Source organism: Paraburkholderia suaedae (assembly GCF_040812055.1).
Taxonomy (GTDB): Bacteria; Pseudomonadota; Gammaproteobacteria; order Burkholderiales; family Burkholderiaceae; genus Paraburkholderia.
Genome location: NZ_JBFOAH010000021.1, coordinates 55,675 through 157,759 on the forward strand (window position 1 = coordinate 55,675; position 102,085 = coordinate 157,759).

86 protein-coding genes and 3 pseudogenes (1 of these 89 cut by a window edge) are annotated in these 102,085 nt (G+C 61.8%); 34 read left to right on the forward strand and 55 right to left on the reverse strand.

Annotation, left to right across the window (positions count from 1 at the left end; translation table 11 throughout):
- The 6 genes from ABQJ48_RS25325 to ABQJ48_RS25350 form a co-directional block, all read right to left on the reverse strand.
- A protein-coding gene (locus ABQJ48_RS25325) for an NAD(P)(+) transhydrogenase (Re/Si-specific) subunit beta (RefSeq protein WP_367840701.1) crosses the window boundary here: on the reverse strand, positions 1 to 162 show its 5' portion. 783 nt of this gene lie to the left of the window's left edge; 162 of the gene's 945 nt are visible here — the first part of the coding sequence; the start codon lies at positions 160 to 162; the stop codon falls past the left edge of the window.
- Positions 163 to 220: 58 nt separating this feature from the next.
- Positions 221 to 1,045 (reverse strand): fumarylacetoacetate hydrolase family protein, encoded by an 825-nt coding sequence (locus tag ABQJ48_RS25330; RefSeq protein ID WP_367840702.1) that lies wholly within the window; start codon positions 1,043 to 1,045, stop codon positions 221 to 223.
- Between the two features lie 61 nt (positions 1,046 to 1,106).
- The gene (gene frc / locus ABQJ48_RS25335; RefSeq protein ID WP_367840703.1) at positions 1,107 to 2,354 is read right to left on the reverse strand and encodes a formyl-CoA transferase; all 1,248 of its coding nucleotides are present in this window, start codon (positions 2,352 to 2,354) and stop codon (positions 1,107 to 1,109) included.
- An 85-nt stretch (positions 2,355 to 2,439) separates the two neighbouring features.
- Positions 2,440 to 2,898: a thiamine pyrophosphate-binding protein gene (locus ABQJ48_RS25340; protein ID WP_367840704.1), complete on the reverse strand. Its 459-nt coding sequence runs from the start codon at positions 2,896 to 2,898 to the stop codon at positions 2,440 to 2,442.
- A gap of 418 nt (positions 2,899 to 3,316) precedes the next feature.
- On the reverse strand, positions 3,317 to 4,036 hold the full coding sequence (locus ABQJ48_RS25345) for a GntR family transcriptional regulator (protein WP_367840705.1): 720 nt from the start codon (positions 4,034 to 4,036) through the stop codon (positions 3,317 to 3,319).
- The gene (locus tag ABQJ48_RS25350; protein WP_367840706.1) at positions 4,014 to 4,235 is read right to left on the reverse strand and encodes a hypothetical protein; all 222 of its coding nucleotides are present in this window, start codon (positions 4,233 to 4,235) and stop codon (positions 4,014 to 4,016) included. Before ABQJ48_RS25350 ends, ABQJ48_RS25345 begins: the two co-directional genes overlap by 23 nt.
- Positions 4,236 to 4,958: 723 nt before the next feature.
- Between ABQJ48_RS25350 and ABQJ48_RS25355 the strand changes: the two genes are divergently transcribed.
- Both ABQJ48_RS25355 and ABQJ48_RS25360 read left to right on the forward strand, forming a co-directional pair.
- Positions 4,959 to 6,362 (forward strand): L-lactate MFS transporter, encoded by a 1,404-nt coding sequence (locus tag ABQJ48_RS25355; protein WP_367840707.1) that lies wholly within the window; start codon positions 4,959 to 4,961, stop codon positions 6,360 to 6,362.
- A 10-nt stretch (positions 6,363 to 6,372) separates the two neighbouring features.
- Positions 6,373 to 6,507 carry an MFS transporter small subunit gene (locus ABQJ48_RS25360; protein WP_367840708.1) on the forward strand — a complete coding sequence of 45 codons (135 nt, stop codon included), beginning with the start codon at positions 6,373 to 6,375 and terminating at the stop codon, positions 6,505 to 6,507.
- Positions 6,508 to 6,690: 183 nt separating this feature from the next.
- Here the strand turns inward: ABQJ48_RS25360 and ABQJ48_RS25365 are convergent, their stop codons facing one another.
- The 3 genes from ABQJ48_RS25365 to ABQJ48_RS25375 form a co-directional block, all read right to left on the reverse strand.
- Positions 6,691 to 10,059 carry a YadA-like family protein gene (locus ABQJ48_RS25365; protein WP_367840709.1) on the reverse strand — a complete coding sequence of 1,123 codons (3,369 nt, stop codon included), beginning with the start codon at positions 10,057 to 10,059 and terminating at the stop codon, positions 6,691 to 6,693.
- A gap of 349 nt (positions 10,060 to 10,408) precedes the next feature.
- Positions 10,409 to 11,629, reverse strand: a complete 1,221-nt coding sequence (locus tag ABQJ48_RS25370; protein WP_367840710.1) for a sensor histidine kinase — start codon at positions 11,627 to 11,629, stop codon at positions 10,409 to 10,411.
- Positions 11,630 to 11,814: 185 nt separating this feature from the next.
- On the reverse strand, positions 11,815 to 12,240 hold the full coding sequence (locus tag ABQJ48_RS25375; protein ID WP_367840711.1) for a DUF3830 family protein: 426 nt from the start codon (positions 12,238 to 12,240) through the stop codon (positions 11,815 to 11,817).
- 212 nt (positions 12,241 to 12,452) lie between these two features.
- Between ABQJ48_RS25375 and ABQJ48_RS25380 the strand changes: the two are divergent.
- Positions 12,453 to 12,698: pseudogene (locus tag ABQJ48_RS25380) on the forward strand (helix-turn-helix domain-containing protein); the annotation flags it as partial.
- 151 nt (positions 12,699 to 12,849) lie between these two features.
- On the opposite strand, the gene ABQJ48_RS25385 reads toward ABQJ48_RS25380, so the two are convergent.
- The 3 genes from ABQJ48_RS25385 to ABQJ48_RS25395 all read right to left on the reverse strand — a co-directional run bounded on the left by ABQJ48_RS25385 (position 12,850) and on the right by ABQJ48_RS25395 (position 15,014).
- Positions 12,850 to 13,611 (reverse strand): ABC transporter permease, encoded by a 762-nt coding sequence (locus ABQJ48_RS25385; RefSeq protein ID WP_367840712.1) that lies wholly within the window; start codon positions 13,609 to 13,611, stop codon positions 12,850 to 12,852.
- Positions 13,608 to 14,534 carry an ABC transporter ATP-binding protein gene (locus ABQJ48_RS25390; protein ID WP_367840713.1) on the reverse strand — a complete coding sequence of 309 codons (927 nt, stop codon included), beginning with the start codon at positions 14,532 to 14,534 and terminating at the stop codon, positions 13,608 to 13,610. Before ABQJ48_RS25390 ends, ABQJ48_RS25385 begins: the two co-directional genes overlap by 4 nt.
- Positions 14,535 to 14,678: 144 nt before the next feature.
- Positions 14,679 to 15,014 carry a response regulator gene (locus tag ABQJ48_RS25395; protein WP_367840714.1) on the reverse strand — a complete coding sequence of 112 codons (336 nt, stop codon included), beginning with the start codon at positions 15,012 to 15,014 and terminating at the stop codon, positions 14,679 to 14,681.
- A 389-nt stretch (positions 15,015 to 15,403) separates the two neighbouring features.
- Between ABQJ48_RS25395 and ABQJ48_RS25400 the strand changes: the two genes are divergently transcribed.
- Complete coding sequence (locus tag ABQJ48_RS25400; protein ID WP_367840715.1) at positions 15,404 to 15,823, forward strand: hypothetical protein; 420 nt, start codon at positions 15,404 to 15,406, stop codon at positions 15,821 to 15,823.
- A 202-nt stretch (positions 15,824 to 16,025) separates the two neighbouring features.
- Here the strand turns inward: ABQJ48_RS25400 and ABQJ48_RS25405 are convergent, their stop codons facing one another.
- Together ABQJ48_RS25405 and ABQJ48_RS25410 are read right to left on the reverse strand one after the other, a co-directional pair.
- Positions 16,026 to 17,753 (reverse strand): tannase/feruloyl esterase family alpha/beta hydrolase, encoded by a 1,728-nt coding sequence (locus tag ABQJ48_RS25405; RefSeq protein ID WP_473094181.1) that lies wholly within the window; start codon positions 17,751 to 17,753, stop codon positions 16,026 to 16,028.
- The gene (locus ABQJ48_RS25410; protein WP_367840716.1) at positions 17,750 to 18,856 is read right to left on the reverse strand and encodes an OpgC domain-containing protein; all 1,107 of its coding nucleotides are present in this window, start codon (positions 18,854 to 18,856) and stop codon (positions 17,750 to 17,752) included. The genes ABQJ48_RS25405 and ABQJ48_RS25410 overlap by 4 nt, the downstream gene beginning before the upstream one ends.
- Positions 18,857 to 19,095: 239 nt before the next feature.
- Between ABQJ48_RS25410 and ABQJ48_RS25415 the strand changes: the two genes are divergently transcribed.
- Entirely contained in the window at positions 19,096 to 19,623 is a 528-nt protein-coding gene (locus ABQJ48_RS25415; RefSeq protein WP_473094182.1) for a hypothetical protein, read from the forward strand.
- A gap of 111 nt (positions 19,624 to 19,734) precedes the next feature.
- Positions 19,735 to 19,992, forward strand: coding sequence for a hypothetical protein (locus tag ABQJ48_RS25420; protein ID WP_367840717.1), 258 nt, complete (start codon positions 19,735 to 19,737; stop codon positions 19,990 to 19,992).
- 226 nt (positions 19,993 to 20,218) lie between these two features.
- Here the strand turns inward: ABQJ48_RS25420 and ABQJ48_RS25425 are convergent, their stop codons facing one another.
- Positions 20,219 to 22,123, reverse strand: a complete 1,905-nt coding sequence (locus tag ABQJ48_RS25425; protein WP_367840718.1) for an AAA family ATPase — start codon at positions 22,121 to 22,123, stop codon at positions 20,219 to 20,221.
- Between the two features lie 507 nt (positions 22,124 to 22,630).
- Between ABQJ48_RS25425 and ABQJ48_RS25430 the strand changes: the two genes are divergently transcribed.
- Positions 22,631 to 23,254 (forward strand): ABC transporter ATP-binding protein, encoded by a 624-nt coding sequence (locus ABQJ48_RS25430; protein ID WP_367840719.1) that lies wholly within the window; start codon positions 22,631 to 22,633, stop codon positions 23,252 to 23,254.
- A gap of 99 nt (positions 23,255 to 23,353) precedes the next feature.
- Here the strand turns inward: ABQJ48_RS25430 and ABQJ48_RS25435 are convergent, their stop codons facing one another.
- Entirely contained in the window at positions 23,354 to 24,361 is a 1,008-nt protein-coding gene (locus ABQJ48_RS25435) for a zinc-dependent alcohol dehydrogenase family protein (RefSeq protein WP_367840720.1), read from the reverse strand.
- Positions 24,362 to 24,749: 388 nt separating this feature from the next.
- On the opposite strand from ABQJ48_RS25435, the gene ABQJ48_RS25440 reads away from it, so the two are divergent.
- Together ABQJ48_RS25440 and copM are read left to right on the forward strand one after the other, a co-directional pair.
- The gene (locus ABQJ48_RS25440) at positions 24,750 to 24,983 is read left to right on the forward strand and encodes a heavy-metal-associated domain-containing protein (protein ID WP_367840721.1); all 234 of its coding nucleotides are present in this window, start codon (positions 24,750 to 24,752) and stop codon (positions 24,981 to 24,983) included.
- A 71-nt stretch (positions 24,984 to 25,054) separates the two neighbouring features.
- Positions 25,055 to 25,453, forward strand: coding sequence for a CopM family metallochaperone (gene copM / locus ABQJ48_RS25445; RefSeq protein ID WP_367840722.1), 399 nt, complete (start codon positions 25,055 to 25,057; stop codon positions 25,451 to 25,453).
- 67 nt (positions 25,454 to 25,520) lie between these two features.
- Here the strand turns inward: copM and ABQJ48_RS25450 are convergent, their stop codons facing one another.
- The 5 genes from ABQJ48_RS25450 to prpC all read right to left on the reverse strand — a co-directional run bounded on the left by ABQJ48_RS25450 (position 25,521) and on the right by prpC (position 32,759).
- Positions 25,521 to 26,762 carry an MFS transporter gene (locus ABQJ48_RS25450; RefSeq protein ID WP_367840723.1) on the reverse strand — a complete coding sequence of 414 codons (1,242 nt, stop codon included), beginning with the start codon at positions 26,760 to 26,762 and terminating at the stop codon, positions 25,521 to 25,523.
- A 123-nt stretch (positions 26,763 to 26,885) separates the two neighbouring features.
- Positions 26,886 to 27,272: a VOC family protein gene (locus ABQJ48_RS25455; RefSeq protein WP_367840724.1), complete on the reverse strand. Its 387-nt coding sequence runs from the start codon at positions 27,270 to 27,272 to the stop codon at positions 26,886 to 26,888.
- Between the two features lie 13 nt (positions 27,273 to 27,285).
- Positions 27,286 to 28,473 carry a 2-methylaconitate cis-trans isomerase PrpF gene (gene prpF / locus ABQJ48_RS25460; RefSeq protein WP_367840725.1) on the reverse strand — a complete coding sequence of 396 codons (1,188 nt, stop codon included), beginning with the start codon at positions 28,471 to 28,473 and terminating at the stop codon, positions 27,286 to 27,288.
- Positions 28,474 to 28,613: 140 nt separating this feature from the next.
- Positions 28,614 to 31,211 (reverse strand): Fe/S-dependent 2-methylisocitrate dehydratase AcnD, encoded by a 2,598-nt coding sequence (gene acnD / locus ABQJ48_RS25465; protein WP_367840726.1) that lies wholly within the window; start codon positions 31,209 to 31,211, stop codon positions 28,614 to 28,616.
- 378 nt (positions 31,212 to 31,589) lie between these two features.
- Entirely contained in the window at positions 31,590 to 32,759 is a 1,170-nt protein-coding gene (gene prpC / locus ABQJ48_RS25470; protein ID WP_367840727.1) for a bifunctional 2-methylcitrate synthase/citrate synthase, read from the reverse strand.
- A gap of 216 nt (positions 32,760 to 32,975) precedes the next feature.
- Here prpC and prpR point away from each other — a divergent pair, with 216 nt between their 5' ends.
- The 3 genes from prpR to ABQJ48_RS25485 all read left to right on the forward strand — a co-directional run bounded on the left by prpR (position 32,976) and on the right by ABQJ48_RS25485 (position 37,528).
- Complete coding sequence (prpR, locus tag ABQJ48_RS25475) at positions 32,976 to 34,946, forward strand: propionate catabolism operon regulatory protein PrpR (RefSeq protein WP_367840728.1); 1,971 nt, start codon at positions 32,976 to 32,978, stop codon at positions 34,944 to 34,946.
- Between the two features lie 618 nt (positions 34,947 to 35,564).
- The gene (locus tag ABQJ48_RS25480) at positions 35,565 to 36,923 is read left to right on the forward strand and encodes an MFS transporter (RefSeq protein WP_367840729.1); all 1,359 of its coding nucleotides are present in this window, start codon (positions 35,565 to 35,567) and stop codon (positions 36,921 to 36,923) included.
- 275 nt (positions 36,924 to 37,198) lie between these two features.
- Positions 37,199 to 37,528, forward strand: coding sequence for a hypothetical protein (locus ABQJ48_RS25485; protein WP_367840730.1), 330 nt, complete (start codon positions 37,199 to 37,201; stop codon positions 37,526 to 37,528).
- A gap of 81 nt (positions 37,529 to 37,609) precedes the next feature.
- Here ABQJ48_RS25485 and ABQJ48_RS25490 read toward each other — a convergent pair whose 3' ends face one another.
- From ABQJ48_RS25490 to ABQJ48_RS25510, 5 genes are all read right to left on the reverse strand, one after another.
- Positions 37,610 to 38,335, reverse strand: a complete 726-nt coding sequence (locus tag ABQJ48_RS25490; protein WP_367840731.1) for a haloacid dehalogenase type II — start codon at positions 38,333 to 38,335, stop codon at positions 37,610 to 37,612.
- Between the two features lie 179 nt (positions 38,336 to 38,514).
- The gene (locus ABQJ48_RS25495; RefSeq protein WP_367840732.1) at positions 38,515 to 38,838 is read right to left on the reverse strand and encodes a hypothetical protein; all 324 of its coding nucleotides are present in this window, start codon (positions 38,836 to 38,838) and stop codon (positions 38,515 to 38,517) included.
- A 72-nt stretch (positions 38,839 to 38,910) separates the two neighbouring features.
- A complete protein-coding gene (locus ABQJ48_RS25500) occupies positions 38,911 to 39,972 on the reverse strand; it encodes a sugar-transfer associated ATP-grasp domain-containing protein (protein WP_367840733.1) in 1,062 nt (353 codons plus the stop codon).
- Between the two features lie 169 nt (positions 39,973 to 40,141).
- Positions 40,142 to 41,524 carry an undecaprenyl-phosphate glucose phosphotransferase gene (locus ABQJ48_RS25505; RefSeq protein WP_367840734.1) on the reverse strand — a complete coding sequence of 461 codons (1,383 nt, stop codon included), beginning with the start codon at positions 41,522 to 41,524 and terminating at the stop codon, positions 40,142 to 40,144.
- Positions 41,525 to 41,565: 41 nt separating this feature from the next.
- Entirely contained in the window at positions 41,566 to 43,080 is a 1,515-nt protein-coding gene (locus tag ABQJ48_RS25510; RefSeq protein ID WP_367840735.1) for a mannose-1-phosphate guanylyltransferase/mannose-6-phosphate isomerase, read from the reverse strand.
- Positions 43,081 to 43,697: 617 nt separating this feature from the next.
- Between ABQJ48_RS25510 and ABQJ48_RS25515 the strand changes: the two genes are divergently transcribed.
- Both ABQJ48_RS25515 and ABQJ48_RS25520 read left to right on the forward strand, forming a co-directional pair.
- Positions 43,698 to 44,948 carry an O-antigen ligase family protein gene (locus ABQJ48_RS25515; protein ID WP_367840736.1) on the forward strand — a complete coding sequence of 417 codons (1,251 nt, stop codon included), beginning with the start codon at positions 43,698 to 43,700 and terminating at the stop codon, positions 44,946 to 44,948.
- A gap of 84 nt (positions 44,949 to 45,032) precedes the next feature.
- On the forward strand, positions 45,033 to 45,668 hold the full coding sequence (locus ABQJ48_RS25520; RefSeq protein WP_367840737.1) for a phosphatase PAP2 family protein: 636 nt from the start codon (positions 45,033 to 45,035) through the stop codon (positions 45,666 to 45,668).
- On the opposite strand, the gene ABQJ48_RS25525 is transcribed toward ABQJ48_RS25520, so the two are convergent.
- The 5 genes from ABQJ48_RS25525 to ABQJ48_RS25545 form a co-directional block, all read right to left on the reverse strand.
- Positions 45,644 to 46,834 carry a glycosyltransferase family 4 protein gene (locus tag ABQJ48_RS25525; RefSeq protein ID WP_367840738.1) on the reverse strand — a complete coding sequence of 397 codons (1,191 nt, stop codon included), beginning with the start codon at positions 46,832 to 46,834 and terminating at the stop codon, positions 45,644 to 45,646. The two genes, ABQJ48_RS25520 and ABQJ48_RS25525, sit on opposite strands and share 25 nt — an antisense overlap.
- 64 nt (positions 46,835 to 46,898) lie before the next feature.
- The gene (locus ABQJ48_RS25530; RefSeq protein ID WP_367840739.1) at positions 46,899 to 48,215 is read right to left on the reverse strand and encodes a lipopolysaccharide biosynthesis protein; all 1,317 of its coding nucleotides are present in this window, start codon (positions 48,213 to 48,215) and stop codon (positions 46,899 to 46,901) included.
- Between the two features lie 28 nt (positions 48,216 to 48,243).
- Entirely contained in the window at positions 48,244 to 49,254 is a 1,011-nt protein-coding gene (locus tag ABQJ48_RS25535) for a glycosyltransferase family 2 protein (protein WP_367840740.1), read from the reverse strand.
- 301 nt (positions 49,255 to 49,555) lie between these two features.
- Positions 49,556 to 50,680: a glycosyltransferase family 4 protein gene (locus ABQJ48_RS25540; RefSeq protein ID WP_367840741.1), complete on the reverse strand. Its 1,125-nt coding sequence runs from the start codon at positions 50,678 to 50,680 to the stop codon at positions 49,556 to 49,558.
- 63 nt (positions 50,681 to 50,743) lie between these two features.
- Positions 50,744 to 53,077 (reverse strand): polysaccharide biosynthesis tyrosine autokinase, encoded by a 2,334-nt coding sequence (locus ABQJ48_RS25545; protein ID WP_367840742.1) that lies wholly within the window; start codon positions 53,075 to 53,077, stop codon positions 50,744 to 50,746.
- Positions 53,078 to 54,451: 1,374 nt separating this feature from the next.
- On the opposite strand from ABQJ48_RS25545, the gene ABQJ48_RS25550 reads away from it, so the two are divergent.
- Both ABQJ48_RS25550 and ABQJ48_RS25555 read left to right on the forward strand, forming a co-directional pair.
- Positions 54,452 to 55,375, forward strand: coding sequence for a helix-turn-helix domain-containing protein (locus ABQJ48_RS25550; protein ID WP_473094187.1), 924 nt, complete (start codon positions 54,452 to 54,454; stop codon positions 55,373 to 55,375).
- 42 nt (positions 55,376 to 55,417) lie between these two features.
- Positions 55,418 to 56,422, forward strand: a complete 1,005-nt coding sequence (locus tag ABQJ48_RS25555; protein ID WP_367840743.1) for an ATP-grasp fold amidoligase family protein — start codon at positions 55,418 to 55,420, stop codon at positions 56,420 to 56,422.
- Between the two features lie 188 nt (positions 56,423 to 56,610).
- Here ABQJ48_RS25555 and ABQJ48_RS25560 read toward each other — a convergent pair whose 3' ends face one another.
- Positions 56,611 to 57,942 (reverse strand): hypothetical protein, encoded by a 1,332-nt coding sequence (locus tag ABQJ48_RS25560; RefSeq protein WP_473094183.1) that lies wholly within the window; start codon positions 57,940 to 57,942, stop codon positions 56,611 to 56,613.
- Between the two features lie 1,490 nt (positions 57,943 to 59,432).
- Between ABQJ48_RS25560 and ABQJ48_RS25570 the strand changes: the two genes are divergently transcribed.
- Together ABQJ48_RS25570 and ABQJ48_RS25575 are read left to right on the forward strand one after the other, a co-directional pair.
- A complete protein-coding gene (locus ABQJ48_RS25570; protein WP_367840746.1) occupies positions 59,433 to 60,089 on the forward strand; it encodes a peroxiredoxin in 657 nt (218 codons plus the stop codon).
- Positions 60,090 to 60,149: 60 nt separating this feature from the next.
- Positions 60,150 to 61,220, forward strand: coding sequence for a rhodanese-like domain-containing protein (locus ABQJ48_RS25575; RefSeq protein ID WP_367840788.1), 1,071 nt, complete (start codon positions 60,150 to 60,152; stop codon positions 61,218 to 61,220).
- Between the two features lie 119 nt (positions 61,221 to 61,339).
- Here ABQJ48_RS25575 and ABQJ48_RS25580 read toward each other — a convergent pair whose 3' ends face one another.
- The 4 genes and pseudogenes from ABQJ48_RS25580 to ABQJ48_RS25595 all read right to left on the reverse strand — a co-directional run bounded on the left by ABQJ48_RS25580 (position 61,340) and on the right by ABQJ48_RS25595 (position 66,211).
- Positions 61,340 to 63,589, reverse strand: a complete 2,250-nt coding sequence (locus ABQJ48_RS25580; RefSeq protein ID WP_367840747.1) for a xanthine dehydrogenase family protein molybdopterin-binding subunit — start codon at positions 63,587 to 63,589, stop codon at positions 61,340 to 61,342.
- On the reverse strand, positions 63,586 to 64,590 hold the full coding sequence (locus ABQJ48_RS25585) for an FAD binding domain-containing protein (RefSeq protein WP_367840748.1): 1,005 nt from the start codon (positions 64,588 to 64,590) through the stop codon (positions 63,586 to 63,588). The genes ABQJ48_RS25580 and ABQJ48_RS25585 overlap by 4 nt, the downstream gene beginning before the upstream one ends.
- Positions 64,587 to 65,134: pseudogene (locus ABQJ48_RS25590) on the reverse strand ((2Fe-2S)-binding protein). The gene ABQJ48_RS25585 and the pseudogene ABQJ48_RS25590 overlap by 4 nt, the downstream one beginning before the upstream one ends.
- Before the next feature lie 210 nt (positions 65,135 to 65,344).
- The gene (locus ABQJ48_RS25595; RefSeq protein WP_367840749.1) at positions 65,345 to 66,211 is read right to left on the reverse strand and encodes an SDR family oxidoreductase; all 867 of its coding nucleotides are present in this window, start codon (positions 66,209 to 66,211) and stop codon (positions 65,345 to 65,347) included.
- A 366-nt stretch (positions 66,212 to 66,577) separates the two neighbouring features.
- On the opposite strand from ABQJ48_RS25595, the gene ABQJ48_RS25600 reads away from it, so the two are divergent.
- The 7 genes from ABQJ48_RS25600 to ABQJ48_RS25630 all read left to right on the forward strand — a co-directional run bounded on the left by ABQJ48_RS25600 (position 66,578) and on the right by ABQJ48_RS25630 (position 75,718).
- Positions 66,578 to 68,407, forward strand: coding sequence for a thiamine pyrophosphate-requiring protein (locus ABQJ48_RS25600; protein ID WP_367840750.1), 1,830 nt, complete (start codon positions 66,578 to 66,580; stop codon positions 68,405 to 68,407).
- A gap of 15 nt (positions 68,408 to 68,422) precedes the next feature.
- Positions 68,423 to 69,730 carry an enolase-like domain-containing protein gene (locus tag ABQJ48_RS25605; RefSeq protein WP_367840751.1) on the forward strand — a complete coding sequence of 436 codons (1,308 nt, stop codon included), beginning with the start codon at positions 68,423 to 68,425 and terminating at the stop codon, positions 69,728 to 69,730.
- 34 nt (positions 69,731 to 69,764) lie between these two features.
- Entirely contained in the window at positions 69,765 to 70,037 is a 273-nt protein-coding gene (locus ABQJ48_RS25610; RefSeq protein ID WP_367840752.1) for a GMC family oxidoreductase, read from the forward strand.
- A gap of 284 nt (positions 70,038 to 70,321) precedes the next feature.
- A complete protein-coding gene (coxB, locus tag ABQJ48_RS25615; RefSeq protein ID WP_367840753.1) occupies positions 70,322 to 71,284 on the forward strand; it encodes a cytochrome c oxidase subunit II in 963 nt (320 codons plus the stop codon).
- Between the two features lie 12 nt (positions 71,285 to 71,296).
- Entirely contained in the window at positions 71,297 to 73,894 is a 2,598-nt protein-coding gene (gene ctaD, locus ABQJ48_RS25620; protein WP_367840754.1) for a cytochrome c oxidase subunit I, read from the forward strand.
- Between the two features lie 2 nt (positions 73,895 to 73,896).
- Positions 73,897 to 74,376 (forward strand): hypothetical protein, encoded by a 480-nt coding sequence (locus ABQJ48_RS25625; RefSeq protein ID WP_367840755.1) that lies wholly within the window; start codon positions 73,897 to 73,899, stop codon positions 74,374 to 74,376.
- A 4-nt stretch (positions 74,377 to 74,380) separates the two neighbouring features.
- Positions 74,381 to 75,718, forward strand: coding sequence for a c-type cytochrome (locus ABQJ48_RS25630; RefSeq protein WP_473094184.1), 1,338 nt, complete (start codon positions 74,381 to 74,383; stop codon positions 75,716 to 75,718).
- Between the two features lie 28 nt (positions 75,719 to 75,746).
- Here ABQJ48_RS25630 and ABQJ48_RS25635 read toward each other — a convergent pair whose 3' ends face one another.
- The 6 genes from ABQJ48_RS25635 to ABQJ48_RS25660 form a co-directional block, all read right to left on the reverse strand.
- On the reverse strand, positions 75,747 to 76,412 hold the full coding sequence (locus ABQJ48_RS25635) for a UdgX family uracil-DNA binding protein (RefSeq protein WP_367840756.1): 666 nt from the start codon (positions 76,410 to 76,412) through the stop codon (positions 75,747 to 75,749).
- 415 nt (positions 76,413 to 76,827) lie between these two features.
- Positions 76,828 to 76,953, reverse strand: coding sequence for a hypothetical protein (locus ABQJ48_RS25640; RefSeq protein WP_367840757.1), 126 nt, complete (start codon positions 76,951 to 76,953; stop codon positions 76,828 to 76,830).
- A 65-nt stretch (positions 76,954 to 77,018) separates the two neighbouring features.
- Positions 77,019 to 77,429 carry a GFA family protein gene (locus ABQJ48_RS25645; RefSeq protein WP_367840758.1) on the reverse strand — a complete coding sequence of 137 codons (411 nt, stop codon included), beginning with the start codon at positions 77,427 to 77,429 and terminating at the stop codon, positions 77,019 to 77,021.
- Positions 77,430 to 77,451: 22 nt separating this feature from the next.
- On the reverse strand, positions 77,452 to 77,604 hold the full coding sequence (locus ABQJ48_RS25650) for a DUF6496 domain-containing protein (protein WP_367840759.1): 153 nt from the start codon (positions 77,602 to 77,604) through the stop codon (positions 77,452 to 77,454).
- A gap of 114 nt (positions 77,605 to 77,718) precedes the next feature.
- Positions 77,719 to 77,982: a zinc-binding dehydrogenase gene (locus ABQJ48_RS25655; RefSeq protein ID WP_367840760.1), complete on the reverse strand. Its 264-nt coding sequence runs from the start codon at positions 77,980 to 77,982 to the stop codon at positions 77,719 to 77,721.
- Positions 77,958 to 78,152 carry a hypothetical protein gene (locus ABQJ48_RS25660; protein WP_367840761.1) on the reverse strand — a complete coding sequence of 65 codons (195 nt, stop codon included), beginning with the start codon at positions 78,150 to 78,152 and terminating at the stop codon, positions 77,958 to 77,960. Before ABQJ48_RS25660 ends, ABQJ48_RS25655 begins: the two co-directional genes overlap by 25 nt.
- 171 nt (positions 78,153 to 78,323) lie before the next feature.
- On the opposite strand from ABQJ48_RS25660, the gene ABQJ48_RS25665 reads away from it, so the two are divergent.
- The gene (locus tag ABQJ48_RS25665) at positions 78,324 to 78,923 is read left to right on the forward strand and encodes a ParB-like protein (protein WP_367840762.1); all 600 of its coding nucleotides are present in this window, start codon (positions 78,324 to 78,326) and stop codon (positions 78,921 to 78,923) included.
- Between the two features lie 105 nt (positions 78,924 to 79,028).
- Here the strand turns inward: ABQJ48_RS25665 and ABQJ48_RS25670 are convergent, their stop codons facing one another.
- Positions 79,029 to 79,295, reverse strand: a complete 267-nt coding sequence (locus ABQJ48_RS25670) for a hypothetical protein (RefSeq protein WP_367840763.1) — start codon at positions 79,293 to 79,295, stop codon at positions 79,029 to 79,031.
- 1 nt (position 79,296) lies between these two features.
- Between ABQJ48_RS25670 and ABQJ48_RS25675 the strand changes: the two genes are divergently transcribed.
- On the forward strand, positions 79,297 to 79,824 hold the full coding sequence (locus ABQJ48_RS25675; protein WP_367840790.1) for a DUF3022 domain-containing protein: 528 nt from the start codon (positions 79,297 to 79,299) through the stop codon (positions 79,822 to 79,824).
- A gap of 212 nt (positions 79,825 to 80,036) precedes the next feature.
- Here the strand turns inward: ABQJ48_RS25675 and ABQJ48_RS25680 are convergent, their stop codons facing one another.
- Together ABQJ48_RS25680 and ABQJ48_RS25685 are read right to left on the reverse strand one after the other, a co-directional pair.
- Positions 80,037 to 82,610 (reverse strand): ATP-binding response regulator, encoded by a 2,574-nt coding sequence (locus ABQJ48_RS25680; protein ID WP_367840764.1) that lies wholly within the window; start codon positions 82,608 to 82,610, stop codon positions 80,037 to 80,039.
- Positions 82,611 to 82,637: 27 nt separating this feature from the next.
- Positions 82,638 to 83,714, reverse strand: a complete 1,077-nt coding sequence (locus ABQJ48_RS25685) for a 3-oxoacyl-[acyl-carrier-protein] synthase III C-terminal domain-containing protein (protein WP_367840765.1) — start codon at positions 83,712 to 83,714, stop codon at positions 82,638 to 82,640.
- 996 nt (positions 83,715 to 84,710) lie between these two features.
- Here ABQJ48_RS25685 and ABQJ48_RS25690 point away from each other — a divergent pair.
- The gene (locus ABQJ48_RS25690; RefSeq protein ID WP_367840766.1) at positions 84,711 to 86,276 is read left to right on the forward strand and encodes a hypothetical protein; all 1,566 of its coding nucleotides are present in this window, start codon (positions 84,711 to 84,713) and stop codon (positions 86,274 to 86,276) included.
- Positions 86,277 to 86,386: 110 nt separating this feature from the next.
- Here the strand turns inward: ABQJ48_RS25690 and ABQJ48_RS25695 are convergent, their stop codons facing one another.
- Positions 86,387 to 87,583, reverse strand: coding sequence for a hypothetical protein (locus ABQJ48_RS25695; protein ID WP_367840767.1), 1,197 nt, complete (start codon positions 87,581 to 87,583; stop codon positions 86,387 to 86,389).
- 761 nt (positions 87,584 to 88,344) lie between these two features.
- Here ABQJ48_RS25695 and ABQJ48_RS25700 point away from each other — a divergent pair.
- From ABQJ48_RS25700 to ABQJ48_RS25710, 3 genes are all read left to right on the forward strand, one after another.
- A complete protein-coding gene (locus ABQJ48_RS25700; protein WP_367840768.1) occupies positions 88,345 to 89,775 on the forward strand; it encodes a hypothetical protein in 1,431 nt (476 codons plus the stop codon).
- Between the two features lie 98 nt (positions 89,776 to 89,873).
- Positions 89,874 to 91,190: an oligosaccharide flippase family protein gene (locus ABQJ48_RS25705; protein WP_367840769.1), complete on the forward strand. Its 1,317-nt coding sequence runs from the start codon at positions 89,874 to 89,876 to the stop codon at positions 91,188 to 91,190.
- A gap of 277 nt (positions 91,191 to 91,467) precedes the next feature.
- Complete coding sequence (locus tag ABQJ48_RS25710) at positions 91,468 to 91,662, forward strand: hypothetical protein (protein ID WP_367840770.1); 195 nt, start codon at positions 91,468 to 91,470, stop codon at positions 91,660 to 91,662.
- A 356-nt stretch (positions 91,663 to 92,018) separates the two neighbouring features.
- Here ABQJ48_RS25710 and ABQJ48_RS25715 read toward each other — a convergent pair whose 3' ends face one another.
- From ABQJ48_RS25715 to ABQJ48_RS25750, 8 genes are all read right to left on the reverse strand, one after another.
- On the reverse strand, positions 92,019 to 92,267 hold the full coding sequence (locus ABQJ48_RS25715) for a hypothetical protein (protein WP_367840771.1): 249 nt from the start codon (positions 92,265 to 92,267) through the stop codon (positions 92,019 to 92,021).
- Between the two features lie 444 nt (positions 92,268 to 92,711).
- Positions 92,712 to 93,965, reverse strand: coding sequence for a WD40/YVTN/BNR-like repeat-containing protein (locus tag ABQJ48_RS25720; protein ID WP_473094185.1), 1,254 nt, complete (start codon positions 93,963 to 93,965; stop codon positions 92,712 to 92,714).
- 1 nt (position 93,966) lies between these two features.
- Positions 93,967 to 94,848: a hypothetical protein gene (locus ABQJ48_RS25725; RefSeq protein ID WP_367840773.1), complete on the reverse strand. Its 882-nt coding sequence runs from the start codon at positions 94,846 to 94,848 to the stop codon at positions 93,967 to 93,969.
- A 177-nt stretch (positions 94,849 to 95,025) separates the two neighbouring features.
- Positions 95,026 to 97,185 (reverse strand): type VI secretion system Vgr family protein, encoded by a 2,160-nt coding sequence (locus ABQJ48_RS25730; RefSeq protein ID WP_367840791.1) that lies wholly within the window; start codon positions 97,183 to 97,185, stop codon positions 95,026 to 95,028.
- Positions 97,186 to 97,535: 350 nt separating this feature from the next.
- Complete coding sequence (locus tag ABQJ48_RS25735; protein ID WP_367840774.1) at positions 97,536 to 97,955, reverse strand: hypothetical protein; 420 nt, start codon at positions 97,953 to 97,955, stop codon at positions 97,536 to 97,538.
- A gap of 237 nt (positions 97,956 to 98,192) precedes the next feature.
- On the reverse strand, positions 98,193 to 98,366 hold the full coding sequence (locus tag ABQJ48_RS25740; protein WP_367840775.1) for a hypothetical protein: 174 nt from the start codon (positions 98,364 to 98,366) through the stop codon (positions 98,193 to 98,195).
- Positions 98,367 to 98,397: 31 nt separating this feature from the next.
- The gene (locus tag ABQJ48_RS25745) at positions 98,398 to 99,681 is read right to left on the reverse strand and encodes a hypothetical protein (protein ID WP_367840776.1); all 1,284 of its coding nucleotides are present in this window, start codon (positions 99,679 to 99,681) and stop codon (positions 98,398 to 98,400) included.
- An 18-nt stretch (positions 99,682 to 99,699) separates the two neighbouring features.
- On the reverse strand, positions 99,700 to 100,314 hold the full coding sequence (locus ABQJ48_RS25750; RefSeq protein ID WP_367840777.1) for a phage baseplate assembly protein: 615 nt from the start codon (positions 100,312 to 100,314) through the stop codon (positions 99,700 to 99,702).
- A gap of 186 nt (positions 100,315 to 100,500) precedes the next feature.
- Between ABQJ48_RS25750 and ABQJ48_RS25755 the strand changes: the two genes are divergently transcribed.
- Together ABQJ48_RS25755 and ABQJ48_RS25760 are read left to right on the forward strand one after the other, a co-directional pair.
- Positions 100,501 to 100,788 (forward strand): hypothetical protein, encoded by a 288-nt coding sequence (locus ABQJ48_RS25755; protein ID WP_367840792.1) that lies wholly within the window; start codon positions 100,501 to 100,503, stop codon positions 100,786 to 100,788.
- 186 nt (positions 100,789 to 100,974) lie between these two features.
- Positions 100,975 to 101,187 (forward strand): annotated as a pseudogene (locus tag ABQJ48_RS25760) (septal ring lytic transglycosylase RlpA family protein); the annotation flags it as partial.
- 52 nt (positions 101,188 to 101,239) lie between these two features.
- On the opposite strand, the gene ABQJ48_RS25765 reads toward ABQJ48_RS25760, so the two are convergent.
- Complete coding sequence (locus ABQJ48_RS25765; RefSeq protein ID WP_367840793.1) at positions 101,240 to 101,398, reverse strand: phage baseplate assembly protein; 159 nt, start codon at positions 101,396 to 101,398, stop codon at positions 101,240 to 101,242.
- A 165-nt stretch (positions 101,399 to 101,563) separates the two neighbouring features.
- On the opposite strand from ABQJ48_RS25765, the gene ABQJ48_RS25770 reads away from it, so the two are divergent.
- On the forward strand, positions 101,564 to 101,830 hold the full coding sequence (locus tag ABQJ48_RS25770) for a YciI family protein (RefSeq protein WP_367840778.1): 267 nt from the start codon (positions 101,564 to 101,566) through the stop codon (positions 101,828 to 101,830).
- Positions 101,831 to 102,085 lie beyond the last annotated feature (255 nt).

The following is a 102,085-nucleotide window of genomic DNA, read 5'->3' on the forward strand; positions in this document are numbered from 1 at the left end:
GCCCGCTTGCCAATACGGTCGATCGGTCGATCGCCGCTCCTGCAGCCGGGGTCCGAGAGCCGCAAGCGCAACCGTCAGCACGGAGACCAACGCCGCGGCAAGCGCTGCTGCCAGCGCTGCCAACACGCTCATCCACGCGCTAGTATCAAACGTCTGCGGCATGCGTGATTCTCCGAGTTGCGTGGCAGGGACGCGGCCCGCTGGCCCAATACTTCTTCCTTCAGGCCGCTCCCGCCGTTGCGATTGTCCCCGACTGAGCAGCGTCGTCCGTGCGTCCGGCGACGCTCAACGTATTGCTGAGCGTGCCGATACCGTCGATCGTGATCGCCACCGTCGCGCCATCCCTGATCGATCCGACGCCGACCGAAGTCCCGCACGCGATCACATCGCCTGGCTCCAGCGTGAGATCCTGCGAGATCAGGCTGACCTGCTCGGCGGGTGAAAACACCATGTCGACGAGCGGATAGTGCTGCCGCTCGACGCCGTCCAGCGTCGTGACGAGATGCGCCTGCCGCCAGTCGAAGCCGGAGACGATCGCGGGTCCGATGCAGCAAAACGTATCGAATCCTTTCGCGCGGCACCACTGTGGAAAGTGCGGATTTTCGTTGAGCAGATCGGCGGCGGTCACGTCGTTGACGAGCGTGTAACCGAAGATCGCATCAGCCGCCTGTTCGAGGCTCGCATTGCGGCAGCGCCGGCCGATCACGATGCCCAGTTCGCCTTCGAAGACGATCTTGCCCGCATAGCTGGGCGGCCGCAGGATCGGCTCGCCCGAGCCGATCACCGAGCCTGCCGGCTTGAGCAGAAAGAGCGGATGCGCGGGGACGGGTTTGTCGAGCTTCGCCGCCAGCGCGTGATAGTTGTTCCACAGCGCAACGACCTTGCCGGGTGCGCACGGCGCCAGCGGCGTCAATGCGCGCGAGGACAGCACCGCGCCGGTCGGCACCGGCTGCTCGAAACTCTCGTACTCGTGCAGATAGCCGCCTTCGACCCGGCCGAACACGATGCCCCCGTCGTTCGACATGAACCGCATCCACGTATCCATACATCGCTCCCTGCGCGCTTCGGCACGCTCTTTCGTTGACTGCGGACGTTGACTTGCGCGCTCAGATCGCGCCGGCCGTACGCAACGCGCTGATCTGCTCGGGCGAATAGCCGAGCTCGGCCATCACTTCATCCGTATGTTCGCCGAGCAGCGGCGAGCGCTTGACCTCCGTCGGACTGTCGGACAATTTGATGGGATTGCCAACCGTCAGATATTTGCCGCGCGTCGGATGATCCACTTCGACGATCGTGCCGGTTTTGCGCAGCGAAGGCTCTTCGGCGATTTCCTTCATCGACAGGATCGGGCCGCAGGGAATGTCGTAGTTGTTGAGAATCTGCATGGCCTCAAACTTGGTTTTGGTCATGGTCCAACGTTCGATCTCGGCGAAAATCTCCTTCAAACGCGGCAGGCGCGCGGGGGCCGTCGCGTAGTCGGGATGCGTTGCCCACTCTTCCTTGCCGATCACGTTGCAGATCTTCGCCCATACCGGCGCCTGCGTGATGAAGTAGATATAGGCGTTCGGATCGGTCTCCCAGCCCTTGCATTTCAGAATCCAGCCCGGTTGACCGCCGCCCGACGCATTGCCCGCACGCGGCACCGCTTCGCCGAACTTTCCGTTCGGATATTGCGGATACTCTTTCATCACGCCGGTTCGATCGAGCCGCTGCTGGTCGCGCAGTTTCACGCGGCACAGGTTGAGCACGCCGTCCTGCATGGCGGCGAGCACGCGCTGACCGCGACCGGTATGCGTGCGCTGATACAGCGCCGTGACGATGCCCAGCGCCAGATGCAAGCCCGTGCCGCTGTCGCCGATCTGCGCACCGGTGACGACCGGCGGGCCGTCGTCGAAGCCGGTCGTCGAGGCCGCGCCGCCCGCGCATTGCGCGACGTTTTCATAGACCTTGCAGTCCTCATAAGGTCCGGGACCGAAGCCCTTCACCGAGGCCACGATCATGCGCGGATTCAGTTCCTGAATGCGCTCCCAGGTGAACCCCATGCGGTCCAGCGCGCCCGGCGCGAAGTTCTCCACCAGCACGTCACAACTCTGGATCAACGCTTCGAGCACCCGCTTGCCTTCTGGGTTCTTCGTGTCGATCGTGACCGAACGCTTGTTGTGATTGAGCATCGTGAAGTACAAGCTGTCCACGTCCGGGATGTCGCGCAACTGCTCACGCGTGATGTCGCCTGCGCCGGCCCGCTCCACCTTGATGACATCGGCGCCGAACCATGCCAGCAATTGCGTGCAGGTGGGTCCCGATTGGACGTGCGTGAAGTCGAGAATGCGCACACCGTCGAGTGCTTTGCTCATGTCGTGTCTCCTGAAGGCTGCGATTGCTTGTGCATAGTGTGATTCTTGGTGGCGGGCGCGGACTCGCGCGCGTCCACCGGGATGTTCACCACCGTGAAACGGCCGGTGCGATGGATCGCTGCGCGAGCGCGCTACGAAGCGCCGGCTCGCGCGCGCCTTCGCAGTGGCCGCCGAGATGCAGCATCGGGCGCTCGGAAGGGAACGCCTTGGCGATGCCGGTCACTGTGTTCGTGCAGTCGCCGGCGGGCATGACCGCCCAGCGCGACTCGCCGGTGTGACGCGCGTAGCCGTCGGCCGGATGGGCGGCGACTTGCTGGTGACGCACGTCGAGGATGCGCATGCATTCGTTGACACGGCCGTCGTCACTCTCGATGGTGCGAGCGCCGCTCAACTGGAAGCGTGTCAGGCCGCGTTGGACTTTCAACGCCGCCGCGAGCAGATGGCCGCCCGAGACGACGCCGGCATCGTGGGCTTCCTGCCTGGCCAGGTCATCGGCTGTCGTGCTGCCCACTCGCGGCGTCACCCGTGAAACAACTTCGGACATACTCGTCTCCTGTCACTGCGCAGTGCATGGTTGAAAACCCACGCATCCGCTTCGACATGCTTTTCCTCGTTACCGAGCGATCCTACGGTTCTACATACAGTATGTGATATATCAGTTTCCGGCAAGACCGATTTCAACCTGCGCGCTTCCGCGGGCTAACCGTGCGCCGGCCTGCTACGTATGGTTTTGCGTCGTAAGATCGGTGGAATTGCGGCTGTCCACAAGGGAAAACACTGATACGAGCTACATGTCGCCGTCCGTTTGATATATCACATACCACATTTCATCATGCGTCAAGCGCGCGTTTTCCCTGCCCACCGGCCGGGCGCTTGCCCGCCCATCACGAAAAAGGCCCGCGGTGTTTTCACACCGCGGGCCTTGGGTCGTCCGCCACGCCGGTCAGAAGCTCAGTCCGCCGTCAGTCCAGAAAGTCGCAGTTCGCCTCGACGAATGCCGCGAGATCCAGCGAATGCTGACGCACCAGCCGCTCGGCCAGTTCGGTATCGCGCTGCTCCAGCGCCTCGATGATCCGCAGATGATCGACAATCGAACGCGACGCGCGGTCGCTCTGCGAGATCGTCATGCGCCGGATCGCCCGCACATGAATGAAGATGTTCTTGATCGTGTCGAGAATGATCTGCGACTTCGACAGTTCGACAATGGCTTGATGAAACGCGATGTTGGCGTCCGAATATTCGGCGATGTGCTCGGCCGGCGTCGCGTCGCGGAAATTGTCGAACATGTGCCGCAGGCGCGCGATTTCCTCGTCGCTGGCGTGCAGCGTGGCCAGACGCGCCGCCATACTTTCGAGCGCCGCCCACATCTGGATCATTTCGACGATTTCCCGCTTGCTCTTGCGCACGATGTAGATGCCGCGCCGGGGCACCATGCGCAGGAAGCCTTCCTGTTCCAGCAGGGTCATCGCCTCGCGCACCGGTGTGCGGCTCACGCCTAGCGATTCGCTCAGCACCCGCTCGTCGAGACGGATTTCCTCGTGGTTCTGGTAGATATCCGCGTCGGCAATTGCCTGACGCAGCATTGCATACGCCTGATCGCGCAGGCTGGCGCCTGCGCCGATGGGCTGCAACGACAAGGTGAGCGGAGTCGCCACCGATTCAGTTCGAAGTTCCGACGACATTCATCGCCTCTGCTTGAACATGCGCACGATAAGACGTCCGCGCCACCCCGCCGCCCTGCTCAGCGACGCCGACGAAACGGCCATGTTGCGACGCGAGCTGCGCGACTGGCTGCGGAATCCACTTGGTCAACAACACGGTGGCGGCAGCGCCCCAACCGACAACAGCAATGGCGAACAGCATGAGCGGGACGAGATCCACGTGTAGCTCCAGACAAATGAGTAAGTAAGTGCCTTAATTATATGCTGCAACGCCGCATCTATCAATATTCGGTATGTAGTATATCAGCGGTATGTTGTTTTATGGGGACATCTGTCCGGTGAGCGCAATTCCACCGTAACACGCGCTGGCCCGCGCCGCTTGGCCCCCGTCGCGACCGTTGCACGTCATGCACGGCTCGGCGGAAAGGCGAAAAACGCGCGCCGAACGCGCAGCGGCGTTCGACAAGCGCAAAACTGCCGCAAGACGGATTGTGCGATCGCCTCGGCGACACTGACCTGCCGGCCACCCTGCCATGGATCGACGGCGGCCACTGTCCAGGTCCGGCGCGCTTCCGCAATTCACAAACACGTGCTACAGCCGCGGCGTTCAGGTCGGCTACGGCGTGGGTCTGGTGCAGTCGACCGGTCTGGTCGCGCTGATCAGCCGTTCGATGGACAACGCGTCCTTGCAGCCTTCCCAGCTCGAAAACGCTTACCCAACACTCTCACCAGGACAATGCCTTATGTTCTGGACCTTCATATTGCAAGTGCCATCCTCGAGGCTTATCGTTGCCCCCGGCGAACGCCGCCGCGCATTTGCCCATGTCACATGAAAACAGAATGCATATAGAAAACCAGTGCGAGCCTGCTGGGTTTTCGCTGCCGCGCCCAAAGCATCGCGTACGAAACGACGATAACAACGATGTCCTCGACGGAGACCACCATGAGCAGCATCACCGAACCGGGGGGGCAGCCAGGCTCCGCCCCATTCTTTTCGAAGCAGGCCACCGTTGCGAAGCCGGGGTTTTCGCGCTGGATGGTCCCGCCCGCGGCCCTTGCCGTCCACCTGTGTATCGGCCAGGCGTACGCCTTCTCCGTGTTCAACGGGCCGCTGACCAAGGTGATCGGCATCACCCAATCCGCGCCCGATGACTGGTCATTGACCGCGCTCGGCTGGATCTTTTCGCTGGCGATCGTCTTCCTCGGTCTGTCGGCCGCGTTCGCGGGCAAGTGGCTCGAACACGTCGGCCCGCGCCGCACGATGTTTACCGCCGCATGCTGCTTCGGCGGCGGCTTCCTCGTGTCGGCGCTCGGCGTCTATCTGCATCAGATCGTGTTGCTGTATCTCGGCTACGGCGTGATCGGCGGGATCGGGCTGGGGCTCGGTTACGTGTCGCCGGTGTCGACGCTGATCCGCTGGTTTCCGGACCGCCGCGGCATGGCGACTGGCATGGCGATCATGGGGTTCGGCGGCGGTGCGATGATCGCCGCGCCATTGTCGGTGGGGCTGATGAGCCACTTTCGCAGCGCGACGAGCGTCGGCGTGGCCGAAACGTTCGTCGTACTAGGCATCGCCTACTTCATCTCGATGTCGATCGGCGCGCTCGCAATCCGCGTGCCGGCCGCCGCCTGGAAGCCGGCCGGCTGGACGCCCGCCGAGACCCCGCAGAAGAAGATGATTTCGCGCAATCACGTGCATATCGATCAGGCGCTGAAAACGCCGCAGTTCTACCTGATCTGGCTGGTTCTGTTTCTCAACGTGACGGCCGGCATCGGCATTCTCGGCCAGGCGTCGGTCATGATTCAGGAGAGCTTCAAGAACACGGTCACAGCGGCGGCAGCGGCCGGTTTCGTCGGGCTGCTGTCCTTGTTTAACATGGGCGGCCGTTTCGTATGGGCCTCGGCTTCGGACTGGATCGGCCGCAAGAACACCTACTCGGTGTTCTTCGTGCTGGGCGCGGTGCTGTACTACCTCGTGCCGAGTTTTGCGACGTCCGGCCAGATCGCATTGTTCGTGCTCGCCTATTGCGTGATCCTGTCGATGTACGGCGGTGGCTTCTCCACCGTGCCGGCTTACCTGGCGGACATGTTCGGAACCGCATTCGTCGGCGGAATTCATGGCCGCCTGCTGACGGCGTGGGCCGCCGCGGGCGTCGCCGGGCCGGTACTGGTGAACTACATTCGCGCGTACGAAGTCGCGCACGGCGTCGCCAAAGCGGATGCCTACACCATGACGGTTCACATCATGGCCGTGCTGCTGGTGATCGGCTTTATCTGCAACCTGCTGGTCAAGCGTGTGGACGACAAGCACCACATGACCGAGGCACAAATCGCAAAAGGCGCCTGAGGAGATACGCATGTCGACCGCTCATATTCAAACCGCGCCACGCCCCAGCAAGGTGAAGCTCGCCGTCTTCTGGCTGTACGTGTTGATTCCGCTGGCATGGGGTGTGATCAATACGATCTCGCAAGCGACCAAGCTGTTCAAATAAACGCAAATAAACGCTCCCGCTGCACGCCGCGCGTCCGGACGACGGGGTGCAGGCGGCGCGGCGGCGCGTACACGACGAGCCGCCGCCCATGCCGTCACGAACTTCGTCCCTACGCCTTCTTTGCGCCGCTCACGCGCATTGCACTTCCGCCTTCGCTACCGCTCTTCTGGCTACCACCTTTCGCTACCACTGATAAGCCGCGCCCGCGCCGACCGTCGTCGTGGCCGAGCTGATGCCGGCGCCGACTTTCACCTTGAGATTCTGCGTGACGCGCGCGGACAGGGCGACTGCGACCGCCTGATAACCCTTGTACCCGGCGGTCGCGACACCGAGCGCGAGGTTCTTCGTCGCATCGACCTCCGGCACCATGGTCAGTGCGATAGCGGATGCGGTGCCCGAGTAAGCATTGCGCGCGATTTCGCTGAGGCCGCCCTGGAACTGCTGCATGTTCACGGCGTCGCTGGGCGCCTGACCGGCGGCGAGATGGGTGATGCGCCGCTCGTTGTCCGTTGAGCCCACCGACACGGTGCCGGTCTCATCGGCCACCGAGCCCTCGCCGAGTGCCACCGAATTCGGCGCTGACGCTTTGGCGCCGCCGCCGATCGCAACCGAGCTGTTGCCGATCGCCTGCGCCGCATCGCCGGCGCTCTTGACGGACACGTACGCGTCGCCGGTGGTTTGAACGTTATTGATGGCCTGGCCGAGGCTGCTGATCTGCTGATTCGTGCTATAGAGTTGCGCGCCGGTCACGGCATCGGTACTGGTAGGCGATAGTTCGCCATCCTTGAGATTGGTCAGCTGGACCTTCGGCGCATCCGCCGCCGTGCCGCCCAGTGTGACCCTGTCATGGGCCGACGTATCGTATTGCACCGCATTCGCGACCGCACCGTCGAGGTTGCCGATGGTGGTTTGCAAACCCGCGATATCCGTGCTGTTTTGCGTGACACGGCCATCCAGGTTGGCGAGCGCGCCGCCGACATTGTTGACGACGGTACCGCCCACGTTATAAGACGGCGCGGTCACGGTGCCGTCCGCATTGACGGTCGCACCGCCGCCCAGCGCGACGGCCGTGCTGGCCGCTTGCGCATACAGTTGCGAGCCGTTGACCGCATCGCTGCTGGAGGGACTGACTGCGCCGTGCGCCACGCCGGTCAACACCCGATTGCCCGCCGTGCCGCCAATGTTGACGACCGAGCCGTCCGTGGCCGCGCCGACGTTGATCGCGCGCGAGGCCGGGTCTTGCGTGACCATGCCGATGCCGCCGCTCGCCATGTTCTGCTGCAAAGTGGTCAGGCCGTTGTCGAGTGAGCCGAGCGCGTCGCCGACCGTGGCTTGCGTGCCGCCCTGCATGTGATATGTGGGCCCGCTCACCGAGCCGTCGGCGTTGATCTGCGCACCGCCGCCCAAGGCGGCCACCATCGGTTTGAGCTGACCAAGACTGACCGCGGACGCGTCTGTCGTGCCCGCGGCGATGCCGGTCAACTCGCGCGCGCCGCCCGTGCCGCTGAAATCGACGCGCGCGCCATCCGTGTCTTTCGCAACGCTGAGATCGCGCGACACCTGATCCTGCCGGACGAGGCCGATCTCGCCGTTTGCGATCTGATTGCTGATGTTGGTCACGTCGCCCTCCACGATCGACGTGCGCAAATCGAGGTTGGCGATCGCCGAGGTGTTGTCGGTGACGCGCTGGTCGAGACTGGTGATGTTGCTGGTGTTCTGCGCGACCGCCTGATTGGTGCCGAACAGCTGCGCGCCGTTGACCGCGTCGGCACTGTCGGCGGCCAGATTGCCGGCGCGCACGTTGGTGACCTGGACCGGCACAGCTGGGTTGCCCAACGAGACCTTGTCATGCGCTGCGGAGTCGTACTGCACTGCGTCGGTGGCCGCCCCCATACTGGTCGTGACCGCTGCCGCGAGGGCCGCGCCGACGTCGGTGTACGTCGCGCCGCCGATGCTGTACACAGGCTTGTGCACCGTGCCGTCCGGGTTGATTGCGGCGCCGCCGCCGAGCGCTTCGACGACCGGACCGAGTTGCCCCAGATTGACCGCCGAGCCCGCCGCCGTGCCCGCCGCGACGCCGAGCAGCTCCCGCGGGCCCGTGGTGCCGGTGAAGTCGACGTGCGTGCCGTCCGTGCTGTTCGCGACGCGCAGATCGCGCGAGACCGGGTCTTGCTGAACGAGACCGAGCGTGCCGTTGGTGATTTTGCTGAGGTTGTTGGTGATGTCGGTAATCGACGACGCATTCTGGCTGACCGCCTGTTGGACGCCATACAGCTGTGACCCGGTGACGGCCTCGGAGCTGTCCGCGCTCACGGCGCCGTCGGCCACGTTGCGCAGCTTGACGGCCGTGCCCGGGTTGCCGAGCGTCGCGACGTCGTGCTGCGCGCTGTCGTAGCGCAATGCGTCGGCGCTCGCATCCGCGCCTTGCGATGCGGCTGCGGCCAGCGCGGCCCCTACGTCGTTGTAGGTTTTGCCGCCGAGGGTGTAGGTCGGCGCGACGACGGCGCCGTTCGTGTCGATCGACGCGCCGCCGCCGAGCGCGGTCGCTACTCCCGCGAGCTGCCCGACGTTGGCCGCGTCGGTGGCTTGCGTGCCGGCGGCGAGATAGGCGATCTGCCGGTTCTGCGTGCTGTTGCCCAACGACACCACGTTCGCGCGATCCGCGACCGAATCGCCGCCTATCGCCACCGAACCCGCCGCGCTGGCCGTGGCATTCGTGCCCACCGCCAATCCGTTGACGCCCGCGCCCGCAGCGAACGCGTTGTAGCCGATCGCCACCCCGCCAGCGGTCGAGGCGTTGGCGTAAGCACCGATCGACGCGCTATTGAGTCCGATCGCGCGGGCGTTGTAGCCGATCGAAATCGCGTTGTCCGCCATCGCGCCGACCGTGGCTCCCGCGCCGAGCGCAGTCGAGAACGCCGACATCGCGCCCGCCGAAGCGCCGACCGCCGTTGCATTGCGGCTGGCCACGCCCGACGCCGCGCCGATAGCGAGCGCATTGACATTCGCGGCCACCGCCGCGGGGCCGATCGCCATCGCATTCAGATCGCTTGACGCGCTGGTGCTGGTGCCTTGCACGACATTGGGGCTGACGGCGATATAGTCGGTCACCGGTGGCGTGACGGCCGCCGCGAGTGTCGCGACCGGCTGCGAAAAGCCAGGCGCCGGCGTACCGGAGAACGCGCTGGCGTTGTCGACGGCGGCGCTGCGCGCGGCATCTTCGGCGGCGGTTGCCGGCGTGCTCGACGTTTGCGCACTCAGCGCCTCTACGACGTCGAGACAATTTGGTGCGCGGGACGTGCAATCGTCGGCGCGCGCTGCCTGTGAAAACGCCAACGCACTCAATAGACCAGCGCTGGCCGCCAGCAGCGCCCGGCAAGCCGACGCGGCCGTGATGGCGCCGGCGCTTGTGGCGCTTCTGGCGCTTCTGGCGCTTGTGTCGCTCGTGGCGCTTATCGCACCTGTCGCACCGCGACGCCCGGCCAATTCCGATGCGGCGGTGTACGTGCGGGTCGTCGCGTTCCATAGGGTTTTATGGGTCTTGTTCAACATCCCTCCCAACGTTTATCGAAACACACTGGCCAAGGTTTTATTATGGTTTCCTAAGTATTTGACACGAACGGGCTCAAACCTGGGAGCACAGCGCGCCTCGACTTGGCCGACAAAGGCGAAGTGGAAGTGTGTTGAACGCGAGCAAAAAGGGGAATACGCAAACTCCTAAAAGAGCTATAAACAAGCTCTAATAGGCTAAACGATATAGTGCGTTTCGGGCGTTAGAGGGATATCGGGAGAACTGTCTTATGCCAACTCGAATTTCATAGGCCGTTTTAGGTGGTTTTCAGAGCAGCCGCGAACCGCGTTCCAGCGCTCACATCCCGCCCCGCACCATCGACATCCGAGCTTACGAGCCGCCCCCCGCGAGGCGCATCGGAAAAGTAATCTCGAACACCGTACCCTCGCCTTCGCGCGAATCAAAGCGGATCTCACCTTTGAGCACGCGGCACAACTCCTTGACGATCGCGAGCCCGAGGCCCGCGCCGGGAATATCTTCGTGATTGGCGCGCTCGAACTCCTTGAACACGCGCTCCCGATCGGACTCGCCGATACCCACCCCGGTATCCGACACGCGCAATCGCCAGCAATCGTTCTCCAGCGCGGTCATCGCCAGTTCGATGCGGCCCGCCCGCGTATATTTCGCCGCGTTGGTCAGCAGGTTGAGCGCGACCTGCTTGAGCTTGAGCCGGTTGGAGACGACCTCGTCGAGCGCGCTGTCGAACGCGGTCTCCAGACGCAGCGCTTTCGCTTCGACGGCGGCCTCGCACGAGAGCACCAGTTCGTCGAATAGTTCGCGCAGCGAGAAACGCTCCACCGTGACCGGGCTGTCGTCGCCGAGCACGACCGAGTATTCGACGAGCTGGTCGACCAGCGTCTTCATATCGGCGGCCTGGCGCCTCGCCAGCGCGAGCGCCGTCTCGAGCCGCGACGGCGTGCCGCTGATCAGTTGCAGCGCCATCGAAAACACATTGAGGAAGTTGCGCAGATCGTGCACGACGCTGCGCGTGATCTGCATGCGCGATTCGTACAGTTCGGCCACCAGCCGTTGTTTGAGCGTCAGTTCATGATTGGCGCGTTCGAGCTGCCCGGTGTATTGGTCGATCTTGCGGTCGCGTTCGGTGACGACCTCGCGGATCGAGGTCACCGTGACGAAGCCGACGGCTTCCTCGATGAAATGCCGCGCCCGTTGCTCGTGGCGCCGCGTGAAATACGGCCGGGCTTCACTGAACTCGACGATCGCACCGCCGAGTGTCTGGCGAAACAGATCCAGTTCGCGCACCAGTTCGTCGATCCGGTAGCCCTGCTTCCAGCGCAGCTTGCCGTGCAGCCGCGCGTCGCGCTCCATCGCGCTTTGCACGGGGTCCAGGTCCTGGCTTTCGAGCGCGACACAGATTTCGTCGAGGATGTTGGGAACGTGATCGGCCAGCTGCTCGTAAGTGAGCCGAGCGGATTCGGTCAGTTCTGCGTCGTGAAAAACGGCCTTCATCCAGCGCTCGGTCAAATCGACCTGCTGTGAACGCAACCATGCGGCGAAGGCGGCCAGCGGAGTTAAGTGCGATTCCTTCATGTAGGAAACCTGACGCCGCAGCGCGGCGAAGAGAGTGTGCCGCTCCCTGCGCAACGCGCGCGCATTGCTGCAGACGCGCCGGGAGGCAGAGCGCGGGCATTCCATACGCCCCGCCTGCCCCTCCAGTATGCGCGCGATCTGCTGGCCAACATCAACGCGCGTTCGAGACGGGCGCGCCGCGCCGCTCAGAGCTTCTCGAACAGCACGTCCTGCGCGCCTTCCCACAGCACCTTGGTGCCGAGTTCACGGAGCTGGTCGCGGCCTTCGACGATGCTCAAAAAATGGTTGCCCGCCAGTTGCCCCAGCTTGCTCGCGAAGCAGCAGGAGCCGTAAGCAAGAATGATTTCAGTCTCGCTATAGCCGCCCGGGTAGAACAGAATGTCGCCGACCGACGGATGGCTCGTGTGATTCTCGAAGCCGACCGCCACGCCGTCGTTCTCCAGCTTGAAGTCGCCGAGCGGCACCCAGCAGCCTTCGCCGCTCCAGCGCACGTGGATGAGCTTCTGACGGTAGGGCAACAGCTTCAGGAACGCGGCCACGGTGTGCGGTGCGTCGGGATGGGTTTCGGCAGTGAAGACGTGGCCGCAGGAGGTGATTCGAAGTCGGGTCATCGCAAAGTATCCGGTATGACGGGTGAATGGAATGGTCGGTCAGACGCCGGCTGGGCCAAGGCCGTGCGGGCATCATTCTGTCTTCCGGCGCAAGGCTTCGACAGATACAGTTGCCGTGGGCGCGCTCAGGCCAGTTGCAGCGCCGCCTGCCGCGCCGCCCGAATGCGTCGCAAACGCCCGTGCGTCATCGTCAGGCCAGCTCTGTCGCGTAGTTCATCTGGACACACGCGAAAAGCGTGATCGGGATTGCGCCCGCGCAGCAGCAGCGCGTCGCGCTGAGCGAGTTGCAGCACGCGGTGCTGAAGGCGGTGGTGCAGGGTCAGCGGGATAAGGAAATCGCGTATTTTCTCGGGCTGTCGCCGCATAACGTCGACTATCACCTGCGCCGCTTGCGGCAGTTGTTCAAGGTGCGCAATCGCGTGCAATTGATCCACGTCGCGCAGGCGTATGTGTCGTAGTTCCCGAACGGCGACGTGACGTTGGAACGCGCCACGTCGTCGCGGCCTGCGGCGCGGGCGTGCGGCACCGGGATCAACTGCCACGGTAGCCAGCGCGCAGCGCCCTTGCGGCTGGCGGGTCACCCCCATGCCGATGATCTGCCACACCCTGTCAGCTCTTGAGCCGGTAGCCCGTGCGGAAGATCCAGCCGACGATCAGCAGAAACACCGCGAGAAACAACGCGGTCATGCCCAGACTCAAGCCGACATTGACGTCGGCCAGCCCGAAGAAACTCCAGCGAAAGCCGCTGACCAGATAGACGATCGGATTGAACAGCGTCACGACGCGCCAGAACGGCGGCAGCATGTTGACCGAATAGAAACTGCCGCCGAGAAAGGTCAGCGGCGTGACGATCAGCAGCGGCACGAGTTGCAGCTTCTCGAAACCATCCGCCCAGATGCCGATGATGAACCCGAGCAGGCTGAACGTCACCGCCGTCAGCACGAGAAACAGCACCATCCAGAACGGGTGCTGGATCTGCAACGGCACGAACAGCCCGGCGGTCGCGAGGATGATCAGTCCGAGCAGGATCGACTTGGTGGCCGCCGCGCCCACATAGCTCACCACGATTTCCAGGTACGAGACTGGCGCCGACAACAACTCGTAGATGGTGCCGGTAAAGCGCGGAAAGTAAATCCCGAACGACGCGTTCGAGATGCTCTGCGAAAGCAGGGACAGCATGATCAGCCCCGGCACGATGAACGCGCCGTAACTGATGCCGTCCACTTCCTTGATGCGCGAGCCGATCGCCGAGCCGAACACGACGAAGTACAGCGAAGTCGAAATCACCGGCGCGATGATGCTTTGCATCAGCGTGCGCCAGGTGCGCGCCATCTCGAACTTGTAGATCGCGCGCATGGCATGGATATTCATTGGTCACCTCGGAGCAGACTGACGAAGATGTCTTCGAGCGAACTTTGCGTGGTATGCAGGTCCGTGAAGCGGATGCCGGCGTCGTCGAGCGACTTGAGCAGCGCGATGATGTCGGTGCGGCCGCCCTCGCCTTCATAGGTGTAGATCAGCTCGTTGCCGTCCTTCGCAACGGCCAGCGCGTAGCCGGCCAGCGACGCCGGCACCTGCGCGAGCGGGCTGTCCAGTTGCAGCGTCAGTTGCTTCTTGCCGAGCTTGCGCATCAGCTCGGTCTTCTCTTCGACCAGCATGATCTCACCGCCGCTGATCACGCCGATGCGATCGGCCATCTGCTCGGCTTCGTCGATGTAATGCGTGGTGAGGATGATCGTCACCCCGCTTTCGGCAAGCGAGCGCACCAGCTTCCACATGTCGCGCCGCAATTCGACGTCCACGCCGGCGGTCGGCTCGTCGAGGAACAGCACCCGCGGCTCATGCGACAGCGCCTTCGCGATGAGCACGCGGCGCTTCATGCCGCCCGAGAGCGCGATGATCTTGCTGTCGCGCTTTTCCCATAGCGACAGGTCGCGCAACACCTTCTCGATGTATGCCGGGTTTTTCGCCTTGCCGAACAGGCCGCGGCTGAACGACACAGTCGCCCAGACGGTTTCGAAGGAATCGGTGGTCAGCTCCTGCGGCACGAGGCCGATCAGTGAGCGCGCGCCGCGATAGTCCGCCGCGATGTCGCGGCCGTCCACGGTGACGCTGCCCGCGCTCGCATTGACGATGCCGCAGATGATGCTGATGAGGGTGGTCTTGCCAGCGCCGTTCGGGCCGAGCAAGGCAAAGATTTCTCCACGGTTGATGGCCAGGTTGATGTTTTTGAGTGCATGAAAACCGCTGGCATAGGTTTTCGACAGGTTCGTGACCGAGACGATTGGCTGCATGGATTCGACGATGGCAGACACCATTATCCGATTGGAAGGAGCGGCGCAAACCGCGACCGCCCCCGCAATTTAATGGAAACTGGCAAACCGTGCAGCGCGGCGCGACAAACGGGCAGCCAGCCGCAGCGATCTGCTGATGCAAAATTAGTTCGGTATCCATATTGTTAGGCGGGGAAATGCGCACGGACGTAACGCATTAGCGGTGGCACCACGCTTGCGCAGTTCGTGCGCGAACTGAAAATCGTCCATGCCCGGCGGGCCGGGATCGGGCAGTGCGACTTCCGGCGCGAACTGCTCCGCAAGCTTAAGCGCGGTCACCGCCTCGTGCGCCACGCTCAGGTAGTGACCGTCCGACTCCGGCACCCGCGACATCGCCATCGCGGCGTCGACGCTGTCGTCCACCAGCAACCCGCGCAGCGCCGCCGACGCGGGCGCCGCGGATTGGTTGGCGTGCACGAGGCGAGCGAGCGGCAAACGCACGACAAACTCGCGGCCCTTGCCGGCCCCGCCGAAGAAGCCTCGATGTGTGCGCCATGCCAGCCGCCCCAGGGTGCGCGAGCAAGCGCGCCTTCGTATTTCTGCCTGTGCCTTCTCCACGCTGCCAGTCAGGCGCCCCGGATTGCTGCATGCGTTCAACGACCTTGACAATGCGGTTGGCGCGTTCCGCGCTCGCACCAGGAACGCGCCATGCTCGACTTGCGACAGGCTGCCGAGCGATCCCGGGGGCCATTGGCACACGCGCCCCCCGCGCCTCACGGTGCATGACGTGAATCGCACCGACGCCGTCGAAGGCACACCGCTTGCGGCAGTTGGTTCATGCGGGCGACAAGCGCTTGCGTGACATCAATCCCATACTATGGAGGTTAAGCATGAAATCCATGACCAGAACGATTCTGGCTTCCGCGCTCGTGATGGCATTGTCCGGCGGCGCCTATGCGCAAGGAGCCGGCGGTGGGGGCGGCGGTGGCGCGGGCGGCGGCGCAGGTGGCGGTGCAGGTGCTGCGGGCGGCGCCGGTAACGGGATCGGCGCGGGCGGCGGCACGACCGGCGGCGCAGGCGGGACCGCCTCGCCCGGCGGCGGCACCGGCTCGATGAAGAGCCCGACCGACTCCGGCTACGGTTCGCCAGGCGTGACCGGTACCGGCGGCGGCATGGGCACGGGCACCGGCGCGACGCCCAACAGCCCGTCGACGAATGGTTCACAAAGCGGCACGAGCAACCGACTAAACCAAGGCACCCGTTCCGGCACGAGCAGCGGGTCCGGCGGGACGATGCAGAACGGCCAGTAACGGGGTCGACGTTGCGGCGGTGTGAAGAAGCTTCACCGCTATAACGCAATCTCGCGTTGGGCGGCGGCGCCGATGCAAGCGCCGCCGCCCTTCTTCATTGCCGCGTGTGATCTCATGCGCACGCGCTCCGAGTGTGAATCCCCGGGCACACCGGTTGCGCTTGCAACAACTTACAGGCCGATTGCAAGAAGTGCTCGCTGTATCAATGTGCGCCTACTTCACCCGCTTCGACCGTCGCCTGAGGCACGGAAGTTTCGGAGCACACGAAACTGCTCGCCTGATTCACGTTGCCCTTGCCGATGTAGCGCGGGAACAGCGGATACCGGCACAACGGACGTGAGCGTCCATTGGTGGCCGCCGCGATATCGGTCGCCGTCAAGGTCTCGGGCGCCGTGCCGCGCGTCACCCAGTTGTCGAGCGCGCCCAGCAGATCCACCGACGGAATGAACACGCCGCTGCCATGCTGAAACCCCGGCACCATGTAGAGCCGCATAAAGCCATCGACCTGCGCAGCGCCGAAGCGTTCGATCAGCGCGCGGTGGTACGCGATGGTCTGATTGGGGCTGATCACTTCGTCGGCGAGGCCTTGCAGCGTGATGAGCTTGCCGCCGTGCGCAATGAAGCGCGACAGGTCGGGGTTCATAGCGCCGATCGTCTGCGACAGGGCAATCAGCTGCGCGCGATATTTGCCCGGACGTTGCGGATCGAAGCCCAGCGAATTGAAGTCCGCGTTTCGTGCGACGAAGTAGCGGACGTAGCCATCGCCCTGCGCGAACAGATAGCCGTTGGCGGCAAACGTCGGCACCGGCGAACGCTCCCGTTGATGCGCGAGCCCCAACATTCCGGTCAGACGCGTGCCCTGAAAGACGTTGTAGCCGCGATAGCCGGTGACGTTCCAGGCCAGCCGGTACGGCAACGACAGACCATCGCGCATCGCGACCAGCGTGGAGAGCTGGGCGTCGGTGAGGCATTGATCGTCGCGCAGCGTCGTGGCGCCCGCGCAGCGCAACGAATCGACGATCTCCGCTTCATGCGCGCGGCACGCGGCGACGTCGCTGACGATGCCGTCCGCCGCGCCGTCCAGCCGGTCACACGCGGCCACCGTGCGTTGATACACGCGCTCGAGCAACAGCGGCGGAACGAAGCCGCCGGGCGTTGCGTATTCCGCGCGGCCCAGCTTCACGCCCATCAAACGCACGCCCGAAAAATTGAGCGCGGGGGAATTGGCGATCACGCCGTCATAGTCGTCCGGAAAGCGCTGCATCACGGTGTAGCCTTCGCGCCCGCCGGTCGAGCCGCCAGCAAAATACGTCCGCTGCGGCGGCCTGCCATAAGCGCGCGCGATCAACCCGACGGCCGCATCGTGCGTTTTCTTCAGATGCGCGTAGCCGAAGTTGATTACCGCTTCGTCGACGAGCCCGAATGTGGCGAGCGACGAATCGCCGACGTGCCCCGAGTCGTCGCCGAAGGTCGCATAGCCCTGCGCGAGCGGTGCGCGGTCCGGCGAAAACGGCATCACGCCGGTGCCGCTCACCACCACGCCGTCATAGCCCCCGCCGCCGATCTGCAGCGCGCGGCCGTTCCAGCGGCGCGGCAGGTTCAGATCGAAACGGATGTCGGGCGTGCTCGCGTTGAGCCCCTTGATGCGCCCCGTAATGCGGCAATATTCGCCGCCTTGCTGATTGCCGGTTGCGGTGGCCCGCACCATCGCCGCGCTGTCGATCAGCGCACCGGCGGTCGGCAATGCAATCAGTTCGGGAGCTACCGCCGCGCCCGCGAACTCGGCGCAACGCATTGCAAGCGTTGGCTCAGCAGGCGCGGCGAGTGCGGTGTGGGCCGGCTGAACCGTAAGCCATAACAGCGCGCCAGCGGCCTTGGCGACCGTCCGAACACTGCCCGGGAAACGCCTGCGGCGCCGCGGCGCCATCATCCGCAGCCCGCGCCTTTGGCCGGCGCGCCCGCGTGCTGCATCTTCCAGCCGCTCCAGCCGCGCGCGATCATCAGCACGGCGCCGATCGCGACCAGGTCGCCGCCCAGTCCGATGAGCACGCCGCGAAAGCCGTGAAACGTATGCGGCGTGGCCGTGTCGACGACCAACGACACCAGCGTACCCGTGACAAAACACACGAGCCCGGTGCGGCCGACTCTTACCACGGCGGGCAGGCGCTGCGCGAGTCGCGCGACGGCACCCGTGCGTACAAACTGTGCGGCCAGCCAGGCAATCACCATAAAGTTGACCACTCTATCCACGGACAGATTCTGTTTAAGCGTGCCGGGCAACGGTTGCGTCAGCACGAAGAGTTTGACGATTGCGAACGCCAACACCGCAACCACCGCGGCCCGCGTGAACCAGCGCGCCGTAGCGCTTGCGTGGAAGCGTTCGCTGATGGGCTGCACGCGGCACAGAATGCCGAGCACGAACATCAGTTGCCATGCAAACGGATTAAAAGCCCAGTCGGCCATGCCGCCAATGCTGAATAACCCGACCAATGGCCGGGCGAGCGCCCAGATCGCCACGCTCAGACTCAAGGCCGTCAGCGGCGAACGACGCGCAAGCGGCACGACGAACGGCACGCCCAGCGCGAAGATCGCGTACATGGGCAGCACGCTCGACAGATACGGCTGCCGCCGCAGCACCGCGATATCGAACGCCTCGCGCAGCGGCTGAACCGAGAAACTCAACCAGCCACTCAGTTCGACCATCGACGGATTCAAGCGCAGCACCGCGAGCAACGCGCCGGACACGAGCGTCAAAACGGCCGTCAATAAGTACGCGCGATAGATCTCCCAGCAGCGCATGACGAAGCGCATTCTCGCCGCGTGTTCGCCGCGGCGCGCGAGCACCGCCGTGTACGCCGCCGCCGATGCATAGCCGCCGAGGAACACGAACACTTCGGCCGCGTCGCACAGTGCATACGCGTGCAACATCAGATGCGACAAGGCGCTGCCGGGAATGTGATCCAGCACGATGACGATCAGGACGACGCCGCGAAAGAAGTCCACCTCGATCGAACGTCCCCGGCGGATCTCCATTCGTGTCCTCGCACAGTGATGGCGCGCAGCGCGCCGTGACCCTGGCGAATCGGCCGGTCTCGTCCGGGCGACGCATCGCAGGAATACGAGGAGAATAGATTGTTTCGGCCATCACAGTGCGCAGCGCCGACGAGTGCTGACAACGAGCCTCTTATCTGTATGCGAGCGGGGGGAATCTGAAATCCGGCTGTCGGCCTGCGGTAATACTGAGTGGTACAGCGCTCGAATTACGGCCAACTTTGGCGGCAAGTTTTGCGCGATTTGCGGGCGAAGCGCTCGCTCTCAGTCTCGGCCTTATCGGCTTGTGCGCAACCGGGCCGACATGGACTGCGCTCGATAATCCGCTGCTCTTCGCAGCGGTCAGCGCCTTCTACGGCGTCTGCATCGCGGCGCTCGTGTGTTCGATTGCCTGCTGCCGCAACGCCGTCGTCGGCGTCCTGGAAACGGGCTGGCTGGTGAACTTCGGCCGCATCAGCTACGGCTTTTATTTCTATCACAACCTGATCCCCGACCTGACCCGCAACCATCACGCCGAGGCGCTCTTCGGCGGCACGGTGCCCGTTTGGGCTCACGCGGCGGGCATCGCTGTATCGTTTGCGATCTCGCTCGCGATTGCCGTGAGGACGTGGCGGCACATCGAAGAGCCGATTCTCCGGCTCGAGACACGGCGCCGGCCGACGGCTGTTGTAGTGTCGACGGCGCCCACCGTGGCGGCGCCCGGCGAGCGCGCGTTGCGCGAAGACAGCACGGCGTCCGATATGGTCTGACACGGACCGGCAACTGGATCGCCGGTGTCCTGCCAATCGTCGACTGACTCGGTCACGAGCGTGGTACGCGCATTGCTGGCTTTTCCATAGACCCGTCAACCGGAGAACGTCATGGCAGAGATGCCGAATCCCCCGAACGAGCCCGATCCTGCAGCCAAGGAAGACCCCGGCGGCCCGCCCACCGAGGTCTCCAAGCCGATCGGCGATGCAATTCCCACGCCGGTAGAGCCGGGTCTCGATCAGCCGCTGCCCCCTAAAGGCGGGACCCTCCCGCCGACCGCGGAGGCGCAAGACGCGAAAGCCGATCCGTTAGGCGAAACGGATCCGCCTCCCGGCGTTCCGTCGCCCGGGCCGTCCGACTTCGCATAGCGACGCTCGCGCAAGTGCCTCGCCGAAAAGGACGGCATGGTCGATCGGCCACCGATGATCGGTGACGAGCGTTGGGAGCAGTCGACCCATCCCTCGTCGCAATCTGATTTATTTTGGGAACCTAACTAAACCGAGCCCGCCCTCGGCGACCCGGTGTTGCTAAAGCCAACGGTCACGATCAGCACCAGGGCGCTGCCGTGACGGCCACGCCCCGCAAAAGCCGGCCTCAAGCCGCGGCCGGCTCGTGAATGATCGCAAGCGTGCTCTTGTGTTCGCGGATCAACCGGTAAACCGTTTCGCCGGGCACGGTCTCCTGCTCCAGCAGTTCGTCGGCGATTGCGCGCAGCACCGGCTCATACGCTTGCAGCAGCCCGTAGCACAGTCCGTTCAATTCCTTGAGCAGCACGTTCGCGTGTTCGATCGCGCTCTTCATTTGCAGACCGGCGTACTGCGACGGCAATGCCGCGAGGCTGAACAGGTTGCCGTCGCTGTTGAAGCCGAACTTCGACACCATGTCGAGACTGATCCGCGACGCTTCCTGCAAATCCGACGCGGCCCCGCTCGATGCTTCGGAGAACGTCAGAATTTCGGCGTTGCGGCCGCCGAGCAGCACCTGGATTTCGTTGCGAATCTCGGTTTCGCGATACAGATGCTTGTCCTGCGCCTTGGTGATCAGCGCGACACCCAACGCGCCGCCGCGCGGCAGGATCGTGACTTCTTCGAGCACGCCCGTGCCGAGCAGCGCGGCGACCAGCCCATGCCCCGCCTCATGCACCGCGATGCGGGTGCGCTCGTCTTCGCTGAGCGCACGCTCTGCGCCGCTCACATCGCCGATGCGCGCGATCTTGATCGCTTCCATGAAGTGCCTGGAAGCAATTTCGGTAGCGCCGGCCTTGCGCGCCACGAGCCCCGCCTGATTGACGACCATCGCCACCGTAGCCGGCGACAAGCCCGTCGTCAAACGCGCAAGCTGGTCATAGTCGATGTCGGCCGCCTTCGCCTTCAGCTTGTCCGCGTAGAACCGGAAGATCTTCGCGCGATCTTCGCGATCGGGCAATCGGACCTGCACGGTGCGATCGAAACGGCCTGGCCGGCGCAGCGCTTCGTCGAGGTTGTCCGGATGATTGGTGGCGGCCACGATGATGACGCCTTCGTTCGAAGCGAAGCCGTCCATCTCCGCGAGCAGCTGGTTGATGATGCGATTGCTCTCGGCTTCGACCGGTCCGCCGCCGGTGTCGGTGCGTTTCGCGAGACCGTCGGCTTCATCAATGAAGATCACGGTGGGCGCGTTCTTGCGCGCCAGTTCGAACAGATGCTTGACCTTCTGGATGCCGACGCCGTAGTACTTTGCGCTGAAGTAGCTGCCCGTGATCGAGATGAAGCTCGCGCCGCATTCGCCGGCCAGCGCCTGCGCGAGCCGGGTCTTGCCGACGCCCGGACCGCCCACCATCAGAATGCCGCAGGGCGGGCGCACGCCCATCGACGTGAATTGCTTCGGGTCGGACAGGTAGCCGCGAAGGTCCGCAAGCGCGGCTTTCGCTTCACCTGCGCCGATCACGTCGTCGAAACGCAGCGCGGGCGTTTCGGTAAGCAGCTTCGCGCCGCCTTTCATCTCGCGCCGCATGAACCACACCATTGCGCCGATCAGCAACAGCGGCAGCAGCACACTGATCGCGTCGCGCAAGTGGTCGAGCGCCTGGGTCCAGTGTTGGCCGCCGGCGTCGATGTCCGCGTTCGGCAGCCACACCAGTTGATAAGGCGCGGCCTGGCCGGCCTTGGGCTCGCCGAGCAACAACGCATGCGAGAAGGTCGCGTTGTGGTCGGTGACGAAGTACCTGGCGCCGTCGCGCGTCGACACGAGAATCGCGCCCGGGCTAACGCCGATTGCCACGACCCTGGCGTCGTGAATATCGCGCAGCATCTGCGATGCGTCTTTTTCCTCGTGCGTCCATGCCGATGTGTCATGGCGCATCTGGCTCGCGATGCCGGTCAGCGCTGGCGCGCCCTGCGCGGCACGCTGCTGCGAATACCAGAAGCCCAGGCCGAGCAGCGCAGCGACGCACACGGCTAGCAGCGCGAAGACAATCTTGCGAATGCGCTTCTTTCGAAGCGAATGATTTCCCGGCTTCATAAGTCACTTCCCAAAACGGGCCCGACCAAGCCCGATACTTGTCGAAATCAAAACAGGATGAGTTGGCGAGGAAAACGGCCGAGGCGAAACTTTCCTGCACACGTGGTGTGAGCGGACGACCGCAAAGAGCCGGGAATGTGTCCCTTTCAACTGCGCTCACTTTGGCCGATATGTGGCGCGAGCGCGTCTTCCAAATCGCGGAAAAGGCGCGTTTCTACTGTCTTTCCAAGTGTGTTCGCCCGGCGCTCATCGCGCGAACGGATGATGCGTAAAAGGCCTGGTCGTACTGCTCAGGCGCGTAGTTTACCAGCGCTAAATTAACTGCGCGGTTCGTCTGTCCAGTATTTAATCGCGCCCCGTTTGAGTGCGGTCATTATTACCGCGGCAACGACTGCATTAACGGTGCGCAACATTCATTGGCCAGGGTCGACGCCACGGAAATGGAAAGCACGATGGCCTTGCTAAACTGACGAAACGCCAACCCGATGAATATGCCGACTAACCCTCATGCTCAGATTCGAGAACCTCAGCAAGCGCTACGCCGAGCGCCCCCTCTTTGAGGGACTGCATTTCGACGCCGCGTCCGGATGTATCGCGTTAAACGATGAATCGGGCAGCGGAAAATCGACGTTGCTCGGCATTCTCGCCGGCGCCCTCGAAGCCGACTCAGGCAACGTGTGGCTCGGCGGCCATTCGTTGCGCACCGCGCCGCTCGCCGCCAAATCCGGGCTCGCGTACGTTCCCGAGGACTGCATGGTCCACCCGGATCGGACCGGCCGTCAGTATCTGAACAACGTGGCAGAGGAGCGCAAGACCGCGGTCGGGAGCGCTACGCTCAGCCTGGCTGACCGGTTCGGCCTCACGCCGCATCTCGACAAACATTTCGAACAGATGTCGTTCGGTACGCGCAAGAAGTTCTTTCTGACGGCCGCGGCGCTTGGCGAGACGCGCGTTGTCATCGCGGACGAACCGGCCGGCGGACTCGATGCGGCCGCGCGTGCGGTGCTGGCCGACTTGTTCAGATCGTTGGCGACTACCCGCACGGTGTTTTTTACCAGCTACGACGCGGCATTGACCGAAGCCTGCGAAGCAACCAGCGTTGACTTCGCGGAACTCGCGCGGCGCGGGTGAGGGGCTGGCTGCGCGAAAACGCTGTTCAGCACGCGTCTGAGGCGCCGGGAGCCCCGCGCCGCGCTCGACTGGGCGCGCCCTGCCTGCGCCACGCGGTCGTCACATCGTCACGCAGATCTTCCCGAAGTGCGCGCCCGACTCCTCGTGCCGGAACGCATCGCCGAGTTTCTCCAGCGCGAAGGTGCTGTCGATTACCGGCTTGATGCCCGTCACTTCGAGCGCGCGGATCATGTCGATCTGATCCTGGCGGCTACCGACGATCAGCCCTTGCAGGCGCTGCTGCCGTGCCATCAGCGCGGCAGTCGGCACCGGTCCCGAGCGCCCGGTCAACACGCCGATCAGAGCGATGTGGCCGCCGATCCGGCAAGCGGTAATCGATTGCGGCAGCGTGCCCGGGCCACCCACTTCGATCACATGATCGACGCCTCGCCCATCCGTCAACTGACGAACCTGCTTGCCCCATTCGGGATTGTCTCGATAGTTGATCGTGTGGTCCGCGCCCAGTTCGCGAAGCTTCGCGAGTTTCGCCTCGGACGACGACGTCGCGATCACCGAAGCGCCCATCGCCTTGGCGATCTGCAAGCCGAAGATCGACACGCCGCCTGTGCCGAGGACCAGCACCGTACTGCCCGCTCTCAACTGTCCGTCCACGACGAGCGCGCGCCAGGCGGTCAAGCCGGCCGTGGTCAGCGTTGCTGCTTCCGCGTGACTGTAGCCGCGCGGCGCATGCGTAAAGTAGCGGGCCGGCAATACGACGACTTCGCGCGCGTAGCCGTCCACGCCGTCACCGGGCGTCGTGCTGAACTCGCCGATTGCCGGCGGGCCGTTTTCCCAGAACGGGAAAAAGCACGACACCACCTGATCGCCTGGGTGGAATCCGCTCACGTCGGCGCCGACCGCTTCGACGACGCCCGCGCCGTCCGCCAGCGGAATCCGGCCCGCCGGCGCGCGCAGCTTGCCGCTCACCACGCCGTAGTCGTGATAATTCAACGAGCTGGCGTGAATACGCACGCGAATCTCGCCTGCCGCGGGTTGACCGGGGTCCGCGAGGTCAACCGTCTGGAGATTCGCCAGCGTGGCGGGGGAACCGATTTGGACGGCCTTCATGTTTGCATCCTTTGGGAGTGACGCAGGCGCTGGCGACGCATGGGTCGGCACGATGCACCGAGATGCCTCGCGATGCTTGCTGTGCAATCGACGTCGAGCCTGCAGGGTGACCCGCAAAAGAATACCGCATGCGTGATTCACGCGTCGTCGCGCGTGAGGGGCGCGTCTGATGCAACGCGCGCGTGGCTTGCTGCACCGGATCGCCGGGCCTATAGCTCGTCGTCAAGGTCGCCATGGCGCAGAGAAGTAGCCGCTGCGGTTCACCCTGCACTGATTGGGGAGGCAACTGCGCCGCGGGTACCGTGCGTGGATCCGTCGGCGAGTGGGCTTGACCTTACCGCCGTGGGAAGGTCCACGCTTGCCTGTGCTTACTCAACGGAGGCAACCAATGGAATTCGCAATCCCGGACATGGCGTGTCGCGGATGCGCCAATGCCATCACGCGTGCGGTCAACCTGCTGGACCCCGCAGCGAAGATCGCGGTCGACGTCTCCCGCAAGACCGTCGACGTGGTGTCGGTGCTGACCGAGCAGCGGCTCGTCGAGGTGATCGAGGCAGCCGGCTTTCATCCTTCGCGAAGCAATCGCTCGGCACGCGGCCGGCAAGACCCGAGGCCCGGTTAAACTGCCGCGTCCCGCCAGCAAGCTCGCTCGATACCGTTCACTCGGAACCACTTTTACCAACGGACACCACAATGAAAAACCTTCGCGCATTCCGTACTCTTTGTTGGTTCAGCGGCTTGACCTTGGCTGTCGCGGCGATGCCGGTCCACGCGCAGCACATGCCCGCGATACATGGCATGCAGATGTCAGGTTCGGAAGACGGCGCAGCGGCCGAATCGACGCGCGCGTTCAAAGCCGCCGACGACAAAATGATGCGTGACATGAGCGCACCGGAATACACGGGCGACGCCGACAAGGACTTTGTCGCACACATGATTCCGCATCATCAGGGGGCGATCGACATGGCGCAGGTGGAATTGAAGTACGGAAAGGACCCGCAGCTAAAGCGTCTGGCCCAGAACATCATCAAGGCCCAGCACGACGAGATCGCGTTCATGCATCGTTGGCAGGCGAAACACGGCGGCAAGTAGCCAGCTGCTTTGCGCCGTCGCGGCGTAGCCTATGTCAGGCCCGCGCCGCCGCGCATCGCGACGCCGGTCACCACAGCGGCCGCTTGCGTAGCAAAGGCCGCATCGCGATCAGACCGATGATCGGCCCGGGCAACAGCAGCCAGGCGACCCGCGCATCGAGCGAATGATAGGCGCTCGTCGACCACAGGATCGAGCACGCCGACAGGAAGAAGCCAAAGCTGTTCTGCAAGGTCAACGCTCCGCCGATTGTGTCGGCGGGACATGCCTTGACCGACAGCGCCGAAAATTGCGGCGAATCGGCGATCACGCTGATGCCCCACACCAGTAGCAGCGCAAGCTGCCCCACGGTGCCCAGCGTCGACGCCAGCGGATAGACCGCGCACAGCGTGCCCGAGATCGTCAACGCGAGCGCGGCGGTGCGCGCGCTGCCCGCCGATGTGCTCAGCCGGCCGCCCAGCAGGCAGCCGATTGCGCCGACCCCGATGATCAGAAACGACCACAGCGCGATCACACTGGCCGACGCCTGCTCGCCGCTGGCAAAGGCACGCTGCACGAGCAGCGGCGTCAGCGTCCAGAACGCGTAGAGCTCCCACATGTGCCCGAAGTAGCCGAACGCGGCCGCACGAAACTCGCTGATCCGCAAGACCTGCCCGATTCCCGCCGACAAACCCGCGCGACGCTTGCCCGCGCGCCGCGCATGCGGCCCTTCGCCGAGCGCGAGCACCAGCAGCGCGCCGATCACCGCGAGCATCGACGAAGCGAGCACCACGGTTTGCCAGGCAACGGTGGACAACAGACCGCGGATCGCGTGAACCGACGCGGTGCCGAGCGTGAGCATCGCGACCAGCAACGCGAGCGTCTGCGCTGCCCGGCGCGGGTCCCAGGAGACCAGCAGCTTCATCCCCAGCGGATAGATGCCCGCGAGCGCGACGCCCACACCGAAGCGGAACACGAGCGCCGATGCAAGGCCGCTGCTGCACAGCGCGAACAGCGCATTCAGCGCGGCGCCGAGCACGCCGCACACGGCGAACACCTTGCTGGCCGAGACCCGGTCGGCGAGTCCCGTGGTCGCCGAAAGCAGCGTTCCGACGATGAAACCCGCCTGCACCGCATTCGTCAGCCAGCCGATGCCCGAGGCGTTCAACTGCCACGCTGTCTGCAAGTCGCGCATCGCGCCGTTCGCGCTGAACCAGAGCGACGTGCCGAGCAGTTGCGCGACGGCGATCACCAGCACCGCGCGATTCGCGCGTGCCGCGTCCGTCGCATTGGTGGCGCTTACAGTGTCGGCCGCATCCAGCCTGTCGTCCATCGTGCCTCCTCCGGTTCGCTGCTACTCGCGGGCTGCGCGGCGAGCCATCGTCACATTGTCATCGGGTTGGGCTTGTCGCGCATAGTCTTGCGTGCCACTGACTTTCTCCGACATCGATGGGCATCAACGATGAGCAAGCACATTGACGAGCTTGCCGAATGGATCGCGAACATAAAACCGCCGCACGCCCCACGGTTCGTCGAGCGGACCGTATTCGACGGGAAGCCCCGCCGCCTTCACACGTTCGAACGCGGCATCGAGATCGTCCACTTCGATCGACAGATCAGGCGTAGCCGTACCCGATCCCCCTTGCGAAGCGAAACTGATCTGCACGTCCATCTTTTCGGCAGAGCCGTACGTCGCGATCCAACCATGATCCATCAGCAATTCGAGACCGAATATCTGCTGGTAGAAGCGCTTCGCGTCATCCACCGTCGGCGTACTGATATTCGCGACGATTCGTTTGACTTTTACGGCTCCCTCTTCGACGATGACGACGACCCACCTCAATACCGCGCGGCCCTCAGCCTGCCTGCGGCACCCGCACCCACCCTTCCATCAACACTCTTGCACTACGGCTCATGATGGCCTTGGTGACGGTCCACTCGCCATCCTTCCGGCTCGCTTGCGCGCCGACCCGCAGCGTACCTGACGGATGGCCGAAGCGCACCGCCTCACGCTCGCCGCCGCCGGCCGCCAGGTTCACGAGCGTGCCGGAAATCGCCGCCGCAGTGCCGATTGCCACTGCCGCCGTGCCCATCATCGCGTGATGCAGCTTGCCCATCGACATGGCCCGCACCAGCAGATCGACGTCGCCGGCGCCGACGCGCTTGCCGCTCGACGCCACATAGCCGGCCGGCTTCGCGACGAACGCGACCTTCGGCGTGTGCTGACGCGTCGCGATTTCGTCGAGATGCCTGATGAGGCCCATGCGTAGCGCGCCGTGCGCGCGAATGGTCTCGAACATCGCCAGTGCTTTCGGGTCGCTGTTGATCGCGTCCTGCAATTCCGTGCCCGTGTAGCCGATGGCCTGCGCGTCGACGAAGATGGTCGGAATGCCCGCGTTGATCATCGTCGCTTTCAGCGTGCCCACGCCCGGAACCTCGAGATCGTCGACCAGATTGCCGGTGGGGAACATTGCGCCGCCCGCGCCCTCTTCTTCCGCGGCCGGATCCATGAATTCGAGCAGCACTTCAGCGGCGGGAAACGTCACGCCGTCCAGTTCGAAGTCGCCGGTTTCCTGCACGGCGCCATCGGTCATCGGCACGTGCGCGATGATCGTCTTGCCGATGTTGGCCTGCCAGATGCGCACGGTGGCGACGCCATCGCGCGGAATACGGCTGGCGTCCACCAGCCCCGCGCTGATCGCAAACGGGCCGACCGCGGCGGACAGGTTGCCGCAGTTGCCGCTCCAGTCGACGAAGGCTTTGTCGATCGACATCTGGCCGAACAGGTAGTCCACGTCGTGGCCGGGCCTGCTGCTTTTCCCGACGATCACCGTCTTGCTGGTGCTCGACGTCGCGCCGCCCATCCCGTCGATCTGCTTGCCATACGGGTCGGGGCTGCCGATCACGCGCAACAGCAGCGCGTCGCGCGCGACGCCCGGCGTTTGGGCCGCCTCGGGCAAATCCTGCAGGCGGAAAAAGACACCCTTGCTGGTGCCGCCACGCATGTAGGTGGCCGGAATCTTGATCTGCGGCTTATGGGCCATGAAAGTCCTGTCCTCAAGTGAGCAGGCCGCGTGGCTTGCGAGGCCACACCGCCCGTGCTGCGTTACGTTACGTTCATCGCTGAACCGTTCACTTCGGCGGCGTCGTGACTGAATCGCCAAACGCGTCGCCCCGAGCCGTTTTAAGCCGCCGCCCTGGACGACTCCAGGAAGTCCTGCGCAAAGCGCTGCAATACGCCGCCGGCTTCGTAGATGGACACCTCTTCAGCGGTATCGAGCCGGCACGTCACGGGCACCTCGACGCGCTCGCCATTTCCGCGGTGGATCACCAGCGTCAGATCGGCACGCGGCTTGCGCTCGCCGATGACATCGAATGTCTCCGTCCCTTCGATGCCAAGCGTGATGCGATTCACACCCGCCTTGAACTCGAGCGGCAACACACCCATGCCCACCAGATTCGTGCGGTGAATGCGTTCGAATCCTTCCGCGACGATCGCCTCGGCACCCGCCAGGCGCACGCCCTTGGCCGCCCAGTCGCGCGACGACCCCTGGCCGTAGTCGGCCCCGGCAATCACGATCAGCGGCTGCTTGCGCTCCATGTAGGTTTCGATCGCTTCCCACATGCGCGTGATCTTGCCCTCCGGCTCGATGCGCGCAAGCGAACCGGCCTTCACCTTGCCGTCTTCGAGCACCATCTCGTTTTTGAGCGTCGGATTCGCGAACGTCGCGCGCTGCGCGGTCAGGTGATCGCCGCGATGCGTCGCATACGAGTTGAAGTCCTCTTCAGGCAGGCCCATCTTCGCGAGGTATTCGCCGCACGCGCTGTCCGGCAGGATCGCGTTGGACGGCGACAGGTGGTCGGTCGTGATGTTATCGCCGAGCACCGCCAGCGCCCGCATGCCTTTGAGCGTGCGCTCGCCGGCCAGCGCGCCTTCCCAATACGGCGGACGGCGAATGTAGGTGCTTCTCTCACGCCAGTCGTACAGCGGATTGGCTTTCGCGCCTGTGTCGACGGACACCGCGAACATCGGCTCGTAGACCTTGCGAAACTGCTCCGGCTTCACGCTCGACGCGACGATGGCGTCGATCTCCGCATCCGACGGCCAGATGTCCTTGAGCGTAACCGGATGGCCATCGGCGTCGATACCGAGCACGTCCTTTTCGATGTCGAAGCGGATCGTGCCTGCAATCGCATACGCGACCACCAGCGGCGGCGACGCGAGAAACGCCTGCTTCGCATACGGATGAATGCGCCCGTCGAAATTGCGGTTGCCCGACAGCACGGCGGTCGCATACAGATCGCGCTCCACCACTTCCTTCTGGATCGCCGGATCGAGCGCGCCGGACATGCCGTTGCACGACGTGCACGCATACGCGACCACGCCGAAGCCCAATTGCTCGAGTTCGGGCAGCAGCCCGGCCTCTTCCAGATACAGCGTCACGGCCTTCGAGCCCGGCGCGAGCGAGGTCTTCGCCCACGGCTTGCGGGTCAGTCCGCGCCGGTTCGCGTTGCGCGCGAGCAGGCCCGCGGCGATCATGTTGCGCGGGTTGTTGGTGTTCGTGCAGCTCGTGATCGCGGCGATGATGACCGCGCCATCCGGCATCCGCCCCGGCTCGTTCTCGACCTTGCCGCTGATGCCGCGCGCCGCCAGTTCGGATACCGGCAAGCGGCGATGCGGGTTGGACGGCCCGGCGAGCGTGCGCACCACGCTCGACAGATCGAACTTCAGCACGCGTTCGTACTCGGCGTGCTTCAGCGCATCGGCCCACAAGCCGGTCTCTTTCGCATAGGTCTGCACCAGTTTGACGAGTTCGTCGTCGCGGCCCGTGAGCTTGAGATACTTGATGGTCTGCTCGTCGATGTAGAACATCGCGGCCGTCGCGCCGAATTCGGGCGCCATGTTGGCGATGGTCGCGCGGTCGCCGAGCGTCAGCCGCGCGGTGCCCGCGCCATAGAATTCGAGGTATGCGCCGACCACCTTTTCCTTGCGCAGGAATTCGGTCAGCGAAAGCACCACGTCGGTCGCCGTGATGCCCTCGCCCGGCTGGCCCGTCAGTTCCACGCCGACGATGTCCGGCAGCCGCATGTACGACGCGCGGCCCAGCATCACGCTTTCCGCTTCGAGGCCGCCCACGCCGATTGCGATCACCCCGAGGGCGTCGACCATCGGCGTGTGCGAGTCGGTACCGACCAGCGTATCGGGAAACGCCACGCCGTCTTTCACCTGCACCACCGGACTCATGCGCTCCAGGTTGATCTGATGAAGGATGCCGTTGCCCGGCGGAATCACGTCCACGTTCCTGAACGCGCGCTTGGTCCAGTTGATGAAATCGAAGCGGTCTTCGTTGCGCCGGTCTTCGATCGCGCGGTTTTTCGCGAACGCATCGGGATCGAAACCGCCGCATTCCACCGCGAGCGAATGATCGACCACCAGTTGCGTCGGCACCACCGGATTGACCAGCGCCGGATCGCCGCCTTGCGCGGCAATCGCATCGCGCAGGCCGGCGAGGTCGACGAGCGCGGTCTGGCCGAGAATGTCATGACAGACCACACGCGCCGGGAACCACGGGAAGTCCAGTTCGCGCTTGCGTTTAATGATCTGCTCGAGCGACGCGCTCAACATCGCGGGATCGCAGCGGCGCACGAGGTTTTCGGCAAGCACGCGCGACGTGTAAGGCAGTTTGTCGTAGGCGCCGGGCTCGATCGCGTCGACCGCGGCGCGCGTGTCGAAGAAATCGAGCTGGGTGCCGGGAAGGCGTTTGCGGTTTGCTTTATTCATGGCGTGGGAAACTTGAGAGTAATGAGCCGGCGTAGATCGCGAGCAGCGGCGCCTTGTCGCTTTCGGGCTGCGTGTTCCTCGCGGGTCGGTCAGACAGTGTTTGTAGTGTAGCTCGCTGGTTCGCGGCCGCTCGGTTGAACGGGTTGCGCAAGTAGTCGCCGATTGGACGATTCGCCGATTCGCCGATTCCGCCGTTTGCATTGCGGCCGACGTTGCCGCTCGGGTCGCCGCTGCAAAAAAAGCGGCCCTGGCTCAGGGCATTGGTGAACCAGAGCCCAACTTCATTGCATCGTGCTATAGACGACGCAACGAAAAAGCAATCCCTGCTCGGCTTGCTGCTGCACGCTCAACGGCTCGCAAATGGGTGGTCGGCCACCGTTACACGCGCTTGGCTAGCGGCACGAACGGCAAATTCTCGGGCCCGGTGTAATTCGCGCTCGGCCGGATGATCTTGTTGTCGATGCGCTGCTCGATGATGTGCGCGCTCCAACCGGCCGTGCGCGCGATCACGAAAAGCGGCGTGAACATCGCCGTGGGCACGCCCATCATGTGATACGAAACCGCGCTGAACCAGTCGAGGTTGGCGAACATCTTCTTCGCGTCCCACATCACCGATTCGAGCCGCTCGGCGATTTCGAACAGCTTGGTGTTGCCCGCTTCCTTCGAGAGCTTGCGCGCGACTTCCTTGATCACCTTGTTGCGCGGGTCCGAGATCGTGTACACCGGATGGCCGAAGCCGATCACCACTTCCTTGTTCTCGACGCGACGGCGGATGTCCGCCTCGGCTTGGTCGGGCGTCTGGTAGCGCGACTGGATCTCGAACGCGACTTCGTTGGCGCCGCCGTGCTTCGGGCCGCGCAGTGCACCGATCGCGCCGGTGATCGCCGAGTAAATGTCCGAGCCCGTGCCCGCGATCACGCGGCCAGTGAACGTCGATGCGTTGAACTCATGCTCGGCGTACAGGTTCAGCGACACATGCATCGCGTCGACCCACGACTTCGACGGCTCCACGCCATGCAAGAGATGCAGGAAGTGGCCGCCGATCGACTCGTCGTCGGTCTCGACCTCGATGCGCTTGCCGTTATGCGAGTAGTGGTACCAGTACAGCAGCATCGAACCGAGCGAAGCCATCAGCTTGTCAGCGATGTCGCGCGCGCCCGGCAGATTGTGATCGTCTTTCTCCGGCAGCACGGTGCCGAGCACCGATACGCTCGTGCGCATCACGTCCATGGGATGCGCGGCGGCGGGAATCCATTCGAGCGCGGCCTTCACGTTCGCGGGCAGCCCGCGCAGGCTCTTGAGCCGGGTTTTGTAGGCAGTCAGTTCGGCCTGGGTCGGCAGCTTTTCGTGGACCAGCAGGTACGCGATTTCTTCGAATTCGCACGCGCTCGCGAGGTCGAGAATGTCGTAGCCGCGGTAGTGCAGGTCATTGCCGGTCTTGCCGACCGTGCACAGTGCGGTGTTGCCCGCCGTTACGCCGGATAGCGCGACGGATTTCTTGGCTTTGAATGCGCCTGCGTTCGGGGTGCTGTTGTCTGCTTCACTCATCGGTTGTTCTCCTGATACGGTGTGTGGCTTTTCGATCGGCTCCTGAAACGCAAAGAACGGGCCAGCACAGGCTGTCGGCGCTAAGTGCTTGAATACACGGCAAACCCGGGCGCCGCCTTCGCCTCGCACGATTTCATAAATGAAACTGTTATTTCGAATTCGAAATGGATGCGCGCATAATGGACGCACTTCTCCCTCTGCCGCTAGCCGCCCGCCTTGAGCACATCTCCGTTCGAACCATCCCCCCGCCCGCGCGTCTGGGCGCTCAGCATCAGCCGCCTGCGCGATCTTTTTTTCGACATCGCCGGCGAATACGCCGAGCGCGCCGACCTGCGCATCGTCTCACACGGTTTCGAAGATGCCGTGCGAGAGATCGAGGCCGCCGGCGCGGGCCGTCCCGATGTCGTGATTGCGGGCGGTTCGAACGGCGCGTATCTGAAAACGCGCGTCACGGTCCCGGTCGTGCGGATCAACGCGACGGGCTTCGACGTGATGCATGCGCTCGCGCGCGCACGGCGCGACGGCGCGCGCGTCGCGCTCGTCACGCACGGCGAGACGCCCGAAGAAGTGCGGCGGTTCATGGCCGCGTACGCGCTCGACGTCACGCTGGCGTCGTACCAGTCCGCGCAGGACGCGGAAAGCGTGGTGCTCGACCTGAGCGATCGCGGCGTCGACGTGGTGGTCGGCCCCGGACTCGTCACGGACCTCGCCGCCAACGCGGCAATGGGCGCGGTGTTTCTGTATTCGCGCGCGTCGGTGCGGGCCGCTTTCGACACGGCGCTCGAAGTCGCACAGGCCACGCGCCGCGAAACCGTGCGCCGTCAACGGCTCGACAATCTGCTGCAACATCTGCGCGATGGCGTCGTCGCGCTCGATGCGCAAGGGCGCGTCGAAGCGATGAACCAGCGTCTTGCCAGCGTGCTCGGTATCGACGCGGCCAATGCGGTGGGGCGCATGCTGCTCGACCTTGCACCCGATCTCGCGGGCAGCCTTCCGGACGCGGACGGCGAGAGCTTTTGCACGGTGCGCGGCGCGAGCTACGTCGTGCATCGCGGGCCGCTTGCCAGCAGCAGCGCGGCGGCGGGCACCGTGCTGACGTTTCAGGAATCGCGCGCCGTCGAGCGGCTCGATCGCACGCTGCGCGCGCGGCAGCGTGTGCAGCAGTTCGCCGCGCGTTATCGGGTCGAGGATATCGTCGGCGCATCGGCGTCGATCGAACGGGTGCGCTCGCTGGTGCGGCGCTACGCGAGGTCGGATGCCACGGTGCTGATTCTCGGCGAAAGCGGCACCGGCAAGGAGATGGTCGCGCAGAGCATGCATCAGTTGAGCGCGCGGCGCGACTTTGCGTTCGTCGCGATCAATTGCGGCGCGTTTCCCGAGGCGCTGCTGGAAAGCGAGTTGTTCGGCTATGAGGAAGGCGCGTTCACCGGCGCGCGCAAGGGCGGCAAGGCGGGGCTCATCGAAGTCGCGCATCGCGGCACGCTTTTTCTCGATGAAATCGGCGAGATGCCGCTGTCGTTGCAAAGCCGGCTGTTGCGCGTGCTGCAGGAACGCGAGGTGGTGCGGCTCGGTTCGACGGAGCCGACGCGCGTCGATATCCGGGTTGTCGCGGCGACGCATCGCGCGCTGACCGAGGGCATCGAAGCGGGCCGCTTTCGCGCCGATCTGTACTACCGGTTGAACATCCTGAGCATCGCGCTTCCCGCATTGCGCGAACGTCCCGACGATCTGTTGCCGCTCGCCGCGCAATTGCTGCGGCAGGCCGCGGCGCGCGAACCGAGGCTCGCCGCGCGCGTGCCCGACGCGGCCGCTGCAGAACGGATGCTGGCGGGACTCGGCGCGTCGTTGCGACGTTATGCATGGCCGGGCAATGTGCGTGAATTGCAGAACGTGATCGAACGGATTGCCGTTGAACTCGCTGACGCTGATAGCGACGTGGGCGCAGTGCAGAAAGGCGATACCGTCCTTACGCGTGAGATGCTGCGCGAGGTCGCGCCCGAAGTCGTCGAAGCGCATGCGCGCGCCGCAAAGCCGGCCGCGCTGACGCTGCGCGAGCGCAGCCGCAATGTGGAAGCCGATCAGATCCGCGCCGCGCTCGCCGCCCACGACGGCGATCGCGATGCAGTCTGCGAAGCACTCGGCATCAGCAAGACGACGTTGTGGCGAAAGTTGAGCGCGGGGCGTTAGGCTGTCGTGCAGGGCGAAATCGAGCGCGCAGTGCCGCGTTAGCTGGGTCGCCTGCAACGGGGCGAATGCGTTCGTTGAACCGTTCGTTGAACGTACGACACGGCTAGCTGTTCGCAATGGGGAGGCGGTCACGACACAACCCGCGCGGTCCGCCAAACTGTTCCTCCACCTCAGTAGGTCGTATCGGGTAATCCCGCGTTGACCCGATCCTATCGGCTTACTTACAGTTCGATGTTCGGATACAGAATGCTAGTTCTTTATGCGAACAAGTTTGCTGTAGACTGCACGGCGCACTGAGTTTGCCAGTTCATGTACGGTTCTGTGCGGCTGCGCGGCAGTCCATGCCCGCCAGAGCGACACGCGTGCGACGAGGGCATCGAGCAGCGCTAGTCAGGCGCGGGGCCGGCACCTCCGGCTGTGCGCGCACAGTACACCGGTCGAGCGTACCGTGCTTCATGCGTCGCATCAGGATCGGCGCATGCGCGGCAAGATTCGCTAGCTGTGCCGCCGCAAGCAGCCGTTTTTCGGCGGACGCAGGCATCGTGTACTGCTTCAAACCGCGTACGATCGTTAAAAGGAAAGGTGCGTTTCAACGCGCATTTGCAATAGGAGATCATCATGAGCCGCAGCACCGCTGTGAACGTTCAAACATTCATCAACGAGCATCCGTTTTCGCCGTTCCAGTGGCTGGTTTTTTTCATGTGCTTCGTGATCGTCCTGCTGGACGGTTTCGATACGGCCGCGATCGGCTTCATTGCACCTTCGCTGATCGGCGAATGGGGCATCTCCAAGCCGGCACTCGCACCGGTGCTGAGCGCGGCTCTGTTCGGCCTCGCGTGCGGCGCGCTCGGTTCGGGCCCGCTGTCGGATCGCCTCGGCCGACGCGTGATGCTGACCGGCTCTGTGCTGCTCTTCGGCGCGGCGTGCCTCGCGTCGGCCTTCTCGACCGGCATCGGGCAATTGACCATGCTGCGCTTCGTCACGGGTGTCGGCCTCGGCGCAGCCATGCCGAACGCCGTGACGATGATGGGCGAATACTGCCCCGACCGCCGCCGCGCGACCCTGATCAACCTGATGTTCTGCGGCTTTCCGCTCGGTGCCGCATTGGGCGGCTTTCTGGCCGCGTGGATGATTCCGCATTTCGGCTGGCGCAGCGTGCTGCTGCTCGGCGGCGTGGTTCCCCTGCTGCTGTTGATTCTGCTGCTGGCCAAAATGCCGGAGTCGGTCCGCTACATGGTCGCGAACAACAAGCCGGTCGAGCGGATTCGCGCGGCGCTTACGCGCATCTCGGGGGACGCGATACAGGCCAGCGCCTTCATGATGACCGAGAGCGCGCCGCAAACCGGCAGCAAGGGCCTGGGCGTGGTGCTGTCGCGTTCGTACATCATCGGTTCGGTGATGCTTTGGGTGGCCTACTTCATGGGCCTCGTGATCTTCTACGCGTCGATCAACTGGATGCCGATCCTGCTGAAAGACGCCGGCCTCCCGCCGCAGCGCGCAACGCTGATTTCCGCGTTGTTCCCGCTTGGCGGTGTCGGCGCGGTGCTGTGCGGCGTGCTGATGGACCGCTTCAACGCGAACCGGATCATCGCGGCCTGCTATGCGCTGACCGCGGTGAGCGTGTATTTCATCGGACAGGCGGCCGGCAACGTGGGCGCGCTGGTCTTCATCGTATTCGTCGCCGGCGTGTTGATGAACACCGCGCAATCGTCAATGCCGGCGCTTGCCGCCGCGTTCTACCCGACCGAGGGCCGTGGCACGGGCGTGGCGTGGATGCTCGGCATCGGGCGCTTTGGCGGGATTGCGGGTTCGTTCCTCGTGGCTGAGCTGACGCGCCGCCACTTCACGTTCGGCGGCATCTTCGCGACCATCGCGGTGGCGGGCTTGCTCTCGTGCGTAGCGCTCCTGATCAAGCAGGCTGCGCGGCCGCACGTCGCGGCAACCACCGCGTCCAAAGCGGAGTCGTTCGGGCATTGAGCGTCTGCGCGGGCGCTCGCTTCGGTGTCGAATTCGACGCCGCGCGGGCGCCGGCTGCCGACGGGCAAGCTGGATCGCCCATTGATTGTTCGAAGCCGCCGCAACGGGCGGCTTTTGCATTTCCGCCGTGCTTGCGTGAACAAGTACGAAAACGGCGGATAAAAAACGGCCCAAGTCACTTCCCGATAAACTACGCCGTTGTTTGCCCTGCGGAGGCCGCGATGACGCATGCCACCATCGCCGCGCCGTCGCTCATCTCAAGTCAGGATTCCGTAATGAAACGCGTAGTCGTATCCGCACTGCTGGCGGCGTGTCTCGCGCAACCGGCCGCGCAAGCCGTTGCAGGAACAGTCAGCGATCAATGCTTCGCGCTTGGCGATATCGCCGGCCAGGTCGCTTCGTGGCGCGCGCACAAAAAGACCCGGGACCAGGCTCTCGACCAGGCGGCCCGCTACTACAAGGACCCGGCCGACCGGCAAGCGGTTGATGCGATCATTCAGAAGATCTTCAGCCCTGGCACGCCGCCGATGACGCCCGATCAGGCCAGCATGGCGTTCACGTCGGAATGTCTGAAGCTCAAGCACGGGCAGGCAGCTGTCCAGTGATGCATGGTCTCGACGCGGCGCTCTCGAAAGCCCCGCCGCCTCCCACGACGTAGATGAAGCCCGCATTGACGAGCGCCAGCGTTACTCCCGCTGTAATGCGTCCCGGTGCGCGGTCACGAGATCGGCCATGCTGTTGAAGCGGAAGTCGAACTTCGGCTGCGAGCCCGGATTCATCGTCGCGCCAAATCCCTGCTTCGCATGCCGCCGATAAATCCAGCAAGACGCAAGCCCCACCTCGTTAGCGGGCTGGTGATCGTGAAAGAGGCTCTCGGCGGTGTGCAGGATGTGTTCCTTGCCAATGCCCCGCTCGCCTAGCTTTTCCAGCAGGTACTCGAAATTGCGCCGCGACGGCTTATATGAACCGACATCTTCCGCCGTGATGATCGCGTCGAATTCAACCTGCAACTTCGCGTTGCTATGGCTGAAGCTCTCGTTATCGACGTTCGACAGAATGACGAGTTTGTAGTGCTGCTGCAGGTAGTGCAGCGCCGCTGCGGAATCGTCGAATGCAGGCCAGTTGCGAATGGACTCGCCATACGCGGCACAGTCCGCGAGCGTGTACGGCACCCGCCATTCTTCGGCAAGGCGCTTGTACACGATAGCCAGCAATTCCCGATAACGCAGATGCGGCGTGTATTTCTGCTGCGACGACTCATGCCGCGCGTGCGCTTCGAGCACCTGGTCACGCGTCAGCGGTGACTCGACGCGCTGCAGCAACGGCCGCAAGCCTTCGAATATGCCGCTCTCCCAATCGATCAAGGTTCCATAGCAGTCGAACGTGAGGGTATTGAAATCGGTCAGTTGCATATGGGGTTCCTCATCGGACTAAAGCTTAGGACGATAAAGGACAATGGCGTTGTCGGGAAGATCCGCGCTGCAAGCCGAGTTGATCGAGGACGTGACGCTACCCGAGCGAGCCTGACGGCACCCCGTTAGGCAGCATTGCAAAGACGCCCTATCAGGCAATCGTCAAAGAGATTCCGCCCTCATTTATTGCGCCCCGCCGACACAAAATCCTTCACGCGCCGTGCGAGATTGCCCAGTACGCTCGCAGGCGGATTCACGCAAGCCTGTCTCTGCGGCATGCGCTGCAGATCATGCAAGTCCTCGTGAAGCGCGCGTGCATGCGCCTGCGGCGCATACGGCCATTCGATCACGACCGCTCGCAAGAGCGCGCCGCGCGGGCCTTTTTCGGCGCTGTCGATATACGCGTTGATGACCGTGGCCTCCTGCGTCGCCGATTCGTGCGAATCGGTAGCAATGAAGTCGTTCAGTCCTTCGATATGGACGCACCATAACCGTTCGCTCACGTCCCGTCTCCATTGCGGTTCTGCAATCGCCCGCTAGATGAATCGCAGTGCCTTCGCCACCGACATTTGCACTCAAGTCGCAACTCGCAGCCGCTCCCATTTCAGGTCCGAGAAACACGGGCCCTGCGTGGCTTCGCTGAATTTCACGTCGTTGTGCTCGCCGTTCCACTCCAGCACCTGGACGTGGCCGTCCGCATCGACCGTCACATCCCATCCCACACAGCGCGCAAACGGAATCTGCTTGTGCAACCCGAGCACGGTTGTCACGCACTGCGTAAAGGAGGGCACCACTACGCCGGCGAAACGGACCTTCGAATCCGGATGCTCTTGCGTCGCGCCCCAATCGCTCAGGTAGCCTTCGCGGCACAGTTCACCGCTTGCCAGACTGACCGGCACGCACACTTCGTGGACGGTACGGATGTGGGTGTCTTCTGCTCGGCCCAGCCGCAGGAAACATGCTCGAATGGAAATATGACCGGCATCGTCCACTACCGTCGTGAAACGCAAGGTGGCAACGGACTTTGAAGCAAAGGCATTGAACACAGGGTGCTGAACCACGAATTTCTGTATCACGCCGTTGCCTAGCGACTTGATCGCTTCGGGATTGAAGTTGTCTTTGTCGAAGAAGTAAACGCCGTTGCCCTGCTGGGAGCCATCCGTCTTGAACACCACCCGATCGCAATGCTCGAAGACGACGCTTTTCAGTTCGTGCTCCGGCACCACCACACGGTGGTCCGTGAAAAAAAGGCCGTTGGCGAAATAGGCCACGTCCGGAAACATGTCGCCCTCGAGGATCAGCCTCGATATCGACTTCAGACTGGATATCTTGCCGTACCAGCCTTTCATGTTCGGCACCACCACACTGCCGTAGTAATTGTCTGGAATCCAGCCTTCCTTGAACGTCCTGCTGAATGCCGCGTAGACGCGCAGCCACGGTGCGTAGACCATGTCGCCGAACACGTCGAGTGCATAGGTGTCGGCCAGTTTCAGGGTCGCCGGGTCGGCTCTGCCATATTTCTGCTCCAGCAGTTGCAGGACTTTCCTCGCCTGGGCGCGGTGCCCGCGATGGAATGTGTAGAGCGCCGCCTTCTTGACGGATCGTCTCGCTATGTTTTCAACGTCTAATAAGATCATATTTTGCCCAACCGGTAGCCGTTTGCTCTTTTAATCGGTCCCGCGCAGATATGCCGGTCGGGATGCCATCGCCGCCCCGTCACGCCGCTTGTAACCCATCCGCTCAGCATCCTGCATTCACCGCGAAGTAGTTCCTCCTATACCGTATTGATAAACGCTTCATCTAACGTCAGTAAGCGTTCGGATGATGAAGCCCCTTGAATATAGTCGCGAAAATGATTTTCACGTCCAGTCCGAACGACCAGTTTCGCAAGTAGTACAGATCGTGCGCCACCCGGCCTTCCATCTTTTCGATGCGATCGGTTTCGCCGCGAAAGCCGTTGATTTGCGCCCAGCCGGTAATGCCGGGCTTGATGCGGTATCGATGGATGTAACCGGAAACGATGTTCTGGTACAGATCGTCGTGTTCCAGCGCGTGCGGACGCGGGCCCACCACCGACATATCGCCGCGCAGCACGTTGAAGAATTGCGGCAGTTCATCGAGGCTCGTGCGCCGCAGGAACGCGCCCACTTTAGTGATGCGTGGATCACCGCGCGTCGCCTGTTCGAGCACGCCAGGCTTCTGTTCGTGTAGACGCATGGTGCGGAACTTGTAGATCTGAAACACCCGTCCGTCGGCGCCTTTACGAAACTGCTTGAAGAACACCGGGCCGCGCGAACTCAGTTTCACTGCAATCGCGCAGGCGAGCAGTATGGGCGACACTGCAATCAGCGCAACCAGCGCAAACAGGCGATCGAACAGTTCCTTCTGCACCATTGCATTGGGCGGTAAAGGCGACGCAGCCAGATTGATCGTGGGTACACCCAGTAGCTCGGTCATGCTACCTTCGAATAGCGCGAGTGCGCGCACATCGGGCATGAACCGTATATTGACCAGATCATTGCGAAACTCGTCGACCAGCCTCAGAATCGCCCGCTCTTCGGTGAGCGGCAACGCCAGCCAGACTTCGCCGATGTGCTGCTCGCGAACGTAGCGTGCGAACGCGGCATGCTCCTCAAAGACCCGCACGGACGACGTAATCTCGGCGCAACTGCCAGGGCGCACGTTATACAGCGCGTTGGCGCGAAAGCCGGCAGCGGGTGAGCTTTCCATCTTGCGAATCATCTCTTTGCAATGATCCCCGCAAGCGGCTACTGCAACCTGCTGCAAATTCAAGCCGGCATGCCGGACGCGGCCCAACAGCATGTGTGTGACCATGCGGCCGGCCATCATCGCGGCCCCTGCAATGCCTGTCCAATACACAAACCAGAGGCGCGAAACGAAGTCGATCCGGTGTAGTGAGAACATCAGTGCCATCGCGCAACCCTGCACGATCAGCCAACCAAGCGCGACCTGCCCTGCGAGCGCTCTTTTGGAGCGGCCGCGCCACGATTGATATACCCCGAGCGCCGGGAACACGGCGAGCGAAAACGCCGCAGCGAAGGCAACGAAAGCGAGGTAGAAGCTTCGCTGCGAACCGGAGTCGAAGCGGATCTGCGAGGCCGCAAAGGCGCCCGCCAGGATCATCGAGACGTCGAATAATCTCGCCACCAGACCAGTAATCAATCGCATTGCAGCCCCCTGCGAGCACGCACCCGTTGGATACAACCGATTCAGCCGCAACGGCCATATTTGTCGTCGAATCTGACGATATCGTCTTCGCCGAGATAGGTGCCGGACTGAACCTCGATGATTTGCAGCGGCACGCGGCCGGGATTCTCCAGACGATGACGTATGCCCAGCGGAATGTAAGTCGACTCGTTCTCGCCAAGAAGAAACTGTTCTTCTCCGCGCGTCACGAGCGCGGTTCCGCTAACCACGACCCAGTGCTCGGCGCGGTGATGATGCATTTGCAGCGAGAGCCGCGCGCCCGGCATCACGACAATGCGCTTGACCTGGAAACGCTCGCCGTGGTCGATCGAATCGTAAAAGCCCCAGGGGCGGCGCACCTTCCTGTGTGCGTCGGCCTCGGGCGATTTGTCCCGCTTGATGCGCGACACCAGTCCCTTGATGTCCTGCACATGCGAACGGTCGGCAACGAGCACGGCATCGTCCGTGTCGATCACGATCAGATCGTTCGTGCCCACACACGCCACGAGCCGGCCGCCTTGCGAGCGTGCGTAGGTCGCGGTGGCGCCCTCGAAGAGCACGCGCCCATTGGACGCATTACCGCATTCATCCTTTTCCATCGCCTGCCACACCGCGTCCCATGAGCCGAGATCGGACCAGCCCGCAACCAGCGGCACAACCACACCGGCGAACGGCACATTGGGCTTGCCGATTTGCTCCATCACCGCGTAGTCGATCGAGTCGGCTGGCGAGCGCAGAAATTCCGGCGCGTCCGGAACGACGCATTCATCGGTCTTCCTGGCGCCGCCGTACGCCTGGACACACGCGGCGTGGATCTGCGGCTGAAGCCGCTCGATCATCGCAAGCCAAACGGACGAACGCACCACGAACATCCCGCTGTTCCACCAGTATTGGCCCGACTCAACATATTGAGCGGCGAGTTCGGTTGCAGGCTTTTCGACGAAACGCTCGATGCGGCGCGCGCCGTCCTTTAGTTCAGTGCCGAGCCGGATATAGCCAAAACCAGTGTCCACGCGATCGGGCGGCACCCCGAGCGTAGCGATCGATCCCGATTGCGCGTAACGCGCTGCCATGTCGATGGAACGATGCAGCGCGTTCAGATCCGCAATTGCGTGGTCGGCGGGCATCACGACCAGGATCGCGTCCTGTCCATCAGCACGCGCGGCCAATGCGGCGAGGGTGAGCGCCGGTGCGGTATCGCGGCGAGCCGGCTCGACCACGATGCGCGCATTCACGCCGATTTCCCGAGCCTGTTCGTAAGTGGCGAAATAATGCTCGGCCCCGCACACGACTATTGGGTCGGCCGCGACGTCCCACGTGCTGTTAAATCCCGCCATGCGTCCCATCGTGGCCTGCAGCAACGTCTGATTGCCGATCACGTCGATCAGCTGCTTGGGAAACTGTTCACGCGACACCGGCCACAGGCGAGTGCCCGACCCGCCCGCGAGAATCACCTGCACAAGCGGGGGATAGTCCACCTGGGCGTTGCCAAAGGAATCGATGTCCGTCTCGCGAGCAACTGTCGCAGCCTTGCGCATAGAAAGCTCCTCTACTGTGAAGCGAACCCGGTATGGCGTTTGGGCGTCTACGCCAAACGCGTAGCGACATGAGTCGCACCGAGACGTGCTTATATGATTGATGACAGGACGTTCGTATCAGCTGTTATAGCCAGCCATCCGGATCGCAGCGAACGGAGATGCACGCCGCGGCCGCGCACCGCGCTCGGCCGGAGACAATCAACACCCACGTGAGCGGGTTGCGACGTCCACACGCAGTGGCAACGCCAATGTCGACCGGGGCCGACCGGCTGATGCCATGACCGCCGTTATCGATAAGTAATCATAGTCAGCCCACGCTGCAGCACAGCATTCCTGGCGCGAACAGGTGAGGTTTTGGCCGTGCTCGTCGGGCATTTTTCTTAAGCGTTTGAATGACGCCAAACCGGCAGATCGAAGCAGACGTGCAGCGTGGAAATCAATGACGACCCGTGGTACCGTTCAGCTAAGCGGTCCAATAAATCCGCCCTTGAGGCGGACGGCCATATCGCCCTTGCCTATACCGCGCCGCATTTTCATTTCTCCAATTCCGCGCCGGCTCTCGTGCGTAGACGGCTACTCCAGCACTGTGCGCCATTCGTTTTTTTACCGGAGTCGCAATGGCTTACATATCGTTACTTGCGTTATTCCTGACTGTCACGAACTTGATTCCAGTGAGTGCCGTGGGATTCATACCGATCGTCCTTTATTCATGGCGTTTTTTCGGCAGAAGTTACCCTGCGTTTATTACGCCGCTCACGCTGTTCACGCTGCTCGTGACGGTCTCGACACTGCTGTACGATCCGCACTCTTTCCTCGAATTCGAGTTCTACCGGCGCGATGGCAATTTCTTCATCTCCTATGCGCCTATCTTTGCCGGCTGCCTGTACACGCACCGCTGGGATTTGAACAAGGTGCTGCGCGCGTTCTTCGTATTCGCGGTGATCATCAACGTGCCGGTCTACGCGTACTACATTGCCCACAACGGCTTATTGGCCATCTTCGTACATGCGGAAGACAGTTTCGGCAGCTACTTCATCGCGCGCAACGCGGCCGGCGGGTTCTTTGCCATGCTGTTCTGCCTGGGCGTGGCCTGCTATCTGCAAAGGCGCAGCAGGTTGGTGCTGGCGCTGCTCGGAGTCAATGCACTGATGCTGTTTTCGACCTATAGCCGGGGCTCGTTGCTGGGGGTCGCCGTCTTGCTTCCTTATCTCTACTTTGGCCGCAAGCGTTGGATGTTGGGCACGCTGTTAGCCGCCATACTGACGGCTTCGATTTCCATGGCCATTTACAACACCGACTCGACGGTCAACTACATGGGCTACCCCTTTACCATCCAGAACCAGGATCCGAAGGCAGCGAACCTGAACATCCGCTACGAATGGCTCTGGCCGCGGGCTCTGACTTATTTCGAGCAAAGCCCGATCATCGGCCTCGGCTTCGGCTCATTCGACGACCACATCGGCAGTGTCGTTTCGTACTTCCATTTGCTCGGGGTACCGTCGGACATCGAGGTCGAACACAGCGACTCTCATGCACACAATTCCTATTTGAATATCCTCGCGGAACTCGGCGTGGTTGGACTCGGGTTGATGCTGGGGTTTTTCTGGAAGCTGATCGAATGGAGCAAACAGGGAGCGGCCGCCGCCGCGCTGATGGGCGGCGGCAAGAACTTCGCCGCATTCAGGTTCGTCGAGATTTCATCAATCTGCTTACTCACCATGGCGGCAACCGAGCATCGGCTCGTATCGCCGTCGAACGTTCTGATCCTGACTCTCGTCATCTCTCTGTTGCTCGCGGCGCGCGCAGTCAGTGCGGTAGCACGCGTACCGCAACCACGAGAGCCCGCGGGCGCTCGTCATGTCCATTAGACTTGGCCGTTGATCTGCGCTTGCAGCCGCGCTGTTAGCAAAAAGCGAAGACCGAATAACTCAAAACGAAAGGCGCGAGAATCTATGTGGACTGTCTTCAGCAACATCGGCGACGCCGCTGTCACGTTGCCCGTGGCGGCGCTTTGCGCCGGCTGGATTGCGTTATTCAATCCGCGTCTGGCATTGCGCCTCGTCGCGATACTCGTCGCCGGTGTCGCATTGGTGGGTGTAACGAAAGTGGTGTATGCGGGCTGGGGAATCTCCATTCCCGCAGAAGATTTCCGTGTCATTAGTGGACACGCGATGCTCTCGACCTGCATCTGGATGATCGCCATTACGCTGCAGTTGAAGTGGTGGCGTTTGCCGACGCTGCCGGGCATCGTTGCCGGCATGGCGATTGGGGCGCTGACCGGTATTTCGCGCCTGCTCAACCATTCGCATTCCGTGCCTGAAGTCGCATCAGGCTGGCTGTTGGGCGTGGTGATGGCGTTGTTTTTCCTGCGCAGCGCGGTCAACGTCCAGCTGGATCGTCTGAAGCCGGTCTGGTCGACTTTGAGCCTTCTGCTCGTATCCTTGCTCACCTATGGGCACGAGGCGCCGTTCGAATATCTGATCGAAACGCGTTCACCGCAACTTCATAGTCATGTGCCGTCCGTCATGGCTTTGCTTGGACGGGTTCGTTACCGCGTTCAGTCTCATGAAGTCACGTCGTCGAAATGACGTTCTTCGACGGATAGCGGGTCTCTGACAGGATATGGAAGAAACTGTTCGACGCATGCGTACGGAAGCCGGGCGTCGATGAAACTCATCAACGCCGTCTTGAAGTTCTCCGATGAAAAGCGCTCGGCATTACGTCGGCACTGCCGGGGGTCGAACAAATGGGCGTGGTCTTCAAACCGGTTGACGGCTTCCAGCAACGACTCCACTGTTTGCTCGCCAAAGAATACGCCGGTTGGCCGTTCGAGCGGCAAACCGATGACCGACTCGAGCACGCCCCCTCTGCCAAACGCAATCACCGGTGTTCCGCATGCCTGCGCTTCCACCACCGAAATGCCGAAATCCTCTTCAGCCGCGAACACGAACGCGCGCGCGCGCCGCAAATGGTCGACCAGAACTTCGAACGGTTGATGCCCGAGAATCGTCACGTTCTCAGCGGCGACGGACTTGATCTTTTTCATCTCGGGACCGTCGCCGATCACCACCAGCCGGCGCTCCGGCGTTTGCGAAAATGCTTTGACGATGAGATCGATCCGCTTATACGGCACCATGCGCGACGCGGTCACGTAAAAGTCTTCCTTCTGCGTACCTAACGACAGGTTGGCCAGATCGACCGGCGGATAAATGACGGTCGAATCACGCTGATACGCTTTCTTGATACGCCGCGCGATGAAATGCGAATTCGCGAGCAGATGATCCACGCCGTTGGCCGAGCGCGAGTCCCAACCCCGAATGTAATGCAGCAGCACGCGCGCCATGATGGATTTGATGCCCGTGCTCAGATCCGATTCCCTGAGATATTGATGCTGCAGATCCCACGCATAGCGTATGGGTGAATGCACGTAACTGATGTGGATCTGGTTCGGACCGGTCAGCACGCCCTTTGCCACCGCGTGCGAGCTTGAAATGACGAGGTCATAGGCGGACAGATCGACTTGCTCGATCGCGATCGGCATGAGCGGCAGGTACGCACGGTAACGCCGACGCGCAAACGGCATCCGTTGAATGAACGACGTGTTGACGGATTTGCCCTTCACGCACTCACGGTCTTCCAGAAAATCGACAATCGAAAAAATGTCCGCGTTCGGGAAGCACTCGATGATGTTTTTCAGCACTTTCTCCGCGCCACCCGAAACAACTAACCAATCGTGAACAATAGCGACTTTCACCTCGACCTCCTGTGAGTTTGCAACCGAGAGCCGGATGGGCATCGCCCTACTCCGTTCCCGCGCTTCATTCGTCCTTCCCTGTGCCCGGCTGTGGCCGCAGACCGCGCGCCAGCCTGACCATGCCCATTGCGCGCTGAGCTCCCGGCAGCAGACCCACCAGTTGAAGGCGGATCGTGATGCCCAACAGCATCGTCGCCAGCGTCGCTTCTCCGAGCACCCGAGCAGACGCCATGCCCACTGCTCCATATCGAGGCGCAAGAAAAAGCGCCACGGCAAGATTGATCAGACCCGACACCGCACCCACCATCGCAAGCAGCCGATCTTTTTTTCGTGGCACAAATACGTAAAGCGCGATGAACACGTTGAACGCTGAGAATGGAAACATCCACGCGAACCTCTGCAACACGTGGGCGCTGGCCTCGAAAGCCGGTCCGAGGATCAAAGGCAGCAGCCAGGGTGACAGCGTGAGGGCGGCACATAAAATCAGCATCCCGTAGCCCATCAACAAGATTGCGCCCCGCCGGGTCGTCGCATGTGCGCCCTCCTTGTCGCCATGCGCGAGTTGCCGCGAGATGGTCGGAATGAATACCTGCGAGGCCGGTCCCATCAGACTCAGCGCGATCGCCGAGAAACGTTCGGCCGCCCCGAAGTAGCCTACCTGCGCAGGCGTGGACAACAACGTCAGCAAATAGGTCGACGACGCCGTGAGCACCACGGAACCCGACGAATAGCAAAAAAGCATCGTCGATCCTCGCACGAGAGGAATCACGCCAGCGAGTTTGAGACGCGGCCACCCGAGTTGATAAGTCGCAAGACCGTATGAAACAAGGGAGGACGCCACGCCTGCAATCAAAAGGCTCGCCAGCACCCACACGGCGTCGTCCGGTCCTTTGACGAGCTTTAGCACCAGCACGAGACTCAGCGCAAAGCCGAACACTTCGATCATGATCGGCGTTCGGAAGTGATGGCGTCCCTGGAACAGCCAGCCGAGGTTCAGCGCAGAGACGATACCCAGCACGGTGGCCAGCAAGCCAATCACGGGCCGCTCGGACAGCACCGGCGAACTCCTCGTGGCCACGACGCCGATACAGGCCCCCAGCAGACCCATCAGGAGCCGCGCGCTGACGTGCAGCGAGAAAATGGCATTGCACTCCGCCGCGGACTGGGCCTTCGAAACGTCGCGCATGCCGACGAACGTAAATCCGAAACCGACGACCATCCATATGACATTCATCAGCGACATCGACGCCAGTACCCGGCCGTACTCCGCCACACCGAGCATCCTTGCGTAAAACGGTACGACGATGAGGAGATAGACGTACCTCATCAGATATCCGCCATAGACAAACGCAATTACACTAGCGTTCGCGGGTCTATCCATACCGCTCTCCTTGCGCGCGCACCGGAGTTCAGCGCCCTGCCGCGCGACGGCGGGCAAGCGGGTTGGAGATATAACGGACCACGAAGTCGGACAACGGCGAGTAAGGCACGAGACACAAACTCGATAGCATCAGGGTGCCGAGCTTCTTCTTCACACTCCAGAACGGGTTCGCGACGATCGTATGCACGTAGCCGCGAGAGTCGCGCAGCATCCAGCGCCAGCGTGTCAGAAAGCTCGCGCGATAAACGCACGAACAGAAGAACGCTTTCTCATGTGAGAAGTCATGAAACGTCGGCGGCAACTCCAGCTGCAGCCGGGCTCTGGCGAGGTTTCTCAAGATCGCCCACCGCATATTGAATGCTCTGGGCGCCTTGTTGATCTGCTCCGAGTTGGCGAACGACACCGTCGCACTGTCGGCGTTGTGCACGCGGTAGCCGCCAAGCGACTTCGCAACCGACGCCACAGGTCCGCTCAAGGCCACACCGTAGATTGCGTAAAAGTCGGCGCCGTAGCGGTTGACGCCCTCCTCCGGAACCGGAAAAACGCGCCGCAACGCGCTTACGCGATATGCGTTGCCCGACGCAGGCGGCGACGGATAAAGCCAGCCGCCCATCAGGAGCCTTGCGCAGTCGGCAGGCGGCTCGCTGTTGGGTACATACGCACCGGTGAGCACTCCGCCGGCATCCATCACGTCGAGGCGGAATTGCACCTTGGCCCATTCGCGTTGTGCGAAGAGCCGCATCACTTCGGAAACGGCACCTGGGTAGAGTACGTCATCCGAATCGAGGAAGATTACGTACTCGGTCGAGAGCGCTTCGATCGCATAATTGTAAGCAGATACCTGACCACCGTTTTTCTTGAACACGGCTGACACGCGTGCGCCGTACGCTTCAATGATTGCGCGCGACCCGTCGGTCGAGCCGTCGTCGATCACCATCACCGCCGTTGCCGGATAGTCCTGCGCCAGCGCCGAGTCGATCGACGCGGCGAGGTAGTTTTCGTAGTTGTAGTTGCAAATCACAACGGTGATCTGGTTCATGATACCTCGGGGCTATCGGGAAAATTCGGCAGAGTCGGAATGCGACAACCGTAAAAGAGACGCAACAGCGCGCAGTTTCGGACTGCTTATTCGAACCGGGCCGGAACCGTTCCATTGGACCGGCTCTGTCGTGCGGCGGACAACGAAATTGGCGAACTTCTTTTGCGCACGGTTGCAAGCTCCCTGGACCTGCGGTGCTGGATCGAAGCAATCGCGACATCTCGCGTGCATCGGATCGCGCGGGCCGTTGGGTTGGCGCAGTTCGCTGCGTGACTCATTCGCGTTCCCATGACCACCTGCGCTAGCTCGCCGACGCGCTCGGCGTCAAATCGGACAGGCGCTCGCCCGTCGTGCCGTAGAGGATCTCCAGCGCCTTCTGCGCCGAGTATTCCCAACGAAATTGCCGGGCATGCAGCAAGCCCATGGCACGGTGCCGCTGGCGCAGTTGCGCATCGTTCATCAACCGCGAAATCTTCGCGGCAATGTCGTCCGCCGAAGCCGCGTCGCAATACATCGCCGCTTCGCCGCAGGCTTCCGGTATCGACGTACAAGCCGATGCAATCACGGGGCAGCCGCAGTACATGGCTTCGAGCGGCGGCAGTCCGAAGCCTTCATACAGTGACGGAAAAATCAGGCAACCGGCGTTCTCGTACAACGCCTTTAATTCGCCATCCGACACGAAGCCTGCCCATACGACCTGGCTCGCGTGCGCCGCATCGCCGGTGCGTCCAGCATCGTCGGTATGGAAGATACGCGCATTTCTGCCACCCACCACAACGAACTTGAGTTCCGGCAAATCCTCGAGCTTGCCGACCGCTTCCAGGACACGCTGCAGGTTCTTGCGCGGATCGAGGCTACCGACGATCAGGCAGTAGCCATCTTTCGTAAGCCCGAGCCGCGGCAGAACCGCAGAGTCCGCAGCGATACGGTCGAGGTGATCCGCGGCGGGATGAACGACCGCGACGCGCGACTCGGCGATCCCTAGGTGATGACAAATACGCGACTTCGAAAAGGCCGACACAGTCAGGATCATCGGGCGTGTGCGCCGCAGCATCGCGAAGCATAGGCGGTACCACAGCCGGAACTTGCGGGAGAAGCCCTGTGGAACATCGTAGATCGCCATGTCGTGCACCATCACGACCTGTCCGCGTTTGAACAGCGGACTGGTATTGCAGAGATTGACGAGCGTCCTGCCTCGGGCTGCAATGGGCAGCGTAATCTGCTCCCAAAGTGTGCCGCGCAGCCACGGAAGGCGGCGCAAGTGCTTGAGCAGCATGCCCGGTTGCATGGCGTTGTGCGGCACGAAGACTTCCAGTTCGTCGCCGAACTTCGCGTCCATCTGCATTGCTCTCGTAAGCTCGTACGCTACCCGCTGGACCCCAGTGACAGGCTGCGAAGTGAACTTTCCGTTGATTGCAAAGGCCATCGGGTTCTCCGTTTTGTCGGCGTCACGAAGCTACGGGCGGCAACGGGTCACGAGCGGGCGAAATCAGTTGGCCGATTCGAGATCGCTGGCGTAATTCGTTGCATAGCCGTAATTCCGGGTACTTCGCCGCAACGGAATGCCGTTGAAGACGGCGCCTGCAATCCGCCCTTCGGCGCGTTCCATCTTCTTGACCGTGTCCGCGATTTCCTCCTCGCTCTGCATCCCGGAGCGCAGCACCAGCAAGGACGCGCCCGCTTCATTCGCAATGATGGAAGCGTCCGTGACCGCGAGAAACGGCGGCGTGTCGATGATCACCAGATCGTACTGGCCCGCGAGCCGTTGCAAGATATCCTTGAAGCGGGGCTTCATCAGCAGTGCAGCGGGGTTCTCCGGGCGCACGCCGCATGACAGGAAGGTCAAGCCGTCGATACCCGTCGGCCGCAATGCATTGCGCAAAGGCATGCGCTCCGCGAGCACTTCCGACAGGCCGCCGCGATTGGTGCTTTCGAACAGCGACGCAAGATGCCCTCGCCGCATGTCGGCATCGATCAGCACGACCCGCGAGCCGATTTCCGCGTGCAGGATTGCCAGATTGGCCGCGACAAAGCTCTTTCCCGCGGAAGGCGTCGGTCCGATGACCATCACCACGTTGTTGCGCGCATGTGCCAGATCGCGTGTGACTGCGGTGCGTACCGCGCGAAGTGCTTCGACTGAAGTGTCGTGCGGAAAGCGTGCCGCGAGGATTCTGGTATTGCCGAGCTCCGCGGAAGTTGTCGCCGCGCCAACACCTGGCGTGGTGCGGCGAAACTCCATTTCACCCTGAGCCTTGTGGAATGGCAGGCTGCTTTTCCCTCCGAGACCGGCCAGTAATTTGCGGCCCCCGCCAGCAGAGAGGCGATCCAGCAATAGCTGTTGCTGACTGAACAGAATCTCGCCGAAAACAGGCACGCTCATTTGACGTTCGACGTATCGCGGGTCCGTCACGCCCGTCAGCACGTGACGGCGCATGAAGACCAGCACGACGCCGGACACGACACCCAGCAGCAGGCCACCGGAAAGAACGAGTAATGGCTGCGGCTTCACCGGACGATGCGGTCGGATCGCCTGGTCGACGACATGCGCGCCGCCTGTCGTGCTGGCGCGCCGGACCTGCAGCTGCTCGGCCTTCTGCACCATGCCCAGATAGATCGTTTCCGCGACCTTCTGCGCGCGAAGGAGATCGACGCTCTCGCGTTCCGAGGAAGGCATGCCGCTGAAATGGCCATCGAACTTCGACTTCGCGTCCTTCAATTGCGCCAGTTGCGTGTCGATGTTCTGCACCCAGCGGCTATCCGGCCTGTAGCGTTCGAGCAGTTGTGTGCGTTGCAGTTGCAGCCCCGCAATCTGCTTGTCGAGGTCCAGACCTCCCTGCAGATAGGCTTGTGCTTCGCTCGTCGGCTGCATGGACTGCGAGTTGGAACGGAAGTGCTTCAGCGCGTCCTCGGCTCGCCTCAGATCGGCGAGCAAACGAGGTAGTTCGCCCTCAATGAACGCGAGCGTAGTCGTGTCGTTGAGCTGCCGGGTCTTGACCGCGAACGTCAGATACTGCTGAGCGAGGTCGTTGGCCACCTCGGTGGCCTTGTCCGGACTCTTATCCGTGTACTCGATCTGCAGAAGACCCGAGTCCTTCACTTTGTCCGTAACCTTGACCACGTCGTCGAACCGCTTGATGGCATCCAGTTCGTTCCAGCGAATGACCTGGAATTTCGTGCCCGGCCGCGCGTCCAGTTCCTTCACCAGCATGGTGACGCCGTTGTCCATCACGGTCTTGCCTACTGTGCCCTTCATAAGGAGCTCATCCGAGGGTCCGCGCAATTCATAAGCGCCGTTCTCGAGAGCGACCAAGCTGAGCTTCTCTTCCTCGAGCTCACGCGGCACATCCAGCGAACCGATCTTGACGCGCTCGCCGCCCCACGCGAAAGACTTCAACCCCAGCCAGGGCGCCGACGGCTCTCCGGGGGTGGCAAATTTTTCGGCAATGTCGCCGAGGATTGGCAACTTGTGCGGCGTCACAGAGACGTCGAAGCGGAACTTGTCGATTACCGGATCGAGCACCGAGCGGCTCTTCATGACGGCCATCTCTGTCACAGGAGACGGCGACGGCGGTGGCAGCATCTCGTTCTGTAAGGCCAGACCGAGCGCATTTGGCTCCGGCGGGTCGACTCGAATGAGCACGTCCGCGGAATAGATTGGCGTTGCAATGAGCAGATACGCCACCGCCAAAGTCAGCACAATGACCGTCGTGACGACGATTTCCCAGATGTGATCCCGCATCAGCGTGAGCATGCCGCGCACGCTGAGTTGACCACGTTCAGGGGTCTCTGCCGGAGGTAGCGAATTCAGAGGGTAGTAATCCACCGCTTGATCCTTCCATGTTTCGATGGGCAGCGTGACGATTCGATACCGCGGCGCTGCACCACCAGTTCGCAATCTGGAACCACCGCCGGCCGATGTCGGTATGACACTGACCGGCAGCATCTCGGCATGAAGTGCTGGGTTGGGTTAGCTCGGAGAGTCGTGTCCGGTACCGCGTGGACGACGGAGGACAGTAGCGCTTGATGCTCGCCTCGATCGTTGCTACGACCGACACGGCCAACTCCATCAAAGATCCTCATTCCTCCAGCAGCGATCTCAAGGTCAGAACCTCAACTCATTCGTATTAGCAAACGACCTGCTTGGTCCATTGCTTGCAGCCAGCGCTCAGCGCTGGTTGCGGGAAAACGTCTACCCCTACTTCGAAAAAGTAGAAGTGAGATGAGTCGACGTAATATCGACGATAGCGCCCTCCAGGCCCGAGGACACGCCGAAAGAAAATTGTTTTGCGCCAATCGCGACGCGCACGCGTGACGGCAGTTCGCGAGCGCTCGCGCCTCGGCACAACGTCCATCTTCGTAAGGTCAGCGCAGCACCGGCCTCGGTTACCAACGTCCTGCGACATGCAGCGAACCGCAGATGGGCACAAGGATGTGGACACCGTGCCACAGGAATCCGTCTGCTTGCTCGTCTTGCATGGACGCCCGACGCGCGTCCAGCCGGCCCAAAGAAGTGACTGGAACCGTCCCTTCGCCACATCACCGCAACGGAGTATCAAACGGCACTCTCATTTAGCGGGGCAAAGATCAGTCGATGGCCACTCACTTTTCAGTAGATGGTGCAGCGAAGCATAGGCCGCAAAAAGAGCATTCAATCGCGGTCGGCATAAAGTCGGGTGTTAATGGCCGATTAAGCAGAGCGTTTTACAAATGCGGCGGCCGCAGAAAGCATTGTTGCCAACTGCAAGGGATGTAACGGAGTTCTACGGACAAGTGGTAATGCGTTAACAGAACCTTAATCGCAGTTCACAAAAATAGAACAAGTGCTTGGAACGCTATTTAGGGCAGAAACCCTTGCCACGCTGGGCATAGCGCCTGGATCGATGCTCTGTGGGGCGAGCGGACCGGCGTATTAGCCACGGAAAAAGTTTCCCGTCGGAATACATATTAGAACGCTTTTCATCCGCTCGCGAGGTAAAAATTTCCCTCTTTATCACTATTACGCCAAAACACCCGTGAGTAACGGCCAAGCTCGTCCGCGAAATTTCCATGCGTTAATCTGGCAAGTGGACTGATTGGCTTGTTGGGAGAACAGCCTCGGGACACTTCTGCAGATCTTTTTGCGTTACGCGGCAATGAGCACCGGAGTGGGATGAAAGCTATGAAACACATTGGCCTCTTGGTCTTTCAGAACTGTTCGATGACAACGATCGGAGCGATCGGTGATGCTTTCCGTCTGGCCAACGAGTTCGAGAGGGATGCAGGCCAGCCACCTCCGTACAGGTTTTCCGTGCTGTCCGACGAAGGCGGCATAGTGACCAGTTCGTCCAGCATCTCGATCTGGACACAAAGTCTCCAACGCTACAGCTTGTCGGACTTCCATGCTTTCTTTGTCGCTTGCCGTGACGCGGCTGAAACGGCGGAATCCAACGATCGCTTTCTTGAGTGGATTTCGCTGCAAGGATCGATCGCCTCCTTCCGCATTCAGCAAGGCGCGAATCTGGCGGTCGTATGCCGCAATCCGTTGCAATCGACCGTGCCCATTTTTCTGTTCGACGACAGAAGTGGCATGATGGACGACGGCGCCAGCGTGACGCCGACCGACCTGGCGGTTGCGCAGATCGAGCGCGACCTGAGTTCCGCGATTGCCCGCAAGATTGCCCGCATCCTGCAAACGAACTATAGCGAGAAGGTCAAACCGGCTCTTCACGATGCAAACATCACCACGACAACCGAGAAAATCCGCGAGTCTGCTCGCTGGATCAAGGAGAACTACAGTAAGGCAATTTCGATCGCCCAGGCGGCCGAATGCGCGGCCATGAGCAAGCGCAATTTCCAGCGCCGCTTCAAGTGCGAATTTGGCATGACACCTCTCGAATACCTTCTTCGCACGCGCTTCGAGGTCGTGTCGTCGATGCTGCGCAATACCGACTTACCAGTCGACAAGATTGCGCGGCGATGTGGAATGGGCGACGGCAACCGGTTAGGCCGGCTTTTCAAGGAACGCTACGGCATGTCGCCCACGCAATTTCGCGCGCGGCAACATGTCGAGTCTGAAGAACGGTGCCTGACGCACGAGGAGAGTTGGAGCGCCGCGGCTGAGATAGTGCGCGAAGCTCCTTGAGCGTCGAACCAGCTTTGGAACGCCACCAGTTATGGATGACACATGACGACAACCAAGTCCGCGCAATTCGATGGCGAAGCCCCCGCACCCCCGTCCCGGTGCCAGCAAGCTGCACCCGAAGACAATCCGGCCGCAAAAGTGGGACCACCCCCGCCCGATCCTCATCGGCTGCCGCCGCACTCCGTCTCGCTCGTCAGAACGATGAAGGAAGCGGCGAAGTCCGTTCTGCCCGATGCACTGTTCCTGTGCCTGTTGCATCACAAGCGCATTGGCCGTTATCCGAACCTGCTTCGTCCGGCGACTTTCAACGAAAAGATTCTGCAACGCAGCCTCAGGCCCGATCCTCGTTTTATCGAGTTGACCGACAAGCTTCTGGTTCGTCAGTACATTGCCGGCAAGATCGGCGAAAAGCATCTGATACCGTTGATCGCGGCACCGGACGCGTTCACTCGCGAGGTCTTCGACGCGCTGCCGAATGCCTTTGTGATGAAGGCGAATCACGGCAGCAGCTTCGTCGAAGTGGTGCGAAACAAGTCTGAAACGACTTTTGAAAAACTGGAGCTGCGGGCAGCGCAGTGGTTGTCCACTCACTTTTACGACATTGCGCGCGAGCGTCACTATCGCGCGATCAAGCCGCGCATCTTCTTCGAGCAGTTGCTTCTGGACCGGCGCGGCCAGATACCGGCGGATTTCAAGCTGCACTGCTTCAACGGAAAGCCGGGCCGGCCGATCATCTACATTCTCGTGATATCGGATCGATTTGGAAATTCGACACGGGGCGACGTGTACGACGTCGACTGGAATCATCTCGACATCGCGATCGGTTCTTATAAGAGAAGCGCTGCGCCCGGCCCTCGGCCAACGAATCTGGACTCGGTGCTGGACACGGCAGTCAAGCTGTGCGAAGACTTCGACTATGTTCGTGTCGATCTGTACGCGCCGGATAACCTGGTGTACTTCGGCGAGTTGACATTCACACCGGGCGCGGGCGTCTTGCCGTTCACGCCCGATAGCATCGACTACGAGTGGGGGAAGTTGCTCGTCTGAAGTGAGCGCCAACCGAGCGTGAACGGCTCTGAGTAGAGTGGGAGACGCGACACCCCCCGCGTTATCGGATCGCGTCGCTTGCTCGAACACGCCGCGCATCGAATCGCTCAGGTACAAAAATAAATTGGCCTCCCGTTGCCGAAGCGGAGGGAGGCCAGATCTATTGGCCGCTAACAGTGCTGGGAGACTTAGTTGTCCGGGTTGTTCGCGGTGAAGTTCGCAAATGCGCTATACGACGGATTGACTGGCGTACCGTTTATCATAATGCCGAACGTATCGTTACCGCTATCGAGCACGTAGTACATAACCGACTGAATGTTGTGGGTCTTTCTCGCCTGATAGAACTCGTTCAGTTGCTCGGTGATGTAGTTCGCCCGGTAATCCTGGGTTTTCTCCGGACCCGTGTTCCATTCCGTAATCATGAATGGCACGCCGTAACGGGCCTTGCAGTACGCGGGCAGATCGATTCCGGGACCGCCGCCGTCGGTACCGATGTTGAAGATGTCGCCGTACACCTCATAGTTGTGCCATGTGGTGATATCCCAGCGCACTGTCGGATAGCCACCGCTACCGTCCGGTTGCGTACCTTCCCACAACGCGTCGGACGCACCCACGTCGTTCACGCAGAAGTTCATACCGCACTTCGCGGAAGACTGAACCGACTTGACTCCGTCGATCATGCCGCGCATCACACCGCGCATGACAGGCCAGTTGGCATTGTTGAAGTCGAGTGCCTTCGTGCCTGCGTTGGTCGAATCCAGGATGATGGCACCGTCGCGTGTCAACTCGTTGCCACATTCGTACATTGTCACGCCATACGGACTCAGTGCACGCGCAACGGTCGCGCCCGCTGAGTATGCAGCGCTGTAACCGCTCGACTCGCTGGCAAAAAGTTTGCCGTTGCTGTCGTACAGCCCCTGGTTGATCAATACCAGCAACTGGATGCCGGCCGGCTGCAATGTCTGAGCAAGCTTGGCCACTGCATTGATCTGCTTCGGGTCGGTCGAGCAGCCGACGCGGTAGCTCGTGCAGCCGAGCGCCTTGAGCATCGTGACCAGTTGGGCTGGCGTGTAGGTGTAGTCGAAGTGCCCGTTAATCCCGAAGAAGCCACCCGCGGTCTGCGAAACCGCAATGCGGGGGTCAGTGCAGGGCAGCCAGCCATTGGCCACCTCTGCATTCACGTAAAAGTGACCACTGGTGTTGCAGATATACATCCTCCCACCGTACCAAAGTGCCAGCGACACGCCGTAGTTGTTCCCCACGGCAGCGCCATTCCTGGAGACGACACCGTTGGAAAGTGTCCATACTCCGCCTGCGTTGTCCGTGATGGACGATGCCGGGGGCATCAGCGTGCCGCTCGTGGAGCCGGTGCTCGCACGCGCCGTTGCGGTTGCTTTGGCGTTAGCCGTAGAAGACGGGCTGCCGCTGCCATCTTCCGAGCCTCCGCCGCCGCATGCGCTCAAAAGAACACTGCCACCAAGTGCCGTCAGGCAACCAAGAAATTCACGTCGCTTTACCATGTCGAATTATTCCCACAATCGAGAAATGCTCTCGAAAAAAAGTCCAAATATTAGTTTTTGGAAGTTCGAATTATTTAATGCGCGGGCGAATATTCATTCCCGTTCAGGAGTACTTAAAAATGAATACTCTTCAGCGCATTTCGAGTGCAGCACCAGGCTCTGATTGAATGCCGAACGTGAACTTGCCTCGGTGCGGCGATGCAATCGACGAGCGCTATCGATCGCCGATGGCGAGCGGGGCGGACATCAACCGCGCTTGACAATCAGAGGACACAACCGGACTACGATTGCTGCTTCGCGAAACACTGCGGTCGACCGTTGCGCAAACGTTTGCCAAAGGGGCACGCGAGTGCCGCCTTCTCGGCAAATTATTCCCGCAAACGTGATCAACGGGGTAAATAGTACGCGGAAAACGCGGTTCCGCACAGAAGGAGATAGTGCTTTCGCGCCAAAAAGCATAAATTTTGCTAATTATTTGTTGTCAGGTCAAGAATTTAACTTTCTCCTGATGATCAGAGGACACCTGCCCGGAATTATTCGCACTTCGACCCCAAAACCGTAGGCCCGGCCTTCCCTTTATTTTGAAGCAAGGCGGGTAATGGATGCGTCGTTTAGCTTTCAAAGTTATTACCCGGTGAAAACAGGATCGGCGCAAACATGAAGAAATGGTCGAACCCAGCGACTCGGTCTTTCAAAGTCAACGTTCGTTACGAGCTCTTACATTTTCGTCCGCCATGCGGATTCGTCTCGCGACGCTTCGATAACGCTATGTATTTTTCTTTCGACCCACTTGGAATATAAATACCGCAATAAAGAAACAGGATTACTCATTGCTCATTAATGGCTGAGAATTCAAACCGCTCAAAAGACGAGCTTGCATCGGGCTCGAGCGTTAGCCATGGTGGCTGCCCGGCGCCTCACTACGTAGATACAGACGCTCATATCTTCACCACGTCGACGCCTTCGCGGTTGGTCGAACTCGTTCGCGCGACGTTGCTGCGCATCGGTGGAGACGACCCGGTAGTTCGTCTTGCAGACCTGCAGCGTGTGAGCTTCTGCCCACCGATTGCCAGCCCCTTCAGGTCGCTTCTGTGGAACCCACCGTTCACGCATTGTGTAGACGAATCCTTTTGAACCGCAAGCGAAACAAGACCGGATTAAGTTGCAAGCAGTCGTTCTCCGAGCTTGAGCTATGTCGAAAGGAGGTGTTTAATCAATTGTCTGAGCGCCTGGCTGAGTTGATGAATCCCGTCACGACAGCCCTTGCTGTTTTCCGGATGGAATGCGACAGAAGCGACGCATCAGAGCATTGCCGATCAGCCTGGCAGGTACAACGGAACTCGCCAGCCCGCTCTGGAAGGGCCGCAGCCAAGGGCTCCGCGCGTCGAAGCGAATGCGATTCATGTGTGTCTGGTAGTCCCGTGTTGAATACTGGTGGGCAGGCCAGGTTCGGCTGTCTGTTATCACAAACTACTTTGCAGGGGATCAACATGTCACTCCGCATCAACGACATTGCGCCCAACTTCACCGCTCGCACCACTCAGGGAGAGATCGATTTTCACGAGTGGATCGGCGACCAATGGGCCATTCTGTTCTCGCACCCCAAGGATTTCACCCCCGTGTGCACCACCGAACTGGGTTACATGGCGAAGATCGAGCCGGAGTTCACGCGGCGCAATGCCAAGCTGATCGGCCTGTCGGTCGACCCGGTCGAAAGTCATGAAAAATGGGTTACCGACATCGAGGAAACCCAGGGTGCCGCGGTTAAATACCCGATGATCGCCGACACCGATCTCGCGGTCGCCAAGCTCTACAACATGCTGCCGGCCGAGGAGACCGGCACCTCCGAAGGACGCACCCCCGCCACCAACGCGACAGTCCGCTCGGTGTTCATCATCGGACCGGACAAGCGCATCAAGCTGATGCTGACCTACCCGATGACCACCGGCCGCAACTTCGACGAGATTCTGCGCGTGCTCGATTCGATGCAGCTCACGGCCAAGCACAGGGTGGCCACGCCGGTGAACTGGAAGCAGGGTGAGGACGTGATCATCACGGGCGCCGTCAGCAACGAGGAAGCCGAGCAGCTCTTCCCCGGCTTCAAGACCATCAAGCCGTATTTGCGCGTCGCCAAGCAGCCTGGCTGAACCCGGGGCACGGCGGGCTTTCAAAGGCTCGCCGCGCCTCCCTTTTTAGAGCGCGTCATGTTGATCTTCCGCCAGCTGTTCGACCCCCCCTCGTCCACGTATACCTACCTGCTGGGCGACCCGAACAGCGGCGACGCGCTCCTGATCGACCCCGTCTACGAGCAGGTGCCGCGCGACCTCGCGCTGCTGCAGGAGTTGGGGCTCCGCTTGCAGGCGACCCTCGACACCCACGTGCATGCCGATCATGTCACCGGCGCCTGGCGCCTGAGTCAGCGCTGCGGCAGCCGCATCGGCCTCGCCGAGGCCGCCGGCGCGAGCGGCGTGAACCAGCCGCTGCGCCACGGCGATCGTATCGACTTCGGCCGCCGCTACCTGAGCGTGCGCGCGACCCCCGGCCATACCAACGGCTGCCTGACCTATGTGCTGGACGACCAGAGCATGGCCTTCACCGGCGACAGCCTGCTGATTCGCGGCTGCGGCCGCACCGATTTCCAGCAAGGCAGCCCGCAGCAGTTGTTCGCGTCGGTGCGTGAGCAGATCCTGACGCTGCCATCGGACTGCCTGCTCTACCCGGCACACGACTATCGCGGCATCACGGTGACGACCGTCGCCGAAGAACGGCGCTTCAATCCGCGCCTGGGCGGCGATGTGGATGTCGGCGACTTCACCGGTCACATGACCAACCTGAATCTGCCGCATCCGAAACTGATGGCCGTGGCGGTGCCGGCGAACCTGCGCTGCGGCCAGCCGGACGCAGAAGCGTCGCCGCAAGACACGCCCGACTGGGCGCCGCTGACGCTGCGCTTTAGCGGTGTCTGGGAAATCGAACCAATGTCCCTGCTGGAGCATGCGGCGGGATTGCAGATCGTCGATGTGCGCGAAGCGCCGGAGTTCATCGATCGCCTGGGCCATCTGCCGGGCGCGCGATTAGTGCCGCTTTCGCAGTTGATGGAGCGGCTCGATGAACTCGACCCCGAACGGCCGGTCGTGGCGGTGTGCCGCTCGGGCGTGCGCTCGGCGCAGGCGAGCGTGCTGCTGACCAAGGCGGGCTTCGGCAAGGTCGCCAACCTCGCGGGCGGAATGTTGCGCTGGAAGAGCGAAGGACTGCCGGTGGCGTCGGAAAGCGTTTGAAAAGGCGGCTCGCCGCCACTCCCGTTGAACGACATACTGCTGGCGCAATCGCATTGCACACAGCGATCGAGCGGCCGGGTGGTGGCCGCCCCGCTCAACATGCCACCGGCCGCTCATCGCTACGCAATCAGCTTGTCGAGCGTAATCGGCAAGTCCCTGATCCGTTTGCCGGTGGCATGCCAGATTGCATTGCTCACCGCCGCGGCCACGCCCACCATACCGATCTCGCCCACGCCCTTGACCCCGAGCGGATTGACGATGTCGTCGTGCTCTTCAATAAACAACACGTCGATGTCCTGAATGTCGGCGTTCACCGGCACGTGATATTCGGCGAGGTTGTGATTCATCTGCCGCCCGAGCGCGTGGTCGAATTGACCGTGCTCGTGCAGCGCCATGCTGATGCCCCACACCACGCCGCCGGCTATCTGATTGGCCGCCGTCTTCGGATTGATGATGCGGCCCGCGGCAACGGCGCTGACGACCCGCGTCACGCGCACCGTGCCGAGCGCTTCGTCCACGCGCACCTCGACGAACACGGCCGAATGCGTGCCCATCGAATAGGCATGCTGCTTTTCATGCGGCTTCACGCTCGCCTGCTCCCGCACTTCTTCGAGGCCAGCGCGTTCGAGCAGCGTATCGAGCGCAATGGCGTCATCGGGGCCAGCGCCACAGACCAGCCGGCTGCCAGAACGCCGCACCTCTTCGCGCGGCACCATAGCGAAGCGGCCGCCGCCATGCACGCGCGCGAGTTCGACGAGCCGGTTGTGCAACCTCTTGCATACGACGTCGACCGCGCTGCCCACCGACGCCACCGTCCAGGACCCGCCCTCGATCGGCGCCTTCGGCAAACGCGTGTCGCCCAGTTCGAAGCTTACGTCGCTCAACGCGACGCCGAGTGCGTCCGCCGCGATCTGGGTCATCGCCGTGTACGTGCCGGTGCCGATATCGGCGGTCGAACTCGCTACGCTGACGTGGCCGTCGCGCGTCATCACCGCACGCGCAGTCGCTTCATTCTGCATTGCATCCCACACGCCGGTCGCCATCCCCCAGCCGATCAACTCGCGGCCCTCGCGCCGTGCGCGCGGCGCGAGCGGTCGCCCGCTCCAGCCGAAGCGCGCCGCCCCTTCGCGATAACACTCGCGCAACGCCTTGCTCGAAAACGGCAGATTCTTGTTGCCGTCACGTTCGGCATAGTTGATGAGCCGCAGTTCGAGCGGGTCCATCCGCAATGCTTCGGCCAGTTCGTCCATCGCCATTTCGAGCGGGAACATACCCTCGGTCGCGCCGGGCGCGCGCGCGTCCCCGGGCGTCGGCACATCGAGCCGGACCAGCTTGTAGCCCAGGCTCACGTTGTCGCACCGATAGAGCTGGCCGACCCAGTTCACCACCACGTTGCAATAGTCTTCGTACTGCGAAGTTTCTGCCACCGTCTGGTGAATCGCGGCCTGCAATCTGCCGCGCGCGTCGGCGCCGAGCGCGACGCGCTGGATGGTCTGCGGACGATGCGCGAAGGTGAACATCTGCTGGCGCGTCAGCGTGAGCCGCACGGGCCGTTTCAGTTCGCGCACGGCCATCACCGCGAGCGCGAGGTGATAGTACGGCCGCAAGCCGGAGCCGAACGCGCCGCCGACGAAGGGCGAAATGACTTGCACTTCATCGTCTTTCAAGCCGAATACCCGGGTCAGATACGCCTTCGTATTGACGACGCCCTGCGTCTTCTCGTACACGCAGAGGCGCCCCTGCTCGTCCGGCACCACGGTGCAGCCGTGCATTTCCATCGGATTGTGATACTCCGCCGGCGTGCTGTAGAACGCATCGACCCGCGCGGCGGCGCTCGCCAGCGCGGCCTGCGCATCGCCGCGCGCAGGCGGCGGCGGATCGAAGCTGCCCTTGTCCGTGGCAGGCGCCACCGCGCGCATGACCGCCTCGTCGATGTCCGTATTGTGCGGCGTGCTTTCATAACGCACGTCGACGAGCGAGGCTGCGTAGCGCGCCAGTTCCAGCGACTCGGCCACCACCAGTGCAACCGGCTGGCCGCTGTACCACACACGCTCGTCCCACAGCGGCCGGAACGGTGTGCCGCCTGGCGCGACCTTGTCCTTGTATAGCTGCGGGTCGAGCGGCAGCGGCGGGCGGTCCTGGTGGGTCAGCACGCGCAGCACGCCGCGCAATGCAACGGCGGCCGACGCGTCGATCGACACGATGCGGCCAGTCGCGATCGTGCTCGATACGACGAAGCCATAGGTCAGCGCGGGGGCGGTAAATTCGGCGGCAAAACGCGCGGCGCCGGTCACCTTCAGCTTGCCGTCGACACGCTGATGCGGCGCGCCGGTGGCGCGCGAGGCCGGCAACGTTTCGGCGCGGTTCATGATGCGGCCTCCTCGAACGAACGTTGCGTAGCGAGTTCGAACGCCCGCGCAATCACACGCCGCGCGAGGTCGATCTTGAACGCATTACCGGCACGGCCCTGCGCGCCGCGCAACAGCGCAGCGGCAAACTCGCGCACCGTGGCCGCGTTGAGTGGTTTGCCGCGCAACTGCGCTTCGGCGTCGGCCGAGCGCCACGGCTTATGCGCGACGCCGCCGAGCGCACAATGCGCCGTCACGATGGTCTCGCCGTCGAGTTCGACGCCCAGCGCGGCGGACACCAGCGCGAACGCAAACGACGCACGGTCGCGCACTTTGACATACGCGTGATGCGGCGCAAAACCTTGCATGGGCAATTCGATCGCCGTGATCAATTCGTCATCGCGCAGATTCGTGTCGAGGTTCGGCGTATCGCCGGGCAATCGGTGCAGATCCGCGAACGCGAGCGTGCGCGCGCCGTCCTTGCCGTCCAGATGCACGGTGGCATCGAGCGCCGCGAGCGCCACGCACATATCCGACGGATGCACGGCGATGCACTGATCGCTCGCGCCGAGAATCGCGTGAATACGATTGACGCCGTTCATCGCGGGACAGCCGGACCCGGGCTCGCGCTTATTGCATGGCGTGCCCACGTCGTAGAAGTAATAGCAGCGCGTGCGTTGCAGCAGATTGCCGCCGACGGTCGCCACATTGCGGATCTGCGCGGACGCGCCGGCCAGAATTGCCTCGGCTAGCAGCGGGTAGCGCGCGGCGACGGTCTCGTCGTAAGCGAGCGCAGTGTTGGTCACCAGCGCGCCGATTTTCAAGCCACCGCTCGGCGTCGCTTCGATCTGCTTGAGCGGCAAGCGGTTGATGTCGACCAGCACTTGCGGGCGCGCTACATCCTCGCGCAGCAGATCCACCAGATTGGTGCCGCCCGCGATAAACGCCGCGGCGGCATTGTCACGATGCCGCGCGATTGCGTCGGCCACCGCATCGGCACGCGTATAGGAAAAGCGGTTCATGAGCGCGCTCCATTCGCGTCCGGCTGCCCGTCCGCGAGGTCGGCCGCGTCCAGGATCGCTGCCACGATGTTGGTGTAGGCGCCGCACCGGCACAGGTTGCCGCTCATCTGCTCGCGAATATCGTCGGCGCACTCGACGTGGCCCTCCGCGAGCATCGCGACCGCGGAACAGATTTGCCCCGGCGTGCAGTAGCCGCACTGAAACGCGTCGTGGTCGATGAAAGCCTGTTGGACCCGATGCAGCCTCTCGCCTTCGGGCAGCCCTTCGATGGTGGTGATCGACGCGCCATCGCGCACCACCGCGAGCGCGAGACAGGTGTTGATTCGCTGACCGTCGACGATCGCGGTACACGCTCCGCATTGGCCGTGATCGCAGCCCTTCTTCGTTCCGGTCAAATGGCACTGCTCGCGCAATAGATCGAGCAGCGAGGTCCACGCTGCACTTCGAAGCGCCGGGTCTCTCCGTTGACTTCAAAGGTGACCGGCACGCGTTCTGCTTCGTCGGACGGCACGTCCAACGCCCGCCCTGCGGCTGGGGTATCCATAGGTGTCCTCCTCGCTGCGCACGATAGATAGGGCTAGAGGGAATCGATTGGGAACGGGGCGCAAGCCGCGTGCCAAGGCGCGATAGCGCCTTGCGCACTCACCGCGGCTCAAGGCTTTGCGCGCGTGGAGATCGCGCGCAAAGAAGCAGCCGGCCGGCGCATCGCGCGCACTGGTGCGCGGCTCCGAGTCCGCGTGGCCGGTTCGCGATCTCAGATGATCGGCGCACCACCCGTGACCGCGATAGTCGCACCCGAGATATAGCTCGCTTCGTCCGATGCCAGCATCACATAGACCGGCGCCACCTCGGCCGGCTGGCCGGGCCGCTTCATCGGCACCTGCTGGCCGAATTTCTCGACCTTCTCCGGCGGCATCGTCGACGGAATCAGCGGCGTCCAGATCGGCCCCGGCGCCACGCAGTTGGCACGAATGCCTTTTTCGGCGAGCAACTGCGCAAGGCCACCGGTGAAGTTCTGAATCGCCCCCTTGGTCGTTGCATAGGCGATCAGTCCGGGATTCGGATGGTCAGCGTTGATCGACGTGGTGTTGACGATGGTGGCGCCCGGCTTCATGTGCTTGATCGCCGCCCGCGTGATTCTGAACATCGCGCCGATGTTGATATCGAAGGTCTTGTCCCATTCCTCGTCGCTGATCGCGTCGAGCGATGGGTAGCTCATCTGGTACGCCGCGTTGTTCACGAGTATGTCGAGCCGGCCGAACGCCTCGACGGCCTTGTCGACGATCGCCGCGCACTGCGCGGGCTGCGCGATGTCGCCTGGCGCCAGCACCGCCTTGCGGCCCGCCTCTTCGACCCACCGTGCAGTTTCGCGCGCGTCGTCGTCCTCGTCGAGATAGGCAATCAGCACATCCGCGCCTTCGCGTGCAAACGCAATGGCAACCGCGCGTCCGATACCGCTGTCGCCGCCGGTGATGATCGCCGCTTTGCCGGCGAGGCGCCCCGAGCCTTTATACGATTTCTCGCCATGATCCGGCTGGGGCTGCATGTCCGCCGTCCGGCCCGGCGTCTGGTCCTGCTGCTGCCCGGAAAAGGGTGGCGCGGGACGTTCGGTGTCGCTCATGTCAAAACCTCCAGAGGGCAAACGGGCACGCGCGAGTGCAGGCCGCGTGCGATGAATTTCACGATGCATCGTTATCGAGCTGAGCAACCGCCGGGCCCGCGAACGACCCTGAGCGCGCGCCCCGCCAGGCCGCAATTTTTTCAACCGATTGCAAATGTCTGCACTACCGCGTCTGCACTGCCGCGCGCATCGCTGCCGCGCCCCCGCAATCACGCTTACGCACGGATGAGTTCAAGCGCCGAACGGCGATTCTCAGCCAGGCAAATCCCCGTCTCGCCACATTACAGATTGCAATCTCGCGGAACACTGTTTGCGCCGTTGCACACACGCTTCATTCATACGTCATGCCACATTAGGGAGACTTCAATGGCTCAAACTGTTGGCGACTTCATCGTCGAGCGACTGCATGCCTGGGGCGTGCGCCGCATTTACGGCTTTCCCGGCGACGGCATCAACGGCGTGTTCGGCGCACTCAACCGCGCGCAGTCCGCTGCGGGAAAAGGGAACAACAAGTCCGACGGCGCGATCGAGTTCATCCAGGTCCGTCACGAGGAAATGGCCGCGTTCATGGCGTCGGCGCATGCGAAGTTCACGGGTGAACTGGGTGTGTGCATCGCGACCTCGGGCCCCGGTGCATCGCATCTGATCACCGGTCTGTACGACGCGAGGATGGACCACATGCCGGTCCTCGCGATCACCGGTCAACAGGCGCGCGCGGCGATTGGCGGCCACTATCAGCAGGAACTCGACCTCGTGTCGATGTTCAAGGACGTGGCCGGCGCATTCGTCGAACAGGCGACGGTTCCCGCGCAAGTGCGCCATCTGGTGGACCGCGCGGTACGCACCGCGCTGGCCGAGCACAAGGTCACGGCCATCGTGCTGCCGAACGATTTGCAAGATCTTCCGTACGAAGCGCCAGGTCGCAAGCACGGCACGCTGCATTCGGGCGTGGGCTATCGCGCGCCGCGCCTCGTGCCTTATGGCGATCAACTCGAGCAAGCCGCCGAAGTGCTCAACGCCGGCAAGAAGGTCGCGATCCTGGTCGGCGCGGGTGCGCTGCACGCTACCGACGAAGTGATCGCAGTTGCGGACAAACTGGGCGCGGGCGTGGCCAAGGCGCTCCTCGGCAAAGCCGTGCTGCCGGACGACCTGCCATGGGTCACTGGCTCGATCGGGCTGCTCGGCACCAAGCCGAGCTACGACCTGATGACGCACTGCGACACGCTGCTGATGATCGGCTCCGGCTTTCCGTACGCGGAGTTTTTGCCGAAGGAAGGCGACGCGCGTGGCGTGCAGATCGACATCAAGGCCGACATGCTGAGCCTGCGTTATCCGATGGAAGTGAATCTGGTGGGCGATAGCGCCGAAACCTTGCGTGCGCTGCTGCCGCTTCTCGAGGAGAAGCAGGACCGCTCCTGGCGCGAGCGGATCGAGGGCTGGACCCAGGACTGGTGGAAGACACTCGAAAAGCGCGCCCTCGAACCCGGCAAGAACGCGCTCAATCCTCAACGCACGGTCTGGGAGTTGTCCAGGCGCATCCCGTCCAATGCGATCGTGACGAGCGATTCCGGCTCGGTCGCGAACTGGTATGCGCGCGATCTGCAAGTGCAGCGCGGCATGATGTGCTCGCTGTCGGGCGGACTCGCGTCGATGGGCGCGGCCGTACCCTATGCGATCGCCGCGAAGTTCGCGTATCCGCAGCGGCCCGTCATCGCGCTGGTGGGCGACGGCGCGATGCAGATGAACAACATGGCCGAACTGATCACCGTGTCCAAGTACTGGGAGCGCTGGTCCGATCCGCGCTGGATCTGCATGGTGCTCAACAACCAGGACCTGAATCAGGTGACGTGGGAGCAGCGCGTGATGGAAGGCGATCCGAAGTTCGAGGCGTCGCAGGACATTCCTTCCGTGCCGTATCACAAGTTCGCCGAACTGATCGGGCTCAAGGGCATCTACGTCGACGACGCCGAACAGATGGGCGCGGCCTGGGACGAGGCGCTCGCGGCCAAACGTCCTGTCGTCATCGAGGTGAAGTCCGATCCGAACATCGCGCCGCTGCCGCCGCATGTCACGCTCGCTCAGGCCAAGGCGTTTGCGACGACGCTGATGAAGGGCGACCCCGACGAAGGCAACGTGATCGTCGAAACGGCGAAGCAGGTGCTCGGCGCGGTATTGCCGGGTCATCACGACGAGTAAAGCGGGCGGGCGCAGATGAAAGACGACATGGCTACGCGCGGCGCTTCGCAAGCGCCGGTCGACGCACTTCGGGCAGCGGCTTACCGCATTCCCACCGACGCGCCAGAAGCCGACAGCACGTTCGCGTGGGATGCGACGACACTGGTGACGGTCGAGGTGGACGCGGCCGGCGAGACCGGCATCGGCTACACCTATAGCGATGCGAGCATCGTCGCCCTGATTCAGCACACACTGGCCGCCTACGTGCTGAAACACGATGTGTGGGACGTTCGCGCGCACTGGCAGCGCATGCAGCGTCAGGTGCGCAATCTCGGGCGCGCCGGTTTGGCCGCCACCGCGATCTCGGCGATCGATTGCGCGCTCTGGGACGTGAAGGCGAAACTGGTGGCGAGCGGTTTGAAGCCGCAGCCGCGCCTGTTGGACGCGTTGCACGACAAGCACGCGCCTGGCAACCTCGCGCATATCCAGGCCGCCCGCTCGTTCAACCAGAGTTCGGCGCTGCTCGCGTTATCGGTGCTGACCGATAGCGCGATGGAACACTACCGCGGCTCGTTCAACAACCCCGCGATGTGGGCACCGCTCGTCGTCGCAAGCCTTTCGCTGGGGGCCGGGCTGCACGGCGGCAAGGCCCCGCCAATCCGCGCGGTTACGTGCGCATGTATTACGACCGCCGCGATCCATGGGAAGCGGTCGAAGCACGCCCCGGCGAAGAAGACAAAGCAGCACGGGAGAATCGCCGTGTTCGATGATGCGCAGCACCATCTGCGCGGCACGGGTGGCCGCGCGCCGGATGTTTTCGTGCGTGGCGGCTGGGTGCCGATGCGCGAGTATCCGAACCGCGAAGAGGTGGACTTTGCGATGGTGGGCACGGGCGCGGGCGGTGGCGCGCTCGCTTGCCGTCTGGCCGAGCACGGCCTCAAGGTCGTCGCGTTCGACGCAGGTGCGTGGTGGCGGCCGCTCGATAAATTCGCGTCGGACGAAACTCACCAGGAAAAACTCTTCTGGACCGACGACCGCATTTGCGACGGCGAGAATCCGCTCAAGCGTGGCAACAACAACAGCGGCAAATCGGTGGGCGGCAGTACCGTTCACTTCGCGATGGTGTCGCTGCGCTTTCGTCCCGAATGGTTCAAGTCGCGCAGCCTGCTCGGCTACGGCGCGGACTGGCCGCTCGACTGGCGCGAGATGTGGCGCTACTACGCGCAAGTCGAAGATGCGCTGAAAATCGCGGGGCCTGTCGATTATCCGTGGGGACCGCGGCGGCCGCGCTATCCGTATCGCGCGCATGAGTTGAACGCGGCGGCGCTCGTGCTGGGGCGATAACGACAAACGCCTGATTGCGCATTCCCTGGACTTCATGGAACGGGCGCTCGCCGCGGCAGGCGGCAAGGACATCTGGCGGGAAACCAACAACACCTGTCACCTGAACGGCACGGCCCGCATGGGCGACGACCCGGCGACGAGCGTCGTCAATGCCGACTGCCGCAGCTGGGATATCCGCAATCTGTGGATTTGCGATGGCTCGGTCTTTCCGACAGTGGGCGGAGTGAATCCGTCGCTGACCGTTCAGGCAGTTGCGTGCCGAACCGCCAATCGTATCGCGGCGCTCGCCGCTCGCGGCGAACTGTAGCCAGGTGAACGCGTGTTCGCGTTGCTCCGTGCTCGCACAACAAGTCGGCTCTCTGGCACAGCGCGTGCTGATGCTTTGCTGTTCGACCGGAAAGCGGGCAATCCGTTTATAGCACGTCGTGATATACAAGATTCGCCTCGCCAGTTTCCAACTGCCCCGCTCAGGAGTGAGCGCATGCTTTTTCATTGGCAGGGGTCCGCTGCATCGATGTGGCTCAGACCTCCGATGTTGCCCTTTCTCTTCGCACGCCGCGACGCGACGCTAACCGTACGCGCGCGAAAGCCATGAATAGCGGCGCCCCGGTGCCGGAAAGCTACCCGCTTTCCTATTTTCTGCATAGCGCCGGCCCTGCCTCGTGGCCGGTGCTCATGCTCGGTTGGAGCCTCGCTGCACTGTGCGTCGGCGTTTGCGTGGTCGTGGGCGTTCTGCTGATGATCGCGGTGTTTCACAGGCGCGGCACGAGCGGGCATGGCATGACCGAGCACGGCGGCGGGCGTGCCGTGTTTGCCGGAACCGTCGTTTCCACACTACTTCTGCTCGGGGCGCTGATTTACATGCTGTGGGTTCTCGCAGTGGTCGCCGCGCCATCGCGTGAGCCTGCTTTGACCATCACTGTGACCGCGTATGACTGGTGGTGGAAAGCGGACTACGGAGAAGGCAGTCCGCAGGGCTTTTCCGCCGCGAATGAAATTCACGTCCCAGTCGGCGAGCCGGTACTGGTCAAGCTGAAAAGCGCCGATGTCATTCACGCGTTCTGGGTGCCGGTGCTGGCCGGCAAAACGCAGACCATTCCAGGCCAGGTGAACCAGCAGTGGATCCAGGCCGACAAGCCAGGCGTGTATCGCGGACAGTGCACGCAGTACTGCGGCGCCCAGCATGCGCACATGGCATTCGAGGTGGTCGCGCAAAGCCCGCAAGACTATGCGAACTGGTATGACGCGCAAGCACGGCCGGCAGCGCCGCCTGCGACCGTCGACGCCACCCGCGGGCAGCACGTATTCATGCAGCGGTGCGCGGGTTGCCATGCCGTGCGCGGCACCGAGGCGGGCGGCGTGCAAGCGCCCGACCTCACGCATCTGCGCAGCCGTCGCCTGATCGCCGCCGGCACGATGACCAATTCACCTCAAAACGTGATGGAATGGATCGCGCACGCTCAGGAGATCAAACCGCGCTCGCTGATGCCGGACATCAAGCTTAGCCCGAACGACAGCCGCGCGCTCGCGGCGTATCTCGCGACGCTCAACTGACGGGACCCCACGATGGCCGCTACTGGAAACGAGGATCTGGCGACACTTCCGGCAATCACCTTCCGCCGCGAACCGGAAGTCGGCGAAGCGCCCGAAGGCTCCGCCGCCGAGCGCCGGCTACGGGACCTGTGGGAAAGCGAGCCAGGCTGGCGCGGTTGGCTCTCGACCGTCGATCACAAGCAGATCGGTTTGCGCTACATCGTCACCGCGTTCTGCTTTCTGCTGCTGGGCGGCGTCGAAGCGTTGATCATGCGGCTGCAACTGGCCGGCCCTAATGAATCGCTGCTGACGCCGGATCAATACAACCAGCTCTTCACGATGCACGGCGTGACGATGATTTTTCTGTATGCACTGCCCGTGCTCAGCGGCTTTTCAAACTACCTGTGGCCGTTGATGCTGGGCTCGCGCGATATGGCGTTCCCGCGTCTTAACGCGCTTTCCTATTGGGTGTTCCTGTTCGCGGGCCTCTTTCTGTACGCCAGTTTTCCGCTCGGGGAAGCACCCAACGCCGGCTGGTTCAACTACGTTCCGTTCGCGTCGCTGGAATACAACCGCGGACCCAACATCGACGTGTACGCGCTCGGCATGGTGCTGCTTGGCATCTCGACCACGGTGGGCGCGGCGAACTTCGTGGTAACGCTATTCAGGATGCGTGCCGACGGGATGTCGATCAACCGTCTGCCGATCATCGTGTGGGGCACGCTGACGGCCTCGTTCGCCAATCTGTTCGCAGTGCCCTCGGTGAGCCTCGCGTTCTTCCTGTTATGGATGGACCGCAACGTGGGCACCCATTTCTTCGACGTCTCGAGCGACGGACGGCCCATGCTCTGGCAGCACCTGTTCTGGATGTTCGCGCACCCGTGGGTCTACGTGATCGTGCTGCCCGCGATGGGCATCGTGTCGGACGCGCTGCCCACCTTCTGCCGGCGCCCGCTCGTCGCGTACGCGGCAGTCGCCGTGGCCACGGTCGCGACCATGCTGATCGGCTTCGAGGTGTGGATCCATCACATGTTCGCGACCGGCCTGCCGGCGCTCGCGCTCGCCATCTTCGGCGCGGCCAGCATGCTGATTTCGGTGCCGAGCGCGGTGGCCGTGTTCGCATGGATCGCCACGATCTGGCTCGGGCGGCCCGTTTTCAAAACGCCATTTCTGTACTTCGCGGGCTTTGTGCTGATGTTCGTGATCGGCGGCGTTTCTGGCGTGATGACGGCGGCCGTTCCGCTCGACTGGCAACTCAACGAAACCTATTTCGTGGTCGCGCACCTGCATTACGTGCTGCTCGGCATCAACGTGTTCCCCGTGCTGGGCGGCATCACCTACTGGTTTCCGAAATTCACCGGGCGCCTGATGAACGAGCGCTTCGGCAAGCTGACTTTCTGGGTGGTCCTGATCGGCTTTAACGTCGGCTTCTTCCCGATGCACATCTCGGGACTGCTCGGCATGCCGCGGCGCGTCTACACCTATCCGGAAGGGATGGGCTGGGATCTGAGCAACCTGGTGACCACCATCGGCTCGTTCGTGTTCGGCATCGGGGTGCTGATGTTCGTCGCCAACGCGCTGATTTGCGCCAGGCGTGGCGCGCGCGCCAGTGCCAACCCATGGGACGCCCCAGGCCTCGAATGGTCGATGCCGTCCCCGCCGCCGCCGTATAACTTCGCAGTGCTACCGGTGATCGCGTCGCGCCATCCGCTGTGGGAAGACCGCCTCGATGGCAGCCAGCGTTCGAAACTGAAGACCGGTTATCTGCTGCATCGCGGGCGCGAGACGCTAGGCGTGTCGCCGCTCAGCGGCAGCGCCGATGTGATTCTGAAGATGCCCGAGGACAGCTACACGCCATTCTTGCTCGGCTTGTTCGGCGCGCTGCTATTCGTCGGCCTGCTCGCGCACAGCCCCGCATTCGTGCTGGCGATGACAGCGGCTTGCGCGGCGTCGATCATCGTATGGCTGTGGCCGCGCCGTTCGCTCGCACAGCGCGAACCGCCGCCGCCGAGCGCGCGGCCCAGTCTCGCCACGCAAAATGCCGACGCCACGCTGCCGGTGGGTAGTGCGGGCGAACACTCGGGCGGGTGGTGGGGCGTACTGACGCTGGTTGCAACCGAAGCCTGCCTGTTCGGTTATCTGATCTTCACCTATCTCTATCTGGAGGCACAGACCCATCTATTGTGGCCGCCCGAAGGGATGCCCAAAGTCGGCATTGGTGCGCTCAATACAGGGTTCCTGCTGCTCAGCAGTGTGTTCGTCTGGCTCGCCGAGCGGCTTCTCAGGAAGAGCCACAAGCTCGCGTCGATAGGCTCGATGCTCATTGCGATCGCGCTCGGCATCGTCTTTCTGCTGGTCCAGATGAAGGAATGGAGAGACCATCCCTATGGATTGACCGCGCACCTTTACAGCTCGCTGTATTTCACGATCACCGGCTTTCACATGGCGCACGTCGTCGTCGGCCTGGTCGCGCTCGTCGCGATGACGCTATGGATAGGGCTCGGCTATCTCGACAAAAGACGCACGGCACCGATCAAGATAGGCGGTCTGTACTGGCACTTCGTGGATGTGGTCTGGCTGTTCATCTTCACCACGCTGTACCTTTCGCCCTTCGTCCTTAGGGGGCACTAGCCATGCCTGAGCCAGGCCTCGCGTCTTCGCAACCGTTCGCAGCGCGTCGCAAGCTATTGGCGGCCTGCGCGCTCGCGGGTCTGTTCGGCACGCCGGGCATCTGGCTGCTGCAGGTACTGGTGTCCGAAACACTGTCCGCGATCGCCTGCTATGGCGTCAGCGCGCCGCGCCCCGAACCGTTGTGGAGCGGTTTCAATACGTGGATCTTCGTCATTTCGACGGTCGCGGTGGTGATCGCCGTTCCCTGCGCAGGCCTCGCGTGGTATGGCTTTGTGCTGGCGCGACGCAACGGCCACGCCGCAGACCCGCACCCGCATCGCCATGAAAAGCTGCGCACGCCCGAACAGCTTCGCACGGACGACACGACCAGAGTGCGCTTCATCGCGCTATGCAGTGTGCTGGTCGGCACGGGATTCCTGATCGGCGCGATCTTCATCTGGCTTGCGCCGGTACTCGTCGATCCTTGTCACGCAGGGTATTGACGCCATGAAAGCCAAGCGCGTGCGCTTATTCGCAGGACGCGTGCTCCTCGTCGGCTGTGCAATCGGCGTGCTGGGCGGTTGTGAACGCGAGCGCGCCCCCGACCGGTTCGCCGGCATCACCTCGAACTCGCCGGTCGCAATGGACGCAGCGCAGATCGCGCGCGGCGAATATCTCGCCAAAGCCGGCGATTGTGCCGCCTGTCACGACGCGGCGGACAAGACTCCGTACGCGGGCGGCTTGCCGGTCAATTCGCCGTTGGGGCCGATCTATGCCGCGAACATCACGCCCGATCCGACCTTCGGGATTGGCCGCTACACGTTGCAGCAATTCGCAGACACGCTTCGCATCGGCAAGACGCCGCAGAGTAAGTGGCTGTACCCGGCGATGCCGTATCCGTCTTTCGCCAAGCTGAGCGATGACGACGTGACGGCGCTATACGCGTATTTCATGCACGGCGTCAAAGCGTCGACGAACCGGCCGCCCGCCACCCAACTGCCTTTTCCATTCAATCAGCGGTGGGGGATGTACTTCTGGAGCCACCTGTTCGGCAATCGCAAGCGCTACGTCGCCGACTCGCACCACGACGCCCAATGGAACCGCGGCGCCTATCTCGTGCAAGGCGCCGGACATTGCGGCGCGTGCCACACACCACGCGGTCCCGCCTATAACGAATTGGGCTACGAGGAACACAGCGAGCACTATCTGACCGGCGGCGTCGTCGATCACTGGTTTGCGCCGAATCTGACCGGCGATCCGGCGAGCGGCCTGGGGCGCTGGTCGCAAGAGGAGATTGCATCGTTCCTGCGCGCCGGCCACACACCACGCGCCACCGCGTTCGGCGCGATGGCGCCGGTTGTCGAAGAAAGCACGCAGTACCTGAGCGACGCCGATCTGCGCGCGATCGCGGTCTACCTCAAGTCGCTTCCGGTACGCAGCAGAAGCGGCACGTTCGACAACAACGAACACGCGCGCACCTTGACCGCACGGGCAATACAGACAGGCGAGGTCGAGCGGCCCGGCGCCGGGATCTACCTGTCTTTCTGCGCAAGCTGTCATGGCGCCGATGGCGCCGGCAAGTCAAACAAAGCCCCGGCGCTCGCAGGTAATTCCCTCGTGATGGCAGCCGACACGACTTCGATCATGCGCATCGTGATCGAAGGCAGCCAGAGCCCGACTACCAGCGAACAGCCGAAACCGCAGAAGATGCCGGCGTTCAATGATCAGCTCACCACCACGGAAATCGCGCAAGTGGTGAGCTTCATCAGGAATACATGGGGAAATCATGCGGCTCCTGTGTCGGACCGGGACGTGCATCGGCTGAGGTCGGAGATCCATAAGTGACGCGTGCTTGCCCCCCATACGCCTCAGATCAGCTTGATGGTTTATGTCGGCGGCTGATCTGGTGCGCTGTGCGCAGTGACTCGACGATCGTCTCGTAGACGCGCTGGCGAGTTTCCGGGTCCGGCGCGCGCAACGCGAACGAAGGATGATAGGTTGCGACAACCAGGTGTTCGCCGTGCTCGATGGTTTTGCCGAGCGCATCCTGCAACCGCGAGTGCGCATCTTCCAGCACGGCTTTTAGCGCGGTAGCGCCCAGGGCGACAATCACGCGCGCTCGTGTCTGCTGAAATTCGCGCTGGAGCCAGTATTCACACGCCGCAATCTCTCTTTGCGCCGGTGTTTTGTGCATGCGGCGCTTGCCGCGCGGTGTCCATTTGAAATGCTTGACTGCGTTGGTGACATAGACGTCGGCACGCTCCAACCCGGCTTCTTCGAGCGCTTTGTCGAGCAGTGCGCCGGCGGGTCCAACGAAAGGCCGGCCTTGCAGATCTTCTGAATCGCCTGGCTGTTCGCCGACCAGCATGATCGACGCGTTAGTTGGCCCTTCGCCGCCGACCGCTTGCGTCGCGTCCCTCCATAGCGAGCAACGGCGGCAGTCCGCGAGTTTGGCCGGTTGCTGGTCCCGGTCGATATCTGAGCTGGCGGCCTTGCCGCTGTGCGAACGCGGACGTTTGTCGGCTTTGTCATCGGCCATGGTTGACATCCCTGCTCCGCTCGCGGTCCACGACCCGCGACGCTATGAGCGGCGAGTGGAATCGGGCGGAACAGGATTCTTGTCCTGCGACGATTCGAGCGCGTTTTCCGACGGAGGGTGTTTGGCCTTCTCGGCGGTATCACGTGCGCTTTGCACGGTATATGAGCGAGTGGTCGGGTTCGAGGTGGTGCGGCGGTGCCCGGTAGATGCACTGGGACGCTTGCCACTGGACTGATCGCGTTCGCGGCTTGCGTCGCCGGCTCGTTCGCCTGCATGCCTCGTTGTATGTACTGCCATGATGTCCTCATTGAAATGAACTCAATAAGAAGCGCTACTCCGTCAAGGCGCAACCGTCGACGCCCGCCTTGGCGACGATGCCTCGGCCCAAGCGTCAGCGGTATGCGCAAAAGCTCTGTCAGGGCTGGCGCTGACCGCCCTGATGCTGCGGCACCTTCTGCTGATTCTGTTGTTGCTGGCCTTGCTGCTTACCTGCATTCTTCGGATTGCCAGCCTGCGTGTTCGATTGCTTGGTGTCAGTCATATCCACTCCTTTTCGCCGGTTACGCCGGTTGCCATTACTTCAGAGCAAACCGCGTTCCGCACGTGCTAGGTGCGCCTGTCCGTGTCGTATTCGGTGCGTACGCCTGCGGGCAGCCACGGCTCCTTGTGGCAGCACCATAATTCGTCGGTCGGCTCATACATCCCCACCCGGTCGAACGCACCCAGCGGCAAGTCCACCTCGTCGCTGTCCATGTATTCCATAAACGCGACGGAGCCGCAGGTTGGGCAAAAATGCCTTCGCGCGCCGGGCGAGCTTTGCCACGCTTGTGTGCGGCCCGAAAACTGCACCGCGTCGCGCGCGAACATCGCATAGCTGCCGAACACGTTGCCGTGTATCCGGCGGCACGTCATGCAATGGCACATGGACACGCGTCTGGGCCGCGCGGTAATGCGAAAGCGCAGCGCTCCGCACGCACATCCGCCGGTTTCTTCGATGTGGTCGTTAACGGCTCCCATCCAGCTCTCCTCGTCCGGCGCGCTACTTCTCGCCTTTCTTCGGAATCTTCGCGCCCGACTTGCGCGCCTGATTCAATCCGATGGCCACGGCCTGCTTCTGCGGTTTACCGTGTTTTTTCTCGGTCTTGATGTTGTGAGAGACGGTGTCCTTCGAGGTTCCTTTCTTCAGCGGCATGATGCTCTCCTTATCAAAGAAGCAATCACGCGACGGCGCGACTGCCGCATGAATTCGCAGCATGACGCGTGCCAAGCGCGCGGATGGACGGCACATGTGCGCACACGAAGCGCGCTAAACGTCCGCCACGGCGATCACGATCTTGCCGCGCAGATGGCCTTGCCCGAGCCTCGCCAATGCTTCGCGTGTGGCGTCGAATGGAAACGTGGCCGTCACTTTCACGTCGACCTGGCCCCGGTCGATCAGACGCGCGATTTCCGCCAGCTGCGCTCCGTCAGGCCGCGCGGTATAGCGCGCGCCGCGTGCGCCGCGCCTTTTCGCCTCGCTCTGCGAGGGCTCGGTGAGTGTGGAGATCAATGCGCCGCCGGCTTTGAGCACGGCCCATGACCGCTCCTGCGTTTGGCCCCCGACAAGTCGAACACCAGATCCATATCCGGCGCCGCGTCCTCGAATCTTTGCGTCGAATGGTCGATCACCTGATCGGCCCCGAGTCGTCGCACAAACTCGACGCCGTCGCCCGACGCGGTGACGAACACTTGCGCGCCCATCGTCAGTGGTGCTCGTATTCCTACCAGCGGGCGCTGACGATGCAGTCCGTCGTACCGCGACCGCCAGGAATAAGGTTTGCTCACCAGCAGCAAACGACTGCGGCCAAAGCCTCAACCGCCGAAACGAATGTCGCCCGGCTCACAGTCGAAGTTCATCGGGGAGAGAGCGTGATGAAGCAAATCGACCTTGAGCAGTTGCGACCGACGCAGATGACGCATGGCATGCGCGAGGTTGCGCAGAAGATCGAGCAATATCGCAGCCTGTCGGAGCACGACCTGCAAATGGCAATCGCCGAAAAGCCTGTGCCCGTGGTGCTCGGCCCCCAAGGCGCACCGTACGTAACCGACCATCACCATATCGTCGCCGCGCTGCATGCGCTCGGAGTTGCCGCTGTGCCGGTCGTGCTGCTGGAAGATCTTTCGTCGCTCACAGTGCAGCAGTTCTGGCTCACCATGGAAAACCGGCGCTGGGCGTATCCCTACGACGCACAAGGCCAGCGCGTCAGCTTTACTGACCTGCCTCGCCATGTCTGGGACCTGCCTAACGACGAATATCGAAGTCTCGCGGCTTTCGCCCGCAACGCCGGCGCATTCGAAAAAACATCCGTGCCGCTGGAAGAATTCCGCTGGGCCGACTTGTTTCGCAGCACCCTGCCCCTGCCGTCCGACGACGAAGCGTTTGCCCGCACACTGCACGACGCGATCGAAATGGCTCGGAGCATCGCCGCAATCGGTCTGCCAGGCTTCCTGGGCAACCCACAGCAGGCGTAGGTCAGTCGACGCAGTTCAATGCAGGTCGCCTTTGCCGCATAGGACGGTGCGGCGCCGACGAAACACCAGGCAATGGACTCAACGCATCGACGAGGCCGCCACCCTCTATTGACTCGCCGCACTTGCCGGCGCACTGGCTGCGATCGCCTCACTGCCCGCCGCAGGGGTGCCGCTAGCGGCATTGCTCGCGCGCTTGGCCGCATCGCTGCTGCCGGGCGTGCCGTTGGCACCCGCCGAATTGCTCATGACACCGCTGCTTCCCGCGCTCATGGCGTCATTGCCAGTGTTGTCCGCGCGCTTGCAACCGGACACAGCGGCCATCAACGCAATCATCGAACACGCTACGAATGCATGCTTCACAACCTGATCCATGATGTATCTCCGTTTTCCCGCGGCTGCGTTGGGATTAGAGGCAAGCATCGGTTGTGCCTGGTCTCCCGGCGAGCCTGCCAAGGCATCAGTCGACCGACGGGGAACATATGTTGCTTGGAGCGGATGTGAGAGCACCTCTTTGCTGGAGAATCCGATAAACGAACCGGAACTGGAACAACGCGTAGAAGAATTAGAACTGGCGCTTGCCCCACTTTTTGACTCGCCGAAAGCGCCGGCCCTCAGCAGTTATGACGAAGGCACCCGTCTTTTCATTCAGGTTTCATGGGTCGTGGCATCGCGCGGGGACAGTTCGCTCGACGCACGCTGCGTCGTCACGCTCGCGTTCACGCACGGACAGTTCGAACGCTATGCGGCGCTGGATACCGCGCGCCGGAAGGCGTTTCAGGCGCGCCTCGCCGAGTGGGTGCGCGCGCGCTTCACCGACAGACAGAATCCGCCTGTGCTGAACGGCGACTGTGCGGTAGAAGCGGACGTCCCGGACGAACTGTTCGAGCAGCAGGAACGGTGACAGGACCCCGGCAAAATCATTTCGCCGGTACGGGCGCGAGGCACTCGTCCAGCGGATTGCACTCATTGAGAAACTGAGTGATGCGGACGGCAATCGCCTCGGCCACGTCGACAACTCTTTCTGCAGCGCTTGGTCGCGATCAAGCGTCGCGTGGCTCGTCGAGTAGAGCTCTTAATAGCCGAACCCCGTTAACCCCCAAAGCTATTCGGCCGTCAGTGCTTGATCGTGTCGCAACGATCCCCGCGCGCATTCGCCGAATCGAAGTAGGTCCGCAAAGCGGGCGCCGACTGGTCGCACAATGAGCAGATCCTGGCCAGCCAGTCGGCCTGTGCAGGCCATTCGCCTTCCACCACTCGCGGATAGATCTGCCGTAAGAACTGATGCAGCGCCTTTGCGCCGATATTGCCACTGACGCCCAGCAAGACATGCAAAGCAGCATGCGTCGCATCGAAATCGCTAAGCGCGACGCTGGCCGCGAGCCGTGCAACAGTCGAGCGAATCTGCTCGATACCGTTCAGGAACGTCTGGTCCAGCAAGTCGAGCGCGACCAGTTCTTCCAGGTGGTTCTCGTCGAGCAACGGTGCTCCGTTGACCAGCTCCGACCTGACGGGTTGCGCGGCGGAGGTTGCTGCCGCCTCGTCGCGCGCCGGCGAACGCGACGCACGCTGGCGTGCAAACTGTCTGGCGAGCCCGGCGTAAAACGAGCCGATCTGAACCGGCTTGAGCATGACCTCGTTCATGCCCGCGGCAAGGCATGCCTGCACGGCATCCATATCGGCGTGGCTGGTCAACGCGACGATGGGGACTTCGGCATACGAGTCCGCACGTGCGCGAATCAGGGCGGTGGTTTCCACGCCGCCCATCCCTGGCATGTTCATGTCCATCACGATCGCATCGATGACGTGGCCCTCCTCCAGCTTTGCCAGCACGGCCGGCCCGTGCTCGGCCTCGATGACGCTCGCACCGCATCGCTCCAGATAACCTTTGGCAACCAGCCGGCTGTAAGTGTCGTCGTCCGCGACGAGGATCGTCCTGCCCGCGAACCCTTCGAAGCGCTCGCTGTGAAGGTTGCGATTGCCGTTTTCGAACAGCGTCTCGAGCGTCGTGACCAGTTCCACGAGACTGCACGATTTGCCGATCACGTCGTCCATGCCGGCGCGCCGGGCGAGCACGCGAGTCACGTTGCCCGGCTCCGCCGTATAGGCTGCGATCAGTACGTTCCAGTTCGGCGACTGACGATCCGCGCGAATTCTCTCAGCGGCGCTGTACCCGTCAAGAACCGGCATGTTGATGTCCATCAGCACGAGATCGAAGCGCGCCGACTGCGCAAGCATGCTCAATGCCGCTTGGCCGTTCTCGGCTTCGCTCACGTCGGCGCCGATTTTCAGCAAAGCGCGGCGGGTTCTGCCGCGCTCTGTGGCATCGTCGTCTACGATCAGAATGCGTTTGCCGCTGAAAAAGGGCGTGGCGCGCTCGATGATTCGCTGTTCATGGTCGGCCACGTCGCGCTCGTTGACGACCGGAAATCGCAGCGTGAAACGCGTGAATTCGCCGACTTCCGAATCGCAGCCAATCGTGCCACCAAACGCATGCATCGCGCGCTGGCAGTAGGCGAGGCCAAGCCCCGTGCCGGCCGAATTGCCGGTAGTGCGGAAAGGCTCGAAAAGATGCGGTAGGACGTCGGGCGCGATGCCTGGACCCGTGTCGTGGACCAGCACCGTTTGCCGGTCCACCGTGAGCGTCAGTGTCGCCGAAGGATGCGCGGCAATGTGATGCAGTGCGTTTTTGACCAGATTGAACAGCGTGAACAGATAAACGGTTTCGTCGACCTTGAACGTGAAATCCTCCAGCACCACGAAGCGGACCTTGGCGCGCTCCTGGCGGTCGGCAAAGCCGTATTCGTCCAGCGCCTTGCGCGTCGCGGCCGCCGCGCTCAGATAGACGAGGCGGTCCGACGGAATGGGTTTCGCGCTCACTTCGTCCAGCGTCATCGCGATGATGCGCAAGCCCCGCTCGATCGACAACTGGCCGTGCGCGAGATGCCGGTAAAGCGACGCGGTTCTGTCGTGCGGAAGAGCCGGCGCCGTGCGGGCATCCGCCGTGGCGGGCAGCGCCTCTTCCACGCGGTCCAGAACGAGCCGCAGCTGGCTGAGCGGATTGCGCATTTCATGCGCGATCGAGCCGGCGAGCGCGCGCAGCGCGCCGATTCTGGTCTGGGCGACGATTCCCTTCAGGTTGCTATAGCTGAACGTGAGGCCGGCAAAGATGCCGAAGGTGAACACCGGCAAATAGGTGTAGAGAAACAGATGCGCATCGACGTGGACGGACTGCGGAATAACGAACTTCGCGCATAGGATCGCCAAGCCGATTCCCAACAGGAGATTCAGCAGTAACGCGCTAAACGACGGGAAGATGGCGATCAGGAAAAAGATCATCCCGAGCTCGGCCATCGACCAGAGCATCGAATAGTGACCGGCCAACAGGTAGTAAGTGAAAAAGAACGGTAGCGTATAGGCTACCGTCGCAAAGTAATACCACGGCAGGAAGCGCGCCACCGAAGCCCGCCAGTAACGGCGCAAAAGCAATAGCGCACAGGCAACTGTGCCGATCGCTCGCATCAACAGGCTTTCGTTGGGTTGAGGATCAACGAAGGTCCACCACAGCCAGTACACTGGATGTCCAATCGTACCGATCACGCCAACTGCCAACACGCTGTAGTCCGATACCTTGGCGGCGTCGAAAACCACCCGGTTGAGATAGCGGATGCCCCCTGAAATGGCTCTCATTTTCGCTTTGTGTTTGCCTGCTCTGCGTCAGAATTTGAAGCTGCTAATGTTGAACGACATGCCGGCGCTGCCGACCCAGCATAACACCCTATCGCCTCTCTTCAATTGGCCACTTTCCTTGGCCATGGAAATGGCAGCCGGGATCGAGGCCGACACCAGATTACCGGTCTCCGGGTAGATGTGATACATCTTGTCCTCGATTCCGGCCTTTGCTCCAAAGCCGTGCCACGCCGCCTTCGACGATGCGTGGGTAAAGACGATGTCAATCTCTTTCTTCGACACCGGCAGCCTATCCAGCACCGCCGACAACTCGTCCGAATTCTTGTGAAGCTCATGACCGAATGATGTGAAACGCATGTCGCCATTCTTTCCAATGCGATCCGACGGGTGGCAAAAGCCTTCGTAGCCCGGCATCGGAATAGTGCACAGGTCCGATATCTCCGGACGCGCGCGGAATGCAAAGCTGAAGTTATCCGGCTCTTTGGCGACGAGCAGCGTGGCGGTGGCCGCCTCGCCGATCGTAAACGAAGGCAACGTATATTCGATTTGGGCCGAGTTCTTCAACGCGAAGTTGGACGGAAACAGTGGGCCGCCGGCCAGCATATTGAACTCCGCGTTCACAATCATAGCGTTTCTGTACTGACCGGACTTGAAGAGACTGTCAATAATCGACATTGCTCGCGTCCAGCTCATGCAGGCATCGACCACGTCGAAACATTCGGCATTCACGAAGCCGAGTGCGCTCGCCATCATGTGGCTGTTGCCCGGCTCGAGAAACCCCCTGCCGATACCGACAAAAATCAGCAGCTCGATGTGTTCGGGCCGCAGATACGATTCCGATAGCGCCTTGCGCGTCGCCATTGCAACGTGATCGATGGGCGCCTCATGGCTTTCGCACCAGCGCCGGTTGACCAGCCCGCTGCGGTCGAGCAACGTCTTGATGGTACGCATGCCGCGGTCGATATCGCCTTCGTATTCGCTGGAATGAAAACGAATCATATCGATGACTTCTTCGTTGGAAACGACTTTTGAAGGCAGGCTGACTGCAACGTTCTTAATGAGCATAAAAAATCCATGAGAGATTGAATCGATGGGTACAAACATGCTTTGCACGCATCGCACACGAGTACGCAAGATCAAATACCCGCTGGCGCGGCGCTCGTACATTAACGCGTCCGCTCCTCATTACGAATATTGTTCGTGACGGGTTGGGCCCCTGATACGGGTCGATTCAAGGAAGTGAGAGTCAAAGGCGTCGGATTTCGGCCGCAGCGCGACGGGCGCAAACGTTCAACGTCGCGCGTTCGGCCGTCATGTCCGAACAGGGCCGCCAAAGCGAAAGACGAGTGAATCACTTGTCCAGGCAGGAAACGGTCGGGCCAAAAAGGGGGCGAAAGCCACCCCGATCCCCCGCGACTGATCCGGCACCGCTGACTTCGCCGACTGTCCCACGGTTCCCGACGCTTGCCGCGAACAGGCGGGTAAACCCGCTCCGGTTTCTCCGAGCCCGCCATGGGTATGCCGCTTCGCGTGTGGTCAAAAATCCACGAAGATCCGCGAACCGCCATTTTTTAGGGGTCGAAGTCCGAATAATCGTTGCGGACCAATCCTCTGATCGTCATGAGAAAGCACGGATCTTGACCAAGGGGAAAAGTATTAGGAAAAATATTACTATTTGTCCGAAAATTACTATTTCTTTGAGGATTCGGAAAGTTCTTCGGGTACGATCTACCCCGTTCGCAAGGGTTTCGGAAAAAACTGCTGCTCGGAAGACTGAATTCGCCAAGTCAAACGTTTGCGCGAGTGCGCAGGGCCGCACGACACCTCCGAACGTTTTTTAACTCAATAGTCGATCACATCGCTGGTGGCAGCGATCGACTTCGCTCGTCTGCGCGATTGCCGCGCAATAGAAGCTGCCGTCGCTGGCATTGGTCCGCGTTTTAGCTGAACCGCAAGATTCAAATAAGCACCGATTCGCATCATTAGCATAACGAAGTAGTACGTGCAGTTAACCCTAAGTACTCCTTAGTCATATCTCTTCACAGGTCGCTATTCGCAACCTTTCCGATATTTTTTATCGACAGTGGAAAATAACTAGCCATGGTAAAAAGACGTCAATTTATTGGTGGGCTTGCGGCCCTCGGTGGAAGTTATCTCTTGACTGCCTGCGGTGGAGGCGGCGAAGACAGTAGCAGCGGTACGACTGGCGGTACGACTGGCGGGGCGACCGCCAAAGCAACGGCACATGCGGCATCTGCGAACGGCACGGCGATGCCGCCGGCAAGTTCGCTTACGGACAGCGCAGGTGCCGTGTGGACGCTTTCGGGCGGGGTGGCCTATAAAAACGGGGCGGTCGCGGGGAACAACTACAACGTATCGCTCGCGCTCTGCTACAACGGCAGCATTTACGTCGAAAATACCAGCGGGTACTTCTATCAGTGGAACGGCTCGACCTGGGTAGGCTGCTCCGACCCGCGTCTGGGCACGACTTCGGCGGACGGTACCACGCTACCTTCCGCGCCGTACATCATCGACAAGTCGGGCGCGAAATGGACGCTTGTGGGCGGAGTTATTTACAAGAACGGCGTTGTTGTGGGCATCAATTACAACGTGGCGCTCGTACTTTGGTACGGTGGCAAGGTCTATCATTGCAATACGGGGGGCCAGTTCTACGCGAGCGCGGAAGTGGCATCGCAGTGGCTGCCGTGTTCGGATCCTCGCATTGCCACCGCGCCGAGCGCAGGTAGCTTCTATGGTATCAACGGGCACTACGACTACACGTACACGCCGGCGCAACTGGTCACGATCCTCAAGGCGATGGGCTGCACGAGCTACCGCGTAGGCTGTTCGACCGACCCCGCGCAAATCAATGCAGTGGCCAAGCTTGCGCAGACTTTCCAGCCGGCTGGCATCCAGTTGCTGGTATTGATCAGCCAAGGGCTGTACGACAGCACTGGCAAGCTCTTTGCCGGCGAGTCGAACGCATACAGTGCTGCGTACTCGGCAGGCGCGACCATCGCGCGTGCGCTGAGTCCGTATGGCGTCGCCCTGTATGAATGTGGCAATGAACTGACACGCGACGGCGCCATCATCCTCGATTCGACCAACGCAGGCACGAAGGCACTCGACTTCAACAATGCCAACTGGCCCGTGTTGCGAGGTGTGTTCCGAGGCATGATCGACGGCGTGAAGTCGGTGCAATCGTCCGCCAAGTGCGGCGTGAACTTCTGCGTGAACGATGTGGGCGCGTCCGACGCGCTGTGGGAAGGTACTCAACCCGACGGCAGCAGTGGCCATCCAAAGGTGCGTTGGGACATTACGACCTGGCACAACTACGAGGTCTACGGCGATATCTTTAACATCGGCACCGACGGCGCGGGTCCCGGCTTCGATCTGCCGGCGTATTGCAAGGCCAGATATGGCGTGCCTTTCATCATCACCGAGTGGAACACGGGCCCGGAGCAAAGCGAGGCATATCGGGCGAATTACATCACGACAAAACTCGGCCAATACTATCAGGCGAGAAAGACTCACAACATTCAGTCGGTGATGTACTACGTGCTCGACAGCGGCAACAACACCTTCGGCATTATGATGAACGGTTCGCCCATCAATCCATCATACACCGCATTTACGAGCTTCACCGGTAGCAACCCGGACAAGTAAGCCGGCGAGCATTGGACTGCGGCAGATCTGGTCTCCATCTGGTTCGCCAAGGAGGCCAGATCGCAACGAACCTCGATGCCCGTCGACGTGCGATCCAGAAGATTTTCGCCTCAGCCCTGTCCCAGCAGCTGATCGATATCAATTTGGTTGAACTGAGCGATGATGGCCTGTGAGTCGTTGACTCCGAATCCGACGGCAACGATTCCGTCATGAACCGCAAGGCCGCAGCAGAACTCCACGCCATACTCTTTCCAGTAGAACGGTTCGGAGAGCGTCGGCTCCCAGTGAGAATCGAAATGCAGGAACCTGTGCTTATAAAGATGCTTTTTCCCGCGTCTGCGCTCGTGCACCACGCATAGCCAACCATCCTTCCACCGCACTAACTGCGATGATCCGAGCAGGTCTTTCGGTATTTTCAATGGCTTGCTTAGGGACACTGTTGCGCCGCGCTCGTTGATCTCGACAATGGTCAATGGATTCACTGTGTGAATCGCATGAAGCCTCCTATCTGAAACGAAAGGCATCCAGTTCTTCTCGCGGCTCGAACCAAGCGGCGATTCGAGAAGATAGCTTTCGGCAACACGGTTCCCGGCTATTTTCAGCAGTGCCATCGTATTTGTGTCATCGGCGTTGCTGCGCGCACTGGCAAGGGACCACAGGTCGTCTTTCCAGAAAAAGGTTCGCAGATCTTCGAATCCATCGGCAGACTTGTTGGACGCCCGCCGGAAAGCAACGTCTTCGAGCCTGTTCATGCCAAGCACGTTGAGATCGGTGGACAAACGGCCAATGTAGTTAATGGTGTCGTAGTCTGCTCCGTTCAATCTGACGTCACCACTTTCTCTCAATTCGTAGTTAACGGACCTGACAACGAGAGCGTAGCCACTTCCGTCGAAACTCAGAGTTGGATTGCAGGGCTGGTATTCACCTTGGACGTTCAACGAAACGTACTTTGGACGGAGCGTATCGAACAATATTGCTTCTTGAGGACGTTCGGCGACGTATCGATACAGGATAGACCTCATCCCGCCTTGAACCAGTTTCGAAGTTAGCATTCCGGTCTTCTCCAGCGCACAGTTTTGCCGAGTCGGCAGCAGAAGACTTCCACGCCTTCCGGCAATACGGATCGTCCAACGATTGGCCGCTCGAGTTCGCTCGCGCAGACGAGCGGCCTTATCTTCTGAGAAGCGAACCGGCTCCTGCGGTTCCGACAGCCGTCCATGGCCGAGAAACGGCGGTGGCGCATAGGAGGGTAGCGCATTGACGTCTGTGGAACCGGTTTGGCCGGTATTCCGGAGGTTTTGGCGCAATCTGTCCGTCCGCGAAATTCTTACCTTGATATGCTCCGAAGAAGGAGCCGGCGTGCTGTCCTGCAGAAACTTTTTCCGCTCTCCTCACCGCTTGGACTGCAGTTGCACGCGCGGTATTCGTAATGTGCTCCACTTAATCGGCCAATAACACCCGAATTTATGCCCTGTTCTTTTGACGCCAGCTCCCGCGGGCTATGCTCGGCAGAAGGTGGGTCGCGGAATTGGCGTGGGCAAGTCGTCGCATCAGAATCTGTTCGCACCGCGTTGAACCAGTTGCTGCTGTGTTCGCCCAACGCGGGCGGCACGGTATTGCGATGCGAGGGAGCATGACCAGATCACTCGTTCCGCGAAATGCGGCCCATATGAGTTCGCTGGCAGTGCGGCCAAATTGGCAGCGGTGGCATGCGGTCAGACGCATGCGCGCGTTCATCTTCTCACGATTATCGGGCCGACAGCTTTCTCTGGAAAGCCTCTGTTGCGGCGAATCGTGCGATCCTGCGAGTCGAAACAGGTTCGCGCGTTCTCGTACTAGACGCCGCTTTGTCAGCGATTCCGGCACTCCCCGAGCAATGCATTGTTAGTCTCGGCCGCCAACCCTTGCAGTTGGAGATTACGCGGCGCCGTCGAACGGAGAAGGCGATGCGCTTTGCACGTAACGGAAGGTGGTCCGGATACAAGATCGCCCAGCCGGAAATCGATTGGCCGACCGGGCGTCATGCGCGGGCGAGGCCAAGTTCTTGCTCAGACGAATGGACGGGTCCATGAGTGTTATTGGCAGACGGCGGGCATTGCAGATACTGGCGGCAGCCGCGGGAAGTGCGATGCCGCTTGCGCGCGGCCAGACCGTGCTGTCATCCACGCGCGAGCCGCAGTCGCAGCGAATTCACGGTCGCCGAATCAGCGAGCTGATCGGCGCCAATGGCTGGGCCGGCGCCCCAAGCGACGTTGAAATGTGGCGCGCCATGGGCATCAGCTGGGGACGCGACTCGGTAGGCCCCGGGCAGTCGGCCGGCCCCGATGACGCGATGCGTATCGACAAGACCGGCGCCGCGTTCGACAATGACCTGACGCCGGCATTGCTTGCGAATAACCGCAATGGAATCGCCTCGCTGCTGCTGCTCGGTTACACGCCGGACTGGAATGCAACCGTGCAGGGCGATTCCAAGTCGGCTCCTGTCGACGTCAAAGCGTGGGAGCGTTACGTCGACGCAGCAGTACGCAAATATCGAGCGCCGCCATACAACCTGCGCTATTTCCAGATCTGGAACGAGGCAGCGGGCAGGCTGTCGGGTGGCCTGGCGCAGGCGACTTTCTGGCACGGGCCCGACGCCGACGGCAACGTAAAGACCTCGAAACCGTATGCGCGCGCCATGCAGGACTACGTTGAACGCATCCATATTCCCGCAGCGCGAATCATCCGCAAGTACGGCGCGTACGTCGTCTATGGAGGATGGCCGGACCAGGGCGGTCTGGACAACTTCAAGACGTGGCTCGAGTACAAGAGCCCGGTACTGAAGGAGCGGATGCTGGATTGGGTCGATTACATCGATACACACTATTTGCCCGTCGCCGCTTTGGATTCCCTGTATGACCAGTACGTGAAGAACGGTCCCGCGCGCGGCGTCTGGCAAACCGAGATGGGCGACGAATATATGAAGGATCCGCATTATCTGCCGCGCTATTTTTTCGACTTTGCCGTATGGGCACTCGACCGAAACTGGGATGACCCGAATAAATACGTATCCATGATTTACCACTGGGACGGCTACGAACCTTTCCGTCTGACGCATCGGGGTCCGCCAATACGGACTTACAACGTATCGGGCCGCAGCCTCGTCGTGCTGAACAGGACCGTGAACGGCGCGCTGGCAAGCTTTTCAAAACCATTGCGCTTCGATCAGGGCGTTTCCGCAAGTGCACTGCTTTCCGGCCGCGACGTCGTGATGCAGGTTCGAGCGGATCCGGGCTGGCAGAACGTCAGCATAGGGGAACTGCAACCGCCAGCTTTGCGCAATGCGCGCGTCACGGTCATCGACGCGTTGACCGGGACTGCAAGCGCTCGCGACGACGTTGCCCTTGCGTCGAGCGAAGGGTCGCTGCATGTTCGCTTCAAGGTACCGGAGCGCGTGAACGGTGCAAACGGAAAGTCGCCCAAGCACCTCGCGTATATCGTTCTTCGTGGAGTCGCGTAGTGAAGTGCACTGAATACCTTTTCGCCGGTCCACCCACCCGCTTGCCCGCTGTCGCGTGGCTGCGTGCTGAAGTCCGCAACGCCGGCGCGGAGGACTGAATGGATCGACGAAAAAGCGCTCGGATAATCGCCTTCGTCTATGGCGGCTACTTGATGAGGTACGTGTACCTCATCATCGTGGTGCCGTTTTACGGCAGGATGCTGGGCGTAGCGGGATACGGCCGGGTATTGGCGTCGATGTCGCTCATGAACGTGATATGGATGCTCGTGAACTACGGCTTTAGTCCGGTCGGCATGCGCGACGTGTCAAAGGCGCAATCGGACGCGGAGTGCAACGAGATCTTCTCGCTGCATCTGAGCGCGCGCATCGTGCATGGCGTGGTCGGCGCAGCCATCGGCCTTATCGCCACGATGTGTTCACCCGTCCTGGCCCAAACGCCTTTAATCGGTGTGCTTGCCACACTGCTCGGGATCGTATCGGGCATGAACCTCGGCTGGATGTTTCAGGGGCGTCACCAGTTTCGCACCCCCATCGTGATCGAGGTGTTCGGCTTCATGCTAAGCCTCGTGCTGGTCCTCATCCTCGTGAGAGGACCCGACGATGCGGTATGGGTGCTCGCGAGTCTGCTGATTGCCGGCGTGGCGTCGTCGATCATTTCCTACGGGCTGACCATCTATCAGTTTGGCTGGCCGCGTCTCAGGCTCGCAGGCATCGTTCCGCTCGTGCGAACTTCGACGATGCTGTTCCTCTACTCGTCAGGATCGGTCGTCTTCACAGCTTCGTCGACCTATCTGTTGACGCTACTGTCAACGCCCGATCAGGTGGGCTACTTCGGCGCGGCGGAACGCTTCGCGACCATTGCGCTCGCGCTGATGGGACCTGCGGCGCAGGTGTTCATTCCTACGATAACGCGGCAGCTCGCGCAGAACGACTTACAAGGCGCGCACGAAACGACCCGACGGGGCGCGACCCTGCTGATGGGATATGGAATGCTGATTTTCTGCGGCGCGCTGGCGCTGTCGCCTTTTGTGCTTCCGTTGATCCTGGGCGCGTCGTTTGGACCGAGCGCGCATGTGCTGCAAATTTTCGCGTGGATGTTCCCCTTCGCCGCGTTCAACGAGTTCGTGGCGGGCTATATCTTCTTGCCACGCAGAAAGGATCGGGTGCTTGCCGTCGTGGGTATCGCCTCGGGCCTGATCAATCTGGTTGCGGCGCTCATTCTCGCGCCGCTGTTCGGCGCCATTGGAATCGCGCTCGCGCGCGTGATCGGCGAGGCAATTCTATCGGTCTTGCTGGTCGGCACTGTCATCCGCCTGGAACTGGTCGGGCTGGTGCCGGGAGGCCAGCGGGCAATCGGCATGGTTCGGGTTGCATGTGGTTTATGGCCCCACGCGCGGGCCGGCAAGGACGAGTGAAACCGCTGGTGGCAAGAGCCAGGATCGCCGTCGTCGTCAATCCGAAGCCAGGGGTTTTCTTTGCCAAGAGCGCTTTGCTCGCCACACCGCGTGGCGGGCAGCTTCCGCGGCGTGATGCTTCAAGGGCTTCGCGTGGCCTGATGTCTGCTTGATATGTTCGCTCTCGCGCAGTTCCTTCTTGAGTCCCGTGGCTTAATGCGTGGGCACGCAGCAATAATCCACTTTAGAAAAAACGCAACTCGGCCGCTTGAGAGTGACGTCACAAGAAAGGATTCCCATGCCTACGCAAAACGCTCCCCTCCCGTTGCGGGAAAGCTTTAAATGCTCCGGCGATCAGCTGGATGCCATGCTGCAATTTGCCCAGGAACGGGGCTTGGAAGAGCAACCGTTCTGGTCAGTGGTACTTGAATGGGGACGCGTCGTGACGCTCGCCCGCTCTCTGAATCTGATCCGCGACGACTCCGCTCATTGACTGAATGCCGGGTCGCAGCGGCAGAATGGCGAGAAGGGTCGACTGTTAGCGGCAAAGCGGGCAAACTGCACGCAAAGCCAATTTCCACAGCCGAGCGCGGCACCGGCAAAAGCAAACGGCCGGCGTATTGCTTTTCTCAAACAACATCGTTTTTGAGCCGCCTGCCGGTTACATGGCAGCACGTCGCTGCTAACTAGTGATAGTTGACAAAGTTGATGATGTCGTTGAGGAAGCTCAAAGGTTACTTATAAACAACAGCCGTTTTTGACCTCGGAAGCCTTTTTTGATAAGCGAAGAAACCCGGAAGGTGATCCGTCACCCCGAGGGACCGTTTCGTGTTCGCCCCCGCGCCCAGACTAGCGATAGTTCACGAAGTCGATCAGGTCATTGAGGAACCAAGGCAGGATAAGTTGCGTGTCGGAGTAGCTGGTGCCGACAGTGAGTCTCGGTGGTTTTGACGCGGCGCCGGCGGTCGGTGCGCCGTCGGGAGCGTGCAGGCTGTAGGCTTTCATATCGTATACGGTCTGCGGATTCGCCGACGAGGATGTCGAAGTGCACCCGGCAGTCAGAACGACGACAACCGCTGCAAAGCAAAGGGCCTTCATGAGAGAGTGCTCCGGCGACGTTTTTATCATTATGGCTGAACTCCGTCGGCTACCGGCGACGAACCGGACCCCCATCAAAACTCCAACGCAGTTATCCCGGCACCATCCAATGCGCGCGGCCGCCGAGGCTGCCAAGCAAGTTGTGATCAGGTGCCGAAAGGGATTCAATCTAGCCCCGACTTCTGCGTAACCGCCGTCCGGGCGCCGAAGGGGGCCATCAAAGATCATGGGGGTACGTCCGAAACTTTGCCGATGGGGCTTCGCACGCCCAATTGCAGGCAAGGTTGAAAGGGTTCGTCACAGAACCGTTTTGATGGAACAGCGCTGCCCGATGATGGAAGCGTGGGCGGCGCACGTTATGTCGTAACCGTAGTCACTCGGCAACTCATGAAACGCCCCGCCGAAGCGGGGCCACAACCACCAAGGACAAAACCGCGCGAACGCCTACCAGGTTCGCTTTTTCAGCGCATAGCCATACAGGCCGTATTGTGTATTTGTGGCGGAGTCGAAATAAACACCTTGTGTGATACCGTCATCGGTCTCGGTCCACGATTTGCCGTAGTTCTTGCTGGCCAGCGTAATGTCGCGTGGCGCACCTTGCCCGGTGGTATCCGTCGCATACACGAGTAGTACGCCACGCTTACCCACGCTGAGTCCATCCAGTGTCAGACGCGCATCGAAGGTATGGGGTTGCTCGACCGTCCGATTGTTGCGATTTCCCCATGTCGATAGCGCACCGGTTCGTCGCCCGTTGTCACTCAAGTCCTTCCAGTTGCGCGGCGGCCCAAGCCGGGATAGCGCATAAAGCGAATAGGCGTAATCGGGCGGCACCTGCTCGGACTGGAGAGAAACGACGACCTGGTCAGGAAGCTTCACGTCGGGCTCGAACGCATCGCTATCCCATCTCAGCCGGTCCACGATACTTTCAGGTTGCACATCCTCCATTTCTTCCGGCACGTAGTAGGCAACACGCAGCGTGCCGTCCGGACCAAGGTCCACGGCATCGAAGGTCTTTCGCGGCGCGTCATCGTCGGTTACGTGGAGCGGGACATCAATCTTTTTCCATGTGTGCCCGCCATCGGCCGTGCGCCAGACGCGCGGTCCCCAGCCAACCGCGTATCCGCGCTCTGAATCGAGAAAAAGTAGCTGGCCGATATTCCGGCTTTCCGGCCAGTCAAGCTGCGTCCAGTTCTTTCCGCCGTCGCGTGAACGCCAGAGCTTCGTGATGTGCGGTGACAGGCCATTCTTTGGCTCAGGAACCTTGAAGTCCATCCAGTCTGTGCTGACGTACTGCGTACCCCAGTCCTTCGAATACCACCAGGCCCCTTCCTGTCCCGGTTGCTGGAAATAGCGTGTCAAGCCTCCGTCGATTGTGCCGCGGAAGAAACTAACTGTTGAGCGATTAAGCCGCTCACTGGAGCTATTCATCCACGGCTCCTCCGGGACTGCTTGAGCCGCGTTATAACCTTTGTCCAAATCTACAGCGCGGAATCGTAGTTCAGGACCTGCCACCTTTAACGAAATGACGTCATTGCCGTTGATCCGGCAATTGCCGCCCCCATACGGCTTGTCATTCTTCATGAACGTTGTCGAGATTGTCTGCCAGCCTGGAGTTGTCATGCTGTGATATCCGTAAATTGCGATGGCGGCCAGAAGAAGGCTGCCGAAAATGAATGTCCTGCGCCTAGACATCCGCATGTCACTTTGCGTCCATCAGGCGGCCGAGCGCCGTGCTTACAGGGTCGGCAACATCGCCCTTGGTGGCATCCCACGCATCGCCGATGGTGTTGCCCGCAACCACCTTGCCGCTGTCCCATACCTGCTCGTAGGTTCGCCAGTCGCCCCATTCTTCAAGCGCCGGACCGCCCATGATCTTCATCATGTCCGGAAGCTGCAATCCGGCCAGTCCGCCATCAAGATAGGCGAGCGGGTGCGTCTTGAACGCAAAGCTCTTGAACGTGTCGCTGTCCAGTTCAAGCTTGTACTGAGGAACCGTCATCTTGAAGCTGCCGTTTCCCGGCTTGGCGCTGCTCATTTGAATAATGTTTTTTCGCATATTCTGCGCAAGCCCGTCTTCTATATCCAGTTGAAGGTATCGCCTCGCAAGAACAAGCCACGCCTGCCCTGCGGGGCTAAGCGTCGGAAACAGTTTTGCGCCATAGTTCGAACAGTAGAAATAGCCGTAGCTGACGTAATAGCTGGGCGGTTTATGCCCGCAGCCGATGTGCCGCATCATGAAGTTGCTATGCCGGGACCAGTCAGAGGCGGTGCAATCGGGCTGGATTAGCGTCTGCCGCTGGTGCAGCAGACGGGCGGAAACTTCCTTATCGGTCCACGGGTCCCAGGACGTGGCGAAGGCTTTCACCGTGGCCCAGGCGCTGCCCGACGTGACCTTCTCGACTGTTTCTGTGTATTCGCACTGCAACGGCCTGTAGTAGTACTCGCAATGTCCGATTATCGAATCCGCAGCAGGTGGCACTTGATCGTCACAGGCAGTACGCTCCACGCGGGCGCGCTTCGTGTATGACTTCAGCGTCATGTACGACTCCGCGTAACCCACATCCTTGTCTTCATCTGCCATTTTTAGTTGCCCTTCAACTTGATCGAAACACCTTGAGGGACATGACTCTGCGACAGCGACGTTTCGCCATGCTCATTGGTTGTACCTTCGGCAATCAGCTTGCCCTCAGAGAACATCTGATAACGCGTATTGGCAACGGGAACGTCGGACCCGGCCCAATGCGCAACGAAAGCCTCATCAAAACGCCCCCGTAGATTCCGGCAATGGCGGAACTGCGGTTGACAGTCTCTGCGCGCCTTTCTTCTGGATCGTAATGAACTTCAGGAAGAGGTCGAGCGGGCCGCCTAACGTAATGCTGCCGTCCTTCATCCGGATGAACGCGCCGCCCGATTCGAGGGTGAGTTCCTTCTTCGCGCTGATACGCACCGTGCCGTTGACGCTCGCCATCGTCAGGTCCAGGGCGGCCAGCAGCGATATGGCATCACTCTGTGCCTGCACTTCAACCGGACCTTTCGCCGCGAAAATCTTGATGCCAAGCTTCTGCGCGAACAACGAAATGACTTCACCCGCCGCCACAGTGAAGCGCTTCAGCACGCTCCAGTCTGCGTTCTTCCCGGCGACTGCCGACATATCGCCCTGCGCTGCGAACTGTATGCCGCCGCCCGCGACAACAGCGGCTGACGCCGGGGTGCTCATCAGCAAGCCCGGCTTCTGTAAGCCGTCGAAATCCTCCTCCATCTGCTGCTGCGCGTCGGTGTCGGCAGGCTCGGCCTTCGCGCTGCTGGCGGATGCGGCGAGCGCCTTCGCGGTCGCCAGCGCGCTTTCAACCTGCGCGATGGTTTCCTGCATGTCCAGTTGCTGGCCGGTCGCGCCTGGACGGTCGTAGGCCGTGACCATCATGCCCTTGCCCGCGCGGTTCACGCCGTAACCCGATGTGCGAAGCTCCGAGCCTTCGCCCCTGTATTCCAGCTTCTGATTCACCAGGTAGCCGAGATTCAGTTGCGACTTGCCCGAATGATCCGTGCTGAGCTTGGCACCTTCCTGGCCCGCCCAGTCCTCGAAGCGCAGCTTATTGTTCTTCTGCGTACGGATCACGTTACGCGAGAGCCAGCGGCGATTATTTGTCACCAGATCGCGCGCCTGGCTGTGATGGTGAAACGCGACGATTTCGGGCTTGTCCGGGTCGCCGTCCCGGAAGGAAATCACGGCTTCGTCATTATCCAGCGCCACGAAGTGCATGCCGGTCTGCAGCTTGCCCGCAAACGGTTTTGCCAGACGCAGCGGCACGCTTTCGCCACCATTGGGCCAGTTGCCGAAATCCGCATCCAGACGCACCACGTAATAGCCGGCCGCATTCAGGTAGCCATAGGTGTATTTGTCCGGGCTGCAAATGCGGCCAGACAGCGTGCCGGCAATGCGCGTCCATTTTTCCGGTTCGAGCTGGAGCCGGAAACGCCGGTCCGCAGGAATCGCCTTGAAGCTGTTCGAATAGGGCCTCTCACGCGCGCCGCTGTGCGTGACCTCGATGATGGCCATGCCTTTCGGCGCATCGGGCAGGACAATATCGGTCTCCAGCACGCGCGCGCACTGCAACGCCAGCACGTTGCTCTCGCCCTCGTAGATGACCTGTCGTGCGATGGCCGCCTCGTGCCGAAGCTGCGCCTCCCATCGCGCGCCCGCCTGGTCCAGGTGATGCGTGCCGTAAATGTAGGGCTGACCGTAGGTTGTGGCATCGCCAGGCGCGACGTTGGCGGAATCCCGATATCTCTCCCATGCTGACTCAGGGTTATAGTCCGCGACCGTGAACGACTGCGGCACCGTCTCGGTATGGGTTTTGATCGCCGTCACCGCCTCGACGCCGCGCGCTTCGAGCCCGGCCGCTTCGCGGTACGGCACGATCCGTTGCGGATCGTCGTAGAGGTAGTGATCGACGTCATCGGCGAAAACGATCTGGTCGCCGTACTCCGTCTCCACGATAAAGGAGTAGATTCCGGCCTTCTCCAGCAGCATGTGGACGTAATCAAAGTCCGTCATCTGGTGCTGGAAGCGCCACAGAAGAACCGGATACTGGCCGCGCAGCCGGAACGATACCTGGTGATCCTGGATGCCGTGCCGGCGCAGAATGTTCCGGATGATCTGCGGTATCGTGAGATGCTGATAGACCGCCGTGTTCGTGACGGCCTGGAGCCGTCCGAAATGCGACTTCAGAATGATCTCGTACCTGACATAGTCCTTCGTGGTCTGCACCGTCGAGAAGCGTTCGATGTATCCGGAAAACTTCTTGACGGCGCCATCGTCGGCCACCGCGGAAAAGCAAGCGTCCAGGTTCAGGTAGTCGGCGCGCGCAAGCTGCTGCGGGTGGGTCAACTCGATCCGCACTTCGGTCGGTGCGCCCATCTTTTCGGTTGCCTCGAACGATATGACCGACAGCGCCGCCGCACTTGCCGTGCCGGGTACGTCGAGAAAATATGCCTGGCGTCCCGTGACGTCCTGCCGTAGTGGATCGAACTCTGCCACTCCCCGCTCCTTTGAAAAGGCCAGTAATGCAGCGTTAGCTGCCAAACCTGTTAACTGAACATTCAAAACCCGTTAGGTCAACGGCATTAATATGGGATAGACAAGAATTAACAAACATTCACAGACGCCTAAAGCAATCAACTCATGACGCATATCTCTGTGCCGACGCGATAGAAAGGCGCGCGATAATTCGCGCCTTTCCGCTTGACGTGGCAGGTTGCCGTCTGGTGTCAGTGAGAAGTCGAAGCGGCCTGTGTGCGCGCTTCCGTCAGAAGTTCGATAGCCTCGTCAGAGGTCAGGCGGCCTTGATGTGCGTTCTTCGCGTCAAGCGCGAGAACCTGAAACAGTTCCAATCCACATTCGTTGGTCCGCTGGTACTCCTCTCCAGTATCGACCAGCAGTTCCAGCAGTGCTCTCTGACGATACCTTTCGTCACTTGTCAGCGCAGGAGTCCTGCATATTGAGGCCGCAAGTGTGACAAGTTTTTCCAGTTGGCGTCTCTGCGTTTCGCATGAATGGACAGCGGCCAATGCAAGCTGTTCATACTGAAGGGCGTCAACAGAGGCGCGCGGGGTGGAAGGCGAATGCTTGGGGATTTGCTCATGCGCGAGGTTCCGGTTTGTGTTCAGAAATTGCCCGGACACCTGCATGCGAGATGGGGTGGGCGGGCACAGTAGCGGGGTTGACAGACCGGAAACGATGAACGTGAACCGGCGAGCCTTGCGGCTCCCCCACTAAGGGCCGCCCATAGAGAAGAAGGACGTGCATAAGCAGCCAGTCGCCTGCGGGCGCAGGCGCTGGGTCCATCGTTTTACAGGCTGTCAAACCTGACCGTCGCTGTCTTGACGGCCTTTTGCTTATAAACAGATTGCGAAAAGTTTGGTGCGCTATTGGGTGGGCGTGACTTCTGATGAAAGCGTGGGCACTTTTAGCGTGCCGGTATGCCCACCCGTCTCGGTGACGCTGTTCGAGTTGCCCTCAATGTGAATCAGCGTGCAGCCGGCAACCGTGAACACGGTTGCGCAGAGCACGACCCACGAAAGAGAAAACAGGCCGCGCATGATGATGCTCCAGACGGGTTATTCGTCGGCTTCAGCCGACCTTGACGTATGAGAGGAAGCCCTGAAGTTGAAGAGGATTTCCGTGTACCGTCCCTTGCACCTTCGAGAACCCGAGCCAGATCGGCACGGAAGCTGACCAGTTCGCCATCGCTCCCGAGAAGAACACTGACCCAATCGGTCCCGAGAGCGTGTTGATTGACGTTTGTGGCTGCGGGAAAAACTGAACCGCATACTCGTAGACACCTGGAAAAGCATAGGTCTGGCCAGTTGCAGCTGTGATCTGCGCGGGTTCCTGGAAATTATCGCTGGCGACAGGCAGTATTTTCATGGTGCCGCTAACAAGGTATACGCCCTGGGGAAACAGTGCGGTCCCGTCACTGTTGACGGTGTACTGGAATCCGTTAGCCGTGGTGACGCCGATGTGGAAATCCTGCTGATACCAGTTGCCCTTGTCGATACCGAGTCCGCCGTTCGCCTGTCCGCTATTGCCGAACTCAAACGTAAGCACCGGCAGCACGGTCAGTTGCGACGGCCTGTTCAATATCTCGGCTGGGCCGGATGTCGCGTTCCAGTCCGCATTGGCCTGGGGCGTTGCTGACAACGTGCCGTCCGGAGCGACCGCGAGCCCTGTGCCCGGCTTGACCGCGCCGATGGCGGCGGCGGTTGCTGGCGTCGCATCGATCTCGATGTTGCCCAGGTTATCGGCCAGCGCCAACCCTCTACCGGACTGCAGGAGCTTCAGCACGATCGACCCTGAAGTTGCACCGCCCTGGTTAATCAGCGAAACCTGACCCTGACCGGGCGACGCTGTGTTGACCGCCTGGACGGTGCAGTTGCCCTGCGTGTCCGGCCCTTGATGGCTGACGGTGAGCACCTTGCCGAGTGCGCTGAGGGTGCCGTCAGCCGCGAGCGTCGTTCCGGGTCCCGCAATGACGCCGCCCAGCGTTGCCGTTGTGGCAGGCAGCAATTCGAACGGCGGCGGTGTTCCGCTCAGGTCGTCATAGGCGCCGCTCGTTGCGACCGCTGCGAGTGCCGGCTTGCCGATCAGGTCTTCATAGTTGACCGATATGGCCAGATGCGCGAGCGCCGACAACAGCGATTGCGCGAGCTGGTTGGTCTGCGCAAAATCAGGCGAGGCGCCGAGCGCCACGATGGCATTGCGCAGTTCTTCTGTGATCGCTTGATACCACCACTCGCCGGGCACGGTGCCCGGTATGCCCACCGCCGGGGTGCCGTTGGCCGGAAAGCCGCCAGGGTTTTCTGACGGCGTGACCGGTGGATCAGTAGCAACGTTGGCCTGCCCGTAACGGTCCATTTTGGTTACCTGCTTTCCTTAAGCACTGAAGCGCTGTGAGAAGTCGCGTGTATAGCTGGCCTGTTCGACATTGACGCCGAGCGCGAAGCCGCCCGCCGCCTCATCAGCCGAAAGCGGGCCAATCACCAGATCGCCGTCCGCGTCCTCATAACACAGCACCTGCGCGAGCTTGCAGAGTTGGTCAATCACGGCATAGGGCGACTCGCCCGCATTGAGACAGACCTGCGGGTGCAACATGCCCGGCGAGAGTGCCTTGACGTTAATTCCGAACGGCTGCGCGAGCTGGGCGGCAATGTCGGCAGTTGTCATATTGACGAACTGGAATGAATCGAACTGCGCGGCGCAATCCACCAGGTCCTCACATTTGCCGCGGCCGGAAATGGATAGCGTGTGTGTCGTTGCGCTGACCGATTCCGCTACCCGGTCCACGTAGCCGGTAATCACCACGTCCGCGCCAATCTTCACAATGCACGGGTCGCCCTCCAGGACGATAACGGTCGTCGTGTTGGGAAAGCGCTCAGTCATCGAGATATCGAAGTCGGCCGGGATACGCTCCATGCCGCGCGTGATGCGCACGCTTTTCCAGCCCGATATCGTCGCACCGTTGACGGCGAGTGATACGTCGTCGGCCATAGTCGAGTCTATTTCTAGTCACGAGGCCGTGATGCTTTGCATCCCTGACCGATTGAATTGTCAAGCAGTGTCAGGTTCGGGCCGATGAGGTCAACGGTCCTTGCGAGCTGCCGTTTACCGGAACAGGCACAGCTGTATCGCCATGGCCTGATCAATATGCAATTCGTAACACTGCCTGAGGAAACCATGAAATCCACTGCCATCCTTCTTGCCCTGTCAGCGGCGGGTGCAATCATTTCCACATCTGCAATGGCAAGCAGCATCAACCTGAACATTGGCTCACCTGCGCCAGTCGTCGTCGCTCCACCGCCGCACGGAGAGATGCCCGGCTGGCATGGCGAGCGATATTGGGATGGTCATCGATACTGGCAGCGCCGCGAATGGGAGGAACATCAGCGCCATGACGATCGTGACCATGGTCGCGGGATGTCGCGGCACTGTCCGCCTGGCCACGCGAAGCACGGCGAGTGCTGAGTGATTGCGGTTTCACGGTTCCTGCTCCTGGTCGCGTGTACGAAACTGCTCCTGCTTGATCCATTGGTTGCTGTGGCGGCACGGGCGGCGCCGACGTCCGGGGCTGTTGCTCCAGGTACCGATGCGTCGGGCGCTTCCAGCGGGGATAGTTGCAGGACTGTGAGTTCGCCGGGATCAGGCCCGTCTGTGCAAGACGGTATCGCAAGCTGGTACGGACGGGAGTTTCAGGGATATCGGACCGCGAGCGGAGAACGGTTCGATCCGAACGCGATGACGGCCGCCCATCGCACGCTGCCTTTGGGGTCCTACGCACGCGTCACCGTGACCTCCAGTTCCCGCTCAGTCATCGTGCGGATCAATGATCGAGGTCCATTCGTGCGCAATCGCATCGTTGACCTCTCCTATGCGGCTGCGCGGGCACTTGGCATTGCCGGGCGTGGTTCCGCCCGCGTCACAATCGCACCAGCGCGACCGTTGTCGTGTCTGGAAAGCGCTCGGTCATGGAGATATCGAAGTCGGACGGAATGCGCTCCATGCCGCGCGTAATGCGAACGCTTGTCCATCCCGCAACGGTCGAACGGTTGACGGTCAGTGAAACGTCGTCGCTCATGGGGGCAATGATAATATTTGACGCCACCCGTTAGCCTGTTGAGTCCACCTTTGGCACCGAACGCGATTGCCGCCTACCGGCCACCTGGAGGCATTCCTGACTGTCCAGGGTACTCGCTCAACGAGCCTCGCTTACCAATCATTTTTTGACAAAACAGAGAGCCTTATGAAGGTCGTCATGTTCTACGAAGTAGCGCCGGAAGGTCTGGCGAAAGCCCGCGAGCACTTCGCAGCCCACCGAGCCCGCCTGGATGATTTCCACAAGCGAGGCGTTCTGCTTATGGCAGGCCCATTCGCCAATCCAGGTGAAGGCGCGATGGGTGTGTTCTCCATTCGTAGCGCAGCAGAGGAATTCATCCACGGCGACCCATTCGTCCTCAACGGAGTCGTTTCAAAATGGGTGCTTCAAGAATGGAATGAAGTTCTCGCTTAAGCTCGCGTCACGTGGCAGTCGATCACGACAGGCTGTCTCTCGCCAGCAGGCCCTAACAGGCTGTTGAAATTGGGAACGGTGTAAACGGGCTTCGAGGCCCGAGCGTTATGGATATTGTGTTCATGACCTTGGGCGATGAGTGCGATGCGTGGAATGGACGAGATGCAAGAACCGCTGTTCACGACAGTCAAGCTGGAAGACTTTGTACCGGCCGATCATCCGCTGCGACCGATCCGGCTGCTGGTGAACGACGCG

Excerpts from the sequence above, each read along its gene's own strand:
- copM (WP_367840722.1), top strand. The coding sequence starts at position 25,055 with ATGAAAAACCTTCGCGCATTCCGTACTCTTTGTTGGTTCAGCGGCTTG.
- ABQJ48_RS25365 (WP_367840709.1), bottom strand. The coding sequence starts at position 10,059 with ATGTTGAACAAGACCCATAAAACCCTATGGAACGCGACGACCCGCACG.
- ABQJ48_RS25585 (WP_367840748.1), bottom strand. The coding sequence starts at position 64,590 with ATGAACCGCTTTTCCTATACGCGTGCCGATGCGGTGGCCGACGCAATC.
- ABQJ48_RS25370 (WP_367840710.1), bottom strand. The coding sequence starts at position 11,629 with ATGAAGGAATCGCACTTAACTCCGCTGGCCGCCTTCGCCGCATGGTTG.
- ABQJ48_RS25725 (WP_367840773.1), bottom strand. The coding sequence starts at position 94,848 with ATGGCAGATGAAGACAAGGATGTGGGTTACGCGGAGTCGTACATGACG.
- ABQJ48_RS25340 (WP_367840704.1), bottom strand. The coding sequence starts at position 2,898 with ATGTCCGAAGTTGTTTCACGGGTGACGCCGCGAGTGGGCAGCACGACA.
- ABQJ48_RS25730 (WP_367840791.1), bottom strand. The coding sequence starts at position 97,185 with ATGGGCGCACCGACCGAAGTGCGGATCGAGTTGACCCACCCGCAGCAG.
- ABQJ48_RS25685 (WP_367840765.1), bottom strand. The coding sequence starts at position 83,714 with ATGTTTGTACCCATCGATTCAATCTCTCATGGATTTTTTATGCTCATT.
- ABQJ48_RS25600 (WP_367840750.1), top strand. The coding sequence starts at position 66,578 with ATGGCTCAAACTGTTGGCGACTTCATCGTCGAGCGACTGCATGCCTGG.
- ABQJ48_RS25375 (WP_367840711.1), bottom strand. The coding sequence starts at position 12,240 with ATGACCCGACTTCGAATCACCTCCTGCGGCCACGTCTTCACTGCCGAA.
- ABQJ48_RS25700 (WP_367840768.1), top strand. The coding sequence starts at position 88,345 with ATGAGTGTTATTGGCAGACGGCGGGCATTGCAGATACTGGCGGCAGCC.
- ABQJ48_RS25355 (WP_367840707.1), top strand. The coding sequence starts at position 4,959 with ATGAGCAGCATCACCGAACCGGGGGGGCAGCCAGGCTCCGCCCCATTC.
- ABQJ48_RS25560 (WP_473094183.1), bottom strand. The coding sequence starts at position 57,942 with ATGGTAAAGCGACGTGAATTTCTTGGTTGCCTGACGGCACTTGGTGGC.
- ABQJ48_RS25405 (WP_473094181.1), bottom strand. The coding sequence starts at position 17,753 with ATGATGGCGCCGCGGCGCCGCAGGCGTTTCCCGGGCAGTGTTCGGACG.
- coxB (WP_367840753.1), top strand. The coding sequence starts at position 70,322 with ATGAATAGCGGCGCCCCGGTGCCGGAAAGCTACCCGCTTTCCTATTTT.
- ABQJ48_RS25480 (WP_367840729.1), top strand. The coding sequence starts at position 35,565 with ATGAGCCGCAGCACCGCTGTGAACGTTCAAACATTCATCAACGAGCAT.
- ABQJ48_RS25400 (WP_367840715.1), top strand. The coding sequence starts at position 15,404 with ATGAAATCCATGACCAGAACGATTCTGGCTTCCGCGCTCGTGATGGCA.
- prpF (WP_367840725.1), bottom strand. The coding sequence starts at position 28,473 with ATGGCCCATAAGCCGCAGATCAAGATTCCGGCCACCTACATGCGTGGC.
- ABQJ48_RS25645 (WP_367840758.1), bottom strand. The coding sequence starts at position 77,429 with ATGGGAGCCGTTAACGACCACATCGAAGAAACCGGCGGATGTGCGTGC.
- ABQJ48_RS25610 (WP_367840752.1), top strand. The coding sequence starts at position 69,765 with ATGGAACGGGCGCTCGCCGCGGCAGGCGGCAAGGACATCTGGCGGGAA.
- ABQJ48_RS25770 (WP_367840778.1), top strand. The coding sequence starts at position 101,564 with ATGAAGGTCGTCATGTTCTACGAAGTAGCGCCGGAAGGTCTGGCGAAA.
- ABQJ48_RS25515 (WP_367840736.1), top strand. The coding sequence starts at position 43,698 with ATGGCTTACATATCGTTACTTGCGTTATTCCTGACTGTCACGAACTTG.
- ABQJ48_RS25570 (WP_367840746.1), top strand. The coding sequence starts at position 59,433 with ATGTCACTCCGCATCAACGACATTGCGCCCAACTTCACCGCTCGCACC.
- ABQJ48_RS25740 (WP_367840775.1), bottom strand. The coding sequence starts at position 98,366 with ATGCGCGGCCTGTTTTCTCTTTCGTGGGTCGTGCTCTGCGCAACCGTG.
- ABQJ48_RS25630 (WP_473094184.1), top strand. The coding sequence starts at position 74,381 with ATGAAAGCCAAGCGCGTGCGCTTATTCGCAGGACGCGTGCTCCTCGTC.
- ABQJ48_RS25625 (WP_367840755.1), top strand. The coding sequence starts at position 73,897 with ATGCCTGAGCCAGGCCTCGCGTCTTCGCAACCGTTCGCAGCGCGTCGC.
- ABQJ48_RS25690 (WP_367840766.1), top strand. The coding sequence starts at position 84,711 with ATGGTAAAAAGACGTCAATTTATTGGTGGGCTTGCGGCCCTCGGTGGA.
- ABQJ48_RS25635 (WP_367840756.1), bottom strand. The coding sequence starts at position 76,412 with ATGGCCGATGACAAAGCCGACAAACGTCCGCGTTCGCACAGCGGCAAG.
- ABQJ48_RS25680 (WP_367840764.1), bottom strand. The coding sequence starts at position 82,610 with ATGAGAGCCATTTCAGGGGGCATCCGCTATCTCAACCGGGTGGTTTTC.
- ABQJ48_RS25720 (WP_473094185.1), bottom strand. The coding sequence starts at position 93,965 with ATGCGGATGTCTAGGCGCAGGACATTCATTTTCGGCAGCCTTCTTCTG.
- ABQJ48_RS25605 (WP_367840751.1), top strand. The coding sequence starts at position 68,423 with ATGAAAGACGACATGGCTACGCGCGGCGCTTCGCAAGCGCCGGTCGAC.
- acnD (WP_367840726.1), bottom strand. The coding sequence starts at position 31,211 with ATGAATAAAGCAAACCGCAAACGCCTTCCCGGCACCCAGCTCGATTTC.
- ABQJ48_RS25650 (WP_367840759.1), bottom strand. The coding sequence starts at position 77,604 with ATGCCGCTGAAGAAAGGAACCTCGAAGGACACCGTCTCTCACAACATC.
- ABQJ48_RS25535 (WP_367840740.1), bottom strand. The coding sequence starts at position 49,254 with ATGAACCAGATCACCGTTGTGATTTGCAACTACAACTACGAAAACTAC.
- ABQJ48_RS25490 (WP_367840731.1), bottom strand. The coding sequence starts at position 38,335 with ATGCAACTGACCGATTTCAATACCCTCACGTTCGACTGCTATGGAACC.
- ABQJ48_RS25765 (WP_367840793.1), bottom strand. The coding sequence starts at position 101,398 with ATGAGCGACGACGTTTCACTGACCGTCAACCGTTCGACCGTTGCGGGA.
- ABQJ48_RS25510 (WP_367840735.1), bottom strand. The coding sequence starts at position 43,080 with ATGCGCAAGGCTGCGACAGTTGCTCGCGAGACGGACATCGATTCCTTT.
- ABQJ48_RS25345 (WP_367840705.1), bottom strand. The coding sequence starts at position 4,036 with ATGTCGTCGGAACTTCGAACTGAATCGGTGGCGACTCCGCTCACCTTG.
- ABQJ48_RS25485 (WP_367840730.1), top strand. The coding sequence starts at position 37,199 with ATGAAACGCGTAGTCGTATCCGCACTGCTGGCGGCGTGTCTCGCGCAA.
- ABQJ48_RS25555 (WP_367840743.1), top strand. The coding sequence starts at position 55,418 with ATGACGACAACCAAGTCCGCGCAATTCGATGGCGAAGCCCCCGCACCC.
- ABQJ48_RS25505 (WP_367840734.1), bottom strand. The coding sequence starts at position 41,524 with ATGCGATTGATTACTGGTCTGGTGGCGAGATTATTCGACGTCTCGATG.
- prpC (WP_367840727.1), bottom strand. The coding sequence starts at position 32,759 with ATGAGTGAAGCAGACAACAGCACCCCGAACGCAGGCGCATTCAAAGCC.
- ABQJ48_RS25450 (WP_367840723.1), bottom strand. The coding sequence starts at position 26,762 with ATGGACGACAGGCTGGATGCGGCCGACACTGTAAGCGCCACCAATGCG.
- ABQJ48_RS25440 (WP_367840721.1), top strand. The coding sequence starts at position 24,750 with ATGGAATTCGCAATCCCGGACATGGCGTGTCGCGGATGCGCCAATGCC.
- ABQJ48_RS25500 (WP_367840733.1), bottom strand. The coding sequence starts at position 39,972 with ATGATCTTATTAGACGTTGAAAACATAGCGAGACGATCCGTCAAGAAG.
- ABQJ48_RS25595 (WP_367840749.1), bottom strand. The coding sequence starts at position 66,211 with ATGAGCGACACCGAACGTCCCGCGCCACCCTTTTCCGGGCAGCAGCAG.
- ABQJ48_RS25710 (WP_367840770.1), top strand. The coding sequence starts at position 91,468 with ATGCCTACGCAAAACGCTCCCCTCCCGTTGCGGGAAAGCTTTAAATGC.
- ctaD (WP_367840754.1), top strand. The coding sequence starts at position 71,297 with ATGGCCGCTACTGGAAACGAGGATCTGGCGACACTTCCGGCAATCACC.
- ABQJ48_RS25660 (WP_367840761.1), bottom strand. The coding sequence starts at position 78,152 with ATGGGCGCGCAAGTGTTCGTCACCGCGTCGGGCGACGGCGTCGAGTTT.
- ABQJ48_RS25410 (WP_367840716.1), bottom strand. The coding sequence starts at position 18,856 with ATGGAGATCCGCCGGGGACGTTCGATCGAGGTGGACTTCTTTCGCGGC.
- ABQJ48_RS25750 (WP_367840777.1), bottom strand. The coding sequence starts at position 100,314 with ATGGCCGACGACGTATCACTCGCCGTCAACGGTGCGACGATATCGGGC.
- ABQJ48_RS25430 (WP_367840719.1), top strand. The coding sequence starts at position 22,631 with ATGCTCAGATTCGAGAACCTCAGCAAGCGCTACGCCGAGCGCCCCCTC.
- ABQJ48_RS25670 (WP_367840763.1), bottom strand. The coding sequence starts at position 79,295 with ATGGATCAGGTTGTGAAGCATGCATTCGTAGCGTGTTCGATGATTGCG.
- ABQJ48_RS25385 (WP_367840712.1), bottom strand. The coding sequence starts at position 13,611 with ATGAATATCCATGCCATGCGCGCGATCTACAAGTTCGAGATGGCGCGC.
- ABQJ48_RS25435 (WP_367840720.1), bottom strand. The coding sequence starts at position 24,361 with ATGAAGGCCGTCCAAATCGGTTCCCCCGCCACGCTGGCGAATCTCCAG.
- ABQJ48_RS25745 (WP_367840776.1), bottom strand. The coding sequence starts at position 99,681 with ATGGACCGTTACGGGCAGGCCAACGTTGCTACTGATCCACCGGTCACG.
- ABQJ48_RS25360 (WP_367840708.1), top strand. The coding sequence starts at position 6,373 with ATGTCGACCGCTCATATTCAAACCGCGCCACGCCCCAGCAAGGTGAAG.
- ABQJ48_RS25330 (WP_367840702.1), bottom strand. The coding sequence starts at position 1,045 with ATGGATACGTGGATGCGGTTCATGTCGAACGACGGGGGCATCGTGTTC.
- ABQJ48_RS25715 (WP_367840771.1), bottom strand. The coding sequence starts at position 92,267 with ATGAAGGCCCTTTGCTTTGCAGCGGTTGTCGTCGTTCTGACTGCCGGG.
- ABQJ48_RS25530 (WP_367840739.1), bottom strand. The coding sequence starts at position 48,215 with ATGGATAGACCCGCGAACGCTAGTGTAATTGCGTTTGTCTATGGCGGA.
- ABQJ48_RS25420 (WP_367840717.1), top strand. The coding sequence starts at position 19,735 with ATGGCAGAGATGCCGAATCCCCCGAACGAGCCCGATCCTGCAGCCAAG.
- ABQJ48_RS25520 (WP_367840737.1), top strand. The coding sequence starts at position 45,033 with ATGTGGACTGTCTTCAGCAACATCGGCGACGCCGCTGTCACGTTGCCC.
- ABQJ48_RS25705 (WP_367840769.1), top strand. The coding sequence starts at position 89,874 with ATGGATCGACGAAAAAGCGCTCGGATAATCGCCTTCGTCTATGGCGGC.
- ABQJ48_RS25550 (WP_473094187.1), top strand. The coding sequence starts at position 54,452 with ATGACAACGATCGGAGCGATCGGTGATGCTTTCCGTCTGGCCAACGAG.
- ABQJ48_RS25665 (WP_367840762.1), top strand. The coding sequence starts at position 78,324 with ATGAAGCAAATCGACCTTGAGCAGTTGCGACCGACGCAGATGACGCAT.
- ABQJ48_RS25675 (WP_367840790.1), top strand. The coding sequence starts at position 79,297 with ATGTATCTCCGTTTTCCCGCGGCTGCGTTGGGATTAGAGGCAAGCATC.
- ABQJ48_RS25390 (WP_367840713.1), bottom strand. The coding sequence starts at position 14,534 with ATGCAGCCAATCGTCTCGGTCACGAACCTGTCGAAAACCTATGCCAGC.
- ABQJ48_RS25755 (WP_367840792.1), top strand. The coding sequence starts at position 100,501 with ATGAAATCCACTGCCATCCTTCTTGCCCTGTCAGCGGCGGGTGCAATC.
- ABQJ48_RS25540 (WP_367840741.1), bottom strand. The coding sequence starts at position 50,680 with ATGGCCTTTGCAATCAACGGAAAGTTCACTTCGCAGCCTGTCACTGGG.
- ABQJ48_RS25640 (WP_367840757.1), bottom strand. The coding sequence starts at position 76,953 with ATGACTGACACCAAGCAATCGAACACGCAGGCTGGCAATCCGAAGAAT.
- ABQJ48_RS25735 (WP_367840774.1), bottom strand. The coding sequence starts at position 97,955 with ATGCAGGTGTCCGGGCAATTTCTGAACACAAACCGGAACCTCGCGCAT.
- ABQJ48_RS25425 (WP_367840718.1), bottom strand. The coding sequence starts at position 22,123 with ATGAAGCCGGGAAATCATTCGCTTCGAAAGAAGCGCATTCGCAAGATT.
- ABQJ48_RS25580 (WP_367840747.1), bottom strand. The coding sequence starts at position 63,589 with ATGAACCGCGCCGAAACGTTGCCGGCCTCGCGCGCCACCGGCGCGCCG.
- frc (WP_367840703.1), bottom strand. The coding sequence starts at position 2,354 with ATGAGCAAAGCACTCGACGGTGTGCGCATTCTCGACTTCACGCACGTC.